Origin of the sequence: Natrinema hispanicum (assembly GCF_004217335.1) — an archaeon.
GTDB classification, from domain to species: domain Archaea; phylum Halobacteriota; class Halobacteria; order Halobacteriales; family Natrialbaceae; genus Natrinema; species Natrinema hispanicum.
This window is the reverse complement of record NZ_SHMP01000003.1, coordinates 781,954-891,268: the sequence shown is the minus strand read 5'-3', so window position 1 is coordinate 891,268 and position 109,315 is coordinate 781,954. Positions and strand designations below refer to the sequence as shown.

Annotated in this window: 121 protein-coding genes and 2 tRNA genes (2 of these 123 running past the window's edge); 65 read left to right on the top strand and 58 right to left on the bottom strand. The window is 63.3% G+C overall.

Annotated elements, in window-relative coordinates; all coding sequences use genetic code 11:
• Nucleotides 1-221, top strand: the 3' portion of a protein-coding gene (locus BDK88_RS05220) for a rhodanese-like domain-containing protein (RefSeq protein WP_130499466.1). It extends 97 nt beyond the left edge of the window; the window shows 221 of its 318 coding nt (coding positions 98-318); its start codon lies beyond the left edge, outside the window; its stop codon occupies nt 219-221.
• 40 nt (nt 222-261) lie between these two features.
• On the opposite strand, the gene BDK88_RS05215 is transcribed toward BDK88_RS05220, so the two are convergent.
• Nucleotides 262-2,430: an ATP-dependent DNA helicase gene (locus tag BDK88_RS05215; protein WP_242611610.1), complete on the bottom strand. Its 2,169-nt coding sequence runs from the start codon at nt 2,428-2,430 to the stop codon at nt 262-264.
• Between the two features lie 143 nt (nt 2,431-2,573).
• Here BDK88_RS05215 and BDK88_RS05210 point away from each other — a divergent pair, with 143 nt between their 5' ends.
• The gene (locus tag BDK88_RS05210; protein ID WP_130499465.1) at nt 2,574-2,984 is read left to right on the top strand and encodes a hypothetical protein; all 411 of its coding nucleotides are present in this window, start codon (nt 2,574-2,576) and stop codon (nt 2,982-2,984) included.
• A 15-nt stretch (nt 2,985-2,999) separates the two neighbouring features.
• Here the strand turns inward: BDK88_RS05210 and BDK88_RS05205 are convergent, their stop codons facing one another.
• Nucleotides 3,000-3,944 (bottom strand): cation diffusion facilitator family transporter, encoded by a 945-nt coding sequence (locus BDK88_RS05205; protein ID WP_130499464.1) that lies wholly within the window; start codon nt 3,942-3,944, stop codon nt 3,000-3,002.
• Between the two features lie 147 nt (nt 3,945-4,091).
• Between BDK88_RS05205 and BDK88_RS05200 the strand changes: the two genes are divergently transcribed.
• The 4 genes from BDK88_RS05200 to BDK88_RS05190 all read left to right on the top strand — a co-directional run bounded on the left by BDK88_RS05200 (nt 4,092) and on the right by BDK88_RS05190 (nt 6,859).
• Nucleotides 4,092-4,607 carry a metallophosphoesterase gene (locus BDK88_RS05200; RefSeq protein ID WP_130499808.1) on the top strand — a complete coding sequence of 172 codons (516 nt, stop codon included), beginning with the start codon at nt 4,092-4,094 and terminating at the stop codon, nt 4,605-4,607.
• Nucleotides 4,608-4,964: 357 nt separating this feature from the next.
• The gene (locus BDK88_RS21065; RefSeq protein ID WP_165396910.1) at nt 4,965-5,111 is read left to right on the top strand and encodes a DUF7859 family protein; all 147 of its coding nucleotides are present in this window, start codon (nt 4,965-4,967) and stop codon (nt 5,109-5,111) included.
• 79 nt (nt 5,112-5,190) lie between these two features.
• Nucleotides 5,191-6,285: an aminopeptidase gene (locus tag BDK88_RS05195; protein ID WP_130499463.1), complete on the top strand. Its 1,095-nt coding sequence runs from the start codon at nt 5,191-5,193 to the stop codon at nt 6,283-6,285.
• A 157-nt stretch (nt 6,286-6,442) separates the two neighbouring features.
• Entirely contained in the window at nt 6,443-6,859 is a 417-nt protein-coding gene (locus BDK88_RS05190; RefSeq protein ID WP_130499462.1) for a universal stress protein, read from the top strand.
• A 28-nt stretch (nt 6,860-6,887) separates the two neighbouring features.
• Here BDK88_RS05190 and BDK88_RS05185 read toward each other — a convergent pair whose 3' ends face one another.
• The 4 genes from BDK88_RS05185 to BDK88_RS05170 all read right to left on the bottom strand — a co-directional run bounded on the left by BDK88_RS05185 (nt 6,888) and on the right by BDK88_RS05170 (nt 9,570).
• Complete coding sequence (locus BDK88_RS05185) at nt 6,888-7,544, bottom strand: alpha/beta hydrolase (protein ID WP_130499461.1); 657 nt, start codon at nt 7,542-7,544, stop codon at nt 6,888-6,890.
• Nucleotides 7,541-8,161 carry a VOC family protein gene (locus BDK88_RS05180; protein WP_130499460.1) on the bottom strand — a complete coding sequence of 207 codons (621 nt, stop codon included), beginning with the start codon at nt 8,159-8,161 and terminating at the stop codon, nt 7,541-7,543. Before BDK88_RS05180 ends, BDK88_RS05185 begins: the two co-directional genes overlap by 4 nt.
• A 54-nt stretch (nt 8,162-8,215) precedes the next feature.
• Nucleotides 8,216-8,824: an NAD(P)/FAD-dependent oxidoreductase gene (locus BDK88_RS05175; protein WP_130499459.1), complete on the bottom strand. Its 609-nt coding sequence runs from the start codon at nt 8,822-8,824 to the stop codon at nt 8,216-8,218.
• Between the two features lie 80 nt (nt 8,825-8,904).
• Nucleotides 8,905-9,570 carry a YIP1 family protein gene (locus BDK88_RS05170; RefSeq protein ID WP_130499458.1) on the bottom strand — a complete coding sequence of 222 codons (666 nt, stop codon included), beginning with the start codon at nt 9,568-9,570 and terminating at the stop codon, nt 8,905-8,907.
• Nucleotides 9,571-9,831: 261 nt separating this feature from the next.
• Here BDK88_RS05170 and BDK88_RS05165 point away from each other — a divergent pair, with 261 nt between their 5' ends.
• Nucleotides 9,832-10,728: a ZIP family metal transporter gene (locus BDK88_RS05165; RefSeq protein WP_130499457.1), complete on the top strand. Its 897-nt coding sequence runs from the start codon at nt 9,832-9,834 to the stop codon at nt 10,726-10,728.
• An 83-nt stretch (nt 10,729-10,811) separates the two neighbouring features.
• On the opposite strand, the gene BDK88_RS05160 is transcribed toward BDK88_RS05165, so the two are convergent.
• Complete coding sequence (locus tag BDK88_RS05160; RefSeq protein ID WP_130499456.1) at nt 10,812-11,594, bottom strand: hypothetical protein; 783 nt, start codon at nt 11,592-11,594, stop codon at nt 10,812-10,814.
• 445 nt (nt 11,595-12,039) lie between these two features.
• Nucleotides 12,040-12,114 (bottom strand) — tRNA-Arg (locus BDK88_RS05155).
• 130 nt (nt 12,115-12,244) lie between these two features.
• On the opposite strand from BDK88_RS05155, the gene BDK88_RS05150 reads away from it, so the two are divergent.
• From BDK88_RS05150 to BDK88_RS05140, 3 genes are all read left to right on the top strand, one after another.
• Complete coding sequence (locus tag BDK88_RS05150) at nt 12,245-12,826, top strand: AAA family ATPase (protein WP_130499455.1); 582 nt, start codon at nt 12,245-12,247, stop codon at nt 12,824-12,826.
• Nucleotides 12,823-13,236, top strand: coding sequence for an RNA-binding domain-containing protein (locus BDK88_RS05145; protein WP_130499454.1), 414 nt, complete (start codon nt 12,823-12,825; stop codon nt 13,234-13,236). Before BDK88_RS05150 ends, BDK88_RS05145 begins: the two co-directional genes overlap by 4 nt.
• Before the next feature lie 184 nt (nt 13,237-13,420).
• Complete coding sequence (locus tag BDK88_RS05140) at nt 13,421-14,365, top strand: CBS domain-containing protein (RefSeq protein ID WP_130499453.1); 945 nt, start codon at nt 13,421-13,423, stop codon at nt 14,363-14,365.
• On the opposite strand, the gene BDK88_RS05135 is transcribed toward BDK88_RS05140, so the two are convergent.
• Nucleotides 14,362-15,354 carry a hypothetical protein gene (locus BDK88_RS05135; RefSeq protein WP_130499452.1) on the bottom strand — a complete coding sequence of 331 codons (993 nt, stop codon included), beginning with the start codon at nt 15,352-15,354 and terminating at the stop codon, nt 14,362-14,364. The two genes, BDK88_RS05140 and BDK88_RS05135, sit on opposite strands and share 4 nt — an antisense overlap.
• A gap of 107 nt (nt 15,355-15,461) precedes the next feature.
• Nucleotides 15,462-16,853, bottom strand: coding sequence for a signal recognition particle protein Srp54 (locus tag BDK88_RS05130; RefSeq protein ID WP_130499451.1), 1,392 nt, complete (start codon nt 16,851-16,853; stop codon nt 15,462-15,464).
• A 127-nt stretch (nt 16,854-16,980) separates the two neighbouring features.
• On the opposite strand from BDK88_RS05130, the gene BDK88_RS05125 reads away from it, so the two are divergent.
• Nucleotides 16,981-17,202, top strand: coding sequence for a type II toxin-antitoxin system HicB family antitoxin (locus BDK88_RS05125; RefSeq protein ID WP_130499450.1), 222 nt, complete (start codon nt 16,981-16,983; stop codon nt 17,200-17,202).
• Nucleotides 17,203-17,279: 77 nt separating this feature from the next.
• Entirely contained in the window at nt 17,280-18,716 is a 1,437-nt protein-coding gene (locus BDK88_RS05120) for a dihydrolipoyl dehydrogenase (RefSeq protein WP_130499449.1), read from the top strand.
• Here BDK88_RS05120 and BDK88_RS05115 read toward each other — a convergent pair.
• Nucleotides 18,713-19,513, bottom strand: a complete 801-nt coding sequence (locus tag BDK88_RS05115) for a sulfurtransferase (RefSeq protein ID WP_130499448.1) — start codon at nt 19,511-19,513, stop codon at nt 18,713-18,715. The genes BDK88_RS05120 and BDK88_RS05115 overlap by 4 nt on opposite strands.
• Before the next feature lie 281 nt (nt 19,514-19,794).
• Here BDK88_RS05115 and BDK88_RS05110 point away from each other — a divergent pair, with 281 nt between their 5' ends.
• Complete coding sequence (locus tag BDK88_RS05110; RefSeq protein ID WP_130499447.1) at nt 19,795-20,652, top strand: sulfurtransferase; 858 nt, start codon at nt 19,795-19,797, stop codon at nt 20,650-20,652.
• A 197-nt stretch (nt 20,653-20,849) separates the two neighbouring features.
• Complete coding sequence (locus BDK88_RS05105) at nt 20,850-21,485, top strand: rubrerythrin family protein (protein WP_130499446.1); 636 nt, start codon at nt 20,850-20,852, stop codon at nt 21,483-21,485.
• A gap of 79 nt (nt 21,486-21,564) precedes the next feature.
• On the opposite strand, the gene BDK88_RS05100 is transcribed toward BDK88_RS05105, so the two are convergent.
• The 3 genes from BDK88_RS05100 to thiE all read right to left on the bottom strand — a co-directional run bounded on the left by BDK88_RS05100 (nt 21,565) and on the right by thiE (nt 23,419).
• The gene (locus tag BDK88_RS05100) at nt 21,565-21,837 is read right to left on the bottom strand and encodes a DUF7553 family protein (protein WP_130499445.1); all 273 of its coding nucleotides are present in this window, start codon (nt 21,835-21,837) and stop codon (nt 21,565-21,567) included.
• A gap of 89 nt (nt 21,838-21,926) precedes the next feature.
• Nucleotides 21,927-22,757: a hydroxyethylthiazole kinase gene (thiM, locus tag BDK88_RS05095; RefSeq protein ID WP_130499444.1), complete on the bottom strand. Its 831-nt coding sequence runs from the start codon at nt 22,755-22,757 to the stop codon at nt 21,927-21,929.
• The gene (thiE, locus tag BDK88_RS05090; RefSeq protein WP_130499443.1) at nt 22,754-23,419 is read right to left on the bottom strand and encodes a thiamine phosphate synthase; all 666 of its coding nucleotides are present in this window, start codon (nt 23,417-23,419) and stop codon (nt 22,754-22,756) included. The genes thiM and thiE overlap by 4 nt, the downstream gene beginning before the upstream one ends.
• Nucleotides 23,420-23,544: 125 nt before the next feature.
• Here thiE and BDK88_RS05085 point away from each other — a divergent pair, with 125 nt between their 5' ends.
• A complete protein-coding gene (locus tag BDK88_RS05085; RefSeq protein ID WP_130499442.1) occupies nt 23,545-24,231 on the top strand; it encodes a haloacid dehalogenase type II in 687 nt (228 codons plus the stop codon).
• Nucleotides 24,232-24,512: 281 nt separating this feature from the next.
• On the opposite strand, the gene BDK88_RS05080 is transcribed toward BDK88_RS05085, so the two are convergent.
• A complete protein-coding gene (locus BDK88_RS05080) occupies nt 24,513-25,040 on the bottom strand; it encodes a hypothetical protein (protein ID WP_130499807.1) in 528 nt (175 codons plus the stop codon).
• Between the two features lie 276 nt (nt 25,041-25,316).
• Between BDK88_RS05080 and BDK88_RS05075 the strand changes: the two genes are divergently transcribed.
• Nucleotides 25,317-26,276, top strand: a complete 960-nt coding sequence (locus BDK88_RS05075; RefSeq protein WP_130499441.1) for an AEC family transporter — start codon at nt 25,317-25,319, stop codon at nt 26,274-26,276.
• Nucleotides 26,277-26,290: 14 nt separating this feature from the next.
• Here the strand turns inward: BDK88_RS05075 and BDK88_RS05070 are convergent, their stop codons facing one another.
• From BDK88_RS05070 to rpl18a, 4 genes are all read right to left on the bottom strand, one after another.
• On the bottom strand, nt 26,291-26,917 hold the full coding sequence (locus BDK88_RS05070; RefSeq protein WP_130499440.1) for a hypothetical protein: 627 nt from the start codon (nt 26,915-26,917) through the stop codon (nt 26,291-26,293).
• Nucleotides 26,918-26,997: 80 nt separating this feature from the next.
• Nucleotides 26,998-28,554, bottom strand: a complete 1,557-nt coding sequence (gene ftsY / locus BDK88_RS05065; RefSeq protein WP_130499439.1) for a signal recognition particle-docking protein FtsY — start codon at nt 28,552-28,554, stop codon at nt 26,998-27,000.
• Between the two features lie 24 nt (nt 28,555-28,578).
• On the bottom strand, nt 28,579-29,028 hold the full coding sequence (gene pfdA / locus BDK88_RS05060) for a prefoldin subunit alpha (protein ID WP_092933360.1): 450 nt from the start codon (nt 29,026-29,028) through the stop codon (nt 28,579-28,581).
• Nucleotides 29,025-29,201 (bottom strand): 50S ribosomal protein L18Ae, encoded by a 177-nt coding sequence (gene rpl18a / locus BDK88_RS05055; protein ID WP_008013772.1) that lies wholly within the window; start codon nt 29,199-29,201, stop codon nt 29,025-29,027. Before rpl18a ends, pfdA begins: the two co-directional genes overlap by 4 nt.
• A 128-nt stretch (nt 29,202-29,329) precedes the next feature.
• Between rpl18a and BDK88_RS05050 the strand changes: the two genes are divergently transcribed.
• Nucleotides 29,330-29,641 (top strand): ASCH domain-containing protein, encoded by a 312-nt coding sequence (locus tag BDK88_RS05050; RefSeq protein WP_130499438.1) that lies wholly within the window; start codon nt 29,330-29,332, stop codon nt 29,639-29,641.
• A 52-nt stretch (nt 29,642-29,693) separates the two neighbouring features.
• Here BDK88_RS05050 and BDK88_RS05045 read toward each other — a convergent pair whose 3' ends face one another.
• The 5 genes from BDK88_RS05045 to thpR form a co-directional block, all read right to left on the bottom strand.
• Complete coding sequence (locus BDK88_RS05045; protein WP_130499437.1) at nt 29,694-30,359, bottom strand: translation initiation factor IF-6; 666 nt, start codon at nt 30,357-30,359, stop codon at nt 29,694-29,696.
• A gap of 2 nt (nt 30,360-30,361) precedes the next feature.
• On the bottom strand, nt 30,362-30,640 hold the full coding sequence (locus BDK88_RS05040) for a 50S ribosomal protein L31e (protein ID WP_008013765.1): 279 nt from the start codon (nt 30,638-30,640) through the stop codon (nt 30,362-30,364).
• A gap of 2 nt (nt 30,641-30,642) precedes the next feature.
• Nucleotides 30,643-30,795 (bottom strand): 50S ribosomal protein L39e, encoded by a 153-nt coding sequence (locus BDK88_RS05035; RefSeq protein ID WP_008013763.1) that lies wholly within the window; start codon nt 30,793-30,795, stop codon nt 30,643-30,645.
• A 148-nt stretch (nt 30,796-30,943) separates the two neighbouring features.
• Nucleotides 30,944-31,915: a hypothetical protein gene (locus BDK88_RS05030; protein ID WP_130499436.1), complete on the bottom strand. Its 972-nt coding sequence runs from the start codon at nt 31,913-31,915 to the stop codon at nt 30,944-30,946.
• Between the two features lie 132 nt (nt 31,916-32,047).
• A complete protein-coding gene (gene thpR / locus BDK88_RS05025) occupies nt 32,048-32,605 on the bottom strand; it encodes an RNA 2',3'-cyclic phosphodiesterase (RefSeq protein ID WP_130499435.1) in 558 nt (185 codons plus the stop codon).
• A 97-nt stretch (nt 32,606-32,702) separates the two neighbouring features.
• Between thpR and BDK88_RS05020 the strand changes: the two genes are divergently transcribed.
• From BDK88_RS05020 to BDK88_RS05010, 3 genes are read left to right on the top strand one after another with little or no spacing between them, the layout of a single operon-like run.
• Nucleotides 32,703-34,406, top strand: coding sequence for a hydroxysqualene dehydroxylase (locus tag BDK88_RS05020; RefSeq protein WP_130499434.1), 1,704 nt, complete (start codon nt 32,703-32,705; stop codon nt 34,404-34,406).
• 43 nt (nt 34,407-34,449) lie between these two features.
• The gene (locus tag BDK88_RS05015; protein ID WP_130499433.1) at nt 34,450-35,391 is read left to right on the top strand and encodes a tetratricopeptide repeat protein; all 942 of its coding nucleotides are present in this window, start codon (nt 34,450-34,452) and stop codon (nt 35,389-35,391) included.
• A gap of 3 nt (nt 35,392-35,394) precedes the next feature.
• Nucleotides 35,395-35,685 (top strand): DUF424 domain-containing protein, encoded by a 291-nt coding sequence (locus BDK88_RS05010; RefSeq protein ID WP_130499432.1) that lies wholly within the window; start codon nt 35,395-35,397, stop codon nt 35,683-35,685.
• A 57-nt stretch (nt 35,686-35,742) separates the two neighbouring features.
• Here BDK88_RS05010 and BDK88_RS05005 read toward each other — a convergent pair whose 3' ends face one another.
• Both BDK88_RS05005 and BDK88_RS05000 read right to left on the bottom strand, forming a co-directional pair.
• Nucleotides 35,743-36,618, bottom strand: coding sequence for an ABC transporter permease subunit (locus BDK88_RS05005; protein ID WP_130499431.1), 876 nt, complete (start codon nt 36,616-36,618; stop codon nt 35,743-35,745).
• Entirely contained in the window at nt 36,615-37,592 is a 978-nt protein-coding gene (locus BDK88_RS05000; RefSeq protein WP_130499430.1) for an ABC transporter ATP-binding protein, read from the bottom strand. Before BDK88_RS05000 ends, BDK88_RS05005 begins: the two co-directional genes overlap by 4 nt.
• A gap of 102 nt (nt 37,593-37,694) precedes the next feature.
• On the opposite strand from BDK88_RS05000, the gene BDK88_RS04995 reads away from it, so the two are divergent.
• The 7 genes from BDK88_RS04995 to sufU all read left to right on the top strand — a co-directional run bounded on the left by BDK88_RS04995 (nt 37,695) and on the right by sufU (nt 42,680).
• Nucleotides 37,695-38,036 carry an ArsR/SmtB family transcription factor gene (locus tag BDK88_RS04995; RefSeq protein ID WP_092936036.1) on the top strand — a complete coding sequence of 114 codons (342 nt, stop codon included), beginning with the start codon at nt 37,695-37,697 and terminating at the stop codon, nt 38,034-38,036.
• Between the two features lie 5 nt (nt 38,037-38,041).
• Nucleotides 38,042-38,359 carry a hypothetical protein gene (locus tag BDK88_RS04990; protein ID WP_130499429.1) on the top strand — a complete coding sequence of 106 codons (318 nt, stop codon included), beginning with the start codon at nt 38,042-38,044 and terminating at the stop codon, nt 38,357-38,359.
• Between the two features lie 103 nt (nt 38,360-38,462).
• Nucleotides 38,463-38,807: a DUF7521 family protein gene (locus tag BDK88_RS04985; protein WP_130499428.1), complete on the top strand. Its 345-nt coding sequence runs from the start codon at nt 38,463-38,465 to the stop codon at nt 38,805-38,807.
• A 5-nt stretch (nt 38,808-38,812) separates the two neighbouring features.
• Entirely contained in the window at nt 38,813-39,667 is an 855-nt protein-coding gene (locus tag BDK88_RS04980; RefSeq protein ID WP_130499427.1) for a sensor domain-containing protein, read from the top strand.
• 364 nt (nt 39,668-40,031) lie between these two features.
• Entirely contained in the window at nt 40,032-41,276 is a 1,245-nt protein-coding gene (locus BDK88_RS04975) for an aminotransferase class V-fold PLP-dependent enzyme (protein ID WP_130499426.1), read from the top strand.
• Nucleotides 41,277-41,450: 174 nt separating this feature from the next.
• Nucleotides 41,451-42,083 (top strand): HD domain-containing protein, encoded by a 633-nt coding sequence (locus BDK88_RS04970; protein WP_130499425.1) that lies wholly within the window; start codon nt 41,451-41,453, stop codon nt 42,081-42,083.
• Between the two features lie 174 nt (nt 42,084-42,257).
• Nucleotides 42,258-42,680, top strand: coding sequence for a Fe-S cluster assembly sulfur transfer protein SufU (sufU, locus tag BDK88_RS04965; protein ID WP_130499424.1), 423 nt, complete (start codon nt 42,258-42,260; stop codon nt 42,678-42,680).
• A gap of 155 nt (nt 42,681-42,835) precedes the next feature.
• Here the strand turns inward: sufU and radA are convergent, their stop codons facing one another.
• Nucleotides 42,836-43,867 (bottom strand): DNA repair and recombination protein RadA, encoded by a 1,032-nt coding sequence (gene radA / locus BDK88_RS04960; RefSeq protein WP_130499423.1) that lies wholly within the window; start codon nt 43,865-43,867, stop codon nt 42,836-42,838.
• Between the two features lie 160 nt (nt 43,868-44,027).
• Nucleotides 44,028-45,215 carry a PQQ-binding-like beta-propeller repeat protein gene (locus BDK88_RS04955; RefSeq protein ID WP_130499422.1) on the bottom strand — a complete coding sequence of 396 codons (1,188 nt, stop codon included), beginning with the start codon at nt 45,213-45,215 and terminating at the stop codon, nt 44,028-44,030.
• Nucleotides 45,216-45,670: 455 nt separating this feature from the next.
• On the opposite strand from BDK88_RS04955, the gene BDK88_RS04950 reads away from it, so the two are divergent.
• Together BDK88_RS04950 and BDK88_RS04945 are read left to right on the top strand one after the other, a co-directional pair.
• Nucleotides 45,671-46,288, top strand: a complete 618-nt coding sequence (locus tag BDK88_RS04950; protein ID WP_130499421.1) for a GAP family protein — start codon at nt 45,671-45,673, stop codon at nt 46,286-46,288.
• Nucleotides 46,289-46,546: 258 nt separating this feature from the next.
• Nucleotides 46,547-46,951 carry a DUF5518 domain-containing protein gene (locus BDK88_RS04945; RefSeq protein WP_130499420.1) on the top strand — a complete coding sequence of 135 codons (405 nt, stop codon included), beginning with the start codon at nt 46,547-46,549 and terminating at the stop codon, nt 46,949-46,951.
• A gap of 307 nt (nt 46,952-47,258) precedes the next feature.
• Here BDK88_RS04945 and pspAB read toward each other — a convergent pair whose 3' ends face one another.
• Together pspAB and htpX are read right to left on the bottom strand one after the other, a co-directional pair.
• Complete coding sequence (gene pspAB, locus BDK88_RS04940; RefSeq protein WP_130499419.1) at nt 47,259-47,864, bottom strand: PspA-associated protein PspAB; 606 nt, start codon at nt 47,862-47,864, stop codon at nt 47,259-47,261.
• Nucleotides 47,865-47,888: 24 nt separating this feature from the next.
• Entirely contained in the window at nt 47,889-48,776 is an 888-nt protein-coding gene (gene htpX / locus BDK88_RS04935; RefSeq protein WP_130499418.1) for a zinc metalloprotease HtpX, read from the bottom strand.
• 266 nt (nt 48,777-49,042) lie between these two features.
• Between htpX and BDK88_RS04930 the strand changes: the two genes are divergently transcribed.
• The 3 genes from BDK88_RS04930 to BDK88_RS04920 all read left to right on the top strand — a co-directional run bounded on the left by BDK88_RS04930 (nt 49,043) and on the right by BDK88_RS04920 (nt 52,373).
• Nucleotides 49,043-50,167: a 60S ribosomal export protein NMD3 gene (locus BDK88_RS04930; protein WP_130499417.1), complete on the top strand. Its 1,125-nt coding sequence runs from the start codon at nt 49,043-49,045 to the stop codon at nt 50,165-50,167.
• A complete protein-coding gene (locus BDK88_RS04925; protein WP_130499416.1) occupies nt 50,160-51,329 on the top strand; it encodes a class I SAM-dependent methyltransferase in 1,170 nt (389 codons plus the stop codon). Before BDK88_RS04930 ends, BDK88_RS04925 begins: the two co-directional genes overlap by 8 nt.
• Nucleotides 51,330-51,563: 234 nt before the next feature.
• Nucleotides 51,564-52,373 (top strand): helix-turn-helix transcriptional regulator, encoded by an 810-nt coding sequence (locus tag BDK88_RS04920; RefSeq protein ID WP_130499415.1) that lies wholly within the window; start codon nt 51,564-51,566, stop codon nt 52,371-52,373.
• Between the two features lie 300 nt (nt 52,374-52,673).
• Here BDK88_RS04920 and BDK88_RS04915 read toward each other — a convergent pair whose 3' ends face one another.
• Nucleotides 52,674-54,506 carry a helicase C-terminal domain-containing protein gene (locus BDK88_RS04915; protein ID WP_130499806.1) on the bottom strand — a complete coding sequence of 611 codons (1,833 nt, stop codon included), beginning with the start codon at nt 54,504-54,506 and terminating at the stop codon, nt 52,674-52,676.
• Nucleotides 54,507-54,709: 203 nt separating this feature from the next.
• On the opposite strand from BDK88_RS04915, the gene BDK88_RS04910 reads away from it, so the two are divergent.
• A tRNA-Gly gene (locus BDK88_RS04910) sits at nt 54,710-54,798 on the top strand.
• 84 nt (nt 54,799-54,882) lie between these two features.
• Here the strand turns inward: BDK88_RS04910 and BDK88_RS04905 are convergent.
• Nucleotides 54,883-55,128, bottom strand: a complete 246-nt coding sequence (locus BDK88_RS04905) for a DUF7561 family protein (RefSeq protein WP_008013731.1) — start codon at nt 55,126-55,128, stop codon at nt 54,883-54,885.
• A 112-nt stretch (nt 55,129-55,240) separates the two neighbouring features.
• Here BDK88_RS04905 and BDK88_RS04900 point away from each other — a divergent pair, with 112 nt between their 5' ends.
• From BDK88_RS04900 to BDK88_RS04890, 3 genes are read left to right on the top strand one after another with little or no spacing between them, the layout of a single operon-like run.
• Complete coding sequence (locus BDK88_RS04900; RefSeq protein WP_130499414.1) at nt 55,241-56,242, top strand: YkgJ family cysteine cluster protein; 1,002 nt, start codon at nt 55,241-55,243, stop codon at nt 56,240-56,242.
• A gap of 30 nt (nt 56,243-56,272) precedes the next feature.
• Nucleotides 56,273-57,226 (top strand): NAD(P)H-binding protein, encoded by a 954-nt coding sequence (locus BDK88_RS04895; RefSeq protein WP_130499413.1) that lies wholly within the window; start codon nt 56,273-56,275, stop codon nt 57,224-57,226.
• Entirely contained in the window at nt 57,223-57,960 is a 738-nt protein-coding gene (locus tag BDK88_RS04890) for a DUF7530 family protein (RefSeq protein WP_130499412.1), read from the top strand. Before BDK88_RS04895 ends, BDK88_RS04890 begins: the two co-directional genes overlap by 4 nt.
• Here BDK88_RS04890 and BDK88_RS04885 read toward each other — a convergent pair.
• Nucleotides 57,957-58,130, bottom strand: a complete 174-nt coding sequence (locus BDK88_RS04885) for a DUF5786 family protein (protein ID WP_223174715.1) — start codon at nt 58,128-58,130, stop codon at nt 57,957-57,959. The two genes, BDK88_RS04890 and BDK88_RS04885, sit on opposite strands and share 4 nt — an antisense overlap.
• A gap of 187 nt (nt 58,131-58,317) precedes the next feature.
• On the opposite strand from BDK88_RS04885, the gene BDK88_RS04880 reads away from it, so the two are divergent.
• Both BDK88_RS04880 and BDK88_RS04875 read left to right on the top strand, forming a co-directional pair.
• Nucleotides 58,318-59,325 (top strand): DUF5784 family protein, encoded by a 1,008-nt coding sequence (locus BDK88_RS04880; protein WP_130499410.1) that lies wholly within the window; start codon nt 58,318-58,320, stop codon nt 59,323-59,325.
• Nucleotides 59,326-60,035: 710 nt separating this feature from the next.
• Nucleotides 60,036-60,269 (top strand): hypothetical protein, encoded by a 234-nt coding sequence (locus BDK88_RS04875; RefSeq protein WP_130499409.1) that lies wholly within the window; start codon nt 60,036-60,038, stop codon nt 60,267-60,269.
• A 142-nt stretch (nt 60,270-60,411) separates the two neighbouring features.
• Here the strand turns inward: BDK88_RS04875 and BDK88_RS04870 are convergent, their stop codons facing one another.
• Complete coding sequence (locus BDK88_RS04870; protein ID WP_008013725.1) at nt 60,412-60,699, bottom strand: DUF5789 family protein; 288 nt, start codon at nt 60,697-60,699, stop codon at nt 60,412-60,414.
• Between the two features lie 166 nt (nt 60,700-60,865).
• Between BDK88_RS04870 and BDK88_RS04865 the strand changes: the two genes are divergently transcribed.
• Nucleotides 60,866-61,654 carry a PHP domain-containing protein gene (locus BDK88_RS04865; protein ID WP_130499408.1) on the top strand — a complete coding sequence of 263 codons (789 nt, stop codon included), beginning with the start codon at nt 60,866-60,868 and terminating at the stop codon, nt 61,652-61,654.
• A gap of 44 nt (nt 61,655-61,698) precedes the next feature.
• Nucleotides 61,699-61,863: a DUF6757 family protein gene (locus BDK88_RS21060; RefSeq protein ID WP_165396909.1), complete on the top strand. Its 165-nt coding sequence runs from the start codon at nt 61,699-61,701 to the stop codon at nt 61,861-61,863.
• On the opposite strand, the gene BDK88_RS04860 is transcribed toward BDK88_RS21060, so the two are convergent.
• Nucleotides 61,864-62,187 carry a 4Fe-4S dicluster domain-containing protein gene (locus BDK88_RS04860; protein WP_092933538.1) on the bottom strand — a complete coding sequence of 108 codons (324 nt, stop codon included), beginning with the start codon at nt 62,185-62,187 and terminating at the stop codon, nt 61,864-61,866. It lies immediately after the preceding gene.
• Between the two features lie 139 nt (nt 62,188-62,326).
• Between BDK88_RS04860 and hemB the strand changes: the two genes are divergently transcribed.
• The gene (gene hemB, locus BDK88_RS04855; protein WP_130499407.1) at nt 62,327-63,334 is read left to right on the top strand and encodes a porphobilinogen synthase; all 1,008 of its coding nucleotides are present in this window, start codon (nt 62,327-62,329) and stop codon (nt 63,332-63,334) included.
• A 474-nt stretch (nt 63,335-63,808) separates the two neighbouring features.
• Nucleotides 63,809-65,464, top strand: coding sequence for an ammonium transporter (locus BDK88_RS04850; protein ID WP_130499406.1), 1,656 nt, complete (start codon nt 63,809-63,811; stop codon nt 65,462-65,464).
• Nucleotides 65,465-65,584: 120 nt separating this feature from the next.
• Here the strand turns inward: BDK88_RS04850 and BDK88_RS04845 are convergent, their stop codons facing one another.
• The 4 genes from BDK88_RS04845 to BDK88_RS04830 all read right to left on the bottom strand — a co-directional run bounded on the left by BDK88_RS04845 (nt 65,585) and on the right by BDK88_RS04830 (nt 68,403).
• A complete protein-coding gene (locus tag BDK88_RS04845) occupies nt 65,585-65,701 on the bottom strand; it encodes a CcmD family protein (protein WP_165396908.1) in 117 nt (38 codons plus the stop codon).
• Between the two features lies 1 nt (nt 65,702).
• A complete protein-coding gene (locus BDK88_RS04840; RefSeq protein WP_175542198.1) occupies nt 65,703-66,425 on the bottom strand; it encodes a cytochrome c biogenesis protein in 723 nt (240 codons plus the stop codon).
• Nucleotides 66,426-66,468: 43 nt separating this feature from the next.
• A complete protein-coding gene (locus BDK88_RS04835; RefSeq protein ID WP_130499404.1) occupies nt 66,469-67,155 on the bottom strand; it encodes a cytochrome c biogenesis CcdA family protein in 687 nt (228 codons plus the stop codon).
• A gap of 78 nt (nt 67,156-67,233) precedes the next feature.
• A complete protein-coding gene (locus tag BDK88_RS04830) occupies nt 67,234-68,403 on the bottom strand; it encodes a c-type cytochrome (RefSeq protein WP_130499403.1) in 1,170 nt (389 codons plus the stop codon).
• A 199-nt stretch (nt 68,404-68,602) separates the two neighbouring features.
• Here BDK88_RS04830 and BDK88_RS04825 point away from each other — a divergent pair, with 199 nt between their 5' ends.
• Genes BDK88_RS04825 through BDK88_RS04815 form a run of 3 tightly spaced genes read left to right on the top strand, consistent with a single transcriptional unit; the run spans nt 68,603 to nt 72,642 of the window.
• Nucleotides 68,603-69,049, top strand: a complete 447-nt coding sequence (locus BDK88_RS04825; protein WP_207225252.1) for a thioredoxin family protein — start codon at nt 68,603-68,605, stop codon at nt 69,047-69,049.
• Complete coding sequence (gene ccsA / locus BDK88_RS04820) at nt 69,046-71,469, top strand: cytochrome c biogenesis protein CcsA (RefSeq protein ID WP_130499402.1); 2,424 nt, start codon at nt 69,046-69,048, stop codon at nt 71,467-71,469. Before BDK88_RS04825 ends, ccsA begins: the two co-directional genes overlap by 4 nt.
• A gap of 3 nt (nt 71,470-71,472) precedes the next feature.
• Entirely contained in the window at nt 71,473-72,642 is a 1,170-nt protein-coding gene (locus tag BDK88_RS04815) for a carboxypeptidase-like regulatory domain-containing protein (RefSeq protein WP_130499401.1), read from the top strand.
• Between the two features lie 438 nt (nt 72,643-73,080).
• Here the strand turns inward: BDK88_RS04815 and BDK88_RS04810 are convergent, their stop codons facing one another.
• From BDK88_RS04810 to BDK88_RS04800, 3 genes are read right to left on the bottom strand one after another with little or no spacing between them, the layout of a single operon-like run.
• Complete coding sequence (locus BDK88_RS04810) at nt 73,081-73,770, bottom strand: heme exporter protein CcmB (RefSeq protein WP_130499400.1); 690 nt, start codon at nt 73,768-73,770, stop codon at nt 73,081-73,083.
• Nucleotides 73,767-74,471 carry an ABC transporter ATP-binding protein gene (locus BDK88_RS04805; protein ID WP_130499399.1) on the bottom strand — a complete coding sequence of 235 codons (705 nt, stop codon included), beginning with the start codon at nt 74,469-74,471 and terminating at the stop codon, nt 73,767-73,769. Before BDK88_RS04805 ends, BDK88_RS04810 begins: the two co-directional genes overlap by 4 nt.
• Before the next feature lie 4 nt (nt 74,472-74,475).
• Nucleotides 74,476-74,880 carry a cytochrome c maturation protein CcmE domain-containing protein gene (locus tag BDK88_RS04800; protein WP_130499398.1) on the bottom strand — a complete coding sequence of 135 codons (405 nt, stop codon included), beginning with the start codon at nt 74,878-74,880 and terminating at the stop codon, nt 74,476-74,478.
• A 189-nt stretch (nt 74,881-75,069) separates the two neighbouring features.
• Between BDK88_RS04800 and hemL the strand changes: the two genes are divergently transcribed.
• Nucleotides 75,070-76,416 carry a glutamate-1-semialdehyde 2,1-aminomutase gene (gene hemL, locus BDK88_RS04795; protein WP_130499397.1) on the top strand — a complete coding sequence of 449 codons (1,347 nt, stop codon included), beginning with the start codon at nt 75,070-75,072 and terminating at the stop codon, nt 76,414-76,416.
• Nucleotides 76,417-76,425: 9 nt separating this feature from the next.
• Here hemL and BDK88_RS04790 read toward each other — a convergent pair whose 3' ends face one another.
• On the bottom strand, nt 76,426-76,791 hold the full coding sequence (locus BDK88_RS04790) for a group I truncated hemoglobin (RefSeq protein WP_130499396.1): 366 nt from the start codon (nt 76,789-76,791) through the stop codon (nt 76,426-76,428).
• Between the two features lie 282 nt (nt 76,792-77,073).
• On the opposite strand from BDK88_RS04790, the gene hemC reads away from it, so the two are divergent.
• The 4 genes from hemC (at nt 77,074) to BDK88_RS04770 (ending at nt 81,319) form a co-directional block, all read left to right on the top strand.
• Complete coding sequence (gene hemC, locus BDK88_RS04785) at nt 77,074-78,195, top strand: hydroxymethylbilane synthase (protein WP_130499395.1); 1,122 nt, start codon at nt 77,074-77,076, stop codon at nt 78,193-78,195.
• 14 nt (nt 78,196-78,209) lie between these two features.
• On the top strand, nt 78,210-79,004 hold the full coding sequence (cobA, locus tag BDK88_RS04780) for a uroporphyrinogen-III C-methyltransferase (RefSeq protein ID WP_130499394.1): 795 nt from the start codon (nt 78,210-78,212) through the stop codon (nt 79,002-79,004).
• 3 nt (nt 79,005-79,007) lie between these two features.
• The gene (locus tag BDK88_RS04775) at nt 79,008-79,748 is read left to right on the top strand and encodes a uroporphyrinogen-III synthase (protein ID WP_130499393.1); all 741 of its coding nucleotides are present in this window, start codon (nt 79,008-79,010) and stop codon (nt 79,746-79,748) included.
• Between the two features lie 92 nt (nt 79,749-79,840).
• The gene (locus BDK88_RS04770; RefSeq protein ID WP_130499392.1) at nt 79,841-81,319 is read left to right on the top strand and encodes a single-stranded-DNA-specific exonuclease RecJ; all 1,479 of its coding nucleotides are present in this window, start codon (nt 79,841-79,843) and stop codon (nt 81,317-81,319) included.
• On the opposite strand, the gene BDK88_RS04765 is transcribed toward BDK88_RS04770, so the two are convergent.
• Nucleotides 81,316-82,065: a PHP-associated domain-containing protein gene (locus BDK88_RS04765; RefSeq protein WP_130499391.1), complete on the bottom strand. Its 750-nt coding sequence runs from the start codon at nt 82,063-82,065 to the stop codon at nt 81,316-81,318. The two genes, BDK88_RS04770 and BDK88_RS04765, sit on opposite strands and share 4 nt — an antisense overlap.
• A 318-nt stretch (nt 82,066-82,383) precedes the next feature.
• Here BDK88_RS04765 and BDK88_RS04760 point away from each other — a divergent pair, with 318 nt between their 5' ends.
• The gene (locus BDK88_RS04760) at nt 82,384-83,304 is read left to right on the top strand and encodes a DUF7551 domain-containing protein (protein ID WP_130499390.1); all 921 of its coding nucleotides are present in this window, start codon (nt 82,384-82,386) and stop codon (nt 83,302-83,304) included.
• The gene (locus BDK88_RS04755; RefSeq protein ID WP_130499389.1) at nt 83,301-84,098 is read left to right on the top strand and encodes a DUF7260 family protein; all 798 of its coding nucleotides are present in this window, start codon (nt 83,301-83,303) and stop codon (nt 84,096-84,098) included. Before BDK88_RS04760 ends, BDK88_RS04755 begins: the two co-directional genes overlap by 4 nt.
• Nucleotides 84,099-84,165: 67 nt before the next feature.
• Here the strand turns inward: BDK88_RS04755 and BDK88_RS04750 are convergent, their stop codons facing one another.
• Nucleotides 84,166-84,552: a hypothetical protein gene (locus BDK88_RS04750; protein WP_130499388.1), complete on the bottom strand. Its 387-nt coding sequence runs from the start codon at nt 84,550-84,552 to the stop codon at nt 84,166-84,168.
• A 337-nt stretch (nt 84,553-84,889) separates the two neighbouring features.
• Between BDK88_RS04750 and BDK88_RS04740 the strand changes: the two genes are divergently transcribed.
• Together BDK88_RS04740 and BDK88_RS04735 are read left to right on the top strand one after the other, a co-directional pair.
• Entirely contained in the window at nt 84,890-85,207 is a 318-nt protein-coding gene (locus BDK88_RS04740; protein WP_130499386.1) for a DUF5783 family protein, read from the top strand.
• 83 nt (nt 85,208-85,290) lie between these two features.
• The gene (locus BDK88_RS04735) at nt 85,291-85,653 is read left to right on the top strand and encodes a NifU family protein (RefSeq protein ID WP_008013646.1); all 363 of its coding nucleotides are present in this window, start codon (nt 85,291-85,293) and stop codon (nt 85,651-85,653) included.
• A 65-nt stretch (nt 85,654-85,718) separates the two neighbouring features.
• Here the strand turns inward: BDK88_RS04735 and BDK88_RS04730 are convergent, their stop codons facing one another.
• Complete coding sequence (locus BDK88_RS04730) at nt 85,719-86,627, bottom strand: ketopantoate reductase family protein (protein ID WP_130499385.1); 909 nt, start codon at nt 86,625-86,627, stop codon at nt 85,719-85,721.
• A gap of 49 nt (nt 86,628-86,676) precedes the next feature.
• Complete coding sequence (locus tag BDK88_RS04725; RefSeq protein ID WP_130499384.1) at nt 86,677-86,970, bottom strand: DUF7130 family rubredoxin-like protein; 294 nt, start codon at nt 86,968-86,970, stop codon at nt 86,677-86,679.
• 346 nt (nt 86,971-87,316) lie between these two features.
• On the opposite strand from BDK88_RS04725, the gene BDK88_RS04720 reads away from it, so the two are divergent.
• Nucleotides 87,317-87,700 carry a DUF7475 family protein gene (locus BDK88_RS04720; RefSeq protein WP_130499383.1) on the top strand — a complete coding sequence of 128 codons (384 nt, stop codon included), beginning with the start codon at nt 87,317-87,319 and terminating at the stop codon, nt 87,698-87,700.
• A gap of 30 nt (nt 87,701-87,730) precedes the next feature.
• On the opposite strand, the gene BDK88_RS04715 is transcribed toward BDK88_RS04720, so the two are convergent.
• The 5 genes from BDK88_RS04715 to BDK88_RS04695 all read right to left on the bottom strand — a co-directional run bounded on the left by BDK88_RS04715 (nt 87,731) and on the right by BDK88_RS04695 (nt 94,398).
• Nucleotides 87,731-88,120 (bottom strand): CopG family ribbon-helix-helix protein, encoded by a 390-nt coding sequence (locus BDK88_RS04715; RefSeq protein ID WP_092933489.1) that lies wholly within the window; start codon nt 88,118-88,120, stop codon nt 87,731-87,733.
• A 60-nt stretch (nt 88,121-88,180) separates the two neighbouring features.
• Nucleotides 88,181-89,308, bottom strand: a complete 1,128-nt coding sequence (locus BDK88_RS04710) for an MFS transporter (RefSeq protein ID WP_130499382.1) — start codon at nt 89,306-89,308, stop codon at nt 88,181-88,183.
• A 424-nt stretch (nt 89,309-89,732) separates the two neighbouring features.
• Complete coding sequence (locus BDK88_RS04705) at nt 89,733-90,071, bottom strand: DUF7130 family rubredoxin-like protein (RefSeq protein WP_130499381.1); 339 nt, start codon at nt 90,069-90,071, stop codon at nt 89,733-89,735.
• Nucleotides 90,072-90,350: 279 nt separating this feature from the next.
• A complete protein-coding gene (locus BDK88_RS04700; protein ID WP_130499380.1) occupies nt 90,351-93,977 on the bottom strand; it encodes a DNA polymerase II large subunit in 3,627 nt (1,208 codons plus the stop codon).
• Between the two features lies 1 nt (nt 93,978).
• Nucleotides 93,979-94,398 carry a PPC domain-containing DNA-binding protein gene (locus tag BDK88_RS04695; protein WP_130499379.1) on the bottom strand — a complete coding sequence of 140 codons (420 nt, stop codon included), beginning with the start codon at nt 94,396-94,398 and terminating at the stop codon, nt 93,979-93,981.
• 264 nt (nt 94,399-94,662) lie between these two features.
• On the opposite strand from BDK88_RS04695, the gene BDK88_RS04690 reads away from it, so the two are divergent.
• Nucleotides 94,663-95,067: a hypothetical protein gene (locus BDK88_RS04690; RefSeq protein WP_207225250.1), complete on the top strand. Its 405-nt coding sequence runs from the start codon at nt 94,663-94,665 to the stop codon at nt 95,065-95,067.
• A gap of 314 nt (nt 95,068-95,381) precedes the next feature.
• On the opposite strand, the gene BDK88_RS04685 is transcribed toward BDK88_RS04690, so the two are convergent.
• Both BDK88_RS04685 and BDK88_RS04680 read right to left on the bottom strand, forming a co-directional pair.
• Entirely contained in the window at nt 95,382-96,608 is a 1,227-nt protein-coding gene (locus tag BDK88_RS04685) for an MFS transporter (protein ID WP_130499378.1), read from the bottom strand.
• A gap of 91 nt (nt 96,609-96,699) precedes the next feature.
• Nucleotides 96,700-97,038, bottom strand: coding sequence for a DsrE family protein (locus BDK88_RS04680; protein WP_130499377.1), 339 nt, complete (start codon nt 97,036-97,038; stop codon nt 96,700-96,702).
• Between the two features lie 158 nt (nt 97,039-97,196).
• Between BDK88_RS04680 and BDK88_RS04675 the strand changes: the two genes are divergently transcribed.
• Together BDK88_RS04675 and metX are read left to right on the top strand one after the other, a co-directional pair.
• Nucleotides 97,197-98,549, top strand: a complete 1,353-nt coding sequence (locus BDK88_RS04675; RefSeq protein WP_130499376.1) for an O-acetylhomoserine aminocarboxypropyltransferase/cysteine synthase family protein — start codon at nt 97,197-97,199, stop codon at nt 98,547-98,549.
• Complete coding sequence (metX, locus tag BDK88_RS04670; protein WP_130499375.1) at nt 98,546-99,754, top strand: homoserine O-acetyltransferase MetX; 1,209 nt, start codon at nt 98,546-98,548, stop codon at nt 99,752-99,754. The genes BDK88_RS04675 and metX overlap by 4 nt, the downstream gene beginning before the upstream one ends.
• Nucleotides 99,755-99,851: 97 nt before the next feature.
• Here metX and BDK88_RS04665 read toward each other — a convergent pair whose 3' ends face one another.
• The 3 genes from BDK88_RS04665 to BDK88_RS04655 all read right to left on the bottom strand — a co-directional run bounded on the left by BDK88_RS04665 (nt 99,852) and on the right by BDK88_RS04655 (nt 101,609).
• Entirely contained in the window at nt 99,852-100,247 is a 396-nt protein-coding gene (locus BDK88_RS04665; RefSeq protein WP_130499374.1) for a hypothetical protein, read from the bottom strand.
• A 199-nt stretch (nt 100,248-100,446) separates the two neighbouring features.
• Nucleotides 100,447-101,112, bottom strand: a complete 666-nt coding sequence (gene serB, locus BDK88_RS04660) for a phosphoserine phosphatase SerB (protein ID WP_277613469.1) — start codon at nt 101,110-101,112, stop codon at nt 100,447-100,449.
• Nucleotides 101,113-101,153: 41 nt separating this feature from the next.
• The gene (locus tag BDK88_RS04655) at nt 101,154-101,609 is read right to left on the bottom strand and encodes a universal stress protein (protein WP_130499372.1); all 456 of its coding nucleotides are present in this window, start codon (nt 101,607-101,609) and stop codon (nt 101,154-101,156) included.
• Between the two features lie 684 nt (nt 101,610-102,293).
• On the opposite strand from BDK88_RS04655, the gene BDK88_RS04650 reads away from it, so the two are divergent.
• From BDK88_RS04650 to BDK88_RS04625, 7 genes are all read left to right on the top strand, one after another.
• Nucleotides 102,294-103,190, top strand: a complete 897-nt coding sequence (locus tag BDK88_RS04650) for a DMT family transporter (protein WP_130499371.1) — start codon at nt 102,294-102,296, stop codon at nt 103,188-103,190.
• A 70-nt stretch (nt 103,191-103,260) separates the two neighbouring features.
• Complete coding sequence (serA, locus tag BDK88_RS04645; RefSeq protein ID WP_130499370.1) at nt 103,261-104,847, top strand: phosphoglycerate dehydrogenase; 1,587 nt, start codon at nt 103,261-103,263, stop codon at nt 104,845-104,847.
• Nucleotides 104,848-104,943: 96 nt separating this feature from the next.
• Nucleotides 104,944-105,312, top strand: coding sequence for a phosphoribosyl-AMP cyclohydrolase (gene hisI, locus BDK88_RS04640; protein WP_130499369.1), 369 nt, complete (start codon nt 104,944-104,946; stop codon nt 105,310-105,312).
• A 3-nt stretch (nt 105,313-105,315) separates the two neighbouring features.
• Nucleotides 105,316-106,494, top strand: coding sequence for a DUF7118 family protein (locus tag BDK88_RS04635; RefSeq protein ID WP_130499368.1), 1,179 nt, complete (start codon nt 105,316-105,318; stop codon nt 106,492-106,494).
• Nucleotides 106,495-106,596: 102 nt separating this feature from the next.
• Entirely contained in the window at nt 106,597-107,259 is a 663-nt protein-coding gene (locus BDK88_RS04630; protein ID WP_130499367.1) for a DsbA family protein, read from the top strand.
• Nucleotides 107,260-107,311: 52 nt separating this feature from the next.
• Nucleotides 107,312-107,449: a hypothetical protein gene (locus BDK88_RS21055; protein WP_165396907.1), complete on the top strand. Its 138-nt coding sequence runs from the start codon at nt 107,312-107,314 to the stop codon at nt 107,447-107,449.
• A 2-nt stretch (nt 107,450-107,451) separates the two neighbouring features.
• Nucleotides 107,452-108,951 (top strand): glycosyl hydrolase family 28-related protein, encoded by a 1,500-nt coding sequence (locus BDK88_RS04625; protein WP_130499366.1) that lies wholly within the window; start codon nt 107,452-107,454, stop codon nt 108,949-108,951.
• A gap of 42 nt (nt 108,952-108,993) precedes the next feature.
• Here the strand turns inward: BDK88_RS04625 and glmM are convergent, their stop codons facing one another.
• Nucleotides 108,994-109,315, bottom strand: partial view of a phosphoglucosamine mutase gene (gene glmM, locus BDK88_RS04620; RefSeq protein ID WP_130499365.1) — the final stretch only. It continues 1,055 nt past the right edge of the window; the window shows 322 of its 1,377 coding nt (coding positions 1,056-1,377); its start codon lies beyond the right edge, outside the window; its stop codon occupies nt 108,994-108,996.

The following is a 109,315-nucleotide window of genomic DNA, read 5'->3' as shown; positions in this document are numbered from 1 at the left end:
ACGGCCACCTCCCCAAGGCTGACCACGTCACTATCGAGGAACTCGAGGAAACCGTCGTCGACCGCGACTGGGCTGACGAGGTCGTCGTCTACTGTTACCGGGGCAACTCGTCGATTCAAGCCGCCCGGCTCATCACGGAGTACGGCGACGCCGAGCGCGTCGTGAGTATGGCCGGTGGCTATCAGGACTGGGAGCCGCTCGAGACAGTGGCTGCTGACTGAGGGGCAGCGCACAGCAGCCAGCGGCTTACCGCGAGCAAGCCTACGGTGCCGGCGGCTCGCCGTCGTACGCGTCGTGGTCGCCGTAGAAGTTGCGCATCGCGAACTTGAGTTTTCCCGGTTCGATGTCGATCAGTTCCTCGCGTTCTGCGTGTGGAAACGTGCCGTTGACGCTGTACCTGCCCAGTTCCGACTTCGCTCGCCTCGAGTAACGCCGGTCGAGCAACGCGCGGACGCCGACTTCCTCGGGCGAGCGGATGACCCGTCCCAGCGCCTGTCTGGTCTTGCGAACCGTCGGGATCTCGACGGCGTAGCGCCAGCCGGTGTCGGTGCCATCGAAGGCAGCGTCGTAGGCCTCCTGGACGGCCTCGGCCCGATCGTCCAGATGCGGGTAGGGCACGCCGACGACCAACACCGTATGGGCGTCGTCGCCGTCGAAACTCACCCCCTCCGCGAGGGTGCCCCACAGCGAGGTACACAACACCGCGTCGTCGTCCGCGACGAACTCCTGACGGAGGTCTTCGACGGCCTCGCCCGGCTCGTCTAGATAGACCGGCCGGTCGCTTCTGTTCTCGAGGCGCTTTGCGTACCGGCTGGCCTCGCCGTAGTTGGGGAAGAAAGCGAGCGTGTTACCGGGCGTCATCCGGACGGCGTCGTGGATCGTTTCGGTCACCTCGTTTTGAACCACGGGATCATCGCGATCCGACGAGAACAGCGGCGGCGTCTCGACGGCGTACGTCCGGCGGTTTTCCTCGGGGAAGCCGAGCCCGTAGGCCATCGTCACAGCGTTCTCGAGTCCCAGTACGTCTTCGGTGACCTCGAACGGCTGGATGGTCGCGCTCATCAGGACTGTCGCGTGGACCTCCTCGAACAGCCGCCCGGTCACCTGCCGCGGGAGGCAGGTGTAGAGTTCCGCGCGGCCGTAGACCTCGTCGGTGCCGGCGTCGCGCGTAACGGAGACGACCGGGTACAGTCCCTCCTTCGAGCCTTCGTTCATCCACGCGCTGACAAAGGCCGCGGCCTGGAGGGTCTGACACTCCGTGCGCGTGGCCGTCTCACCCTCTCGATACGCTTCTTCGTACTCCTCGTCTAACTCCTGGCCGAGTTGCATCGCAGCCTCGAGATCCTCGCCGATCCCCTGCCCGGTGTAGCGCTGGAGGAACTCGAGGGTGAGGTCGTCCTTGCGGTCGTCGTTGGCGATGGGGACGTCGGTCCAGTTGTCGCCGATCTGCTCGCGCTCGCCGAAGCCAAAGGAGTCCTCGTAGGTCTCGACGAGCGCGCGGTGAAACGCCGAGAGGACGTTCGCGGCGTCGTCTGCGCGTGGGTCGTCGGTGTCGGCGAGTTCGTCGAGCGCCGAGTCGAACGTCCGCTCCGAACAGGTCCGGGTGGCGTGCTCACGAGCGGCGTCCTCGACGTTGTGGGCCTCGTCGAAGACGGCGATCACGTCCTCGGGATCGCGACCCAGCCACCGGAAGAACTGTTCGCGAATCGTCGAATCGAGCAGGTGGTGGTAGTTACAGACGACCAGATCGACACCCTCGATGCCCTCCTTCAGAAGTTCGTACCCACAGAGTTCCTGCCGGTCTGCGTACTCGTAGATCTCGTCGGGCGTGCGAACGTCCTCGAAGAGCCACGCGAAGAAGTCGTCCGTATCCCCGGTCAGGTTGTTTCGGTAATAGTCACAGACGTTTTGCTCCTCGAGTTCCTCGAGTCGCTCTTCGATAGTCTCGAGTTCGTCCATCACCGCCGATCGGGCGTCGGCCGCCGAGCCGTCGCCGTCCTGACTTTCGGCCAGCAGTTCTCGCTGGCGGCGCTCGAGTTGCGTCCGATCACGTTCGGCGTCGACGAGGGCGCGGGTGTTGTCCCGCAGGGCCTGACACTCCTCATAGCCGACGTCGATGTGACACATCGAGGACTTGCCTTTGAAGACAACCGCACGAATCTGTTCTTCGCGCGTGATCGCGCGAGCCTCGGCGACGAACTGACGCATCTGCTGGTGGACGTTCGTCGTGATGACGACCGTCTTGTCCTGCTCGCGGGCGACTTCAAGCGCCGGCACCAGCGACGAGAGGGTCTTGCCGGTCCCACAGGCCCCCTCGAAGAGGACGTTCTGGCCCCGCGTGAGGGCGTTGTGGATGCGGTCCATCGCCTCGCGCTGATTCTCGTACGGCCGGTCGTACGGGAAAAAGCGCAGATACCCGGTCTCAGACACAGTCCGTGAGTGGTTCGTGCTGCGATAAAAACGTTCGTCTCGATTCGATCGGCGCTCCCCGATCGGCTGAGGGCACGGACCTCATTCGACCGGCCGGCAACCGCGCGGTCTAGGGCCATATATCTCGAGACGCTGCCTCCGGTATGGCAATCCCTGGATACGATGCCAGTACCGTCGCGGAATACAGCCTCGAGCAGGTGGGTGCCCGCGTCGCTGTCGTGGCGACCGTGGTCCCGGAGGCGTTTGGGCTCGCCGGAAGCGACAGCGAGGTGCCGGCGGCTGCGCTGAGTGCGCCCGTCGACCTCGTCGCATGCGACGAACTTCGAGCGATCGAGGCGATCCGGATCACACTCGATTACGATCCGACGGCGCTGCCACCCGGTGCGAGTCCGACAGACGTCGCGGTCGCCGTCGAAACCGGAGCCGGGCGGCAGCGACTTCACTCGACAGTGGATCTCGAGGAAACGACGGTCACGGCAGTGCTAAACGACCGGCCGCCGGGATCGACGGTGGTCGCCGTCTACGACGATCGGAACGAGGAAACCGGCGACTAGGTAGCGCGGGCATCGCTACGCTTCGGGTTCGATGTAGACGCGCTGGATCTGGTCGTCGTGGGCTTTCAGGGCACTCTCGAGGTCGGTAATGCGGTCGTCGATCGTCTCGGCGTCAAGGTCGGGCTCGAAGGCGACATCGGCGGTGACGAGCAGTTCCTCGGCCCCGAAGTAGACCGTCCGGAAGTCGACGAGGTCGGTGACGCCGTCCCACTCTCTGACGATCGCCCGCAGTTCGTCCTCGTCGGCTTTTGGCAGGCTTTCGCCGAGGATGAGCCGCTTGTTCTCCCAGGCGAGCGCGACGGCAAAGCCCATGAGCATGATCCCGATAATGAGCGCCGCGCCGGCGTCGTACATCGGGTTTTCGGTGACTCGCGTGAGATAAATGCCGAAGAGGGCGATCCCTGCACCCGAGAGCGCGATGGTGTCCTCGGTGAGCGCGGTCAGCGTCGTCACGTCGCTGGTCTTGCGAAACGCTTCGCGGAAGGTCGTCCAGCCGTACTTGTCCATCTGGCGGCTGATGCCCTGATAGGCCTTCCAGAGCGCGTAGGACTCAAAGGCGATCGCCCCAAGTAACACGGCGTAGTTGACGTAGACCGGATCGAACGTCTGCCCGAGTAGCGTGACGTTCTCGCTGGCCCGGTGGACGCCACCCGCTCGCAACGCGCTGATCCCGTGGCGTGCGCTCTCCCAGCCGGCGATGCCAAAGAGCATGACGCTGACGAGTAAGCTGTAGAAGAACTGCGCCTTGCCGTGGCCGAACGGGTGGCTACGGGTGGCTTCCTGTGCGCCGTATTTGATTCCGATCAGCAGGAAGACCTGATTGCCCGTGTCCGAAATCGAGTGATACGTCTCCGACAGCATGGCGGGACTCCCCGTGAGCAGAAAGCCGCCGAACTTCAGCGCCGCGATCGCACCGTTTGCGAACAGCGCGGCGAGGACGACGGAGGTACTACTGGCCATCAGCGATGATTACGAACGGGTCCCCTAAAAGTATAAGCCGCGCTAGAACTGCCTTCGGCAGGCCAGAATTCTCGAGTGTGACCACAGTCGACGATGGGCGGCGACCATATCCGAAAGGAACCTGTCACTGCCGGGCCAACTGCGACCATGATCGCGATCTTCTCGGACACGCACAGTCCACAGGGCCACGAACTCGAGGGCGAAGCGCTGACCGCCGCCTGCGAGGCTGACGTCGTCGTTCACGCAGGCGATTTCACAAGCGAAGCAGCACTCGAGGCGTTTCAAGCGGAGTGTGACCGTTTCTTTGCGGTCCACGGAAACGCCGACAGCGCTGCAGTACGAGATCGACTGCCGACGGCCCGTGTTGTCGAGGCAAATGGCATCCGAATCGCCGTCACCCACCGACAGGACGGCGGCGAGACCGGACTCGCGATGTTCGGCCGCTCGCGCGGTGCCGACCTCGTCGTCTTCGGACACAGCCATCGACCGACAGTCGTCGAGACCGACGACGTCACCTTGCTCAACCCGGGCAGCCACGCCGATCCGCGCGGAAATCGGCCAGGGTTTGCCGTCCTCAAGGACGGCGACGACGGCGGGCTCGACGGGACGATCCAACGGCCGGACGGAACACCGATCGAGTCGTTCGAGGTTCGGCCGGCGTGACGCGAGACACAGAAACGGACGGCGAACGCGAACATGACGGCACGCGATTCGGACTGGAGGACGACGCCAGCGGGGAGTGACGCGGGGGCGATGTCAGAGGGTGCCGGCCGTCACGACGAATCTGGGGGGCAGGCAGCCGTCGCACGGCCGGTGTGTCGCAGGGAGGGCGACAGGCCTCGAGTGCGAGGTTGCCACGGTGGGCGTGCCAGCCGACTCGAGGCCTACGTAGACGAACGGGACACGCCACGTTATAGTCGGCGCAAGCTGAAATTCCGATTTTAGTTACAGCGGTACGGGTACGCATACAACCGATCGAGGTCGAAACGGTTAACCACAGTGACAGTGTAGCGGCCGCGTATGCTGGATACCATCATTGGCCTTCTCCCCGACGACCCCGTCATCATCGCGGTCGTCGCCATTTTGCTGTCGCTGGTCTTCTTTGGATATCTGCTCTTGCGACGAACCGTCCTCGAGTTCCGCGATGGGATGCGCGGCGAGCGCTGACGACAGCAGGGCGGACGCCTCATGTCGGCGACGCTCCGCATCACGAACCGTTTTTTCCCTCCCCTTCTAATACCGGGACATGGATCCACGCATTCGGGAACACGCCGAGATCATTGCCAACCACTCGGTCGATCTGGAGGAGGGTGACAACGTTATCATCGACGCCCATCCGGTCGCCGAGGACCTGGTCGTCGCGCTTCACGAAGTGATCGGCGATCAGGGGGCAAACCCCGTGACGACGAGTCAGCGAACCGGCAAGCGAAGTCAGCGGGCCTTCCTGCGGGCGTCCGACGGCGAGTTCGAGACGCCCGAGCACGAACGCGCGCTCGTCGAAAACAGCGACGTCTACATCGCGATCCGGGCCAGCGACAACGTCACCCAGACAAGCGACGTCGACCCCGAGATCAGCGCCGCCTACCAGCAGGCCCACCGGCCCATCTTGAACGAACGGCTCTCAAAACGCTGGTGTCTCACCCAGTTCCCCGCGCCCGCCAACGCCCAGCTCGCAGAGATGAGCACCGAAGGCTACGAGAACTTCGTCTGGGACGCCGTCAACAAAGACTGGGAGGCCCAGCGCGAGCATCAGGAACACATGGTCGAGATCATGGACCCCGCCGACGAGGTCCGCATCAAAAGCGGCGACACGACCGACGTGACCATGTCCGTCGACGGCAATCCGACGCTGAACGACCACGGCGAACACAACCTTCCCGGTGGCGAGGTCTTTACTGCACCCAAACCCGACAGCGTCGAAGGTGAGGTCCTGTTCGACATGCCGCTGTATCATCAGGGTCGCGAGATCACGGACGTCTATCTCGAGTTCGAGGGCGGCGAGGTCGTCGACCATTCGGCGGCGAAAAACGAGGACGTCCTGACGGAAGTCCTCAATACCGACGACGGCGCGCGCCGACTCGGAGAACTGGGCATCGGCATGAATCGCGACATCGACCAGTTCACCTACAACATGCTCTTCGACGAGAAAATGGGCGACACCGTCCACATGGCCGTCGGTCGGGCCTACGACGACACCGTCGGCGAGGACAACGAACAGAACGAGTCGGCGGTCCACGTCGACATGATCGTCGACATGAGCGAGGATTCGTTCATCGAAGTCGACGGCGAGGTCGTCCAGCGTGACGGGACGTTCCGATTCGAAGACGGGTTCGAGGAGTAGCGCGGTTCGGAGCGAACGACGTAAGCGAGAACCGCGAGACGCGGCGCGCTCGGTTCTCGAGGGTGTTCCATCAAACTACTTTCACGAACGGCGTGAGCCGCGAAACCGATTGGTTACCAGCGGGCGGGTTTATGGTCCTGAAACACCGATCACAGGTATGGCAATACTCGTCGCGTACGACGGCTCCGAACCCGCACAGAAGGCAGTCGAACACGCGTTTACCACGTATCCCGACGAGGAGATCGTCCTGCTGCGCGTCATCGAAGCGGCAGATGGCTCGACGGGAGCCGGGATCATGGCCGCACAGGAGATGTTCCGGGACCGCGAGGAGGAAGTCTCCGAGGAACTGCCAGAAGAGATCCGAGAAATCGTCAGTGACCCGGACATCGACTTTCGGACCGAAACTGCCGTCGGCAAGCCCGCACGCGAGGTCGTCCGCTTTGCGGAGGACAACGACATCGACCACATCATCATCGGCAGTCACGGCCGGTCCGGGCTCTCGCGGGTCCTGCTTGGCAGCGTCGCAGAGAAGATCGTCCGCCGTGCACCCGTCCCGGTGACCGTCTTCCGCTGACTGCCCTGAATCTCGAGCGCGGTCGCAATCAATCGTCGGTGAGGGCCGCAACCAGTTCTGAGACGGCCGCGAGTTCGTCTTCGTTGATGCCGTGGCCCATCCCCTCGTAGAGGCGTTTCGTCACGTCGGCATCCATCGACTCGAAGACGGCAGCCGTCTCACGGACTCGTTCTTCGGGAATGTGTGGGTCGACGTCGCTACAGCCCAGAAAGACCGGCGTCCCCTCGAGATCGCCGGGATACTCGTCGTCCAGTGTTTCGCCGATGAGGCCCCCACTGAGCGCGGCCAAGCCGCCATATCGGCGCGGGTTGCGCGCGAGGTATTCGCTGGCGAGACAGGCACCCTGCGAGAAGCCGATCAGCACGACCCGCTCGGTCGGAATGCCCGCGTCGGCAGCCTCGTCGATCGCGTCGCTGATCGCCTGCAAGCCCGATCTGCGGCCGGGCTCGTTGCGCTCAACCGGAGCGAGAAACGAGTTGGGGTACCACGTCTGCCGGGCTGCCTGCGGCGCGAGGGTTGCGATCCCGTCCTGACCGACTTCGACGGCCAACTGGAGCATCCCGCGGGCGGTCGCCCCGCGACCGTGGGTGCAGACGAGCGCTGCCTCGGCGTCTTCGAGAGCGGTCCCGCCAGTAACGAGTTGCTGGCCCTGATGGGGGCCGTCGACGCGCTCGCCGGCGCTCATTCGAGACCTCCGACGCCGGCGCTGGCATCGGGCAGGTCGTGTTCGACGACCTCGAGTCCGACGGCCCCGATCGCGCCGCGGAGGTGTTCGTCTTTGGCGAAGTCGGCCCCGTCGTCCTCGCGAAGTTCCTGAGCTTTGGCCAGCACTTCGCCGCGACGGTCGTCCGGAACCTCGTATTTGTCAGTCGAGAGTTCAATCACGAGACCGTTGTTGTCGCGGGTGTAGATCGAGTGGAAGATGCCCCGGTCGAAGACGTTGTAGCCGTGGCCGGCGTCCTCGAGGGCCTGCATCGTGTCCTCGTACTCGTCGGGGTCAATACTGAAACAGAGATGATGCACTGCGCCGACGCCGGCGCGCTGGCCGCGGGCAGACGGGCGGTCGTCGCTGACGAAGAAGGTCAGAATGCGGCCGTCACCAGTATCGAAGAACAGGTGGGTTTGTGAGGGATCGTCGAGGTTCGGCTGGCGCAACACCAGCGGCATCCCGAGTAAGTCCTGGTAGAACTCGATCGTGTCTTCCTCGTTGGATCCCCAGATGGTGATGTGGTCGGTCCCCGACGTGTGGACGGGGCTGTCGGGCAGTTCGTGCGTGACTGGCGTGGGTTCGTCGTGAGACATAGTGGGTACGTTGTGTGAGTCGGTTCGATCGGTACGAGTCGGCTGTCGTCGCGGTTACTCCGCGACGTGTTCGCCGAAGACGCGCTCGGCATCGGCAGGGACGTCGAAGTCGTGATAGTGTTCGCCCTTCACCGTCGAGAGAATGTTGAGTGCCGCGGCGGCACCGTCGCCCACGGAGATAGCGGCCTGCCACTCCTCGGGGCGAACCATCGCGCCGGTCGCATAGACGCCCTCGACGCTCGTCTCCATGTCGACGCCGACGTCGACGGTGTCGTCATCGGCGAACGCACAGCCAAGGTCGTCGGCGAGATCGCGGTTCGCGCCGGTCGCGAGCACGACGAAATCGGCTTCGTATTCACCGTCCTCAGTTTCGACGCTAAATCCGTCGTCGGACTCGTTGACCGCGGTCACTGCCTCGTCCTGCCGGCGGTCGACGCCGAAGTCGTCGACCTGCTGGCGGGCCGTCGCCATGAACTCGCTGCCGCCGACCGAGCCGATGCCGAGGTAGTTGAACAGGTGGGCCTTGTGCATCCACGTCTCGTCGGTGTCGAACACCGTCGTCTCGAGGCCGTTTTTCGCCGTAAAGAGGGCCGCACTCAGTCCGGCGGGGCCGCCGCCGATAACGATCACCGATACGTCGTCCGGAGTGGTCTCGTCGCTCATCTGTAGTTACACAATGTTACTGCAGACGTATCAATCTAGCAGCGACCCCGAAGCAACCACGTAACACCGATGTTAGTGGCTCAGATCGGGCCGACGACGAGTATCGTCGGCCCGGCGACGACGGCGAGCCCCTGTCGAAGCGTCAGGCCACGCGCCGCGGCGATCGCGTGGGCCCACAGATAGCCCGACCAGAGCGTACAGCCCACGCCGACGACGGTCGCCGCAGCGAACAGCGGCTCGAACGCGGGCGGCAACGCGTAGAGCCGTGCCGGGACCGTGACCCCGATCCGCCAGCTCTCGGTCGGCATCGCCGGAAACGCAGCCAACAGCGCCGCGAGTGTGACGCCGTTTGCGAAAAGCTGGGGAACGAACCCCCAGGCGACGAGACTCACCGTTCGGTCGACGCCGGATTCGCTCGCGATCGGCCACGACAGCAGGTAAAACAGTGTCGCAAACGCGATCCAGGCGACCAGCGGCACCGCGAGCACCGACACAAGGAGAATCGCCACGAGTCCCGGGATGGACACTTCCCAACCGGACACGACATATCGGATTGGCGGAAACGCATCGAAGACGACCTCGTCGGGGATCACTGGCGACTCGAGCAGCGAAAGCACCGGTGGGATCACCCCCAGACACATCGCTCCGGTCGCGATGAGCACGCCGACCGACTGCGAGAGCGGCGGCATTTCGGCGTCGAAAAACGCCGCCGGATCGACGAGGAGCTGCCACAGGCGACTGTCCATACGCTCGTGTTGGTGGCTTGAATATTGAGGGGTGGTGCTCGAGCAGACGGACACAGGCGAAAAGTCAGTAGACGAGTGTCTCAGCGGCCGTTCTCCCCTCCGATGTAGATACCCCAAGTCGATGTGAGACGGCTACGCTAGAGGTGTTTTAGGTGTGCAAAAACAATCCTTTGCAGTCAGCGCAGATTTTTAGGCTGCCAAAAACATTATTTTCCGATTCTGAAAGCCCTTTTAGGGCAGGACGTTAAGGGTAGTATACGGATGGAGAACGTGATACTAGTGTTCGTCGCGGGGCTGATCACCGCGATAGCCACGGGGATCGGTGCGCTGCCGTTTTTCTTTATCGACGACTTTAGCGACCGATGGAACGTTGGCCTCTGGGGGATCGCATCGGGCATCATGGTCACGGTGTCAGTGTTCGGCCTTATCGACGAGGGGCTGGCGTCCGCGTCGGGTGGCTTCCCCACGATGATGGTCAGTGGCCTGCTCGCCGGCGTTGTGCTGGTTGAAGTCGGCGACCGGGTGCTTGACCGCGTCGACATTGGCGACGACGTCGAACACGACCACGACGAGCCGGCCGTCATCGACGACACGGAGACGGTACAGACCGATGGCGGTCACGCCCACGACGATCACGCGCTGGAGGCAAAAGCGGTCGCCGAGGGGAACCCGAAAACCCTCCTGCTCATCCTCGGTATCCTCACGATTCACAGTTTCCCGGAAGGTGTCGCCGTCGGCGTCTCGTTCGCCGAACTCGGCATGGACGGCGGGCTGTCGCTCCTCGGGTTCTCGATCCCGATCCTCGCCGTGTTCATGACGATCGCGATCTCGATCCACAACATCCCGGAAGGGACCGCCATTGCCATCCCGATGCGAGCGATGGGGCTCTCGAACTGGCGGATGGTCGGCGCAGCAGTCTTCTCGAGCCTCCCACAGCCGATCGGTGCCGTCATCGCCTACGCGTTCGTCTCGTGGGCGCAGTCGTTCCTTCCGTTCGGCTTCGGCTTCGCCGCTGGCGCGATGGTCTATCTCGTCGCCACCGAGTTCATCCCCGAAGCGATTGAGACCGGTTCGGACCTGCCGAATCACGGCTACCGAGAGCTGGCCGCCGGCTTCGGCGTCGGAGTCCTCGCGATGCTGCCGCTGGTAACGCTGTAACTCGTCTGCGCTGCTTAAGGAGGGGACAGAGATTCAATCAAAGCAAAGTAGCACTCGACAAGAAATGCAACACCAGAGATGAATTATACTAGATCTTTTAATTCTAATTCATCAGTGATGGTTTTCCACCTTGATCTGACTGTTTTCCTCTTCGACTCCTCCAATACAGTCTCGTATTCTAACAATATTTTCACTGAGACATCGGTACCATTGATATTATGTAAAACAGAATTTATATCCCGTTCGATCTTACCAGTCCCATCTTCATCAAAGAATTGTGCTTGCGGTACACATTCAAAAGCAACCTCTTCTTCACCCCCAGATAGGTAATTTTTCCTATGGTTCTCGTATGCACGAGTAAGAGATACTGTTTCGTTCTCTATTTCTTGATTACTGTCTAAAGTCTCAATACATGTTTTAATTCGAAGATCATTAGCTATTCCACTACCTCTATTCGATAGAGTTAGATATAGTGTAGTGTCTTTTACGTCAACTCTATCAATCGATATGATCGGTTTATATTGTACTTGAGCTAACTTATTTTGTCTCTCTAAGATCTCGGTTTGTGTTTCTTCAAGATCTTTCATGTCCGAACTATAGCTAGATTGCTCAGACATTATCTTAGTCTGTTTCCGGTAATAGAGTACAAGAGCAGAATAAACAGTTATTAATATAGATGATGTTATGACGTTTGTCCATATTTGAGCAACTGTTAGACGCGCATCACCTTGAAGAGGTGATTTGGTATACAGTACAATAACTCCAGTTGAGATTAAGATACCCACGCCAGCACCAATTATAAGTGCGTCTCGAGCGGGCCTTTGTCCTGAAAGAAACTTTTTGATTCTGCTACGATCGTCTCCCATATTGTTATCTGAATGCCGTATATTAGTAAAACTTCTCATAATAATTCAAATAAGGTACAAATCATACAACTGATTTTATATTCATATAGGATTAACTTAAACATTATCGAACCACCGTTTCATATGCTTCAACTGGAGATCGGCTGTGCCGAGGTGGGGTAGAGCACTGAAATTTTTGGTGCTGTCGCCGTGGCGACACCTGCCAAGGGGTTTTCGCGCGAAGCGCGAAATGACTCCGCCGGTGTCGCGGTGCGATCGCGGTGCCGACCGGCCTTCGAGGGCCTCTGCAGCGATCGTCGAGAAATTCTCGAAGTTGACGGACTTCAGCCGTAATAGGATCGATGGGATTTGAACCACGCCGTCGGCTCGCTGTCGCTCGCCGCCGTCTGGTTCAAATCCATCTCAGTTCGCTGTTCGCTCGTCACGTCCGTTCCTCGCAGAACAGCGGGCACGATGGGATTTGAACCCACGACCGTCGGATTAGAAGTCCGACGCTCTTTCCGGACTGAGCTACGTGCCCTCGAGTCAAAATCCACGACGGAACAGTATAAGCGGTTGGGATTCCGATTTCTGCGGGCCAGTACCGGGAACCGACACAACTCGAGTAACGAACACAGCGTTTATGCACGTCTCGCCGGTACGGTTTCTCGATGCACGTCATCGGAACGGTGGGACTGCCCGGTAGCGGCAAGGGCGAGGCTGCCACCGTCGCACGCGAGGACGGAATCCCGGTGGTGACGATGGGCGATGTCGTCCGCCAGGAGACGGCCGACCGCGGGCTCGATCCCGCGAAAGACCACGGGACGGTCGCACAGGCGCTGCGCGAGGAAAACGGCCCGACGGCGATCGCCGAGCGATCGCTGCCGATGATCGAGGACCGCCTCGAGAATCACGAGACGGTGCTGGTCGACGGCATCCGCTCGGGTGTCGAGGTCGACGTCTTCGAGGACGCGTTCGGCGACGCGTTCACGCTGGTCAGCATCGAGGCCCCCTTCGAGGTTCGGGCCGAGCGGATCGACGACCGCGGCCGGGATGCAAGCGCCGCCGAAGGTGGCGAGGACCTGGCCACCCGCGACGAGCGCGAGCGCGGCTTCGGGATGGACGACGCGATGGATCGCGCCGATATCGTCGTCGAAAATACCGACTCGCTCGAGGCGTTCCACGACCAAATTCGGTCGATCATCCGCGGAACCGACGACGAGAAACATGCGGAGGCCGAAGCAGACCCATGAGCGAGATTTACCGCGTCGACGTCGAGGTGACGGCACCGGTCTACGACACGGAGGTTACGAGTCGCGTGATCGATGCCGTCGCGAATATCTTTCCGAACGCCGACATTGAAGCGGAGTTCGGCGAGGTTCGCGGCGAGGCCCACGCGATGGACCACTTCTCGGAGTTGCTCCACCGCCAGGAGATCCTCGATACCGCCCGCGGCGAATTCTTTTCTAATCGTGACGGCGATAGCTTCTCCTTCGCACTGAAAAAGCAGGCTGCCTTCGAGGACCACGTCAACTTCTCGGTCGGCGAACCCGATGAACTCGGCGAGATCGCCGTTCGCGTCCGGGTCGACGAGCCGAGCATCGAGGAGTATATCGACCATATCGCGCCGCCGACCGAAGACGGTCGGCCGGTCGACGCCTGAGACGGTCTGCTGTAACTGTTTACCGCACACTCACACGGCTGTTCGGGCAGCTCCGGCGCTGACCTGCTCGAGCCGTCTGAATCGATGCTGCGTCGCCACGTACAGTGTCGTGACTGTCAGCCTGCACGATACGACAGAACGGGGCCACAATGACTGATAGGGGTCGGTGACGTACTGTCGTCAAATGCACGACACGATACCGGTCGCCGAGATCATGATCGAAGACGTCGTCACCGCGCCGCCGGATGCGACTGCGACCGATGCAGCGACGCTGTTACGCGATGAGGGCGTCAGTTCGGTGATCGTGGCTCGCGCCAGTGAGCCCGTGGGGATCGTCACGGAAGGCGACTTCGCGACACAGTTGTGTGAACGACAGGATCTCGGCCACGTCGACCTGTCGGCGGTCATGTCGACACCGCTGACGACGGTCGAGTCGACTGCATCCATCGTCGACGCCGTCGAGTTGTTGCAGTCGTCGCACATCGAACACCTGCCGGTCGTCGACGCTGCCGATGCCAACGGCGCACTCGAGGGAATCATCACGACGACGGAACTCTCCTACTACGTGCCACACCTGGCCCACGGGCCAAGTCGACTCGAGGCTGCGCCGACGCGCCGACAGGTCAGGACGGACACGAAATACGAGCGCGACGACTGGGCGTTCGAGTACCACAGTGCAGACGAATCGACCGTCTCGGTCGGCGATGTCGCACAGTTCTCGAAGTCGATCGACGACGACGATGTCGAGGCGTTCGCGGACGTGACCGGCGACACCAATCGGCTCCACCTCGAGGCGGCCTACGCTGCCGAGACTCGGTTTGGCGAACGAATCGTCCACGGCGTCCTCGCGAACGGGCTGATCAGCGCGGCGCTCGCCCGGCTGCCGGGACTGACGATCTATCTCTCACAGGAGAGTAGCTTCCGCGAACCGCTTTCGATCGGGGACCGTGCCACTGCCGTCTGCGAGGTCGTTGAGGATCTCGGCCGGTCGAAATACCGGATCGAGACCACTGTGGTAGACGGCAACGAGACGACGGTGCTGGACGGGAGCGCCGTCGTCCTGATCGACGAGCTGCCGCCGATGGCGACCCACGAACGCGACGCGCCGGCGACAGGCTCATCCGACTAGTCGGGACAGTTCTGGACTGTCTCGAGTTCGGCTTCACCCGTGGACTGGTGGGTTCTGGCGGTCGGGTCACCGTTTGCCGCGGCGGCCGCCCCGTCCGCAAACGCCGTGGCCGCGTCGGTGAGGTGTTGGTTCTGACAGCTGGCCGTCTCGAAATAGTCGTCGAGCCCGTCGGGAGCGTCGGTCCGGCCGGACTCGAGCCGGTCGAGGGCTGTCGCAAACGTCGCTGCGGCGGTCTCGAACTCGCCCTGTGCGGCCTCGTACTCGCCGCTGTCGACGTGCGATTGCCCGCGCTCGAGCGCGCCATACCCATCATCGGCGTCCAGCGTCGCGTCGTAGGAGCCGGCGAGCGTCTCCAGTGCCGTCACCACCTCACCGAGCGTGGCTGCGCCGTCTTCGAGGGCGGCGAGATCGATCCCCGCCAATTCGTCGAGTCGGTCGCCGTCGATAGCCGCGATCGTCGCGGTCGCCTCGGCGTGACGGTCACGCGCACCGGCGATCTTCTCGTAGCGGGCGTCAACGATCTCGTTTGCCGCCTCGAGATCGCCCGATCCCACGAGTGCCGCGTTGACGGCGTCGATGTCGTCGGCGAGCGTGTCATCGGTGACGGTGACGGTCACAGCCACGAGTCCCTCGAGGACGTCCGCGTACGAGCGAAGGGTCGCCAGGTCAGCGGCCCGGTCGTTGCCCAGTTCGGCCGCGGCCGTCTCGAGGTGGCCGCGGGCTGTCTCGATATGCGTTCGCGGCTCGGTCGGATCGAAGTCGACCCCCTCGGGGTTCTCGAGATCCTGGAGGTCGGTTAGTGACTGTGCGGCCGTGTTCAGACTGCCCGCGGCGCGGTCGAGCGCACGCTGCCCCGTCCGATCGCTGACCGTCACATCGCTGTCGTTCGACGAGCCGGGAAGGCCACCGAGACAGCCTGCGACCGACGCGAAGAGCCCTGTGCTCACACTGGCCGCGCCGGTGCGGGCGAGATACTGCCGACGATTCATTTCTACGGACCGGTTCGTCTAGAGCGATATTAACGTGATGACACCGGACTCGAGCCGTGTCGGTATCGACCTCGAGTTGACTGTTCGATAGCGAAAAAGGGGACGGTTTAGAACGGCCCCATACCGCCCATGCCGCCACCGCCACCGCCGCCTTGCTGTTGCATCTGTTGCATCATGCGCTGCATCTCCTTGTCGGAGCCCATGCCCTGGAACTGCTTGATGGTCTTTTCCATCATCTTGTACTGCTCGAGTAGTTCCCGGACCTGCTCCTCGCTGGTGCCCGAGCCGCGGGCGATGCGTTCGATCTGGCTCGCACCGATGGCCTTGGGATACTCCTTTTCGGCCTCGGTCATCGAGTCCATGATGACGCTGAACGTACGCATCCGCTGTTGTGTGACGTCCATCGCATCGTCGGGCAACTGATCTTTGATCCCGCCGCCGAAGCCGGGGATCATGTCCATCACCTGGTCAAGCGGCCCCATGTTGTTCATCGCCTCCATCTGCTTTTGCATGTCGTTTAAGGTGAACGAGCCCTGCAACATGTCTTCGGGGTCCCAGTCGTCTTCCTCGATCTCGGTCTGCTCCATCGCGCGCTCGACGCGTTCGGCGAGCTGGCTGAGATCGCCCATCCCGAGCAACCGCGAGATGAAGCCATCGGGCTCGAAGCGCTCGATGTCCTGGACTTCCTCACCGGTCCCGAGGAAGGCGATCGAGGAGTCGGTCTGATCGACCGCCGTCAGCGCACCGCCACCTTTTGCCGTCCCGTCGAGTTTGGTGATGACGACGCCGTCGATCCCGATCGACTCGTCGAACTGCTGGGCTTGATCTTTCGCACCCTGCCCGATCGCAGCGTCTAAGACGAGCAAGGAGGTGTCGGGTTCGACGACGTCCTCGATGTCCTCGATCTCGTCGATCAGGTCGTCTTCGAGCGCGTGGCGACCCGCGGTGTCCACGATGTGGACATCGGCGTCGCTGGTCTTTTCCAGGCCTTTCCGGGCGATCTCGACGGGATCGTCGTTGTCCGGATTGCCGTAGAAGTCGACTTCGGCACGGCCGGCCATCTCCTCGGCCTGCTGGTAGGCACCGGGCCGGAACGTGTCCGTCTGAATAACGGCCGGGCGCAGCCCCTTCGTCGAGAACCACCAGGCCATCTTCGCGGCGGAGGTCGTCTTCCCCGACCCCTGCAGCCCCGCCAGCAGGATCGTCTGTTCCTCGAGCGGAAGTTCGGTCGACTCACCGATGAGATCGACCAGTTCCTCGTAGACGATGCGGAGGACGAAGTCCCGTGCTGGGGTGCCGGCAGGGGGTTCTTCCTCGAGGGCGCGTTCTTTGATGTTGTCCGACAGCTCCATCACGAGCGAGACGTCGACGTCGGCGGAGAGCAGCGATCGCTGGATCTCCTTGACGATCTCCTCGATGTCTTCTTCGCTGAGTCGCGACTTCCCGCGGAGCTTATCCAAGGTGCCCCGCAGAGAACTCCCGAGATCGTCGAGTACCATTTGCTCGGTCTACGGGGCGATGGCGTTAAAGGCTTTTTCTACAGCCGATCCGAACTGCTGGATTGGTCACAGCAACAGGTCGAACCGCGTCGGTGAGTATTTCACCCGACCGCGACAACGCCCGCATATGAGTTCCGACGCAGACGTAGACCCCTCCGAGTACGAAGCGCTCGCGGACGCGGACGTGACCATGCGCCAAAACGAGCACGGCCTCCACATCGCCGATGACGAGGTGACCGGCGTCTCGAGTCAGGGACAGACCCCCGAGGAAGCCATCGAAAATCTCGCGGCGGCGGTCGAGTCGTACACGGAAGCGACCGCCGACGATCCGGGCGACGACTGGCTGTAGTGGGGCCATCCCGACCGAGTCGTGGTGTGTAAATCGCAGGTCCCCGTTTTAGGCGGCCGTCCGTGGACGGTGCCGGTATGGAAGTCTATGACATCGTCGTCCTCGGTGGCGGCTCGGGCAGTCAGGTCGCCACCGCGGGCACCCAGCAGGGCCTCGAGACAGCCGTCGTCGAACCCGGTCCGCTCGGCGGCGCGTGTATCACGCGCGGGTGTGTTCCCTCGAAGGCACTCATCCACCGGGCAGACGTCCTCGAGGAGGTACAGAGCGCCGAGGCGGTCGGCGTCGACACACAGGTAACGGACGTCGACTACGGTGAGATCACGGCTGCGATCCACGACACGGTCTACGAGCAGGCCGCGAACAAGGCCGCAACCCTCCAAGCCGACGACAACATCACCCTCTACCGCGGTGTGGGTCGGTTCGTCGACGATCGCACGATCGACATCGATCCGACCGACGAGGCGGCGGACACGGAGCGGATCCGCGGCGAGACGGTCATCATCGCTGTCGGCAGTCGACCGGTGGTGCCCCCGATCGACGGCCTCGAGACCGTCGACTACCGCACGAGCGACGACGTGCTCTTTCTCGACGACCGACCCGACGAGCTGGTGATCGTCGGCGGCGGCTACATCGGGGCCGAACTGGGGTACTTCTTCGGCGCGCTCGATGCCGACGTGTCGATCGTCGGCCGGAGCGATCGACTCGTTCCCCGCGAAGACAACGATGTCAGCGCCGCCGTGACCGACTCGCTCGAGACACACTGCGATGTGTATACTGGCTACGAGGCGACCGCGGTCGCGGAAGCTGACGGCGGCGTCACCGTGACCGCCGAACCGACCGACGACGAGAGCGACACCGATGCCGTCGAACTCGCGGGCGACGAGCTCCTGCTGGCGACTGGGCGGCGACCGAACACTGACACGCTCGCCCTCGATGCGACTGGGGTCGAAACCGACGAAACGGCCGCCATCGAGACCGACGAGTTCCTGAAGACGACCGCGGACGGGATCTGGGCGCTTGGCGACGTGATCGGCGCGCCGCCGTTCAAACACGCTGCCGACTACGAGGCCCGCGTCGTCACCGAAAACGTCCTCGAGGAGAGCCAGCGAGCCGTCGACTATGAGGCGATGCCCCATGCGGTTTTCACCGACCCACAGGTCGCCAGTGTGGGCTGGACGGAAGGCGAACTCGTAAACGAGGGCCGCGAGTACGAGGCCGTCACCGTCCCCTACGGGACCGCACCGCTTGGAATGATTCTCGAGGCCGACGATGGGTTCGTGAAAGCGATCGCGGGACCGGACGGCGAGATTCTGGGCTGTCACATCGTCGGTCCGCAGGCGTCGACGCTGCTGCACGAGGTGGTCGTCGCGATAGACGGCGGTGGTACTGTCGACGACATCGCGGAGACAGTCCACGTCCACCCCGCGCTGAACGAAGTGGTCTACGCGGCGTTCGACAAACTGTCCGACGAGACCTACTCGACGGCACCGGACTGGCGGGACGTGAGCGGTTAGTCGTCGACGGAGCCACTTTCGACCGCGCCGTCGTGGTCGAGCCACTCCGTCAGGCTCCCCTCGTAGAAGTGGACGTCCTCGTAGCCTAACGCCGTCAGGACCACGTAGGTGTGGCTGATCCGACGGGCGGTGTTGCAGTAGAGGACGATCTCGCGGTCGGGCGTGATCCCACGGGCGGCAAGCAGGTCCTCAAGTTCGGCCTCGGATTTCAGCCGCCGTGTCTCCTCATCGATGACCTCGCGCCAGTCGAAGCGCACGGCACCCGGCAGACGCGCCTCCTCGAACTCGTCTTGCTCGCGCGTGTCGACGAAGAGAGCGTCGCGCTCGAGGGCCGCTTCGACGGCGTCGTAGCCGATCAGCGGGCTCTCCCCTGGTTCAAGGGGATCGGGCTCGTAGTCGGTCGGCTCGATGTCGGGCGTCTCACTGGTGGTCTCGTGCTCGCGGTTCCAGGCGCTGTAGTCGCCGTCGAGCAGCCGAACGTCGTCGTGGCCGTACTCGATGGCGGTGAGCACGAAGCGGGCGGCGAAGACGCCGTGGGTGTCGTCGTAGGCGACGATCGTGTCGTCCTCGCTGATGCCCGCGTCGCCGAGCAGCTCGGCGAAGGCCTCGTCACCGGGTAACGTGCCTCGGTCGACATCGCTGTCGTCGCGATAGCTGTCGAACGGGATGGTCACTGCTCCGGGCAAGTGTCCGATGCCGTCGTATTCCCAGGCGTCTCTGACGTCGACGAGGCAGACGGTCGGATCGTCCAAGTGCGCTGCGAGCCAGTCGGGGGACACGATGACGGATTCGTCCATTAGCCGGCCATACGTGGCGCAGACCCGAGTACGCACCGGTATCACGACGATCAGTGGCTACCGAGACGGAGGCAAGACTTGCTTATTCTCGAGGGCGGTCTCGATCGCGGTCACGCACGGTGCGCTCGCGTGTGTCGCGACGCCGCCGAATACGGGCCCCGTCCGACCGAGCCGCAGAATCGGCATGGAAATCATCGGCAAGTATTTCCGGCACGGTCGACCGGTGTCCGAATTGACCGGTTAGGCAGTTCCTTTGTGTATCACTGTTGTACGGGCTGTGTATGGCAAACGACTACGCTACCGACGCACTCGTCACGGCTGACTGGGTCGAGGAGCACCTCGACGCCTTCCAGGACGGCGATTCCGACCACCGACTCGTCGAGGTCGACGTCGACACGGAAGCCTACGACGAAGCACACGCCCCCGGCGCGATCGGCTTCAACTGGGAAACCCAACTGCAAGACCAGACCACCCGCGACATTCTCACGAAGGAGGACTTCGAGGACCTGCTTGGCAGCCACGGCATCAGCGAGGACGATACAGTCGTCCTCTACGGTGACAACGCAAACTGGTTCGCCGCCTACGCCTACTGGCAGTTCAAGTACTACGGCCACGAGAACGTCTATCTGCTCGACGGTGGCCGTGAATACTGGCTCGAGAACGACTATCCGACCACCGACGAGGTGCCCGAGTTCTCCGAAACCGAATACGACGCCGCCGGACCGCGCGAGACCATTCGCGCCTACCGCGACGACGTCGAGAAGGCGATCGAGCGCGGCGTGCCACTCGTCGACGTCCGCTCGCCCGAGGAGTACTCCGGCGAAGTGCTGGCCCCGCCAGGACTGCAGGAAACCGCCCAGCGTGGCGGCCACATCCCCGGCGCGAAGAACATCTCGTGGGCCGCCGTCACCGACGACGACGGCACGTTCAAATCCCGCGACGAACTCGAGGAACTCTACGCCGAGGAAGGCATTACGGGCACCGAGACGACCGTCGCCTACTGCCGCATCGGCGAGCGCTCGTCGGTCGCGTGGTTCGCCCTGCACGAACTGCTCGGCTACGAGGACACCGTCAACTACGACGGCTCCTGGACTGAGTGGGGCAACCTCGTCAGCGCACCGATCGAGAAAGGCAACTGAGACGGTCTGCTGTCACTGTGCCCCGGCACACTCACAACCCGTCATGCGAGTGTGCTGGCACTGACTGACAGGAGTTCGTATGAGCCGCTACTGCCGCTCGTTTTCCGGCCCACCGAGCGACGGCTCTCGCCATCACGCGAGAGATCGTCACACATGATCTCGACAGACATAACTCGAGCCCACCCGAAACACTCGCCATGACTGATCCGGACACGTTCGTCGAGGCCATCACCGAAGACAACCAGACCGCGCTCTCGCGACTCGGCTCCTCGAAGTCACTGTACGCCGACACTGGCGGAGACATCGACACCGAGCCAGTTCTCGAGGCGACCGCCGACGCCGAGTACGCCGCCTGGCAGACGTTTAGCGCGTGGGCCGACGACGAGAGCAACGACGAGGCACAGGCAGCCTTCGAGGCCACGGCCGAGGAAGAGCGGGACCACTACGAGACCGTCGACGAGAAACTCGCCGACGACGACTACGAACCCAGCGCGGTTCCAACCCTCCACGAGTACCTGCGCGAGTGCGACGACACTGTCGAGCGCGTCGGCGCGTTCGTCGGTCGCATCCTCGCGAGCCAGCGGTCGAAAAACCAGGTCGTCGGCTACTTCGTCGGCGACGCCGACCCACAGACCGCCAGCCTGTTCCGCGAGTTCGGCGCGGATTTAGACGACCAACTCGAGCGCGCGAAATCGCTGCTCGAGACGGTCTGTGAGACCGACGACGACTGGGATCGTGCCGAGGACGCCGCAGCGAGCGCGATCGAGGCCGCCTACGACGAGTACGTCGAGTCACTCGAGGCGATGGGCGCAAACCCGAAGCCGGTCTGCTAACCCTCTCGATTGCCGACTTCCGGTTTCGAGCTGGCGTCTCGACCGTCGCAATGGACGATCACGAACCGCCTCGAGTGCCCTACACGCCCTCGACCGTCTCCCGGAACGCACTGATCGACTCGAGTGCGTCCTCGAGAGTCGATGCGACGGCACCGCCCTCGTCGTCCGCGATGTCGTTTAGAACGTGTTCGTGGCGTGCGAGCTGGCCGTGGTCCGGGCCGCGGTCGGCATCGGCGTAGTCCTCGAACTTCGCCGCCTGATTCGTGAGCCGTTCTCGCGCCTCATCGTCGGACGCAGCGTCGGCTGCCTGTCGGATCGATTCGGCCGCGGTCTCGAGTTCGTCTCGGGCCATACGAAGTAGTTCGTCCAGAGGTGTCAAAACTGTTTCAACACCTGTCGACTCGAGAACACGACGCCTGCGGAGACGAGGGTGGCTCACACTCAGAGCACTGGCTCGAGTTGGTCCTCGAGATCGAACTCGGCGGCGGTGTCGGCCGTCATATCGGCGACGGCGTCGCGGAAGTTCGTCCGGTAGCTGCCCGGCCCCGTATGGTCCATCTCACCTGCCAGCTCGCCGGCGAGACCGAATGCGAGCGTACCGTGGACGGCGGCTTCGTGGGGATTCTCGAGGGCGGCACAGAAGGTCGCGACGGTCGCACCGAGCATGCAGCCGGTGCCGACGACCTCGCCGAGCATCTCGTGGCCGGCAGCGAGTCGGACCGCGCCGTCGGCGTCCGCGACGACGTCATCGACGCCGGAGGCAACGACGAGTGCGTCGGTCGATTCGGCGAGCGAACTGGCCGTCCGCTCGATGTCCTCGTAGTCGCCGACCGATTCGACGCCCTTGACCTCAGCTTCGACGCCCGTGAGCGCGGCGATCTCGCCGTAGTTGCCCTTGATCGCGGTGAACTCGATCTCCGAGAGCAGACTCTCGGCGACCGCCTCGCGCGAGGGTGTCGACCCGACGCCGACCGGGTCGAGGATGACCGGAATGTCGCGCTCGTTGGCGTTCCGGCCGGCTTCGTGCATCGCCTCGACGCGGTCGTCCGGTATCTGGCCGGTATTGATCAGAAGGGCACTCGAGAGAGCGGCCATTTCGCCAGCGTCACCGGGCGAATCGGCCATCACCGGCAGCCCACCCCAGTGGAGGATCACGTTCGCGACGTCGTTGATCGTCACCGTGTTGGTCAACGACTGAACGAGCGGTTCGGTCCCGCGAACCGTCCGGATCGAGTCCGTGAGGTCGGCGGCGGCGATGTCGGTTACACTCATCGTCCGTGTTCTCCGGTAGCAACCGACTTTGTAGTTTCGATGACATCAGTGAGCGTCTCGGTCGCGACACGGGGCTGTGAGGCCGCCGTGATCTCGCTGACGACGGCAACGCCGGACGCACCCGCCTCGACGACTGCCTCCGCGTTGTCGGCCGTAATCCCGCCGATGCCGACGATCGGGATCGAGACCGCATCGGCGATCGCGGCGATCCGCTCCGGGCCGACGCCATCCTTCGCGTCGTCGACGTCCTTCGAGGACGTGCCGTAGACGGCTCCGACGCCGAGATAGTCCGCCCCGTCGGCTTCCGCTGCTCGAGCGGCGGCAACTGTCGACGCCGAACAGCCGACGATCGCGTCCGGGCCGAGCAAGTCGCGGGCGGCCTCGACCGGCAGGTCCGACTGGCCGACGTGGACACCGTCGGCGTCGATCGCCTGTGCGATGTCGATCCGGTCGTTGACGATCAAATCGACACCCGCCGCAGCCGTGAGTTCGCGCAACTCGCGGCCGAGTTCGTATCGCGAGCGAGCGCTCGTCTCCTTTTCGCGCAACTGGACGGCGTCGATCCCGCCGTCGATGGCCGCACGAACGATCTCCGGCGTCGTCCGATCGCCCGACAGCGACGCCTGCGTCACGAGGTAGGTCCGCCAATTCGAGGAATTCACGCACGATACCAGTCGGTGGTCGTACTAAGCGGCTTCGGTCGATCCGGCGATCAGACTCTCGGTCGACCGGTTTGACGACAGAACGAACGGCCCACGTTCTTGCCACTCCCCAACATACTGCCGCCATGGCGTTCGATCCCGACCGCACCACGACGGTCACGTTCGACTCCTACAGCACGCTCGTCGACGTCGATGCAACCGCAGCCGCGCTCACGGAACACGCCGACATCGACGACCCAACACCGATCTCGCAGACGTGGCGGGAGCGCTCGATGCAGTATACGCTCGTCGCGAACCACCTCGAGGACTACGAGACGTTCTACGAGATCAATCGGGACGCGCTCGCCTACGCGCTCGCGGCCCACGGGCTCGACGTGTCCGCCGCCGACCGCGAGGCAATCCTCGAAGTGTACCACGAACTCGAGGTCTTCGACGACGTGCGAACGAGCATCGAGCGGTTGCACGAAGCCGGCTACGACACATACGTCCTCTCAAACGGCAATCCAGAGATGCTCGATTCGATGGTCGACCACGCCGGCATCGCGGATCTCGTCGTCGATACGATCAGCGCCGACGAACTCGAGACGTTCAAACCCGATCCCGATCTCTACCGCCACGCCGCCGGTCGGACGGGGACGCCGATCGACGAACTCGCCCACGTCTCGGCGCTGTGGTTCGACGTACAGGGAGCGATCCATGCCGGTATGCAAGGCGTCTGGCTCGACCGAAAGGCAACGCCGTGGGACCCCTTCGGCGCAGACCCCGATCTGATCGCCGACGGACTCGATGATCTGGCGGATCGGTTATCGTAGCCACTGACAGTCTGTCCCCTGACCACACGAGGGAAGCCGGTTTTGAACGACGTCGCCGAGAAGCAATGCTCTGCGGTCGAAGCTGTCCGAGAAGGATCCGTTCTCCCGTCGTATCTTCACCTTGTGACCAGAGGCACTTAAAGAACGACGGCAGGTCACACGCAGTGAGGGGTCGATCCGGCAACACAATATCGTCGCTCTCGGCTTTCGTATCTCGAGGAGGGCACGCTGAGTCCGTAGCGTCACCCCGAAACTGCCACGAGCTGCGAAAGTCGCAGTTGTTAGCCGGTCGTGTTTCCGCCGGTCTCGTTTCCAGTTTCGTTTTCAGTTTCGTTTCCGGTTTCATTCCCGCCGCCACCGCCGCCACCGCCGCCGCTTTCGACTTGCAGATCACCGATCATCGTCGTTGGATGGACCTGACAGATGTACGTAACCATCTCGGGGCTGGCCTCGAACTCGAGCCACTGGTCTTGGGGTTCAGTGACGACCTCCGTCGCGAGGTCGTCGATGACTTCGTCGTTTTCATCACGGATTTCGATATTGTGCTCGGCACCGTCACCAGTCGTCCAGCCGATCTCGTACGTTTCTCCTTCTTGGAGAATCAGCGTCGGGTTCACCTCGCCCTCGATCGCCGAGGGTGCAAGCCCTTCCCACCCGGACGTCTGCCCATCGAATTCGATCGCTGTACCGGGCTCGATCTCTATGCCACCACCACCGCCGTTACCGCCATTTCCGCCATTCCCACCACCACCACCACCGCAACCGGCGACAAGCGCTGTCGACGCCGCGACACCTGTCAGCTGAAGCATCCGCCGCCGGGAGATATGCGCATCTTGTGCCATCGTACGACGCTCAACGTCAGTATAAATAGCCCAATCCCCGTCCAATGCATGGTGATCAAATCGGATTCGATAGAGCCGCACTGTCAGAAGAACGGACGGGACGGTGCATCGAGACGAAAACGCGATCGGAACCCCCATATCGGCCGCAACCAGTATATCGCTCCGTCATGCAAAGTGCGATCGTCTCACGGCCGATAAGTCTCCGCAATCGAACGTCACGACGTGACTGCCGGACCTCGATCGATGGCTGATCTGGTCGGTATCTTCGGCTCTGCAATCGGGCCGATCATCGCCATTGCGGGTGTCGGCTACGTACTCGCAACCGTCAAGGAGATCGATCCGGAGCCGCTGAACACGGCTGTCGTCTACGTACTGGCACCCGCGCTGGTCTTTCACAGCCTCGCCACCACGCAACTCGAGGCGGCGACGCTCCTGCGGGTTACGATCGGCATCGTCGCGTTCACCGCGGTGATGTGGGGGATCGCCGAACTCGTCGGGCGCGCCGTCGGCGAGGAAGAGCCGGCACTGAGCGCACTGGTACTGGTCGCGATCTTCTGTAACTCGGGGAACCTCGGCATTCCCGTCTCCGATTTCGCGTTCGGCGACCTCGGACGCGGGACGGCCGTCCTCTTTCTCTCGGTCCAGTCGGTGTTGATGTACACCGTCGGCGTCTACCTCGCCTCCCGGAGTAGCGGGTCGGCCGGGCTTGCGGGCGTCCGTCGAGTGTTCTACATTCCGCTGGTCTACGCCGTCGGCGCGGCGCTGCTCGCGCGGGCACTGAATCTGGTCCCGCCCGAGGAGACGGCAACGATGGAGACGCTCCAACTTGTCGGCGACGCCGCGATTCCACTCATGTTGCTCATTCTGGGCATCCAGCTCGCACGCACCGATACCGCCGCAGCGGTCTCGCGAGCCTGGCCCGCGACGGCGCTCAAGATGGGCGTCGCACCCATCGTCGGCCTTGGAATCGCGCTTGTGCTTGGCTTTGAGCAACCGACCGTCGCGCGCGTGTTCGTCCTCGAGACCGCAATGCCCGCGGCCGTGACACCGCTGATCCTCGTCATCGAGTTCGCAGGCAGCACCCGCACCGATGGGGTACTCGTCTCCGAATACGTCTCGACGTGTGTATTTCTCACGACCCTGCTTTCGATCCCGGCGCTGACACTCCTCATTGCGATCCTGCAATCCGGCGTCGTTATCTGACCGAGTCAGCGTTGTCAGCCGAAACAGGCGACGAGTTCGCCGTGCGTTCGCGGATCGGGTTCGAACGACAGGTCACCAGCGACGCCGTGGTATCGTGCCCGGAGAACGATGTGCTCGTCGACGTAGTAGACGGTGTGGACGTCCCACTGGTCGCGTGGGTCGGTGGCTGACTGCTGGGACCCCAACCGGAGATCGTAGCGGATCGCCACCATGATCGCCGGGTTCGACGATGAGCCGAGCGTCCGCGTTCGATAGCCCGTCCGTCGGAGTTCGAACGTTCGTGTTGTCGCGCCATACCGGGCGAGAAATTCGTTCTGCCGATACGCACGCTCGAACTCGGTGACGTACGCGACCGTCTCGTCTCTCAGTGACGAGTCGGTCGATCGGTCGCGAACTGCGGCGGGACTGAGCGCCGACGGCGGTGCCGGATACGGTTTGGGCGCGAGTGCATCGTCGTCGGTCGAGACAGGAGGCTCGGGACGCACAACCGAGTTGCACTCATACCAGTCGGGGGACACGGTTCCAGACTCGAGTGACGGTGTCTCCGTGGCGTTCGACCCGCGCTCGAAACCGCCCGTCGTAACCGCCACCGTGGCCGTCACTGACGCGAGGAGGGTACGCCTGGAGGGAGGGCGGCTCATACGTAGACGTTTCTGACAGATAATAAGTGTCTTCTGAAATGGTCGTCAATTGATACGAACGGCGATCGCCGGGCGGAGGCCTACTCCTCGCCCAGAAGCCGGTCGACCATCTGTTCGGGGTCGAACCGTTCGAGGTCGTCGTAGCCCTGCCCGACGCCGAGGAACAGAATCGGCTTCCCAGTGACGTGTGCGATCGAAATCGCTGCCCCGCCGTTGGAATCGGCGTCCGCTTTCGTCAGGATTGCCCCGTCGATCTCGGCGGCGTCGTTGAACTCGCGGGCGCGGTTGACCGCGTCCTGTCCGGCGACGGCCTCGTCGACGAACAGCGTCATATCCGGGCCGACGACGCGGTCGATCTTCTCGAGTTGGTCCATCAGCCCTTCGTCAGTGTGGAGTCGACCAGCCGTATCACCGAGGACGATATCGATCTCGTTGGCCTCGGCGTACTCGACGGCGTCGTACAGCACCGCCGCGGGGTCGCCACCCTGTTCGTGGCTGATACACTTCGTTTCCAGCGCATCGGCGTGTTCCTGAATCTGTTCGTTGGCCCCGGCGCGGTAGGTGTCGCCGTTGGCCATCACCGTCGAGTACCCGCGTTCCTCGAAGTAGCGACTCAGCTTGGCGATCGTCGTCGTCTTGCCGACGCCGTTGACGCCGGTGAAGACGATCGTCACGGGCTTGTCCTCGATGGCGATCCGCTCGTTGAAATCGAACTGTCCGACGCTGATCACGTCGTAGATCGCATCGTGTAAGGCGTCCTCGACGACCTCGCCGGTCGAGGTCGTAAACGTCCGTGTCTCGCCGACCAGCTCGTCGCGGATGTTGTCGAGGATCTCCTCGGCGACGCCCATCTCCACGTCGCTCGAGAGCAACGCCAGCTCGAGTTCGTGCAAGGGCCCCTCGAGATCCTCCTCCTCGATAACGAACTTCCCTTTGACAAGGGATTTGGCCTTCGCGCCGAAGCCGGTTCCGCCGTTAGCGTCGGTGTCGGCGTCAGCATCGGCGTCGGTGTCGGCGGTCGCCTCGTCTGTATCGCCCGTCGACTCCCGAGCATCGCTCGTCTCGACCGGGTCCACAGGCGACGGTGCTGGCTCTTCCTCGTCGGGCGTCTCCACGTCCGCGTCCGAATCCGACTCCTCGTCGGTCTCGTCGTCAGCGTCGCCGCTGGAGCCGCCGAAGAGCGATCGTGCCTTGGCACCGATCCCGAGCCCGCCACCGCTGTCGTCGTCGCCCTCGTCCGCCGGTTCCTCGTCGGACGTCGCCGTCTCTGCGGGCTCGTCACCAGCCGTCTCCGAAACCGAAGCGGCGTCGTCGGCCTCGAGACGGTCGGGAGCGGAATCAGTCGCCGACTCATCGCCGGCAGACCCAGCCGCATCCCCAGATGCGGACTCGGTCGGCTCTGGTTCCGGTTCCGTCCCCGTCTCGGCCGTGGCTGTCGCCGGGACAGCCGGCTCATCGGCCCCCGGGTCGGGGGTAGTATCGGTGGCTTCCGCAGCGTCGGGCTCCGCCTCCGATTCGACGGGCTCGAGTTCGTCTTCCTCGAGGTCGGCCTCGTCGACGTCCTCGACGTTCTCTTCAGCGGCTTCTTCAGCGCTGTCGCGGAAGCTTCCGAGCTTCTCTTTCAGGTTATCGAACATAGGTATCGAGTGGGGACCGCCGCGTTACTCGTCGGGGCCCTGGCCCTGTCCCATCTGCTGCATCTGCTGTTGCATCGCCTGCTGCTGGAGCTGCTGGGCCTGCTGTTCGAGTTCGCTGCTCTCGGTCTCGAGTTCGGCGATCTCCTCGTTGAGCTCGTCGATCTGCTCATCAAGGCGCTCTTTCTTGTTCTCGAGGGCGTCGACGGCGTCGGCTTCCTCGAACTCCGCGGCGTAGTCAGCGCCGAGCTCGACGATCACTTCGTCGATGTTCTCGATGGTCGTACGGAGGTACGCACCGCCGCCAAGCGGCATCTGGACGGTCGAGCCGGTCTCGAGCGTCTCGACGGCGTCGATGGCCTCGTCGACCTCGGTTTTTTCCTGCTGGATTGCCTCGACGTTCGTCTGGAGGCTTTCGATCTGTTCTTCGAGTTCCTGAAGCTGCTGGGAGAGCTGCTGAAGTTGCTGTTGGCTCATTGTTCGGATACCTCGTCGAGTTTGATTTCGGTTCGCTTGAGTCCGTGCTGGCTCCCGAGCTGGGAGAGCGTGTGTTCGCGGGCGACGTTCTCGTTTTCGGCCTCGATGCTCGTCTCGAACGGCGCGTAGCCGTCGCGGCTCTTGAACCGACCACTGACCGTAAATTGACTCATAGCTATCCTTCCGGCAGGCAGTCGGAAGAATCTTCCCTTCCGGTTCGGCCGTTCGGACCTAACACGAACGAGGACCGACAACCAATGGAGGGTCAACGATTTTACCGCATCGGCCCGAATCCGAAGCCATGAGTGAACGCGAGCCCAGCGAGTTGTTGCCAAACGAGCGAATGCAAACACAGGCCCTCGAGGGCGACGTGACACAGATCCACCGCGGGAACCAGTACGCCGACGAAGGTGATACGTTCACGATCGACGGAACGACCTTCGAAGTGACCGACGTCCGCGAGCGCACGCTCGGCGATCTGACCGACGAAGACGCACAGGCCGAAGGGATGGACGACCTCGAGGCGTACAAGCACGTCCTCGAGCGCGCCCACGAGAACTTCGAGTGGGACGACGACAGCGAGGTCGTGTTACACCGGTTCGAACGCCAGTAACAGAACGACGGCGGCCGAGACAGTACTCGAGTCCAGAACCGATCGGTTCAGTTCAGTCGAGATAGCCCAGCGCGTCTTCGATCCGGCCCAGTTCGGGTCCGGTCGTGTCCTCGCCGACGACATAGCCGGCATCGTTGGCGAGCAGGCCGGAGCCGACCAGCGGCGCGCCGTAGTTGACCGTGCCGACGTCGGCTCGCACGTCGAGGGCGTCCTCGAGCGCGTCGAGTTCCGCGTCGGTGGCTTTCGGATGACAGAGCACGCCGGTGTTGTTCGCGACGGCGGCGGTACCGACGGTGCGGACGCCGGCGAGGTCGCCGCGTTCGACGGGCACGTCGAGTGTGTCCGTGACGATCTGGACCGCCTCGCGGGGCAGGTCCGGATGGACGTAGGCCCCATAGTCGTTCGCGAGGACGACGTTTCCGGCAGCGTTGATTGTCCCCGGCAGTTCGGCGACGGGCACGTCGACTGCCTCCTCGATCGTCTCGCGTTCGTACTCGAGGACGCGGGAACTGACGAGCAGGCCGTTTTCGTTACCCGTCGCTAGCGCGCCGACCGTCGAGGAGCCGCCGACGGTCGTCGGCACTGCTGACACCTCGAGTTCGTCTGTCAGGTCGGCGATGACGTCGTCGTCGACGTCGGGGCGAACGAGCACGCACGAGTCGGTCGCGCGGGCGAAGACGCCGACGTAGGCCGACCCGGCGAAGGCGAGGCGTTGCAAGTTTAGTCGGCGACCTCGGCTTCGACGACGGTTTCACCCTCTTCGTCGAAGCGGGCTGCGCGGACGCGCAGCTTTCGTGGCGGGTTGGAGCGGCCGTTCTCCCAGACTGCCTCGTTGATCGAGGGGTCCAGTCGAATGACGTCCTCGTCGACCGCGAAGTGTTTCGCGAGGTGTTCACGGACCAGCCGCATCGCGTAGTCGGCGGCCGCGTGGTTGGCTCCCTTCTTGACGTCACGCAGTGGAACGGTTACGACGCGTTCCTCGAAATCACTTGCACTCATCGTTATTCGTCAGTGTCGTTTCGCCGCCAGTGGCGTCGCTTCGGGTTGCGCTGGACGTCCATGTCTGTCTTCATCATGACCCAGGCCGGCACCCGGCTGTTCTGGTTCTCGAGTTTGGCAAGCCGCTTCTTCTTGCCCTTCGATTTTTTACCCATAGTGGCCGGACGTAGCCCATGCTGGCTTAAAATCTTGTCCATCTCGCAGGGCACCCCGCCAGTCGCTCACGACGGCGATGAGCGACGAGTGATCACGGTCGTCTCGGCGTCCTCGTCGACACGAGACGCCCGAACGCCATGCGGGGTATCAGGCCTCGAAGCGGCGCTCGAGGGTGCGGGTGATGGCCTCACAGGTGGCGTCGCTGAGGGCGGTCGTGTACGTCCAGGTGTCGATACCGTCGGTCCCGTCATGGCGAGAGAACCGGTCGTGATCGTAACAGCCGGTGCCCTGAAAGCGAGTGCCAGCACCGATCCGGTCCGGACCGGCGTAGGCGGTCGCGATCGGTGAGATCTCGAGCGTGGTCGGGGCCGTCCGGATTGCCGTTCCGAGGGCGTGCTCACAGCGTGTCCCGACGACCTCCTCGACGATCGGCTCTGAGAGGAAGGTGTGGACTGTCTCGTGGATCGCCATGTTCTGCGTCACGGCTCGCGAGTCCCAGCGTTCCGTCGCGCCGACGTTCACGACTGTCTGTGCGTCACCGTCATCGCCTGCCCCAACCAGCGAGTTCGGCGACAGCGTGCCGCCGTAGCCGACCCGATAGTTCAGCGGTGACCAGTGTAACAGCACGTGGCAGGTGTCGCCGGCGAGTACATCGTGAGTCCGCAATCGCTCGCGGAATCGGTCGAGGAGGCTCTCGAGCGACGGGAGCACGGCGTTGGGGGACAGCGACCGCATGGACGGCGGAAACCGAACCGGACGCCCGCGCTCGACGGCGATCTCGAGGGACTCGAGCCGGGATTGCTCGCGGGCGTATGCGAGCACCTGATCGAACGCGGCCTCGATGGCCGCCAGCGCGTCACGGAACGGTGCCGGCCAGTTGCGACGCAATGCATCGAGCCCGTCTCCCAATCGCGCCTGGAGCGGTACGGCACCGGGGTGGACCCGAACGCGAACGGCTGCGTCGCCGCCGTGGTCGACGGCGGTCGTCTCCGACGCACCGACCGGCGAGACGAGGGCTGCGCCGCCGACGGCGGCGCAGATATCGCGGAGCGCTTCACGGCGTGAGACGTGCCACCAGCTGCGTGAGTTCGACGAGGACTCGTCGGAGCCGGGTGCCATCGTCACACCGCCGATACATGACACCGGATCATTATTCCTCGTTCTGTATTTCGTGATTATATTCCGTATAGACGGGCTACAGTGAGCGTTCAGGGACCAGTCGGCGGAAAGGAGCTGGTCGGACGACGGCAGCTACTCGAGGGGGAACGACGCGACCGTCGAGTAGGCTGGTCCCTCGTCGGTGAGCGTACTCTCGGTCAGACGCAGTTCCGCGACGCGTGTCTTGCCGATCGTCGGATCGCGCTCCTCGACGAGCTCTTGGACCAGCTCCTTGCCGCCGGCGTGTTCCATCCGCGCGAGCGTGACGTGGGGCGTAAAGTCGTGGTCTTCCGGGTCGAATCCCAGGTCGGTCGTCCGGGCTTCGATCGATTCGTGGAGCGTGGTGAGTTGCTCGCCGCCTCGTTCGACACCCAGCCAGAGGACGCTGATGTACTCGAGGGTCGGGAAGACGCCCAGGCCGCCGTAGCGAACGGTAAAGGGGTCAACACCGGCGTCGTCGACGGCTGCCTCGAGTGCCCGCTCGAGATCCGCGAGGCGATCCTCATCGACATCGCCGAGGAACTTCATCGTGACGTGGGCCTGCTCGGGGTCGGTAAACGAGAGCCCGCTGGCCTCGGCGAACTCGGCTTGCAGGTCGGCGACCGGCTCGGCGAAGTCGTCGGGGAGGTCGACGCTGACGAACAGTCGCATACTCGAATCCTCGTTGGCAGCGTACTCAATAGTGACGGGCGGTGGACCGTGTAGTTAGGGACGCCCGTTATGTAGATCGGTACCACAGAGGAATGCAATGACAGACGTTGCCGTGATCGGTGGCGGAGTCGGCGGCCTGACCGCGGCCCACGAACTCGCCGAGCGCGGGTTCGACGTGACCGTCCTCGAGGCCAACGACCGCTTCGGCGGAAAGGCCCGGTCGATACCGATCAGCGACGAACCGGACGCGCTGCAGGGCGAACACGGTTTTCGGTTCTTCCCAGCGTTCTACCGCCACGTCATCGACACGATGGAACGGATCCCCGACGGCGATGGCACCGTCGCGGACAACCTCGTCGAGACCGAGGCGACCCTGATCGCGGATACGGCCGGACCGGGAACGATCGCCGAAACGCGCACGCCCGACACGGTCCGCGGCTGGCTCGAGGCACTGCGCCCGGCCTTTGCCGAGGACCTGCCCCGTGGGGACGTTCGCTTCTTACTCGAGCGGCTGCTGTATCTGCTGACCGCCTGCGACGCCCGCCGCGAGGGCGAACTCGACGACATCTCTTGGTGGGAGTTCATCGACGCCGAGAACCGCTCGCAGGCGTTTCGCGATCGGCTCGCCTACGCCACCCAGGCGCTGGTCGCCCTCCGGCCGCAGGTCGGAAGCGCCCGGACGATCGGCACGATCTACCTCCAACTGCTGTTCGGCCAGCTCGATCCGACCCGGCCGACCGAGCGCATCCTCAACGCGCCGACCAACGATGCCTGGATCGATCCCTGGGTCCGTCATCTCGAGTCGCTTGGCGTCGAATGCCGGCTGAACACGCCCGTCGAGCGACTCGAGTCCGATAGGACCCACGTCACCGGCGTCGTACTGGCTGACGGCGACACAGTCAGCGACGACGAGTACGTCCTGGCCGTGCCGGTCGAGGTCGCCCCCAAGTTCGTCACGCCAGCGCTGCAACGGCTCGCGCCGGAACTGGGGCGCATCGAACGGCTGGACACGGCCTGGATGAGCGGCATCCAGTTTTATCTCTCCGAGCCCGTCGATCTGCCGCGTGGCCATCAGGTCTACGCCGACGCGCCGTGGGCGCTGACCTCGATCGCCCAGCGCGAGTTCTGGACCGGCTACGACCTCGACGAACACGGCCCCGACGACGTCGCGGGCGTCCTCTCGGTGATCGCCTCCGACTGGGACACGCCGGGAATCCTATACGAAAAACCGGCTCGAGCGTGTACGCGCGAGGAAATCGCCGACGAGATCTGGGCGCAACTGAAAGCCCACCTCAATGCGTCCGGGGTGGGCCTGACCGACGACATGCTCGTCGACTGGTTTCTCGATCCGGCAGTCGTCGAGACCGACGATGGGGCAGCGACGCAACGAACGGACAGTGACACCAGCACCGACCGCGTTGAGAACCACTCGCCGCTGTTGATCAACACCGTCGGATCGCTGCGAAACCGGCCGCCGGCCGATGTCGAGGTCAGGAACCTCACGCTCGCGAGCGACTACGTGCGAACGAACTCGGATCTGGCCTCGATGGAGTCGGCGAACGAAGCCGGCCGCCGGGCAGCCAACGCGATCTGTGACCGACACGGAGCGCGCGGCCGGGCGCAGATCTGGGAGCTCGAGGAACCCGCGGTGTTCGAGCCGCTCAAGCGACAGGACCGGGTTCGATACCGCCTCGGATTGCCCCATCCAGCGGCGGTGACACAGTCGCTTCGGGACGTCACTAGACGCCTCGGCGGCCGTGTGCAAGCGCCAGGGATGATGCAGACGGAACGCCGTTGGTAGCCGGGTCGCAGCCCTTAACAGTCGTCGCTGCCACATACAACCAATGACTGACCGAGACGAGCGCGACCATCGCTTCTCCGAGGGAGAGGGCTTTGGCGATCCGTACGAGGAGTTCGATCTGGATCCGCCGGAGCTGGGCGTCGACCCGGCGAAGGTCGACCCGGTCGACTCCCGCGTCGTCACCGACACGTTAGACGAGCACAACATCGCCAAAGACGACGTCGACGCCAAGGAACTGCTCGATGTCGGCCTGAACTACATGCAGATCAACCGCTACGAGCAGGCCACCGAAGCCTTCGAGCGGACTGCCCGCTTCGCCGACGACGACAAACTCGCACAGGAGGCCTGGGTGAACAAAGGCGTCGCCCACGGCGAACTCGAGGAGTGGGACGAGGCGATCGGGGCCCACCGCGAGGCGCTGCGGATCGACGACGCGAGCGAACACGCCGCGACCGCCGAAACGAATCTCGCCTATGCCCTCTGGGAGTTCGGCGAGACCTCCGAAGCGCTCGAGCACGCCGAACGCGCCGTCGAGATCGACGAGCGATTCGCCGCCGGCTGGTTCAACCGTGCCTTCTTCCTCTCGGAGCGCGGGCTGGCCGAGGAGGCGCTCAACTGCATCGATAACGCGATCCGACTGGGGCTGCGCAACGCCAAGGTGATCGAAGAAAAGGCCGAGATCCTCGAAGAACTCGGCGAGTACGATCAGGCCGAAGAGCTCGCCGAGGAGGCAAACCAAATGCGCGAGCAGGCCGAACAGGAGATGATCGACGACCACGAGCAGCAGTACGGGCAAGGACCGGGCGGCGCTGGCGGTGGTGCCGGTCGCGGAGCCGGTGCTGGCGCTGGACGCGGCGGTCGCGGTGTGGGCCGTCAGCCACCACAACGACAGGGAGACATCGATCTCGACGACCTCGGACTTGGCGGGCTCGGCGGCGACGCCGACGAGCGCGAGGACGATGACCGCGAGTGGGAACTCGAGTAACGAATGATCGTCAACGAACGACAGACCCAGGAAGGGCTCCTGGTCGCCGTCTGCGATGAGGATGTCCTCGGCGAGACCTTCGAGGAAGGCGACCTCTCGCTGACCGTCACCGAAGAGTTCTACGGCGGCGACGCGGTCGAGGAAGGCGCAGTCGTCGAGAGCCTCGCGCAGGCAGATGTCGCCAACATCGTCGGCACCCGGGCTGTCGAACTCGCCGTCGAGGAGGGGTTCGTCGACGAGGGGAACGTCCTCGAGGTCGGCTCAACGCTGCACGCACAGCTGTTGTGGATGTAGGCGCGATTGGCGTGGAAACGCCAGCGGAAACTGCTATTTGTGGGTCGCTCGAGAGGGCTACAGGTCCGTTCGCTTGAACCGGAAGTAGCCGATCGCGACGGGGACGATCAGCCAGCACAGCATGACGATGACGCCGAACCAGTCTTGCAGATAAAACGGCGCATCGCCCGGATAGCGTTCGGCCGGCGTCATCCCAGCGGCTTGCATCTCCTGAAGGCCATACTGGAACCGGAAGGGATAGACCGAGTTCTCGAGGATGGCACTGGCGAGGTTGGAGTACGCGAAGAGCGGGTTGAACTGCTCGAGGACCAGATACCACGTCTCAGCTTCGACAGGGACGGATTCGTCGTAGATGAGGTAATAGGGGCCGGCGGTGAGCAGTTCCCACAGTGCGACAAACACCATGTAGAGCCCGACGACGATTGCCATCGACTTCCCGCGTGTGGAAACGCTGGCGGAGACGCCGACGGCCAGCCCGACGAACATCAGTCCGAACAGCAGCGAGACGGCGGCGAAGCCGAGCCAGTCGACGAACGGGACCGAGCCGAAGAGGACAGCCCCGAGGACCAGCGAGACGAGGAACGCGAGGCCGACGGCCAGCCCGACGACGCCCATGCGCCCGAGTAGCTTACCGAAGACGACGTCGGTCCGGTTTGGCGGCAGGCCCAGCAGGATCTTGATGCTCCCCGAGCGGCGCTCACCGACGACGGCCATGTAGCCGGCGATCAGCGCGGCGACCGGCAAGATCACTTGCAGCGGGACCCCGAGGAAGCTGAGCACCTCGGCCGCAGTGGTGTCGTCGACCGTCTGCCAGATCGCGACGTAACCGATGACGACGATCCCAACGAGCAGCCCGATCAGCGACCAGAGGAGTTTCGACCGACCGGCATCGTCGAACTCCTTGCGAGCGACAGTCGGGATATGCGAGGTCATCGTGCCACCTCCGATTCCATCGCGATCGCATCGTCTGGTTCGGCCTGTGTCTTCGAGCCATCTACGTCGCCGTTGGTTAGCGCCGTAAACAGCGAGTCGAGCGACACCTCCTCGATCCGCAGATCTCGAATCGTCGCGCCGGCGTCGGCGAGTTCGGTCACCAGCCGCGCCTTCGCGGCCGGATCGGCGATCGTACACTCGAGGGTCCGCCCCGACGCAGTGACGTCGGTAACGCCCTGCAACTCGTCGGCGACTGCTTGGACCTCGGCAGCGGGACCGGCGAGCGTAAGCGTCATTGTCGCGCCGCCGCCGAACTGCTCGCGGAGCCCCTCGATCGTGTCGACGGCGACGAGTTCGCCCTCGTTCAAGACGCCGACGCGGTCACAGACCGCCTCCACGTGCTCTAAGATGTGACTCGAGAAGAAGACGGTCGTCCCGCGTTCGGCCTCACTGCGGACGAGCTCCTGCATTTCGCTGATACCGTTGGGATCGAGCCCGCTCGAGGGCTCGTCCATGATCAGCAAGTCGGGATCGCCGACCAGCGCGATACCGGTTGCGAGGCGCTGGCGCATCCCTTTCGAGTAGTCACCGGCCGGCCGCGCGGCGTCGTCGGCCGAGAGCCCGGCCCGCTCGAGAATCTCGTCGGGGTCGTCGGTGGCACCTTTCGTCTTGATCGCGAACTCAATGTGTCGGCGGCCCGAGAGTCGTGGGTAAATGTCGAACCCCTCGGGGAGGACGCCGACGCGGGGACTGATCGCGTCGGCTTCGGCCTGAGCGTCGTACCCCAGTACCGTGGCCGAGCCCGCCGTCGGGCGCGTGAAATCAAGCAGCATGTTGATTGTCGTCGACTTCCCGGCCCCGTTCGGGCCGAGAAAGCCGAACACCTCACCCTCCTCGACCACGAGGTCGAGGTCGTCGACGGCGGTGAGGTCGCCATACGCTTTCGTCAAGCCGCTCGTTTCGATCGCGGACATCTCGATCATCGCTACATCAGTCGCGTGTATAATCCGGCGTGCACGCTTTCAGGGACAGAAACTGTGGGTTCTTTTATATCTACCTGTCATACGAACAACCGAATGCCCGACGATGAGGAGCAAGAACTGCTGGCGTTACTCGATGACGAGTATGCCCGGCGTATCCTCATCGCGGCAAGCGAGGAACCGATGTCCGTCGAGCGCCTCACCGAGTGCTGTGACGCGTCGCCGCCGACGATCTACCGGCGGATCGACCGGCTCACAGCACAGGGTTTTCTCGACGAGTACCAGGAGCTCGATCCCGATGGACACCATTACAAAACCTACAGCACGCGACTCGAGCGCGTGGCGATCGAGATCGCCGAGGGCTCGATGGAGATGGATGTGTACCGCCGCGACGAGGACCCTGCCGACCGGTTCACCCGGTTGTTCGAGGATCTGTGATCACGATGGACGGAGTTCCGCTTCTGACCAGCACTGGTGGGGCAACGACGATCGCGATCGCCGTCTTCATCGGCCAAGCCGTCGCGTTCGTGCTGGCCTGTTGGATCGCAAAACGGGCCTACGACGGCTACCGGGCCGCCCGCCGGCCGCCATTGCTCTGGCTCGCACTCGGGATCGCACTGCTGGCCGCAGTGCCGACGGTCGTTCGATTCCTGCTCCCGACGCTGTTTGGCGCAGCCTCGCTGACGACAACCGTCCTCGCGACTGCGAGCGAGATCGCTGGACTCGTGGCGATCCTCTATATCGTCTACGGCCGTCCGTGAACTGTCCACAGCCGTCCACGACGCTCACGACCACGACACCCACGAGACGTATGCCACCCGCCCAGTTCGACACTAGACGGGCCGCTCGTCAGAGGTGGGTGCGATGAGCGCACAGTTCGACACCGCAGGGCTCGCTATCGGCACCTCGCTCGAGACGACGGTACTCGGCCTCGACGAGTCGACGACGATTTTCTTCGTCGGCATGGCGAGTGCCGTCCTCGGGACCGTCGTGGCGTGGACTGCCTATCGGGGCTACACTCGCAACAACAGCCAGCCCATGCTGTTTCTGGCGATCGGCGTCGCCTTCCTCACGGTAGTGCCGTTCGTGCTCTCGCATACGATTGATCGGATGACCGACGCAACCGACGCGGTGGTGTTACTGGTCGTCACCGCCTGTCATCTGCTCGGTCTCGTCGCGATCGTTCGCTCATTTCGGAGGCCCACCTGACACCCATGTCTACGTCATCACCACTCTCGACAGACGGAACCGCTCTCGAGCGTGCTCGCGCCGTCATCCGCTGGTTCATCGGCGTCGCTGCTCGGAAACAGACGTACACCAACATGGGGTACCTCTTTCTCTCCTTTCCACTCGGGATCGGCTACTTTACCGTCCTCGTGACCGGCTTTGCGATCCCGTTCGGGCTCTTGTTTTCGCTCATCCAAATCGCCAGAAACGACCCGGTCGCGCTCCTGATCGCCGGGATCCCGATCGCGCTCGTCATCGTGTGTCTCGGGATTCCGGTCGCGTTCTGTACCCTGGTCGCTGCGATCGAGTTGAGCGCACTCGAGCGCCGACTTGCCGATCGACTGCTGGGAACCGACATCTCGACGGCCGATCCGGCCACCGGCCTCCGTGAGTGGGCAACAAGAGTCGTCACCGATCGCAGTACGTGGAAAGGCGTCGGGTACCTATTCAGCAAGTTCGTACTCGGGATGGCTTCGTTCATTGTCCTCGTCCTCGGTGGGACGGTTACGTACGCACTGATTGCGGCACCACTTCACTATCAAAACCAGCTGGTCGGCATTCACCTCGGCGATCCGATCAAATTCGTCCCCGAGCTCACATACCAACACGACGGCTGGATCATCGATATTGCCCCGATCACGCTCTCGATCGCCGACGGCGAACTGATCTCGCTGTACGTCGATTCGCTTCCGACGGCACTTGCCGTCTCCGCGTTCGGCGTCGTGGTCGGACTCGTCGTCTTACACCTGTTCAACGCTGCTGCATGGCTCCTCGCACGGTACGCGGACCTCCTGCTTCGGAACGCACAGCCGTCGATCGTAAGCGAGCCGCCCGAACTGTAGGTCGTCGGTACATCCACCCAACGTCTCGCGGCAACTGCAGCCACGCGATGGCGGCACCGGGTCCAAATTTATTTGGAGATACTGGTTTCCCCGAGTGGCACCAAGGCTGGACTGCGGCAGGGGAGTCTCCTACCGTACCCCCACCCCCACTTCTCTTGCCGTCTGCCTTCCGACCACCCATCCCACTCCCCCCTTTCACTTTCCCACTGCAGTGCAGTTCTCACATTCCGTGCCCGTATCCGATCGGCCCGGCACCGAGACCCGCACGACCATAGCGACACGAGCGGCCGATTCGTTTCGACTCCGGAAAACGAAGTTCGCTGAACCGAAGGAGTGTTTTGTGTGCGGTCCATCCTAGACACCAATGAGTCAACAGAACCTCGAGTCACTCGACGTCGAGGCGATCCGCGAGGAGTTCCCCATTCTCGAGCGGGAGTTCGACGGCCAGCAGGTCGTCTACCTCGACAACGCGGCGACGACCCAGACGCCCGATCCCGTCGTCGACGCGATGAGCGACTACTACCGGGAGTCGAACGCCAACGTCCACCGTGGCATTCACCACCTGAGCCAAGAGGCCTCGGTCGCCTATGAGGAGGCCCACGACCGCGTCGCCGACTTCATCGGCGCTGCCGGGCGCGAGGAGATCGTCTTCACGAAGAACACGACCGAAAGCGAGAACCTGATCGCGTACTCGTGGGGACTGAACGAACTCGGCCCCGGCGACGAGGTCGTCCTCACGGAGATGGAACACCACGCCTCGCTGGTCACGTGGCAACAGATCGCCAAGCGAACGGGTGCGAACGTCGAGTACATCCGCGTCGACGAGACCGGCCGCCTCGATATGGACCACGCTCGCGACCTGATCGGCGACGACACCGCGCTCGTCTCCGCCGTTCACGTCTCGAACACGCTCGGCACCGTCAACCCGGTCGGCGAACTCACGGCCCTCGCCCACGAACACGGTGCGCTCTCCTTTATCGACGGCGCACAGGCGGTCCCCAACCGGCCCGTCGACGTCAGCGAGATCGACGCCGACTTCTATGCCTTCTCCGGCCACAAGATGGCCGGGCCCACCGGGATCGGCGTCCTCTACGGCAAGCAGTCGCTGCTCGAGGAGCTGGAGCCGTACCTCTACGGCGGCGGTATGATCCGGAAGGTCACTTTCGAGGACTCGACGTGGGGTGAGCTCCCCTGGAAGTTCGAGCCCGGCACGCCGCCGATCGCCGAAGCTGTCGGCCTCCATGCCGCGATCGACTGGCTCGAGGACCTCGGTATGGAACGGGTGCAGGCCCACGAGGAGGAACTCGCTGCCTACGCCTACGACCAACTCGCGGCCGAAGGTGACGTCGAGATCTACGGCCCCGAAGGCGGTGCCGACCGCGGCGGACTGGTCAGTTTCAACCTCGAGGGTGTCCACGCCCACGACCTGACGTCGATCCTGAACGACCACACGGTCGCCGTGCGGGCAGGCGATCACTGTACGCAGCCGCTGCACGACAAACTGGGCGTGCCCGCCTCGACTCGCGCGTCCTTCTACGTGTACAACACGCGCGAGGAAATCGACAAGCTGATCGACGCGCTGGACGACGCTCGCGCGCTGTTCGCGTAGGCTCCGCCACCAATATCTGCGGCTTTGGACAGCCCAAGCAAACCGAATAGCGGTTCGTATTCGGTGTGGGTCCGTCCGAAATGGCCTCGAGCAGGGAACCGCCAGCTACTACGGGGAACGACCAGTGGCCCCGATTGCAGTGGCTTTTTGATCCGGTCCCGATCACCGACAGCCATGCTCGAGGCAGTCCGAACCCGCGCTCGTCCCTATTTCGAGGACGCACCGCCGGCTCACGACTGGCACCACGTCCAGCGGGTCGACACACTCGCCGAAACGCTCTGCGAGCGCCATCCCGAGCCGGTCGACGAGCGCGTGGTGCGACTCGCCGTCGTGCTCCACGACATCGGCCGAGCGAGAGAGGACCGCGGCGAGACCGACGATCACGCACGCTGGGGGGCACGGAAAGCCGGGCCGATGCTGCGCGACTGCGGAGCCGAGGCGGAGACGATCGAACGGGTGCAACACTGCATTCGCGCGCACCGGCATTCGAACGACATCGAGCCTGCGACGCCGGCGGCGAAGATCGTCGCCGACGCGGACGACCTCGACGCGCTGGGTGCGGTCGGCATCGCTCGAGCGTTCGCCCACGGCGGCGCGATCGGGTCGCCAATTCACGATCCGGCGTGTCCGGTCGACGAGGACGACACCGAGGCCGGGGCAACGCAGTACAACCATTGCTCCACGAAACTCCTCGCACTGCCCGAGCGGCTGTACACCGACGCGGGTCGCGATCTCGCTGTCGACCGTGTGGCGTTCGTTCGGGATTTCCTCGAGCGGTTCGACAGAGAAGTCGACGGCGAGCGCTGACGGCGTCGGCTGATACGGTCTGCTGTCCCGACGTCCCGGCGCACTCACAGGACGGGTCACGGATGTGCCGGTAATGATTGACAGTAGTCCGTATGAATCCGTCACAGACCGACGTGATCGCCGGTTTCAGCCCCGGAACCCTTTTACAACTCACTGGCCTATCCGTATCTAACGATGGGACTGGGCTCTGATATGTACCGACAGCAGATCCTCGACCACTACAAGAACCCTCGGAACTACGGGGAACTCGAGGATCCCACGTTTACCCATATCGGCGAGAACCCGATGTGTGGCGATGAGATTCGTATGGACGTCAAACTCGACGACGACGAGGAGACGATCAAGCAGGTTGCCTTTTCTGGCGACGGCTGTGCGATCAGTCAGGCCTCCGCCAGCATGCTCTCGAAGGAACTCCAGGGCAAAACCGTCGACGAGTTGCTCGAGATGGATCGCGACGACGTGATCGACATGCTCGGCGTCGACATCTCGCCGATGCGGGTCAAATGTGCGGTCTTAGCCGAGAAGGTTGCCCAAGACGGCGCGGAGATCTATCAGGGAGACCTCGACGTCGAGAAGACGACGACCGAGGACGACTGACACGGTCTGCTGTTTTCGCGGTTCGGTCTCTGACCGGTTTCGCGGTTCGGTACCATCGTCTCGAGCGACGGCAGCCGTCTCGAGACGGTCGCACTCGTCGGTCGAAATGAGACTGCCAGGAAAAACGCCGCTGGGTCTAGCAGCCAGAGGTCCGCTTATTCCGGCTTCAGGCCTTCGTCCTGAACGCGCATGACGGCCTCGCCATCGGCAAGGTTCGGCGCGTCGACCAGCCGGACGATCCGCTTGTCGCCTTTGGACTTGCGGAGATAGATCCGGAACGTCGACTTGTGGCCCAGAATGTTGCCACCGATGGGCTGGGTCGGGTCGCCGAAGAACGAGTCGGGGTTGGAGGCGACCTGATTGGTGACGATGACGGCGCAGTTGTAGAGGTTGCCGACCTTATCGAGGTCGTGGAGGTGTTTGTTGAGCTTCTGCTGGCGGTCTGCGAGTTCGCCACGGCCGACGTACTCGGCACGGAAATGAGCGGTCAGCGAGTCGACACAGAGCAAGCGAACAGGGTAGTCGGACTCCTCGTGTTCGCCCGCGAGTTCCTTCGCTTTCTCGGCCAGCAGCATCTGGTGGTTGGAGTTGAACGCCTTCGCGACGTGGATCTTCTCGAGGAAGTCCTCGACGAGGTCGTCGACGGCATCTTCGTCGTCGGCCGACCCTTCGATTTCGCGGTCCTCGAGGGCTGCGTCGATCGCCTCGTCCGGCAGTCCGCGTACCATGTCGTCGATCCGCTCGGGGCGGAAGGTGTCCTCGCTGTCGACGAAGATACAGGAGCCGTGGAGGCCGCCGACTTCCTTCGGCAGCTGGACGTTGACGGCCATCTGGTGAGTTACCTGGGACTTGCCGGCACCGAACTCACCGTAGACCTCGGTGATCGACTGGGTTTCGATCCCACCGCCCAGCAGGTCGTCGACCTCGTCGATGTGCCAGCTGAGCTTGCCGATCTCGTTGCGGCGCTCGAGGACCGTCGAGCCGGTTTCGAAGCCACCGATGTCGGCAGCGTCGCGGGCAGCGCGGACGATGTCGGATGCGGTGGATTCGCCGACATCGGCCGTATTCGAGAGTTCGGAGGGGGAGGCAACGGCGAGACTCTGGAAGGAGTCGAAGCCTGCGTCGTGGAGTTTGTCTGCGGTCGCCGGTCCGACGCCGGGGAGCGTCTCGAGATCTGCTTCGGGCATACTCTGCCGTTGTGCTGGACCCCCCATAAACCCTCGTTAACAGGGGAGTGAAAGTGAAAGTGCTGGCGGGCGCGGGGGTGCTCCGAAACGACTGCACTACATTTATCAGAGAAGGCGCGCCTCGATGGCGAGAATCGACCCGAGCGGTGCAGGATGGATGTCAGCGATTCGGGTCGGCCGTCTCCCACTCGAGACAGGTGAGACGGTCGTCGTCGCTCCCGACGAAAAGCCGGCCGGATGCGACCGCGGGCGTGTCGCTGACGGCATCCGCGAGGGCAACGTGCCAGATCGGTTCGGCATCGTCAACGTCGATCCCGTAGAGCGACCCGCTCGCGTCGCCGACACAGCAGACATCGCCGACGACGACAGGTGCCGAGCGAACCGGGCCGTCGAGTTCGACGCCTTTGCGCGAGAACAGCCAGCCGCGTAGTTTGCGCCGGCCGACAGTCGTGTCGGTGACGTGGCAGTAGCCGTCGGTCGCGCCGACGAACGTCGTCTCGGCGGCCGCGAGCACGGTCGGCGACGTGGTGAATCCACCCTGTATCTCGTAGGTAAACCACGTCTGGCCGGTGGCGGCGTCCAGTGCGAGCATCGTCCCCGCGCGGTCGGCGACATAGACCCGATCCGCGGCGACCGTCGGCCCGGTCGTGACTGCACCGCCAGTCGGCGCAGTCCAGAGTTGGTCACTGGTCTCAGCCTCGAGTGCGAACACCGTCCCGTCTGCAGTCCCGGCGAACACCCGTTCCTCGGCCCACCGTCGATCCGGCCCCGATAGCTGGTCGGTTTCGAGCAGAGCCGTCTCGTCCGGTTCCGAAAGCGGGGACCCGGTCGATCGGCTTCGATCGACGTCCCGTCCATCGGCGACCGCCGGGGTACCAGTGACTGCCGAGTCGGTCTCGTGAGTCCACAGCACCGCGCCCGTCTCAGCTTCGAGCGCGGACAGTCCGGTTGTGTGACCAGCATAGAGGCGGCCGTCCGAGAGCGTGAGGTCAGACTCGAGGTCGGCCGGCAGCTCGACCTCCCACTCAACCTCGCCGGTAGCGGGATCGAGCGCGACGACCGTTCCATCGTCGGCCCCGACGTAAAGTCGGTCGCGAGTGACGACCGGTGTTGCGTCGGTTGCGGTCGGTGTCTCGAAAACCCACCGCCGACGGCCCGTTTCGGCGTCGAGCGCGTAGCAGTTCCCCCGAGTCGTGCCGACGTAGACGGTGTCGCGATCGCACACCGGCGATCCCGGCGGGCCGACGAGGTCGACAGTCCATGCTTCGGTGACGCGAGACGGCCCTTCGAGGTCGCGCTGGAGCCCCGAGTTATGTGGGTCTCCCTGCTGCTGGTTCCAATCGGTCACTACGTGTGGCTTCCGGCTGAATTGCTATAAGAAGGGTGGCTGTCACAGCACTGGCCCCGGCGGAGAATCGGAACAGAGTCGGGCCCGTCGAGACGCGATCGAGGGATGAACCGTTTTGTCCGGCAGTATCACGCCGTGTTCGTCAGGTTCACCGCGCGAGAACGCCACTCAGCGTGGAACAGTTGTCTGGGAGAGACAAGTCACCACGTTCGGATTGGAGGGATCCAGACTCGAGGAAAGACCCGGTTGCGCGGTCAAGCTTTAACCTGTTTTGTGCCCAACTAGTGTTGGACGTCCGAAAACGCCCTGAATGACAGTATGGTAGCCAACACAGCCGTCACACGCGACGATAACTACTGTGTCCGTCCCGGCGGTGTCCGCCGAGGAGATCCGAACGCCCGCGCCAGGGTCGGGCTGAGACAACACGGAGAGAACGACTCCCGAGTGGTCGACCGATGAGATTTCTCGAGGTGTTGCCGATGGTGTTCGTGATGATTGCGGGCCCACAGATCCTTAGCGCCATCTTTCTCGCAACGAGCAGAAACTGGCGTCGAAACTCCGCTGCGTTCGTCGGTGGTGCGGCCATCTCGATCTCACTGGTCGTCGCAGTTGCATACGAGGTAAGCGCCGGTGTGACCGAACAGGGACCATCGAATACGACGCTCAGCGCGATCGTCCTCGTCGCGCTCGTGCTCGCGATGGTCCATACTTATCTCACTCGAGAGACGTCAGAACCGCCACGATGGATGGGCAAACTCGAGACCGCGACGCCCCGGTTTTCGTTCAGACTCGGCTTTCTCCTGATGGGGTTTTTCCCGACGGATATCCTCACGTCGGTTGCCGTCGGCTCCTATCTGGCGGCCAGCGATGCGTCGTTGCTAGACGCCATCCCGTTTATTCTGTGTACGCTTCTGGTGCTTGCACTCCCATCGCTTACCCTGGTTGTGTTCAGTGAGCGCGCCGAAACCTTCCTTCCGAAGGCTCGCAACTGGATGGACGCGAATTCGTGGATCGTCAACGAACTCGTGATCCTCTTGTTCATCGCGATGTCGCTCAATAATCTTCTGGGCTGATACGGGTTCCTGTCACTGGGCACCGGTGGGCCCGCAGGATGGTCGTGGATGCACCGGCACTGACTGACAACAGACCGTATGAGTACCTAGACGAGGTCGCTCGACCAGCCAGTCTCCGCTGCATGCTGATTCATGTCGACGCTTGCCCAGTGACGGCCCTCATCTCCGTGCCATCAGATATTCTGTCTGAGCGCTTGTACTCTCCGAAAACGCTGAAAAGAACGTTATAACCGTTGGAAGCCTACTACACGACTGACCATGGAATTAAATTGGAAAGCAATCGTAATCGGATTCGCTGCCACCCTCGCCCTCGGAATCGTCAGTGGGCTCATCGTCGCGGGAACAGAACTCATGTCCCTGGCGACATCCTGGGCAATGATCGGCATCCTCGGCGGGCTCGTCGCCGGGTATCTCGCCGCTGGGACGGTGAGCACCGGCGCGGTCCACGGCGGCATCGCAACCGTCCTCGGATCGCTCATCACGCTGGCGATCGTGACGTTCACCACGCTGCTCTTTGCAGGGGTCGTCCCGACGTTCGGCGTGCTCGTCGGTGGCTTGCTGCTGATCGCGTTCTATGCCATCCCCGGTGCCCTCGGCGGCGCGGTCGGCTCGTGGGCACATGGACGCCGGGCCGCTCGGAAGGCCACCGGCGCACGGGCGTAAGCGAAATCAGCGGTTTACGACGTTTTTGATGAGTCACTCTCAGACACTGCGAGCCGGCAGAAACGCCCACCGAACGTTGCCAAGCCACCGGCTCACGGGTATGAAAGGGGGGAACGGCAGGAACGGGAGCAACTGGTGTATGGCGCAGTTGTGGTGATGATGTGACGTTTGGTGATGTGACGTCTTGGATTCCTGCCGCGTACTCCCCCGTACTCGTCGAACTGCTATACTACTGTCTCCAAAAGAATTTGGTATCTATGCTCGTGCTCCACGCTGGACACCGAACCGGCCTCAGTCGCTGAACCGATCACTCCCAGGGATGGGTTCCGCCCTCGCTGGGCCAGAGCGGATACCAGTACTCCTTCTCGCGCTCGAGTTCGAGTTCGCCGTCTAAGGCCGACTCGAGGGTAAACTCCGCGCTCGAGTCACGTTCCCGGCCGGATCGCGGGACGAACGGATAGAAGCGGCCGCGTCGGAAGGAGTAGATCCAGTAGGCAGGCCCGTCCCGGTTGCTATATGCGAACACGGCAGCGAGCAGCCGCGAGCCGTAGCCGTGTTCGATGAACGTGTCGGCGGCGAAGTGCATACTTGTAATGAGGTCTTCCGGATCGTCGTCCTCGAGGACGACCCAGTGGTAGCCGTGCTCGTCCGACGTGACCGAGAAGTCGGTTCCTGTCTCTTCCTGCCCGGCTTCGAGAATCGCCTCGACCTCGTCGACGGCGTCCCGGAAGTCGGCCGAGTCGACGCCAGAAAAACAGAGTGCGCCGACGTCGAGTGACTCGTAGCCCAGGTCAGCCTCCATCGTGAGGTAGGCGGTGCTCATTCCGAAGAGATCGTCGGGGTCGGCGTCGCGTCCGGCGTCGGTCTCGGCGCGCATCCCGAGGACAGCGCGGAGCCCATCCAGCAGTCCCATAGGTTCTGTGAGCGGTGTGATCCCTTAGAAGGTCTGCATTTCGCGCTCGAGGTCGCGGAGCTGTTCGACACGCCGTTCGGTCGACGGATGCGTGCTGAAGAGTCGGCCGATGACGCCGGACTTGATCGGGATGATGAAGAAGGCGTTCATCTCGGCTTCTTCGCGTAGGTCCTCTTTTGGAACCTTGTCCATCTGGCCCGAAATCTTCAGCAACGCGGAGGCAAGCGCCGAGGGGTTGCCGGTGATCGCAGCCGCGCCGCGGTCGGCGGCGAACTCGCGATAGCGCGAGAGCGCCCGGATCAACAGATAGCTGATGATCCAGACGACCAGCGAGACGAGGATCGCGACCACGATACCGCCGCCACCACCTTCGCGGCCACGGCCGTGCCCGCCGCCGAAAAAGGCTCCCCAGCGGACCATCATGAACGCGATCGTCGAGAGAAAGGAGGCGATCGTCATCACCATCATGTCTCGGTTCTTGACGTGGGCAAGTTCGTGTGCGAGGACGCCGTCGAGTTCGTCCCGCTCGAGCGTCTTCATGAGCCCGGTCGTCACGCAGACAGCGGCATTGCGCTGATTGCGCCCGGTCGCGAAGGCGTTGGGGACGCTCGAATCGACGACTGCCACTTTGGGTTTCGGGAGATCGGCCTGCTGTGAGAGCCGTTCGATCGAGGCGTGCAGTTGCGGATACTCGTCGCGCGAGACGGTCTTTGCGCCCATACTCTTCAGCGTGAGGGTGTCGCTGAAGTAGTACTGGACCAGCGAGAAGCCACCGAACAGCAGCGCGAAGAAGAACAGTCCGCCGCCGACGTAGGCGGTAATCACGCCGGCGAAGACGATGTACAGCGCAAACAGCAGGAACATCGTCACGAACATCCGAAATCGTAGTCCCCAGTCCGCCTGCCAGTTCATATCGATAGGTATGGGCCGCGACGGAATAAGCATCACCACCGAACCGATAGCCCCTGCCCGTCTTCGACTACCGAGTGAACCCCTTCATTTCGTATGGAAACCGTGTGACTGAGTCACGTCTGACACAATCGAATCGGCGGCCCGTCTGACAGGCGTCTGCTACGTTGGCCGACCCGATCGACGCCGGCTCGAGAAGACGAGCAACGCGGACGAACGTAACCAGTCGGAACGCGGCTCTTAACTCGCTGAGATTCCAAACGAGGCTAATGAGTGAGTCGCGTGCGTTCTGCCCCCGATGTGGGGATGCAGTACCCGAGCGATCGGCGAGCGACGCGAACGATCCGTTGCGGCCCGGTGCAGAAGTCGAACTCTGTGATTCGTGTTACTTCGAGGACTTCGACTTCGTCGACGCGCCGGACCGAATCGACGTTCGCGTCTGTTCGCGGTGTGGGGCGGTCTATCGCGGGAATCGGTGGGTCGACGTCGGTGCCGAAGACTACACGGACATCGCCATCGAGGAAGTCAGTCAGGCGCTTGCCGTCCACGTCGACGTCGAAGACGTCGCCTGGCAGATCGATCCCGAGCAGGTCGACCAGAACACGATCCGGATGCACTGTTATTTCACTGGCATCGTCCGCGGGACGCCAGTCGACGAGCAAGTGACGGTCCCCGTTAAGATCGCCCGCCAGACCTGTACCCGGTGTGGACGGATCGCTGGCGACTACTACGCCAGTATCGTCCAGATCCGCGCCGAGGATCGCACCCCGACGAGCGACGAGATGGAACGGGCAAAGGAGGTCGCGAATCAGACCGTCGCAGACATGGAGGCAACGGGCGACCGCAACGCCTTCGTCACCGAGGTCGGCGAGACCGACGACGGACTCAACATCAAGGTCTCGACCAACAAAATCGGCAAGAAGATCTCGAACAAGATGGTCGAGGAGTTCGGTGGTACCGTCAACGATGCCGAAACCCTCGTCACGGAAGACGAGGACGGCAACGAGGTCTACCGTGTCACGTTCGCCGTCCGCCTGCCGCCCTATACCCCCGGCGACATCATCGACCTCGCCGACGACGACGGCGGTCCCGTCCTCGTCCGCAGCGCTCGCGGCAATCTCAAAGGTATTCGCGTGACGACTGGCGAACGATACGAGGCAAGCTACGAAGAAGGCAACTCGCCGGAGGCACGCAAACTCGGCGAGTTCGAGGACGCGACCGAAGCCACTGTCGTCACCGTCGAAGACGACAACGCCGTACAGGTACTCGACCCTGAGACCTTCCAGGCGAAAACCGTCGCGCGGCCGGACTACTTCGATCCCGACGCCGAGACCGTCCCCGTACTGAAGAGCCGGGCCGGACTGCACATTCTGCCCGACGAGCGCGATGACTGAGGACGCGGACGACCAGCCGGCGGCCGAGGACGCTCACGACCTTGAGCCCGCAGCCGACGCCGTCCTCGAGCGGGCGGCGGCCGACGCCCCGCTGGCCGCGATTGTCGACAAACCCCGGACGGAGACGGCTATCGAGTCGCTGCGCGCTGAGGGCGTCTACGACGAGTCGCGGCGCGTCTGCGAAGATGGCCCTAACAGAAACGCCCTCCCGATTACGGAACCGCCAACGGAGACACAGGTCCACGAAGTCGTCCGCCAACTCGAGCCCGAACGCCGAAATCCCGATCTCGAGGACCTGCTGGCCGACCGGGGCTGGAGCGATGACGATCTCGAGTCGGCCCCGGGCTCGTGGGCAGTGATCGGATCGGTAATCCTCGTGACCGTTCCCGAGGACTGTCCCGACGAGACGGCGGTCGGCGAGGCCTTACTCGAGTTACACGGCGAGGCCGACAGCGTACTGGCCGATGCGGGGATCGCAAACGACGGCACAGCGGGCACCTACCGCGAGCCCCGCACCCGACTACTCGCCGGAGAGCAGGACACGGAGACGATCCACACCGAACACGGCACCCAGTACGGCCTCGACCCCACGAAAGTGATGTTCTCGCCGGGGAATCAGGCCGAACGCGCCCGGATGGGCGAAATCGTCGACGCCGACGAGCACGTCTTCGATATGTTCGCCGGGATCGGCTACTTCACGCTGCCGATAGCGCGGGCCGGCGCACAGGTCACTGCGACCGAACTCAACCCGACGGCGTTTCGCTATCTGCTCGAGAACGCCATGCTCAACGATGTCGGCGACCGGATCGATGCCTACATGACCGACTGTCGCGACCTCGCCGGCGGCCTCGATGTCGATCGGGTCATCATGGGCTACTACGGCAGTTCGGACGACTCGAGCGACGACGACAACGAAGGGGCGGGCACGCGAACCGACGAAGCACACGAGTTCCTCCCCGACGCGCTCGAGGCGCTTTCTCCCGGCGGCGTCGTCCACTACCACGAGGCGACACCGGAAGCACGGCTCTGGGACCGCCCGCTTGCTCGCCTCGAGCGGGCCGCCGATGCGGCCGGCCGCGACCTCGAGGTGCTCGAGAAACGGCGAGTGAAAAGCCACAGCGCAGGTGTCGCACACGTCGTCGTCGACGCCCGGTTCGACTGAGACGCGGGACACAGCGTGGTCGAGGCGCTGGCCGGCTCCGGTCGTGACATTGATACTTGCGGGGCCGTAGTCGTCGACTATGGACAAGAATCAGGTCATCGCGCTCGTCTTCGCGTTCCTCATGGTGTCCTCGATGGTGGCATGGGGCGCGACAGCCATCTTCTAGGCTCTGGCTCGTGACATCCCTCTGTCAATCGTAAGTATTTACTGCTGACTAGTCAGTCTGACAACTAGATGACCGACGAGCCAGCACGTGCGCTTCGCTATCTCTCCGGCTCGACTGTCCGGCCCACGATTCTCGAGCGGCTCGTCGACGGGACCGCCCAGCCGGCCGAGCTGGTCTCGGTTGCCGACGTCTCCCGGACGACCGTCCACCGGACGCTCTCCGAACTGGTCAAACGCGACTGGGTTCGGCGGGTCGACGGCGGGTACGAAGTGACCGCGATCGGCGAGCTGGCACTGCAAACGTACGAGCGCGCACATAACCGACTCCAAACGCTCGAGCGACTCGAGCCGTTCTGTGCTCACGCCGAAGACACAGCTGCTGAACTCGACCTCGAGTGGCTGTGCGGGGCACGGCTGGCGACGCCGACCGAGACGAACCCCCAGTATCCGCTCGAGTGGTACGGCGATCGGCTCGCGGCCCTCGAGCCGGCCGGCAAGCACACGCGGCTGCGTGTCACCACACCAGTGCTCACCCGACAACTGCTGGCTGTCCACGAGCCGATCGCCGACGCGGGAACGCCGACGGAATTCGTCGTCGACGAGGCAGCCCTGCGAGCCGTCGCAAGACAGTCACCCGATCAGTTGCACGCGTCACTCGAGTGCGACGCGTTCGAACTGTACGCCGCGTCGGAATCGCCATCGCTGGGAATGACGCTCGGCGAAGAGCGGACGCTTCTTCGTGCGTACGACAACAGCCGTCTCGTCGCCGTCCTTGAGAGCCCGGACGATCGGCTTCGTGAGTGGGCGGCCGATCGATACAGCCGACTTCGGGACGGCGCACGGCAGGTAACCGGCGAGACGCTCAGGTCCCTGTCCTGACGGTCACGAGGACGCTATACCGACGCCGTCGCTCACGCTCGCCAGTCGTCGGGCAGGTCGCCCGCGACTGCCGAACTGTTACACACCGTGCAACATGTTACGCGAGACAGATAATTGAGCGCTGGCCGTCTCGGCCCAACCGACGGCAGCGGCGGTGGACCGGGGTCGAGGTCATGCCTATTCGTCCACGACGGGACTGGTCCACCGCGAATCGGCCGTCATACGGTTTGCTGTACCGATGTCCCGGTGCAACCGCAGGGCGGTCGCGGTTGCACCGGCACTGACTGACAGGAGACCGTCTCACTCGTCGGTATCCCAGACATCCGCCAGCGGGCTGGAGCGGGATGATCGCCGCGACCGCCGCGATCGTGACGAGGTTCTACTGTCATGTCCCGCATCCGCCTCAGTGGCGCGACTCGAGCGTGACGTCCCCGCCGATCGTGCTGTCCTCGTTGCACCGCCGAGGGCCGCCTGTGGATCAAACGCGGGGAGTTCCGGCTGTTCCATGCGATCGACCTGCGCCGCAAACCAGTCAGGCATGTCCGTCCGCGCGCGCTCGAACAGATCCACCAGACTCGAGTCCGCGAGATACGTCGCCCCGTAGTCATCTGGGGCGCGAACGACGCGGCCACAGGCCTGAATGACCGTGCGAAGCGTCGTCCGGTAGTACCACGCCCACTGTCCCTCCTCGAGCCGGTGGGCGACGCGCGAGTCGCCGGTGTTGAGGAAGGGAGCCTTACAGAGCACCTGCCAGCGACAGAGTTCGCCCTTCAGATCGAGTGCTTCCTCCATCTTCACCGAGAGGAAGACATCGGGGTCGTCGCTGGCTTTCCAGGCCTCGAGTGCAGCGTCGCGACCGTCGCGGTCGTGGGTGCGGATTCGATCGCCAACGCCGAAATCGACCAGCAGGTCGGCGAGGCGTTCCTGAATATCGTAGGAGTGGGCGTGGATCAGTCCCTTCTCGTCGGGATGATGGGCCATTAGCCGGACGATCGTCCGGGCGATCTTCGGCGTCGTCTCGTCGCGGTGCTCGTAGGTCATCTTCCCCTGTGTCACGTCGTACAGCGGCCGGTTTTCGACGGGGAAGGTGTGTTCGACGTCGACCAAGGCGACCCGGTCGGGCTCGAGGCCGACCTGTCGACAGAAGGCCGCCTTGTTTAAGATCGTCGCCGACAGCAGCGCGAACTTGTTGCCCCGATCCCAGACGGTGTGCTGGAGGTATTTTTCGGGGTTCATCGGCTTGATCGTCAGCGGGCCGCCTGCGGGGTCGTCGGCATCGGCGCTGGCGTCGCGAGTGCGTGGCTCGGACTGGTCGACCAGCCACGTCGTCGGACTTTGCGGATCGCGGTAATCAGAGACGAACCACTCGAGTTCGCCGATGAGTTCCTGTAACCGATCGCGTTCACGCACGTCGGCGGGCGAGAGCGTCTCCTGTGCGAGCAGGTCGTCTTTCCGGCGTGTACAGGTTCCCGCCAGATTGTCGGCGTAGCGGGCAGCGCGTTCGACAGAGTCGATCTCCGTGACGCGAAGGTCGTCCCAGAACGGCACGGTTCGGGGACCGAGTTGGATCGTCGCGTACATCTCGGCCCACTCGGCGAGGCCGTGGGCCTCGTCGACGACGACGACGTCGCGTTTCCGGAACACCTCGCTGCCGGCGGTCTGCATGAAGTAAGCAAGCGTCATCGCCGCGATCTCGCGGTTCGACGCGATCGCCCGGTCGGAGAAGTACGGACACCGATGCTTGACCGAGCAGTCGTAGCCCCGCTCGCGGACACAGGGGGCCTGATTGACCGGCGTGTCGCGCTCGTCGGGCAGGATGCAGGTGTAGTTCGACTTGCCGCGGATGACGTTGAGGTCGGCCAACAGGTCGTCAGCCGCCACGTCGTCTAACTGAGAGACCTGCGGCGTCGTGTAGTAGGCCCCCGTGGCGTCGCTGGGATCGCCTTCGTCGGCCCGTCGGGCACAGCCAGCGACGGCGCGCGCGAGCAGTGACTTGCCACTGCCCGTCGGCGCGCGAACGAGCACGACGTCGTTGCCGGCCGCGAAGGCGTCTCGAATGTCGCGCAGTGCCTGCTCCTGTGCCCCGCGGTAACTCGGCGCGGGAAACTCCTCGAAGAGCCGCTCGGGAATCACCGTTCGTCTCACGGCGCGGCCACGTCCTAAAAGCTGCGGACCGTCGCGCCGTGTGTGACTGACCCGTGCCAGCAACCTCACTCATCCGCAGGTGAAACCGGCGGCTACCGATCGGTATTAGCCGCCTACGAAACGTGGGCGGTCGACAGAAGGCCGGTAGTCGACCGATTACAAAGACGAAATCCGCCCTCGAACTGACGTGCGGAAGGGTCGCTCAGCGGAAGAGCACCGCGGTGCCACCTGGCTCCGCGGCGGCACTTTGCCCCGTGGCGTTCAAATCCCACCCCTTCCGCTTGCGGTTGCTGCCGTGGCTGTGGCTGCGGTCTCGCGACCGCACGCAGTGTTATTGCCGCCACACTCCCCCGTCACGACGCTTTTAACGCGACCTGAGTTGTGAGGTCTCGTCGTCGACCTGTTCGAGCCGCTCGACATCCGCTGCCGTCGGATAGTCAGGCAGTGCCTCGAGACACGGATAACACAGTAGATGCGAAGTGCCGTCCTCGAGATCCAGCGTGATCGCGGTTCCGACGGTGCCGGCGTCGGTCCCGAACGACCAGAGATTGGCGATTCCGCCCGAAATCGTGACCGTTCGGCCACAGCCGTCACAGGAGGCTTTCGACATACCTGTGTGTGGGTGTCGAACGATGAAAGCCGTTCGCCTATCGCTGGGCGGCTGTGTTCGTGTGGCGAGAGCCCGCACAGCGGTTATACGACCCAGCGGTGTAGCGCCGCATATGGAGGTGAACTGCGAAGGCTGTGCAGGCTGTTGTCTGGACTGGCGAGCGCTCCTCGAGGACGACGCGGACGCTCGAGACGCTGTCGATGGCCACCGGCGGCGTGAGGTGTTCGAGGACGAACCGTCGGCCACACCATCCCGGGAGCCGCTCGACGACGATCCCACCTTCGTCCCACTGACCCGCGACGAGGTGCGGGCGTTTCTCGAGGCCGGGATGGGCGCGGCCCTGACCCCGCGGTTCTGGCACGCCCGCGGCGAGCGTGAGGAACCACGTTCTACGGACTCCTCGAGCGGAGATGCGCCGCAAGCGGGCGTCGAGATCGACGGCCACACCGTCGCCGCCGTCGCGGGGCGGCCGGCCTTTTTCATCGGGCTCCGAAAGCCGCCGAAGCCGGTGGCTCCGTTCGGTCGCGACGAGCCGACGTGGCTGCCGACCTGTGTCTTCCTCGATCCGACGACGCTCCAGTGTCGGATCCACGAGGACGACCTGTTTCCCGACGAGTGCGGTGCGTATCCGGAACACAACCTCGCACTCGCACACGAAACCGAGTGCGAGCGCGTCGAGTCGGCCTTCGGCGGCGACCGACTGCTCGACGCCGACCACGACGATCCCGACGGCCTCCTGTTGGGCTCGCAGGCGATCGGAGCGAAGCTGTTCTGTCATCCACGACCGACCGCCCTCGAGGGAGTCGTCGAGCGGGCCGCAGCCGGCGAGCTCACCCGCCAGGACCGCGCCGAGGCGATCGCGGTCGCCGCGGCCTCGAGTCCCGGAACGCTTGCGATTTCCGACTTTCACTACGAGCAGGCAAAAGAGCGGATGCTCGCGGATGCGGACGCCGACACGGAGCCCGCCGACAAGGCGTCGTGGGTCGGGCCGGCGATCCGCGACTGGGATGAGCGCTGCCGGGCGGCCGGCAAGGCGGTGCCGTCGCCGACCATCGCCGACGCCGTCGAACGCGAGCGGGGCGCACCCGAAACGCCGGGTTGGGACGTCGAGTGACGTTAAGAGCGTTCGCTCCGTACCGAGTGTATGCGCGTACTTGTAACTGGAGCGACCGGATTCGTGGGCCGGCGGCTCGTGGCCGCCCTCCTCGCGAAGACGACCCACGACGTGACGGTCCTCGTGAGAGACGCCGCGAGCTACGACCCGCCGGCCGGCGTCACTGTCGTCGAAGGGGACGTCCTCGAGCCGGGGAGCTTCGAGGCGGCGCTGGCGGACGCTGACGTCGCCTACTATCTGATCCACGCGATGGGGGCCAGCGGGGACTTCGCCGAGCGGGATCGGCGCGCCGCACGGAATTTCGAACGGGCCGCGAGCGAGACCGGCATAGAGCGGGTGATCTATCTAAGCGGGCTCGGCAGCGAGGGCGACACGCTCTCGAGTCACCTCGCCTCGCGCCGGGAAGTCGAGACGCTGCTGCGGGCGGGCAGCGCCGACGTGACCGTTCTCAGGGCAGCGATCATCATCGGTGACGGCAGCGCGAGTTTCCGGCTGATCTACCAGCTTGCGACGCGGCTCCCGGTGATGATCACCCCACAGTGGGTCGATACCGACTGCCAGCCGATCGCGATCGACGACGTGGTCGCCTACTGTCTGGCAGTGCTCGAGCAACCGGAGACGGCCGGCGAAACGTACGAGATCGGTGGGCCAGACGTGCTCACCTACCGTGAGATGCTGCTCCAGACGGCCGAGATCGCGACCGGTCGCCGCCCGCTCATCATCTCCGTGCCGGTCCTGAGTCCGCAACTCTCGTCACACTGGGTCGGCCTCGTCACTGACGTTCCCAAGGAGGTCGCCTACCCGTTGATCGAGGGCGTGCGCAATCGCGTCGTCGTCACGGACGACCGCCTCGAGCGGCTCGTCGAACTCGAGCTGACGCCATTCGCGGTGGCGGTCCGGCGTGCCGTTGGTGTCGAGTTAGGCGGTGCCGAGGCGGTCGGCCACGCCGAGACGGCAGCGCCGACGAAGCGGGGCGGGAAATGACGGAGTCACTGGAGTACGGCGAGACGTGGGTCTACGAAAGCCTTCTCGGAACGGTTCCCGGCGTGCGTGTCTCGAGCCGGACGGCGATCGGACTCCAGTTTCTCGGCTTCGAGGCGGCGATCCTCGCTGTCGCAGCGATCTACGACCTCTGGGCGGCGGTCGTCCCTGGAACGGTCGCCGTCGTCGTCGCGACGGTCGGGAGCTGGCTCATGCTGCGGTTCAGCCGAACTGTTCGGGATCTTCCCACGCCGACGGCGTACCGCCGGTTGTTGTTCGGCTCGAGTATCGACGTCGTCCTCGGCGTGATGGCGTTCGTCGCGCTCGTCACCTATCTGTTCGTCGTCGATCCGCAGGGGAGCGAAGCCGGGTCAGCACTCCTGGTCGAACTCTTCGGGGTCGACCCGCCGGCGCTTGCGATCGGCCTCGCGTTGCTCGTCCTCTGGGACGTGGTGTATCGGATCGGAACCTGCTGGTGGGCGAGCGTCGTTGGACTGTGGCGGGCACTCACCTACGAGTTCGAACCAGAACCGACGCGAGCATACCAGCGCATCGACGCGATCAACGTCGGCTTCGCGGCGGTACAGTTGCTCTTGGTGCCACTCGTCGCGGATCGCGTGGTGTTACTCGTCGTGCTCGTGGGTCACGTCGTCGCAGTTGCGGTCGTTGCGACGCTCTCGATTACGATTCAGGGACGGCGAAAAACGATGACTGCAGTGTCTGTCGATCACCGCTAGTTCGACTTGATCTGCTCGAACGTATCGAGCAAGTCCTCGGCGGAGTCGCCGGCATCGTACTTGACCTCACCGTGGTAGATCGTCCGCTCGTCGTCGAAGTCCGTATCGACCGTCGAGGCCTGCTTTTCGCGACGCTCGTGCTCGTCTTCGTCATAGGCACCCATTGACATGGTAAGTATACTCATAGTACGGCGGACGCGACTATTAATGTAACGGTCGTTCATACCCGGTCGCGGCTCACGCCAACTGAGGCGGAAGCGAGTTGCTCGAGTGGGAGTGCTCGAGCGAATCTGGTCACACAGCAGAAGGCAGCGAGACAGCGAACGATATATGCACCCGCACACCCTAGCAACGTGCGTGGCACGGCCGCTTCGCTTTCGATACTCGCCCCAGTCGTGGAACGACGGGCGCATCCACCAAGAGATCCTCCAGCCGCTCCAGTCGAACATCGGTGCAGAATCCGTCACACCCTGGTTCAAGATCGGCGGCAACTGGCAGGCACATCGCTTCGAGATGCAAAACGGTGACGTCGCGCTCTTTACACACGCAAACGGCGACGCCTACTGGATGGGCAACACCGAAACGCCCTCCGCGCTGTGGAAAACCGACAAGTTCGGCTGGCGGGACGTCCCCCATCACGTCGCACGATGGGCGAAGCGGGAACTGACCGCGACGCTCCACGAGCGGTCCCCCTGGCTCGCGGACTACCCGCACCTCTCGTGGTTTTTCCTGCCCGTCTTCATGTCCAAAGACGGCCGCGACTCTACTCGCACGTTCTTCCGGGACCACGCCGCGGGCTTTCCCGACGCCGACCACCGGGAGACGACCCAGTTTTTCGAGGACTTCCTCTCGACCGGCGTTTTAGACGAGCATCGACACGTCATGTCGGGGAAACTCGGCACCAGCGATCACGTCGACCGCGTCCGGATGAGCGCCGCGATGGCCGAGTTCATTGCCGCGAAACTGCTGACCGACGCCGGCTACGATGTCGTCCCCGAAATCGAGGTCACGACCGGTCACTCGCTCGATTTCCGGGCCGAAAACGACGATACCAACGTCCTCGTCGAAGTCACCCGACCACAGCCGCCGGGCACCCGCGCCGCCACCGGCCCCGTCGCCGCCGTCCGTGACACCGCCGAGACCAAGACCAACGGCCAGTTGGCCAACCACGGCGGCGGCGCAACCCTGTTCGTCGACTGCTCAAGCTTTCGGGACGACGAGTGGGCCGCCGTCCGCGGCGAACAACCCGACGTGCGCCACCGCCCAGCCGTCGTCTACCGCACCCGACCGAACGGCCATGTCGAAGGCTACCGGAAAGGTGCAGTTCCGCTCGAATTGGACGACGTCCTGACGGTGCTGGACTGATCCGGCACGACTCCCTCGACGCCCGGTTCCGTCGGCTGATACTGCCGGACAGAACGACGTGAAGATCGGTCGCGCTGCTGCGGCCGTCACCGGTGGGACGGCCGCGAATCCGCGACCGACTTCGTATTGACTTCTGTCCGACAGTATGACAACCAGTACGGGAGAGTTGTACGTATTTGTGATCTGAGATAATAACACTTGACATCCTCCTCCGCGTGAACGCGGAGGAATCCCGAGCGGTGGGAGTTTCAGGTTTGCAACCATGGATACCGCCACTTTACGGGAGTTTGCATCTAACCCAGTCGTCGTGGTCGGTGGCTGACTGGCGTTCATGAGAACGGATTTCTCGTGCAGCCCATCAGAAATCTTCAATTTCTGAGGACGGTGCCAAACCGCCGTTACTCCTATCCTCAGCGTCATTGACTCCCGGTTGTTGTTTTTGCCAGCAGGGAGCCACTGACACGTTGACAGACTTGGAGGTATCGTCGTGCTTGCTCAGGCCGACGGGCACAAGACGAACCCTTCGTGGATTTGCGTTCACCGCGTCGGCATTTCGGATACTGCCTCGTTACGAGGGCGGACAGGCCGCCTCCGAAGGTCGTTCGAAATCCGCTCCGTTCCGACCTGACCTTGCCATTGTGTAGGGGTTCCTGTGAGTTGAATGTTTAGGATTGGAAACTCGGCTATGCTATTGTCGGTGGAACGTATCATTGAGTGACGGCGCGTATCCACGGCGTGAACGCCGTGGTATTGCGCCTGTTCAGCGTATAACCACGCGTGTAGCAGTCCTCGAGGATCACAGCGAACGGCTCTCCATCGAAGCGGTCGACACACCGGAGCCAGACCCGAACGGCGCGGTCATCACGGTCGATCTGAAAGACGACAAACGCGAGGAGATGACCGACGTCGAGACGGTCGGCATTCTAGTTATCGATACTGTTTGATCGGCCAATAGAAGTAGCATACCGCTCGCTTCGCGAGCGGTTTCACCGAGCGCGCCGCTGGCGCGCTCGGCCTTTTTCATCAAAGTTTTTGCGCGGGGTTCGACCGAGCGCAGCGAGGGAGGACCCCGCGTAAAAAGTTTGGTTAGAAGGAAACGGCGTCGGGCGAGTACGGACTCCCGACCGGTGTCGGGTCACGGTCGCTGTAGCCGACGCGGCCGACAGCCTTGTTGCTGACAGCAGAGTAGACGGCGAGACGCGCGTCTTCCGGGTGCTCGAAGGTTTCGGACTCGAGGCGGGCGAGTACGTCGCCGACCGTTTCGGACCCGTTGGGGAGTTCGAGGGTCCGGTCCCCGTATTCGTCGATCAGTTCCTCGGTCGTGGCGGGGTAGTCGTGGTCGTCGATGACGTCGCCGGTGCCATTGAGCAGCATTACGCCCTATCATCCGTGAACGATAATTATAAACATTGTCCATGCATGTTTTCTAGTCTCACTAGGTTCCTTATATGCCTAGTAGACAGATATCATACATATTCTCGTCCGAGGACGGTACAGGTCCGGAGAAACGCCTTTAGGAGCGGCCCTGTTCGGGTACGATATGCCATACGCGGACTTACACGTCCATACTACCCGCTCGGACGGGAGCCTTCCACTCGAGGCGGTCCCCGAGGTCGCGCGTCGTGACGGCGTCGACGTCGTCGCGGTGACGGACCACGACCGGGTCCAGCCGTTCGATGGCCCGGTCGTCGAACGCGACGGCGTGACGCTGATCCACGGCATCGAGTTACGGGTCGGGACCGACGCCTCCCAGCGAATCGATCTGCTGGGCTATGGCCTCGAGCCGAGTGCAGAACTCGAGGCGATCCTCGAGTCGATCCAGGAAAACCGCATGGAGCGCGGCCGGGCGATCGTCGACTGCGTGGAGTCGCGGCTAGGCGTCGATCTCGGCGTAACGATCGACAGCGGGTTCGGACGGCCACACATCGCGCGGGCGATCGACGCCCATCCCACTATCGAGTACGACTATCAGGGCGCGTTCGATCACCTCATTGGCTCCGACTGTCCGTGTTACGTGCCACGTGAGGTCCCATCGTTCGAGCGGGGGCGGGCGGCACTGGCCGAGTCGTGTCGACTCGTCTCGCTTGCCCATCCGTTGCGGTACCGCGATCCCGAGCAAGCACTCGCACTGACGGCCGACCTTGACGCCGTCGAACTCCAGTATCCGTACGGTCGCGACATCGACCGCACGCCAGTCGAACACGCGCTCGAGCGTCACGATCTGCTCGCCACCGGCGGTAGCGACGCACACAACGAGCGCCTTGGTATCGATGGGCTCTCCCGGGGGGCCTACGAGCGCCTCGAACTGACAGCCGACGGTACTAACTGACCGCGAGCGGAGGGTTCAATGCGTCGTGGCCCGTACGGCCGAGTATGAACTGCCACTACTGTGACCGCGAAGCTGCCTTCGCAGCCGAGTCCGATGGACTGAAAGTCGGTCTCTGCGAGGAACACTTCCGCGGGCGGTTACAGGAGCTCGCTGAAGCTGATGGGCTCGAGAGCCTCAAAGAGAAAGTCGACGTCGACCGCGCCGAATAATTACGCCGTTCGACCGGCGTCGACGTCGATGGCGTCGACCGGACAGACGTCGACACAGAGCATACAATCGATACACTGGGCCTCGTTCGCGGGGTCTGCCTTTTCTTCGCTTTCGGGATGACCCGGCGTGTCGATCCACTCGAAGACGTCGACCGGACAGTCCTCGACGCAGGCTCCGTCGGCCAGACAGATGTCGAAATCGACCGCGACGTGCGTGCCGTGAATCCCGAGTTCTTCGGGTTCGTCGACGGGGCCCCAGACCGAATGTCCGTTGTGTTCGTCGACCTGTTCCCGGTTCTCGGTGAACTGTGGATCAATAGCCATGACTAACATGGTAGATGCGAGACGCGCACTTAAAATTGCGTACTCATCTCATTGGGAGTCGATCGGCACTCGAGTGGGGCCCAACTCGAACGACGCCCGTGAACGCACCGCTTTTGCACGTTCCGTCAGTAACTCCGGTATGGACCTCACACATCGTCCGCGACGACTCCGGCAGGACCGAGTTCGCGACCTCGTCAGCGAGACGAGCCTCGAGCCGACCGACCTGATCGCCCCGGTGTTCGTCGACGCGACGACCGACGAGCGCGTCCCCATCGAATCGATGCCCGGCCACGAGCGGGTGCCGATCGACGATGCTGTCGCCCGTGTCGAGGAAGTCCTCGAGACCGGCGTCGAAGCGGTCATGCTGTTCGGCATTCCGGAATCAAAAGACCCCGAGGGAACCCGCGCCTGGGCCGACGACGGCGTCATTCAGGAGGCGCTGCGCCAGGTGACGAGCGAAACCGACGCCTACGTCATCACCGACGTCTGTCTCTGCGAATACACCGACCACGGCCACTGCGGGCCACTCGAGGAGGAACTGCGCGGCGATGCGCTCGCGGATGGGCCAGTCTGTGAGCCGACGATGACCGTCGACAACGACGCGACGCTCGCGGCGCTCGAGAAGATCGCTGTCTCTCACGCCCGCGCAGGCGCGGACATGGTCGCGCCGAGTGGGATGATGGATGGCATGGTCGGTGCGATCCGATCGGCGTTAGACGAGGCGGGATTCGAGCACGTCCCCATTATGAGCTACGCGGCCAAGTACGAGAGCGCGTTCTACGGGCCTTTCCGGGACGCAGCCGACGGCGCACCCTCGTTTGGCAACCGGCGACACTACCAGATGGACCCCGCAAACGCCCGCGAGGCGCTGCGGGAGGTCCGACTCGACGCCGAGGAGGGCGCAGATGTCATGATGGTCAAGCCCGCCCTGCCGTATCTCGACATCGTCAGCGCCATCCGCCGGGAGTTCGATCATCCCGTCGCAGCCTACAACGTCTCCGGCGAGTACGCCATGCTGCATGCCGCCGCCGAGAAGGGCTGGCTCGATCTCGAGGCCGTGGCGCTCGAGTCGCTCCTGTCGATCAAACGGGCCGGTGCGGATCTAATTTTGACCTACTTCGCGGAAGACGTCGCACGACAACTGTAGCGGCGATCGCCGCCGTCGTGCGTCAGCGAGGTGCCCGTTAGTTGCGACTCGGGACGGCTCGATAGACGAATGTCAAAATTAGATCCGGCCGACAGCACATGGTGGCAAGATCTGCCGCGCGCGAGCGACGGGCCGCCGAAATGCCCCACGACGACGGTAGGAGACCCGGCTGTTCCCCCGCTGATGCGGTGCGTCGACGATCGAGGACGTTGACAAACGCGTAAAATATAACCGCAGCGGGAAACAGCCTCCATCGCTGCGACCCTTATACACATTATATCTAATTTAGCTTTGTCCACATGGGCCTATTACAGGATGTATTCTGGACAAACAACAACGATAATCCTTAAATGCTACAAGAGCTACGAGTTGAAACGTGATTTGGAATACGAATGCGGTGTTGATTGCAGGAGAAAAGCACGATCATTCGATCGATAGCGCGTGCGGTGTGTGGACTCTCGAGGTGAGCGCCTGATGGACGCGACGCTCCTGCAGGCCGAGACCGAGCTGCTGATGGAGTCGATCAACTACACGTGGATCCTGATCGCCACGTTCCTGATCTTCTTCATGCACGCCGGCTTTGCCATGCTCGAGGCGGGGCAGGTTCGCTCGAAGAACGTGGCGAACCAGCTGACGAAGAACCTGCTGACCTGGAGCGTTGGCGTGACGGTGTTTTTCCTCATCGGCGTCGGCATCGAGGGCGTCGTGGCTGGAAGCGGCTTTACGCCCGGCTTCCAGAGCGATCCGGCCGGCTGGATGGACTGGCTGTACGGCGCGGTCTTCGCGATGACCGCTGCGACGATCGTGTCGGGTGCCGTCGCCGGGCGGGCAAAGCTCCGTGCGTACGTCACCTACACGTTCCTGCTGGCGGCGGTCATCTACCCCGTCGTCACCGGGCTCACGTGGGCCGGTGGCTACATCGAGACGATTACTGGCACGCCGTTCGCTGACTTCGCGGGCGGCATGATCGTCCACGGGATGGGCGGCATCGCCGGCCTCACCGCCGCGTGGGTGCTCGGTCCGCGCATGGACCGGTACAACAGCGACGGCACCGCGAACGTCATTCCCGGTCACTCGCTGACCTTCGCCGTCCTCGGGACGTTGATCCTCGCCTTCGGCTGGTACGGCTTCAACGTCGGCACGTCGGCGATCATCGATATGGAAAACGGCGTCTTCCTCGGCGACCAGCTCGGCCGCGTCGCGATGACGACGACGATTTCGATGGCCTGCGGCGCGATGGGGGCCGGGCTCGTCGCCTGGCTCAAGACCGGCAAGGTCGACACGCTGTACGTCGCCAATGGCCTGCTGGCCGGTCTGGTCGGCATCACAGCGATCCCCGACACGGCCGCGTGGTGGGGGGCGTTCGTGGTCGGCGGCCTCGCCGGTGCACAGCTGCCGCTGGTCTTCGAGTTCGTCGAACAGTACCTGAAGATCGACGACGTGTGTGCAGTCTTCCCCGTCCACGGCTCGGCTGGCATCCTCGGAACGCTGCTGTTCCCGTTCGTGGCCGCGCCGGGCGTCGTCGATAGCGTCGCGAACGCGTTCGTCGCACAGCTCACCGGCGTCGTTCTCATCAGCGCCTGGACGATCGCGACGACGGCCACTATCTGGTACGCGTTCAAGGCGGCCGGCCAGGCTCGCGTCTCGGCCGACCACGAACGCGACGGGCTCGACGTCTCCGAACACGGCGTCGACACCTACCCCGAGTTCGGGCAGCCCGACGTCGCGACCGACGGCGGCAGCGCCGACGAACTCATTCGTACCGATGGGGGCGAGCCGACCGACGGACAGATCAAGATGGTCACGGCGATCGTCCGCCCCGACCGCCTCGGCCAGATCAAAACCGCCCTCGCTGGCGTCGGTGCACCGTCGCTGACCGTCACCAACGTCTCCGGACGAGGGTCCCAGCCCGCCAAGAAAGGACAGTGGCGCGGCGAGGAGTACACGGTCGACCTCCACCAGAAGGTCAAAATCGAGTGTGTCGTCGCCGACATCCCAGCAGGCGACGTCGTCGACGCCATCCGCGGAGCCGCCGAGACCGGCGAACCCGGCGACGGCAAGATCTTCGTCATGCCCGTCGAGGACGCGATGCAGGTCCGGACCGGCAAGACCGGCCCGGACGCAGTCTAACGCACGCTCGCTGCAAACGCGTTCCGTTTTTCGAGTCGACGTTGGACGCCGAGCAGTACCACTCAGCCCGGCAGAACCCGAATCATCCGACAGCGTCTCAATCGATTACGACGTCAGCAATTACTGCAGATCCTGTAGTTGGCGTTCGAGTCGACGCAACTGCCGCTGCATGTAGAGCAGGTACCCGAACAACACCACGAACACGGATCCATATCCAGCGAGGAGAAGAGTGTCCATCTTACCGCACCTCTTCTTTCTGAAGGATAATTTTATCTTCGATTTCATGGACGCGGATGCGAATCGCTAGCACGTATATATAGAGTAACGCCAGCGCGAGAAACGAAATCGCGAGGATCATTGGGTCGATATTCGCACTCACACTCGAGTTCGCGATCGTCGGCTCGTGAAACGTCGGCGACCAGAGTCGACCGGCCGTGTACGTAATCGGGACCGTGACGAACGCGACGACGCCGTACACAGCGGCGAAACGCTCGTCGCTTCCCCGTTCGGTCGAGGCGTACACGGCGAGGTAGCCAGCATAGATCAGCCAGACGATCAGAAACGTGACGAGTCGAATGTCACTCCACTCCCACCAGGAATTCCACACGACCCGCCCCCACATGCTCCCTGTCGCGAGCGTCAATGTCGCGAACAGAAAGCCGATTTCGCCGCCGCTGTGAGCGAGGCGATTCCAGAATCGGCCGTCGTACCGGAGATACAGCAGGCTCCCGATAAACGTCGTCGACAGCGCAGACGCAGTGAGAAACGCCAGCGGGATGTGCCAGTATGCGATGAGGTTGATCCCGTGTTCGATGCCGTACATGGTTCGGGAGGCGACGCTGAAGATGAGTGCAAGCGAGGTCAGACCGAACGCAAACGCGCCCCATCTTACGACCCGACTCCACATGATCCACCGAAGCAGCCGGATGAGTGATGCGAGCTGTCGCGAAAACGTACGCATACCGCAGTACTTGAAAGCACCTGACTTAGTTTTTTTCCAGTCGTTATCCGACGAGCACTGCCAAGAGCGCCTTATCGAGTTCGAACAACAGGCCAACGCCCGTCAGAACGAGCGCGTACCCGCTCACTCGGCGGACCAGCGCGGGCCGCTCGAGCGAACGGACACGGGTCGTGAGCAGCGTACTCGCCCGTTTGCCACCGTAGGCGACGGCCAGCAACGGGCCCGAGAACCCGACACCGTACGTGAACAAAAGCGTCGCGCTCCGCGTCACGTCACCGGACGTGCCGACGTACGCGAGGACGCTGCCGAGGACGGGGCCGACACAGGGGAGCCAGATGATGCCGAGAAACAGGCCCAGGACGAAGCCACTGACGAGTGGATGCCGTGTGTTCTCGACGCTCCTCGTCACCCGCGATGCCGGGCCAGTGATTCGTGACGCAGCGGTCGTGTAGGCGTCGTGAAGGTCGTCGTCAGCCATGATCGCGCCAAACGCGATGATCAGGAGTACGAAGGGGACTCTGAGCGTCTCCGGCGTCACGGAACTGAGCAGTGACGTGATGATGCCGAGCGCGGTAAACGAGACGATACTGCCTGCGACGATCACGACCGGTCGCAGTCGATGGCCGGAACTGCCCGCAAGAAGGGGCGGGATCATGGGGAGACAACAGGGCGTCAGTGCAGTCAGTGTCCCTGCAACGAACACAGCGACGAGTCCGGCCACATCGAACATGACGCGATGTTATAACACGAGCCAAAAGAACGTGCTGGATCCAATACCGATGGATCCGCGGCGACTATCGGCGACGGCTTAGCCGTCGACCGATTCGTTGCGAAGCGGCTGGTCGTAGTACTCGACGTCGTCGGGGATGTCGCTCTCGTTGAGCGATTCGGTCCCGGTCGGGATCCCGGCGATCTCGAGTTTCTTGCGCATCGGGTTCATGTCGTAGCCAAGCTCTTCCTGCGTCCGTGGGTAGTAGATACCCTCTTTCGGCGGTCCGGACGTCGGGAAGTCCTGCTCTTTCTCGACGAATGCGGGACGGTCGTGGCCGTTCATGTAGCCGGCGATGTCCTGGACGTCACTCCAGTCGCTGACCGTATGTGGCGTGCCGTACGGCATCGCCTCGCGGATGAACGAGGCCGAGGTGTACATCCGGCTCATGCCGGCACCGTCGTTGAACGCGCCCGGCCCCCACAGTGGCGGTGCACTTCCCTCGATACCCTGTCCATCATCGCCGTGACAGGACGCACAGTTCTCGAGGTAGAGTTCGGCACCGCGGACGGGGTTGACCTCTTCGATCGCCTTTTTCTCGTCACTGTCGGGCTTGTTCAGGTGTGACCAGTAGGGCTGTCCCTTCACTGGCACGCCTTCGCTCAGCCACTGCATGTACGCCTCCATCGCCTGCATTTCTCGGCTGTCGTAGGCTGGCGTCCCCTCAGTGGAGTTCTGGGAGTTCATACTCCGGTCGAAACAGCCCATCAGGCGCTGGCGCGAGTCACGCATTCGGTCGCGCCGAGACGTCCACTCCGGTAGGTCCGCGTGGGTGCCCACGAGCGGGATCATGTCGATATCCTGCCCGACCATCCCCTGTGTCATCCCATAGCGCGGGTCAGTGCCACCGTGGCAGCTGGCACAGGAGAGTTCGTTGCCGACGTGTTCCGGCATTGCCTGGGAGGTGTTTCGCATGAGTTCGCGCCCGTAGAGAACCATCTCGCGCTCCTGTTCGTTCGAGGGGAGCGTCGAGTTGTTCATCTCCTTGGGGGAGAACTGCATCTCGTCACCGGCAGTCGCGTTCCGGTACTCGAAGTTGTTCTTCGACTCGCCTTCGCGGAGGTCTTCGTCGAAGACCTTCCGATCGGGCCACTCTTTTGGGACCTCGGTCGTCTCGTTGGCTTGCCCGCCGGGTGCCGATGGCGCGGCACAGCCGGCGAGGGCGATTAATACGACAGCTCCAAGTAACGAGAGGAGCTTTCGGTTCATCGCCCGATGTCACCTCCGTGTATGATCCTCACTTGGTTTCGTCTCTGCATACTGCCAAGTACAGTAACTAATGATTAAACATTTATGGTCGGGAGAAAGTCATTCTATTGCTAGATTCAAGGCGTGACGTAATGGGAGCCGACTGAGACTACAAACTATAACAATAATGTCAATTTCGCCGAGAAAAGTGTTTACGATCATGGTTTTTGTAGCGGCGATCAGTATCGGGTACTACTCGATGAACGCAGCACCGGTACTGAGCGACGACTCCTATACGTACCATGGTGAGACGGAGTGGAGAACAGATATCGACGAGGCACGGCAGGTCGCAGCCGAAGAAGACAAGCCGATTCTCATCTACTTCTGGACGACCTGGTGTACGTACTGCGAGGACTACAACGCAAACGCGTACTCCGATCCGGCCGTCCTCGAGCAACTCGATGACTTCGTCCTCCTCGCGGTGAATCTCGAGGACAACAGTCAACAGGCGGGGCAGCTCCAACAGCGGTACGAGGCGAACTATCCGCCACAGCATGTCGCCGTCACGCCGGATGGCGAGGTACTGATCGAAATCAACGGCTACGCCGAGACGGACTCGTTTCTGAGCTATCTCGATGACGCACTCGAGGAGTGGGAGACCCAATGATAGGCGGAACGCTCTTGATCGGCGCTGCATTGCTGTCCGGTCTGACGGCGACAGTCCTTCTCATCACGAACTATCTCCGGCGTGAGAAGCGGTATCTCAACGCCGTCACGCCGCTGATCGGCGTGACTGCCGGACTGCTCAGTCTGGCGCTTGCCTATCTGACCTATCAGTTCGTCACCACCGATTACGCGAACGCCTACGTGTGGAACAACACGGCCAACTACATTTCGATCTTCTACCGGATCACCGGCGTGTACGCGGGGAATCAGGGCTCGGTCCTCCTCTGGGCGGCGCTGACGGCCATCGTCGCGTTCTGGGCGGTCGTCGTTCGTGGCCTCGAGCGCCGCGAGACGAGACTCGTCCAGGGGATCACGATGGGGGTCGTGACCTACTTCGCGGCGATGCTGGTCGTGGACAGCCCCTTCAAACCGATTTCGGCGGAGTTCCCGGAGATGGACCCGGGATTCGTCCCGATCGACGGGACGGGACTCAACCCGCTGCTCATCGATCCCTATATGGCGATCCACCCGCCGATCATGTTCGTCGCGTACGCGCTGTTGACGATGCCGTTTGCCATCGCCGTCGCGCACTTCATCTCGACGATTCGCGGTGAGGGTGGCCTCTTTGACGAGTGGATCGGCAGCGTCACGCGCTGGTTACGCATCGCGTGGCTGTTTTTGACTGCAGCGATCGTGCTTGGCTCGCTGTGGTCGTATCGGGTGCTGGGCTGGGGCGGTATCTGGGCGTGGGACCCCGTCGAGGTCGCCGTGTTGATCCCGTGGCTGTTCCTCACGGCGACGCTGCACGCGGTGATGAACTATCGCTCCCGGTCGACCTACGCGACGCTTGCCCCCGCAATGACCGGGGCGACGCTCGCACTCATCGTCTACGCCACGGCGATCGTCCGCAGCGGCGTGTTCCGGAGCGTCCACTCCTTCGCCGACGGCGGCATCGGCGCTGCACTGCTGGTGTTGCTGACGATTACGTCGATCCTCGGGATCGGACTGCCGCTTGGGTACTGGCTGCTCCGTGAGCCGGAGTCACCGTCGGAGACGTCGAGTACCTCACAGCGCTGGATCACGCACGTGAACCTGAAACACCTCGCGGTCCTGAGCATCGGCCTGCTCGGCTTCATCTCCGTCTGGGGGCTGACGTTTCCCGTGCTCAACACCTACGCGACCGGCGTCGAAGTCGCGGTCGGCGGCCAGTACTACAACCTCTGGAGCTATCCGATCGTCCTCGGCGTGTTGCTCATCCTCGGGTTCTACATGGACTACGACGTCGAGGGCCGTCGGCGCGCGCTGCTCTCGCTTGGGATCTTCTCGCTGCTGACCGTCCTCGCGGCACTGGTCGCACCCAGCGAGACGTGGACGCTATCGAACGTCGATAGCAGCGACGCACTGTTGTATCGACTCGTCGGGAACGCGAGCGCGCTCTCGATCCTCCCACCTGCGGCATACGTCTGCCTGACGGTCATCAAGCGAACGCTCGAGTTCGTTCCTGGCAACCCGAACCGGAACTTCCAGCTCAAGCAGGTGGGGATTACGATGATCCACATCGCCTTCGCGCTGCTCGTGGTGACGGTGACGTTCTCCTATCTCTTTACCGCCCAGTCGTCGCTGGTCGTCGCCGACGCAGACCGCGAAGCGACGATCGAGGGATCGGCCGTCCACGAGGTTCCCGAATCCAACTATGCAGTTCAAGTATCCGACTACCGCTCGTATCAGCGACCCGAAGAGCCGAACGTCGAAAACATGGCACTCTCGAGCGAGCAGATCGCCTCCCGCGGCCAGGAGATACACGAGACGAGACAACCGGTCTACGGCACGGCGACGCAAATAAACGCCGGGCCGAACGCGACCGTCATCCAGCTCGATAATTCGGGCGTCTGGATCGGCGTGATGAACGCGAGTCAGACCGACCTTGGTATTTCGGAAGGCGATCAGGTCGTCGGTGTCGGCACCGTCATGTGGGATTTCCTGCCGGAGCTGCCCCAATCCGACGGCGTCGTCGTCACCGAGGCGGCAAACGTCGGCCCGGTCTCGAACCCACCGGCCGCACTCGACCAGACGCGCGTCGAGGGAACTGCCGTCGGACTCACCGTGTATCAAAACGGCGAACAGATCGCCCGCGGCAACGCCGGGCAGGAACGCTACCTCCAGCAGGGCGGGATGGAAGTCCGCGATGTCCTCGTCGACCGCGGCCTGACCCACGATACGTACGTCATCGCAGCGGTCGACGACGGGACCGTATCGCTGACAGTCAAGCAGATCCCGCTGATGACCGTGATGCGGTTCAGCGTCGCCGCGTTGCTGGTGGGCATGCTCTTCGTGATCGTGTTCGACCCCGCACACGGACTCGCCCGGCTCTGGCCTCGCGTCACGCGCCAGCAGAACGTCACCGAAACCACATCAGACTAACCTATGAGAAAGACAGTCCTCGGCTTCGTCGTCCTCGTATCGCTGTTAACCGTCCCCGCGACCGCCACTGCCGCGTCGGTTTCCGGAACCGTCACCGTCGACGGCGGCTCCGCGGACGGTGAGACGGTCACGATCGCGCCGCTTGACCCAAGCAACGAACTCGTCGGCAACGAAACCGAAACGACGGTCGAGAACGGCTCGTTCAGCTACGAGTCCGTCGAGGGTGCCATCACCTACTTCATCGAACTCGAGCACGAGGGTATGACACACTACGCCCTCGTCGACGACGGTGAACAATCCGACTTTGTCCTGAACGACACGATCGACGGCGAGCTCGTCGACGAGAACGGCACGCCGATTTCGAACGCCACCGTCACCGTCACGAGCCAGTACGGACCCACCGTGACACAGACGAACGCGACTGACGGCTCGTTTACGATCGGGCCGGTCCAGCCGGATCGCGTCTACACCCTCGAGATCGAGGCGAACGGGGCCACCTACGAGCGGGCAGTCTCGACCGGCGACGATGCAGCGAACACGACCTTCGAGTTGCCGACGCCCACGACTGATCGAGATGCACTGACGCTCAGTGGCGGCCAACCGGTGAACCACCTCCTGAACATTGGGCCGACGCAAAACGGCACCGGACTGTTCGTCGTCGAGACGGTCTCCGTGAAAAACGGTGCCGATCGGCCGTTCGCCGGTGACGTCTCCGTTGCAGTGCCATCGGACGCGGAAGTCGTCACGGGAATGGTCGGCAACGAACGCACGTCGGTCAGCCAGACGAACGGCACGGCGACCGTCGAGACGATGATCGGTCCACAGGAGACGACCACCGTCAACGTGTACTATCGTCTCGAGGATCGAGCGTTCGAGAAACCGGTCGGCTACGACGTCGAGCAGCTCGCGATCCAGTTCACCGACTACGACCTGACTCAGGTCGAGGTCTCGGACAACCTCGTCGAAGCCGACGCCCCGATACCGATGGTGACGAGTACGGGGCCGCTCGAGGCGGACGACCAAATTTCGGTGAGCATCACCGAATCCAATCAATCGGTTGCCAGCGACCAGACCAACGGCAGTCCAGGGGCCAGCGAGTTCCCGCTCGGCCTGGTGAGCGCCGGCTTCGTCGCCGTCATCGCGATCGGACTGGCCGCGTATCGGTACCTGTAGGCCGGTTTGCTACCGACGGGGACCAGCGACCGATTCACAGCGATTGATTTCGGTTGACGCCGTTCCGCTGAAATAATGTCAGTATGTCGATGTTCGGGTCGAATACGCACAGGCAAAAGTGTATTAGTATTTTAAACTCATAGGATAATATATGAAGCGGATAGAGTGGATTCTTACCGCAATTCTGTTTCTGTTATCGTTTATAGCATACGAACTCCTATTGATTCTAGATGGAATTCAAGATGGTACCAGTCCCTTTGGACTGCTGTTAATACCTATTCTCCCGTTCTTGATCGGAGTCCCTGTCTATGTCGTCGTATATGGCGGATATCGTCTCGTGTCGAATATAATTGAACCGCAATAGTTTCTGCGCGGCTTATAGACAGTGTTTCGGTGGGCTGATACGAAATCCGATAGCGAGAACAGATCGAAGTTCCCCTACCGTTCGACGACGTACTCGAACAGCGCGATTCCGATCAGGAACAACACGCCGTCGTAGGCCAGCAGGAGCCGGAACCAGCGCCACAGCGGCAGTCCCTCCGAAATCGCCCGCGTGAGTTCGACGCCAGCGAGCAACACCGGAATCACGAGCGGCACGAGCAACAGCGGCAATAGGAGGTCGCTGAGTCGCGCTCGAGCCGTAATCGTCGCGATGAGCACGCCAGTCGCGGCAAAGCCAAACGCCGCGAGGGCGATGACGAGCAACAACAGCGGGGTCGTGCCCGGCAGGACGGTGAAATCGAGGAAGACGACGATACACCCGAGCGTGATGACGGCGACGGCCGCCGTGAACGCGGTGTTGCTCACGACCTTGCCGACGTAGATCGCCGAGCGGTCGACGGGAACGAGCAACAGGCTGTCGAGGCCGGCGTCGGCCTCTTCGACGGCGACGCTCTGGCTTACGCTGAACGTCCCGGCGAAGACGAACGCAACCCAGAGCGCACCGCTTGCGACGACGTCGATGTTCGCGAACGTGCGGGCGAAACTGAACGCGAAGATGATGACGACCAAGAGCGCGAAGACAGCAGCGGTGTTGAGCACCTGCTTGGAGCGCAACTCGATACGAAGGTCCTTGCGCGCGACCTCGAGGACGGTCCGCCAGTAGCTAACGGCAGTACTGTCGGTCATTGCAGATCAGAGCGGCCGACCGCCTCGAGATATTCGATTTCGAACGAGTGGCGGTCGAGGTCGGTCAGCGAGACGGTTCGTTCCAGCGTGCCGTCGACGAGTACGAGCGCGCGGTCACAGTCGTCGACGGCCCGCTCGAGGTCGTGGGTCGCGATGACGACGGTTCGATCGTCGAACCGCGTCAAGATTCGCTGGAGGTCCATCGCCGACCGCTGGTCGAGGCCGGCGTACGGCTCGTCGAGCAACAGGACCGTCGGATCGTGCAGTACTGCCCGTGCGATCGAGAGGCGCTTGGTCATGCCATGCGAGAAATCCGCGACGCGGGTCGAGGCGTGTGTTCGGAGGTTCACGTCCTCGAGGACCCGTTCGACGCGCTCCGACTCGATATTTCGCAATCGGGCGTGCAATCGCAGGTTTTCGCGGGCGGTAAGCGTCCCGTAGACCATCGGCCGATGGCTGACGACGCCGAGTTTCGCGCGCACTGCAGTCGCGTCCGGTGTCACCTCATCGCCGTCGATCCGGATACGACCATCGTCGGGTGAGGCAAGCGTCGACAGCAGTTGCATCAGGGAGGTTTTCCCCGCGCCGTTAGGGCCGAACAACCCGACGTGCTCACCGGAGTCGACGGTAAAAGAAACGTCACGAAGTGCGGTCGTCGAGCCGAGCCGTCTCGTCACGCCATCGACGCTGATCGTCCCCATGTCGTTATTCCCGTTCGGTCGGTGGCATTGCGGTACTGTTGGTACTGTTCCCGCCGCCGCTGCCTTCGTGGGCCCGGACGGAGAGTTCGGATGCGTCGAGCGACCCGTCGTCGACGGTGCCTTTCGCGACGACGATCCGGCCCTCGGCCATCGTCTCGGGCATCGCCCCGTCATAGACGACGTCGACGGACGTGTTGTTGTCCGTGACATCGAACCGGATGTCGGTGCCGTCCTGTTCGAGGTTGGCGACTTTGCCCTCGAGATTGACCCACTCGCCGTCGTAGTTGCCGTTCTCGAGCGAGGTCGGCGTGACGAACGCCGCGGAGGCGTTCATCACTGTCGTTCCGAGGACACCGAAGAGTAACACGACGCCGACGCCGGCGAAAAGTAACTTACTCCTTCGTTTCACGATCGAATATGTCCGATCGGACTATTTCAATCTTGGCGTGTATCATTGATTTCTGTTACAGTTCCAGAACCGATCAGTTCTCCAAGGGCCGATTCGGTCTCCGGCCAGCCCGACAGGAGGCGGACACGGGAGCCGGCGACCCGACCCGACCTCGGTACTCCTTTCCCGTCCGAATCCGAAGGGGCGCGCATGACCGACGACAACTCTCGAGCGCTGTACGACCGGGCACTGTCGGTGCTGCCCGGCGGCGTCAACTCCGCCGTTCGCGCGGCGATCGAACCGTATCCGTTCTTCGTCCAGAAAGGCGACGGCGGTCACGTTATCGACGCCGACGGCAACCGCTACATCGACTGGGTAATGGGGCTCGGCCCGCTGCTGTTGGGCCACGATCTGCCCGAGCCCGTTCAGGCGGGCATCCAGCAGAAAGCAAGCGAAGGGCCGATGTACGGCACGCCGACGGAGATCGAAGTCGACCTCGCGGAGTTCGTCGTCCGCCATGTCCCGAGCGTCGAGAAGCTCCGTTTCGTCAACTCGGGAACCGAAGCGACGACCTCCGCCGTGCGTCTCGCGCGGGGTTACACCGGTCGGAACAAGATCGTCGTCATGCAGGGCGGCTACCACGGCGCACAGGAGTCGACGCTGGTCGAAGGCGACGCCGACAACCCCAAACCCTCCTCCGCTGGCGTCCCACAGTCATTTGCCGACCACACGCTCCCGGTGCCGTTCAACGACGAGGACGCCGTCCGCGAGGTCTTCGAAGAACACGGCGACGACATCGCAGCCGTGATGACCGAGCCCATTCTGGGCAACTACGGTATCGTCTACCCCGAAGACGGCTACCACGAGTTCCTTCGCGAGATCACCGCCGAGCACGGCTCGCTGCTGATTTTCGACGAAGTGATCACGGGCTTTCGCGTCGGTGGTCTCGGCTGTGCCCAAAGCGAATTCGACATTACGCCCGACCTCACGACGTTCGGCAAGATCATCGGCGGGGGCTTCCCCGTCGGCGCGATCGGCGGCCGCGCCGAGATCATCGAGGGCTTCGCACCGACCGGCGACGTCTTCCAGGCCGGCACCTTCTCGGGCCACCCCGTCACGATGGCCGCCGGCCTCGAGACGCTGCGTTTTGCCGCGGAAAACGACGTCTACGGCCACGTCAACGGGCTCGGCGAGCGACTGCGCAGCGGCCTGACCGACATTGTCGCCGATCAGGCACCCAGCTACACTGTCACCGGGACCGACAGCATGTTCAAAGTGATCTTTACCCGTGACGGGCCGGGACCAGAGGCGCTCGAGGAACAATGCAAAACGGGCTGCCAGCAGAACCCGACCTGTCCACGGTATGACTACTGTCCGAAAAACGCCGGCGACGTGAAAAACGCCGAGACCGAGCGCTGGCGGCGCATCTTCTGGGGTCAGATGAAAGACCAGAACGTCTTCCTCTCACAGAACCAGTTCGAGTGTCAGTTCGTCAGCTACGGCCACACCGAGGAAGACGTCGAGCGGACGCTCGAGGCCTACAAGGAAGCGCTATAATCGCTCCGATCAGTCGGCTGCCGTCACGATATCGTCCTGATAGCCCGCGACTGCCTCGAGAACGGCCTGCCGATCGTCCTCGTCGACATCGAACACGGCGAGTGCATCCCCGAGATGGGTCGCGATCGCCTCGAACTCCGAGGGAGTGATACCCAGATGGTCGTGGGCCGTTTTCATATCGTCGCCCGAGTACTCGATCGGTCCGCCAGCGACCGAACTGATGAACTGCGTCTGGTGGGCACGCTGTTGCTGCATATCGACGTCTTCGAAATAGTATGCGACCTGTTCATCCGCAACGACGCGGTCGTAGAATTCGTCGACGACGGCTGCAATCGCGTCTTCACCACCGAGTCGTTCGTAGAGTGTCTCGCTCATCGGACGTATCCAATCACCAGTCCATGATAAAACAATGGACGAATATATTCGCAAACCCGCTATACGGAGGGCTATCAGGCTGTGTGAACGTGATCGCATCTCACCTGCGATCGGTGTCCGATTAATACGGTCTGCTGTGACGATGTGACAGCACACCCCACATGACGGGTCGCGGGTGTGCCGGAACTGACTGGAAGGAGTCCGTATGGGGCCCCACACGGGTCGCCGGCCCCTCGTCGGACAAGCGTGCGCTTTTCATACCCGAGGCACCCACTGACGCCTATGAGAACGCGCGGGACGCTACGACTGGCGACGCGGGGATCTACGCTCGCCCGGCGACAGGCCTCGCTGGTAAAAGAGGCACTTGAGGACCGCCGGTACGAGGTGGAACTCGTCACCGTCGAGACGACGGGAGACCAGATCACAGACGAGTTGATCCACCGCCTCGGGAAGACGGGTGCGTTCGTCCGCGAACTGGACGAGCGCGTCCTCGAGGGCGACCTCGACGGGGCGATCCACTCGATGAAGGACATGCCGACCGAACAGCCCGAAGAGCTCGTGACCGCCGCGGTGCCCGAGCGCGGGCGACCGGGGGACATCCTCGTGACGCCCGATGGGTCGACGCTCGAGGAGTTGCCAGACGGCGCGACTGTTGGCACCTCGAGTCTCCGCCGACGCGCCGAGTTGCTATCCGAGCGGCCGGATCTCAACGTCGAGCCGCTGCGCGGGAACATCGATACGCGACTCGAGAAGTTGCTCGCGCCAGCGCTACAGGACGAACACCAGCAGCGCTCGGAGGCGGACAAAGAACGCAAAGGGAATACTGGCAACGAGGACTTCGAGGCCGAGTACGACCGGACCGTCGACGAGTGGTTCGACGAACTCTCCGAACTCGAGCGTCAGGCGCTTGGCCGCGAGGTCGAGACCGAGTACGACGCGATCGTCCTCGCACACGCCGGCCTCGAGCGGAGCCGACTCGACCACTACGTCGACTATCAGGAGCTGCCGCGATCGACGTTCGTTCCCGCACCGGGACAGGGCGCGCTCGCGGTGACTGCCCGGGACGGCGAAACCGCCCGCGAAATGCAGCAGCTTATCGACCATCCGCGGAGCCGTGTCGAGACGACCGTCGAACGGACGATTCTGGCCGAACTCGGCGGCGGCTGTATCGCGCCGGTCGGCATCTACGCGGTCGTTCAGGGCGAGTACGTCCACACGACCGTCAGCGTCTTCGACGGCGACGGCGAGGAGTCGGTGACTGGAAGCCGAGATCTGCCGATCGAGAGCCACGCCGAGGCCGCCCGCGAGTTCGCACAAGATCTGGCGGATCGCGGTGCCGCCGACCTGATCGATGCAGCTCGTGAGGACGACGTCTCCGAAGAAGATACACCCGCGGGGAAATAGCGAGGACATATCGAATGGCAGACTCCGACATCGACGCGGAACCCGGCACTGTCTACCTCGTCGGCAGCGGTCCCGGCGACCCCGAGTTGTTGACCGTCAAGGCGAAACGGCTGCTCGAGGCCGCCGACGTGGTCCTCCACGACAAGCTTCCCGGCCCGGAGATCATCGATCAACTCCCCGAAGCGCGCCGCGAAGACGTCGGCAAGCGCGCCGGCGGCGAGCGCACGCCCCAGTCGGAGATCAACGAGCGACTGGTCGAACTCGCCAGCGAGGGCAAGTCCGTCGTCCGGCTCAAGGGCGGCGATTCGTTCGTCTTCGGCCGCGGCGGCGAGGAAGCGGAGTATCTCGCGGCCCACGAAATCCCCTTCGAGGTCGTCCCTGCAGTCACCTCGGCGATCGCCGCGCCCGCCGTTGCCGGTATCCCGGTCACCCATCGGGATCACGCCTCGTCGGTCTCCTTTGTCACGGGCCACGAGGACCCGACCAAGGAGGAATCCGCTGTCGACTGGGAAGCCTTGGCCGCTACCGGCGGCACCATCGTCGTCCTGATGGGCGTCGGCCGTCTTCCCGACTACACGACCGCCCTGCGCGAGGCCGGGATGGCACCCGAGACGCCGGTCGCACTGATCGAGCGGGGGACCTGGCCCGGCCAGCAGGTCGCGACGGGAACGCTCGAGACCATCGTCGACGTGCGCGACGAGGAAGGCATTTCACCGCCCGCAGTGACAGTGATCGGCGACGTCGCGGGCACGCGCGAGTCGATCGTCGACTTCCTGCAAACCGACTACGGTGCGGCCGGAGGTGAGTGACCAATGAGCAAGACACCCACCGTGGCCGTCTTCCGGCCCGACGACGACCGGCTCGAGCAGGCCGTCGCGTTCCTCGAGGACCGCGGCGTCGAGCCGATCCCCGATCCGATGCTGGCCGTCGAGGCGACCGACGCCGTCCCCCGAACGGACGCTGACTACGTCATCTTCACGAGCAAGACCGGTGCGGAACTCATCTCAGAGGCGGGCTGGGAACCGAGCGATGAAATCGTGTGTGCGATCGGTCCCGCGACGGCCGACGCACTGCGCGACGAAGGCTTCGCGGTCGACCACGTCCCCGAGGAATACACCTCGAGTGGTCTCGTTGCATCTCTTGCAGACGATGTCGACGGCGCGCGCATCGAAGTCGCCCGCAGCGATCACGGTAGTCCGGTGTTGCTCGAAGGCCTCGAGGAAGCCGGTGCGTACATCCACGAGACGATTCTCTACCGCCTGGTTCGCCCCGCAGACAGCGGCGAATCGACCGCGCTGGCTGCCGAGGGCGGGCTCGACGCCGCCTGCTTTACCTCGTCGCTGACTGTCGAGCACTTCCTCGAAGCCGCAACTGAACGTGGAATCCGCGAGGACGCAATTGCAGGCCTCGAGAACGCTGTCGTCGGCGTCATCGGCGAGCCGACCCGCGAGACGGCTGCGGATCACGGCATCGACGTCGATCTCGTCGCAAGCGAGGCCACGTTCGAACGGTTGGCCACGGAAACCGTCGACGCAGCGACCGACAAGGACTGATCGAACCCACCGCCGTGAGTCGAATCCGCAAACGGGACGCGGTGAGCCAGTGATCCGCGGGTTTATGAGCGAAGCCGACTCACATTTCCCCGATGGCAGGGCCGGTTCCCGAACTCGAGGATCGCGCGCGCAAATGCGCCGAACGGCTGTGTGCGGCCGATCGCGTGTTGCTCGCCTCGCATATCGACGCCGACGGACTCACGAGCGCCGCGATCGCCGCCCAGGCGCTCAAGCGGGCGGCGATCCCCTTCGAGACGGTGTTCAAGAAGCAACTCGACGAGGACGCGATTGCCGCGATCGCGGCGACCGACTACGACACCGTCCTGTTTACCGACTTCGGGAGCGGCCAGCTCGACGTGATCGGCGAGTACGAGGACGCCGGCGATTTCACGCCGATCATCGCAGATCACCACCAACCCGCCGACCGGGACACCGAGTACCACCTCAACCCGCTGCTGGTCGGCATCAACGGAGCCTCGGAGCTGTCGGGAGCCGGCGCGAGTTACGTCCTCGCGCGGGCGCTCGCGAACGTCTCCGACAGTTCACCAGCCGCCGCAACTGATGGCGGAACTGTCGCCGGCCCAGCAGGAACGACGGCTCGTGCCGACAACCGCGACCTCGCCGCGCTCGCCGTCGTCGGTGCCGTTGGCGACATGCAGGCCGCCGGCGGCGAACTCCACGGCGCGAACGAGGCGATCGTTGCAGAGGGTGTCGACGCCGGCGTCCTCGAGACGGGCAAAGACCTCGCCCTCTATGGGAAACAGACCCGCCCGCTCCCCAAACTCCTCGAGTACGCCACCGACGTCCACATTCCGGGCGTCTCGAACGACACAAACGGCGCGTTGCGCTTTCTCGACGGGCTCGATCTCGAGTTGAAACGCGACGGCGAGTGGCGACGATGGGCTGACCTCTCAGGTGAGGAGAAACAGACCGTCGCCAGCGCACTGGTCCGGAAAGCCGTCTCGAGCGGCGTCCCCGCGGCGAAGATCGACGAGCTCGTCGGCACGGCCTACGTCCTGAGCGAGGAACCCGTCGGTACCGAACTCCGGGACGCAAGCGAGTTCTCGACGCTGCTCAACGCGACCGCTCGCTACGAGCGTGCCGACGTGGGACTGGGTGTCTGTCTGGGGAACCGTGACGGCGCACTCGAGCGCGCCCGGCAACTCCTCCGCGAACACCGGCGCAATCTCTCGAACGGGATCGATCTCGTGACCCGTGAGGGGACGACCGAAGAAGCCCACATCCAGTGGTTCGACGCGGGCGACGAGATCCGCGAGACTATCGTCGGGATCGTCGCCGGGATGGCGATGGGCAACGAGGGAATCAGCCGCTCGAAGCCGATCATCGCCTTCGCGGCGAAAAACGACGACGAACTGAAAGTCTCCGCACGCGGCACCCACTCGCTCGTCCGCCAAGGACTCGATCTCTCGGTCGTGATGGGCGAGGCCTCGAGAGCGGTCGGCGGTGATGGCGGCGGTCACGATGTCGCGGCGGGGGCGACGATCCCCCGTGAACAAAAGGGGGCGTTCGTCAAACACGCTGACGAACTCGTCGGCGAGCAACTGGCCTAGCGGTCCATCGAGGCCGGCACCGTCGGTAGCAATGGCGCGCGCGAGGTAAACACGTACGCCGACTTACGCACCGCGCCCTTCCCGTACTGGACGGCACTTTTGCGAATCGGCGTCCGCTTGCCGTGGATCTGCGTTCGGCCCTCGAGAATCGCCGCGATGAGATCGTCGCCGTCGATGTCGGCTTTCGTCGGGGTCGCCGTGTCGGGCGTGACGCGGACTTCGGTGTAGGATTTGCCCACGTTAGGGAGGTAGTGGGCGTCGCTGGCTCCGATCTGGGGATAGTCCCGTCGACTCGCAAAGAGGCGCGCGCGCCGATTCCGGTATCCCGTAAAGACCATCGAGTTGTAGGTCTCGATCGCATCGGCATCAGCAATATGGCGTTTCCGAACGCCGTGGCGGCTGCGCTGGAATGGATGGGGGACGATCGCGACGCCACCCAGTTCGCGGACGGTCTGAACAGTGTCCATGAACGCCTGGCCGGGCTCCGGTCGGTTCTCGACGCCGATCGCCAGCAGGTGGCCGTGTTTGGTCGAGACCTCGACGCCGGGAATCCCGATAAGCCCATACTCCGGCGCGAGGGCGGCGGCACGCAGCGACTCGTCGATCTCGTCGTGGTCAGTGATGACCACCCCGTCGAGACCGATGTCAGCGGCGTGCTCAAGGATGAGTTCGACCGGCTCGTGGCCGTCGTATGAGTCCTCGGAATGGACGTGAAAGTCGATCGCAAACGGGATCTGCGTAGTCATGGGGGCCAACTGTCAGTGAACGACAGACGTCGCTACCGCCAATAACTTGTTATCCGATATAAACACTGCGCTGCCACCGACATCCGGTGGGCAGACGCATTCAATATATCACTATCCAGTTTATATCTGCCGACAGCGAGCGTGGCTCGAAGCGGCTGAAATCGACCACAACAGCCGTGAATGAGTAACCACGTGCCGATCCGACAATCGCTTTCGGACACCAACGTGGAGCTCAGCCACTATTAGGTCTGCCTAAAATCCGGAGCACTTATGATGGTTTAGGTGGGCCTAAAGCATACGAGCCTACTGGAGGAAATCATGGTCGGAACGACGCTCAGAGAGATTCGCCGTTCCATCGAACGGCTGGCCAGCGACGACGGGGAGTACAACGTCGTCTGTGCTCGCTCCGGCGAACAGCCCGTCCCGGTCGCCGGGCGGCGGTTCGCGACCCGGCCGGACGCAGCGGACGCCGCACGCGCAACCGAACAGTACCGCGCCGCCCTCAGACGATACGATCCACAACTCCCGTTTTACGATCCGATCGTCCGCCAGACGCAAGCGGGCACCGAGGGCCAGGCCGATGGCGCGCCTGAGAACACAACGACCGCCCAGGAGAGCCAGTTGTCGGCCGATCGAACACACGCTGGGACGACTGCCGGCCCGCTGATCGGGTTCTGTCACGATGTCTCCGGTGCCGTCTTCGAGGCGCTCTCGAGTCGCGATCACGAGCGCGTCGAGCGGGCGATCATGGACACGTATCTGGCCGCTGCCGAGGCGACGACCGACCGAAACGCGCTCTGTCTGGTGTTGCTCGAGACGATCGCAGCCGAACTCGATCAGTACCTCACGGCGGCCGAACGAACCCGATTGCTGCGGGCGGCAGCAGCGAACCTCTCGCCGGTCGATCCGGCCGACGATCCGGTTGCGACGAGCCTTGCGTATCTGGATTCGCTGTCGCTGATTGGCACGTACGGCGTTACACGCGAGTCAGTCGCTGGGACCAGCGAGAACATCTGGACCGTTACCCTGCGGGAGTACGCGATCGACGGCGGCGAGCGGCGGTTTCCGACGCTACCGATCGGGATCGATATCCTGCGTCGGACGGCACCGTCGACGGCATCGCTGGGTGTACACGAGGCCACCGCACTCGGCGACGGCGACTGGCAGTTCGTGGTCACGACCGACGAGCGGACGAGTGGCGGCCTCGTCTGTACTCGCGCCCAAGCGGAGGACCGATGACGGGAGCGACGACGGCCCACCGAGCGCTCGAGTGTCTTGCCGAGGAGTGGGAGACGCTCGCGGATCGCGACGCGGCACTCGAGGCGTTCGCCGACCGCGTTCGAGCGGTTCCGGCCGCACAACCGACCGCGTTTCAGGCCCAACAGGCGGCAGCGCCCATGGCGACACAAGCGATTCAGGGACGTGGAGCGGCCCCGTCGGCGTCGGACGATCACTGTGCGTCCGTCAGGACGGCATTCGACGAAACCATTGGGCGCTCCAGCGACAACGGCTGCGAGGACGAATCGCGGTTCGAGGCGATGGCAACCACGCTGACCGAAGACGTCGCCGCCGCGCTCGCGACCGACACCGGCTGGACGCCGCCACTCAAAGCCGCGGTGCTCGAGGCAGTGTCGACCAGCCGCCGGGAGCTTGCGATCCGACGGGAGATCGTCCGGAAAGAACGGTCGACACTCGAGACGGCAATTACGGAGATCAACACGATCGTCGGCTGGCTACAGGCGACGGCCGACGAGTCGTTCTTACAGTGTGGCTTCGACGACTTGCGAGCCAAACACGAGCGACTCGAGACGTACCAGGATCGCCTCGAGACGCGTCTCAAGCGGCGACAAGCACAGTTTGCTGGGTCGACGGCTCGAGACGAGCCGAGCGGACCACGGTACCGATCGGTCATCGAATCGATCTACGCGAGCGGTCCCGCTCGATATCCGCTGCTGTCGACCGCGACACAGCTGTACGGCATCTGTGGCGACTGTCAACGGACGGTCCGAGCACACCTGACGCGGCGCGTCTAGTCAAGCCTGCACAGCTGAGGCGAGCGGCTCGACGAGTAAAACGAAGCTACCGCCGGCGATCCGGCGACTACGGCGACGACGCCTCGTCTGGAACGAGTTCGGAGAAACTGACGCGGTCGAGTACCGCTTCGACCGCGACCGGATCGATGGCTGCGTCGGCGGCCTCGTGGATACTATGCATACACTCGAGTAAGCCGTCGAGAGCGGCTCGGCGCGTCGAGACGTGAGCGATCGAGCGAGCGATCGTCGAATCCGTAAGGAAGATCTTGTAGCGAAGCTCCCAGCACCGACAGAGTCCGAGCGCTGGATGGGAGCGATCAGGATGGGTACTATCCGCGATCAGCTCGATCGCAGGGTTGCCATGCCGGTAGACGAACTGGTCGTCATCGAGTTTTGCCAGTCCCCATCCCGGCGGGAGCGCTTCGGGTGGAATTGGCTCCTGTTTGGTACCCATGTTCGCGGAGTCGCCAAGGGCCGGAGTGTCCGTTCCGCTTGCGTACGCGGGCCTCTGTATAGGCACCCCATACAGTTTCAGCGGACTGGTACCGAAACTGCTGCTACTGATACTGCCGGACAGAACGATGTGCAGATCGGTCGCGCTGCTACGGCCGTCACCGGTGGAGACGGCCGCGAATCCGCGACCGACTTCGTATTGACTGCTGTCCGACAGTGTGACAGCAGACCGTCTCAGGCTCGCGCCATCGGACGGCAGGCACAGACCAGAACGGAGCGAATCGGTGTCGAACGAACCGATCGTCCGACTTTTGTCGTCGCTCTCCGTCAGGTCGAGTATGGCCGACTTCGACCCCGAGCAGTTCGAAGACAAGTACGCCAACTACTTCCCCGAGCTTCAGCAGGCGTATAAAAACGCGTTCAACCGGATGAACGACCAGTACGACTCCGAACTCGTCCACGCGATCGACCAGCAGGTGCTCAACGAGAGCGAGCCCTTCTACGAGGGCAACGGCGAGTTCCGCATCGAGTTGCCAGATGATCCCTACGGCCGCCTCTCGGGCGTGCTCGTCGACGAGGAGCGCTTCGAGCAGGTCCTCGAGCGCCACGTCGAGGAGATCGAAGCCGAACTTCAGCGCGTGTTCGGATTCGCCTAACGCGGGCCCAGCACCGTCGGTGACGCCGGCAGCCGAACATGGAGGACGGAAGGTTTAGGGGGGCTGATACCCAAGTGGGGTTCATGAGCACCGAGACCCAGAACGACGGGGACGATCTCGAGGAGCGCGTGACGAACTTCCTGCGACGGAACTTCCCGCAGATCCAGATGCACGGCGGCAGCGCAGCGATTCAGGACCTCGATCGCGAAAACGGCGAGGTCAGCATCGCCCTCGGCGGTGCCTGCAGTGGCTGTGGCATTTCGCCGATGACGATCCAGGCGATCAAGAGCCGCATGGTCAAAGAGATCCCCGAGATCGAGAAGGTCAACGCAACCACTGGCATGGACGGCGGCGACGACATGGGCGGCGGCATGAGTCCGTCCTTCCCCGGCGAAACCGTCGACGACGACGGCGAAGCCGACGAAGGCCCGGAAGCACCGTTCTAATCCCCGTTTAGCGCGTTCGATCCGTCGGGTTCGGTTTTTTGATCACTCGCGACGACAGCGACGGCTCACCGACGGCCACGACCCTGTTCCCACGTCCGGATCAACGCCGTGAGCGTTCGATTCGTCGGCACCTCGAGCCCGTTCTCGGCCGCTCGCTCGACGACGTAGCCGTTGATCGCATCGATTTCGGTGCGCCGTTGGGCGGCGATATCCTGGGCCATCGAGGACGTGTTCGCGGCCGTCGCCTGAGCGACGGTTTCCATTGCAGCCAGCGCCTCGTGGTTCGACAGGGACACGTCACAGGCACGTGCGACCCGTGCCGTCTCCCGGGTCGCTTCCCGTGCGAGGTCGGTCGCTGGCTCTTCGAGGACCGCTCCGTTTTCGGTGGCAGTCAGGGCCGTGATGGGGTTGATTCCGGCGTTGACTGCGAGTTTCTTCCACAGTCGGCGGGGCATGTCGTCGGCGACGGTCGTCTCGAGACCGACTGCGGCAAAGGCCTCGCCGACACGCTCTGCACGTGCCGAGGAGCCACCGTCTCGTGGTCCTAGCACGATCTCGCCGGGACCCGTGCATTCGACGACTCCCGGCTCCTGGAGGATCGCACCGTAGGTCGCCGTCCCGGCGAGTATCGGAGCCTCGAGCCGCGTCGCGAGCGTCGCTTCATTTCCCATCCCGTTTTGGAGCGAGAGAACGGCCTCGATCGAGCCCGTCGCAAGTGCGTCGGCAGCCGCGGCGGTGTCGAACGATTTGACCGTGACGACGGCGAGGTCGGCCTCGAGTCCCGTCCCGTCGGTCGTCGCTGCAGGGGAGACGTGGGACGGGCCGTCGTCGACGGCACCCTCGAGACGCAGTCCCGACTCACGAACGGCACGCGCGTGAGCCTCGCGAGCGACGAGTGTGACGTCGTGGCCGCGTGCAAGTAGCCCGCCGACGAGACTTCCGAGGCTGCCAGCCCCGAAGACGACGATCTCCATAGCTCGAGGTGACGCGAGCGGGATAAAAACGGTTGTTGTCCGGCTGTGCTCAGTCTTCAGTCCAGTAGTACAGCTCCTCGCGTTTGGCACCGCAGGACGGACATGCGTCGGGGAGATCGCTCTCGAGGCGACCGAGCTCGCCACACTCCCAGCAGCGCCACATGAGCTCTGCCTCGCCGAACTCGTGGCCCGATCGAACGTGTTCGACGCTCAGTCCCTCGATTCCGTCACGGAGCGTGACGTAGACGCCGTCCTCGTCGACACCGCGAATGCGGCCGATCTCCGTACCGTCCTGGGTATAGACCGTCGTTCCGAACGCGAGTCGTGAGTCTTCGATCGCCATGTGTGTCACCATCATCGATCTACGCCCGCCGCCATGATAAACTACTATGCGCTATATAGAATTGCTGCACCACAGGAGTTGCAACCGGCGCATTCAATGACTGGCCAGTCGTGATGGGAGGCGATTTGATTTCGAGAAAACCGACCTCGTCGTACCGTTGGTATCGAAACGTGAGCGATTGATTGTTGGTTGAATTAGTTACTTTCCTTCCGTAGCACGTCATCGATATCGCTTAGCAATCGGAAATGAGAAATTCACGTTGCTTAGCGGGTGAGAGCCGTATTACGGAGTTGTGAGTCCGATAATAACAGTCCTTATCTAAAGGCGAGACCAACGTAGTATTGTGATGAACGCACAAAACAACCCGGATAGTAAGATCGGAGCGCTCACCCGAGTCCAGTGGCTTGCAGTCGTGTTAGTTGCCATTACTGGCGTGCTACACGTGTTTGCGGGCATTGTTGAGGGGCGGGTTCCCGTGGCACTGGCAGGCGTTGGTTACGCCGGCGCGCTTGTACTGTTTTTCCTCAACTACCGACGGCGCCTGCTCTATCTCATCGGCGTTCCGTATACGGCCGTGCAGATCCCGATTTGGCTCGTGGCCAAGTCGGAGTACGGGGTGGTCGACTACGTCGACAAGGCGGTTCAGGTCGTCTTGATCGTCGTGTTGGTTTATCTCTATCTAAACACGCCAACTGAACCAGCCAAGCCCACGGCAACGCCAGCAGACTGAGCGACAGTATTTGCGGATCTTCCGCTGCTCTCAGTTATCTCTGAGGACCATGATTTTCACCCGGTTCACGCCGTCGAAATCACGAAGCCGGTAGGTCAGTTCCCGGACCCGCTCGCCGGCACCCTGACAGAACAGCGACTCGAGACACCACTCTCCCTGGTGGGTGTGACTGGTATTGAGGATCACGTCTTGGTACTCGTGTTGGACACCGTGGAGTTCCCCGATCACCTCGTGATGACGGTAGTCGAAGGCGACGAGTGCGATGACATCGTCTGTCAAGTCCTCAAGTTGTGAATGCGATTCGATGTACTCCTGCATCGCTTCACGGACTGCTCGTGATCGGTTGGCGAGTCCCTCATCTTGCCAAACCTGGTCGAACTCTTCGACGACTGCATCTGGAATATTGAAACTCGTTCGCATAGATTTCTGTTCGTCGCCCTTCTACAAGAGTTCTGAGTAGCGCGATCCCCCGGTTCGGTATTAACTCGGTTCTCGTTCGATAGGTGTCTCCCAGAGCAAGATCCCTGTCGAACTAGTAATGAGGATGACACCAGCCACAGCGAGAGCGAACAATGGGGTGACGATGTCGGAGATGATGCCACTCCCGAGTTGGAAGGGGATAACTGCAAGTCCGCTGATCATTGCCATTGCGCTGAGAACAGTCGCACGTCCCATCGTCTCGAGATGATCGTTGATGTACTGGCTAGCGAACGACCGCGTCACATCAGAAAGCCCGCGAACCAGCAGGAACGTCGGCAAGGCAAGAACTGGGACGAAATACATCCCCACCAGTGCCCCGCCGACGACGAAGGGCAGCCCCAGAAACCACAGTCGCAGTCCGAGACGATCGCGAATCGCACCAGTATAGTAGCTCAGCCCTGCGCCGAAGAGACTATACGCCGCATAGAACCATCCGAGCAGTGATTTGACCTGCGCCTGTGACACACCAAAGTCGAGGACGACTGTCTCGAAAATCGGCTGGAGAAACACGAACACGAGGTACGTCACCGCCGCATAGAGAACGTAGTAATACAGCACGAACGCCCGTATGTTACGCTGTGAGACCGTGCGACGGATCATCGAGAGTGTTCGCCGAAAACTCAGGTCCGTGGTGTCGGCTTGTTCGTAGGTTTCGGGTTCGTCGATCGTCAGGAGGACGAACACGCCGATTGCCGTCACTGTAGCAGCGACGAACCACGGATACGATAGATCAATACTCCCGAGATAGCCACCGATGATCGCCGCACCTGCGCCAATCGCCAGTGAAACGGACTCTCCTCGCCCACGGACGTGTGCGAACTCGTCTTCCGAGAGGTCATCCGTGAGCGTATCGTACAGCCAGGCATCTTCGCTTCCCGAACGGAAGTTGTAACCTGTCGACCAGCACACGTACAGGGCCACAAGGGCCCCGAAGGAACTGGACAGCCCGATCCCAAGCAGTGTGAGTGAAATGAGGGCGGTCCCGATGAGGAGACTGTTGCGCCGACCAACACGGTCACCGACATAGCCTGTTGGAATCTCCCCCAGCAGCGTCGTCAGATTGTATATCGCTTCAAGAATAGCGATCTGCGTGAAGGTGAGTCCTTGGGCGAGAAAGAAGAGATACATAATTGGCCGGTAAAACTCAACCGCTTTTGTTGATTTGTAGAGATAGTATTTCAGAACGCTCGAAGAGGGAAGAGCAGCGGAATTCCGGGACGGAACAGCCATATCTGATCTGGAGACCCCGGAAAAATGGTTGTTGTGTTATGATAATGCTGGCATTTCGTAATACTGCTGTGCCGAACAGTGAGAGCCGTTCGTCAGTGCCCAGGATTGAGACGGTCTGCTGTCAATCAGTGCCGGTACACCCGCAGGACGGTCGCGGGTCCACCGGGACACAGTGACAGTAACGCGTATGAACGTCGATTTGAACCGGGAACCTACCGACCTGTTCAAAAAACGTATCACAGCCCCGCTAAACCCACTGTCGTCTCAACTTTAGGTCGTGCCGCTGCCAAACCCGGACTGAATCGACCCGTCTCGAGCCCGCTCAGTCTTCGGTCCAGTACATCAGTTCTTCGCGCCCGGTCCCGCAGTTCGGGCACTCGTCGGGAAGTCCACTGTTGATATCGCCCATTTCACCACACTCCATACAGCGCCACATGAGCTCCGCCTCGCCGAATTCGTGGCCCGACCGAGCGTGTTCGACGCTCATCGCTTCGGCACCCTCGCGCGTCGTGACGAAAAAGCCGCTCTGCTCGAAGCCACGAATGTGACCGAGTTCGTTGCCGTCCCCGTCGTAGACCGTCTGCCCGAAGTTGAGTTTCCGTACCGCCTCGACGGCCGCTTCCTCGCCTTCCGATGCCGGTGTCTCGCCAGTGTTGACCATAGACCGACCACACCGGCGACGGCGATAAAGCCACAGCACGAATTATGCGGGTGGCCGCTCGAGTCACAAAGCGAAAAGCGAGTCACGGCGTGCCTCGCTCGCGACAGGCCGTGGTTCGAGACGCCGAAGGCGTCTTGTCATCAATCGAAACATTCGGTTTCGCAGACGACGAGGGATCGAAGATCCCTCGAACAGTCGGCTCGAAGCGCCGACAGCATCGCGAATCGTCGATTCGCTCAGTCACGAGAGAGCAGCGCTCTCGCGAACGACAGCGTAGATTTACATGAAGTCCTCGATCCCGCTTTGCTTGTTCTTGTCGTTCTCGAAAATACTCTCGAGCGACCGTTCCAGAACCTCGAGTCGCTGTTTCGTGTAGTCGCGACAGTCGTACTCCTCGGCGACCTGAATCGCGGTCTGCATGTACTTGTTGACCGAGCCTTTGTGGACGGTGAGGTTAACCCGACCACCACACTCGCGACAGTCGCCAGTCAAGGGCATCCGGCGGAACTTCTCGCCGCAGTCGAGACACCGCGTCTCCTGGCGCGAGAAAGCCCGCAGATTCCCGATCAGGTCCGGCAGGAAGTGATACTCGATAACCCGCTCGGCGACGTCGGTTTCGTCGACTGCCCGGAGCTTCCGCGAGAGCTCGAGTTGGGCGTCCATCTTGTCCATCATCGAGCCCAGCGTCTTGTACGCCGAGAGATCGGGGCCCATTGCGATGTCGGTGGTGTCGTGGGTGTGTTCGAAGCCGGTGTACTCTAGGTCGGTGCCGAGGTTCTCCTCGGCGATTTCGACGTCGACGTCCTCGGGGTCGGCCTGCTCGCGGGTCGCGAGATAGAACTCGCGGGGGTACTGGGAGACGACATCCATGTTGTGGGCCTCGTCGTCGATCTCGGAGGGATCGATCCGCGAGGACATGACCAGGGGGGCGTCCATCTTCCCGCCACGCTGGTCGGGCAGAAACGACTTGCTGAAATTGAGAAGCCCGTCGAGGAGGAGCATCACGCAGTCTTCGTCGCCATCACAGTTGCGCCGCTTGGCTGCATGGAAGTACGGATGTGCGTAGCCGACGGCCGCGCTCGTAAACCCGATCACTCGCCCGACAGTTGCCGCACTCGTGTGCGGTGCCATGCCGAAGACGAGTTCGCCCACGAGGTCCTGGCGGTCCTCGAACTCGTAAAAGGGCTCGAGGCCGTAATACTGCGCCAAGAGGTCGTCGATGAAGTCGGCCGTCTGCAGCATGTGCTCGGCCGCGCCGTCGGAGAGGACGATGTCCTGCACTTTGAGTTCGACCAGTTGGTCCTCGTGGGTGAGCGGTTCGCCGTGGATGTCTTCCTCGTAGCCAAGGGCCTGTAGCTGGCCGACGTCGACATCGAGTTCACTTGCCCGAACTGACGTGACCGGGAGGTCGGTCATGTCGTAGCGGACGGTGCCGTCTTTGAACGCGCTCACGTCGTGTTTCGCCCGAAGAACCCCTTTTTCGATTGGTTCGGGGATCTTGTTCTGCGAGGAGAGCCCCTTGACGCCTTTCAGGATCTCGAAGGCGTTCTCGCGTTCGCCGACCGACTCGAGGGCGCTCCGGAACTCATCGTGAACGTCGATCTCCCGGGTCTCGACGCAGGTTCCCTCGCGCTCGCAGCGATCGCACTCGACGCGGTCGGCGTCGTCGGGCTCGAGGCGCTGGTCGCAGTCGGGGCAACGATAGTCCGGCGTCGTCCGCTCGTTGCAGTCGGGACAGCGGTTTTTGAACGTCTCGGTGCCACAGGTCTCACAGCGCTGCCGACCGATCTGCAGTTCGACGACACCGGGGGTATCCGACATCGTCTCGGCGTGGGTGGCGGCGTCGGCGACGTTACGCTGCGTGCCGCCGGCCTCGCCGATGGGAAAGAGCGTATGAACGGCAGGGCTCAGGTCCCGGCTCTCCGACTTCTCGGGACGGCCCATCCGGTTGCCGATCCGGGTGGGGGAACGCTCGCGAACCTGAAAGGGAGCGACCTCGTTGACCGCCTCGATGGCGTTGTCGCCCTCGGCCTCGTGGCCCCACGTTCGTGCGCGCTCGGAGAGATCAGCATCAGCCCAGGTGCGCTCGAGTTCGACCGTTGGCGCTTGCTCTGGCTCGAGCGTCGCGCCGTCGGCGACGGTCTGGCGGGGTTCACAGCCGAGCGTTCGGACGAACGGCCGCCAGTCGTCGACCGCAATGTGGCCCTCGCTCTCGCGCTGGCGGTGTTCGATGACGATCGTCTCGAGGGCCTCGCGGACGGACTCGGTATAGTCGAGGACGAGCGTGTCGTCTTCGACCCGGCCTGCTGCAACCGCCCCGGCAAGCGTACAGAAGGCGTCGACAGACAGGTCGTGCCAGAGGTACGTGTACTCCGGATGGAGAGGGGCGTCGTATTCGGTCGCCCACTCGAGGGCCTCCTCGGGATCGGGGAACTCGAGGTCGATTCGGGGGTCGTCCTCGAAGGCCTGGACATCCGCGCCGGCGGCCTCGAGGTCCTGTACCCACCACTCATAGGTGTAGGACGCGGGCGCGAGTGGGTGGTTGTTCTCGACGAACTCGCCGTAATTGACGAGGTACTCGCCGAGGTCGAGGATCTTCTCGACACCATTGCGGATCTCGAGGGCGTCTTGGGGGTCGTCGATTCGCCGAACGTCGCCGTTCGCGAGTTTGATGGTCGGCCCCTCGATGGAGTCGACGGGGACGACGCCCGCGGCTTTCCCGGGGCGTTCGGTCTTGATCTGGGTCCCCGTCGCGAGGAAGTCGTCGACCAGATGCATCGCAGCGGGGTGGACGCCGGCGGTCGCAAAGCCATGATTTCGCGCCCGGCCATAGCGCAGCCGGAAGCCACCCTCGGCACAGGGGTGGGAGAAGACAGGCCGGCCAGCAATCAGGTCTCGGAGGAACTTCGTCGACTCCTCGACGCGCGGGGGGCCGTCGGGCGCGTCGGCGTCGGTGTCGTCGCCATCGTCCGCAGGTTCGTCTCCGTCGGCGTCTGCATCTTCCCCGTCGCCGTCTCCCTCGTCGTCGGCGTCCGCGTCGCTTTCCTCGTCCGCCGCAGCGTCGTCGTAGTAGGTGCCGTCGATGAGATCCTGGAGCCACGGCCAATCGACCTCATCCAGGTTCCGGGTGTAGCGCTGGATCTTCGGCGCTTTCAGCGCGATCCCCTCGGCGAGGACGAGACACATGCCACCCCGGGCACTGTTGGTGTCGACCCGCTCTAAGTCGCGAAAGCCGGAGACCTCCTCGTCACCGGTGGCCTCCCCATCCAGCATGATCGGCATGTGCTCGGCGATGAACTTCGTCTCCTTGTCCTTGGGCGTGTACTGGAGGCCGGTCTCCTTGTCGTACAGCGAGATCTCCTCGGCATAGCGCTCGATCTCGTCGTCACGAGCCTTGTACTGCTCGATCCCCACGAGCGCGCGGGTGTAGTCGGCGACGAGTACCGACAGGGCCTGTGCAGTGCCACCCGCAGAGCGGATCGGACCGGCGTAGTAGACGTTGACGAACTCGGTGCCGTCGTCGTTCTGGATGATTTCGACCTTGTCGATTCCCTCGATCGGCGCGGCGACGACCCCTTCGGTCAACAGGGCGACCGCAGTGCGAACCGCTCCTTCGACCTTGCCGGCTTTCGTCTCGTAGTCACCGACGCGGCCCTCGGCGAAGTCCTCCGCGAGCTCGAGGGCGGCCTCCTCTCTGCTCATCTGCCCTTCGAGTTCGCGGACCCGTTCGGCGACGCCGTCGATGCCCAGAATGTTCTCGACGCGGTCGGCCATGTCGCGTGCGGTCGGGATCTCGACTTCGGGTTTCGGATCGCCGCCGCGTTCTTTGGCTCGCTCGGCCACGTCGAACGCATCGTCTAACTGGGACTCGAGCCGTTCGAAGTAGCGTTCGTCTTCCGCTCGCATATCAGAGCCAGAGATCGAGGTCGGTCGTCTCGTCGTGGTCGCGCTCGAGTGGCTCATCGAAGACGCGCAGATGGACCTCGCCGGCCCAGACCGTCGCTTCGTTCAGGTGGCCGGCGACCGCGTTGCCGTCGGGCCCCGAGAGGACGACGTGGGTGTGGGCAAACCGGTCGCCATCCAAGAGCGAGACGTTACCGACACAGCTCGCAACCTCGAGGGGTTCGTCGAATTCGATCGGCTCGTACTCGCACGTGTCCTGATCGTAGAACCACAGTTCGGCGTCCTGGACCGCGCCGAGCGCGGTAAACCAGGCGGCATCGGCGTCGACCGCGTCGGCGAGGGACTCGATCTCGGCCCGCCAGTCGGCACCCGTCTCGAGGCGGGCGACGTACTCGTCGGTCGTCTCGACGGCGCGATAGTGCATACCGCTACTGTGTCGGCCGGCAGAAAAAGCCCACCGGTCGCGTCGCAAGACTGCCACGGTCGTTGATGGGTTACAGTCCGCGGCGGCGTTCGTACGGTCTGCTGTCACCGTGTCTTGGCGCACCTACACGACACGGATGCGTCAAAACGGGCTAATAGTTTCCGTGAGCGTGTCACAAAAGGACTCATAGACATATTATTTTTAATTTATTGATGGAAAATAAACTCTCCAAAATCACTTATTGATTGAATAAATAGTTCTTGTATGAAACGTCGTATCTTTGTTTCGGGCACGATTCCGCTCTGCTCGGGGCTTGCTGGATGTACGGGACTGCTCTCTGATCCCCCGATGCTCTCCGTGACCGTCTTTAACCGGTCCGAAAGTCCCTACACAATCGAAATGGCGTTTTCACGAACAGATGGAGACCTCTCCAGAGGCGAAGCCCGGGTGTTCTCAGGATCGATCGATGTTGGGCCAGACGAGCAAACCGTCCGTAAAGACGTTGCTAAACGACAGCAGTATGTTATAGAGTACAGCCTCTTCAGAGACGATGGTGGTCTAACAGAACAAGACAGCTTCCACTACTATCCGGGTGACGAGAGTGAGGGTGGTGGTCTGACGTTTGATATTACTCCGTCAGGAACCCTGACGCGAAGGTGGGCCGCTTGAACGTGTCCTTATCGAAAATACCTTGTTAGGTAAATTGTTTTTGATTGATAGTATATGGACAATATACCGGTCATTCAGTTAGTAACACTCTGGTTTGTCATACTAGTTTACATACAAATAGGCTCAGGAGGAGGCGGTGTAGTTAATATGATTCTAGGGACAGTTGCTATTCTTCTTGTGTATATTCTCCCACTCATCCTGATCGTTTTCACTGTTCTGAAACTGATCGATAACTAATTTAGCAATACTTACCGTTCGCTACGGAATCCAATTTGCTATACTCAATTCCATGATACGCTCGTCCGTATCAGGCGTCACCACGGCCGCTTGAGCGGACCCGATCGGTCGCCCCCGAGCGAGAGCCGGAGGAAGATCGGAACCGTGACGACGGCGATGGCGATCTCGAGGCCGCCGACGACGAGAAAGGCGAGATCGTAGCCATAGCGGCCGGCGACAGTGCCACCGAGGAGGAAGCCGCCGAGAAAGCCGAGGCTGCCGGCGAGATTGAACCCGGCCATTGCGAGGCCACGCTCGCTTTCGTCAGCCAGATCGGAGACCAGCGCCATCGTCGCGGGGGCGACTAACGCGCCGAGGACGCCGACTGCGATCATCGCGATCGCGGCGGTCAGGACCGACGGCGCAGCGCCGACGGCGATGATGCCGACGCCGTAACACAGCGAGCCGACGACGATCGGAATCGTCCGCCCGATCCGATCCGAGAGCGTACCCATGGGATACTGCAGGAGGGCGAAGGGTGCGAAAAAGCATGCCAACATGAGCCCGGTCATCCCGGCACCGAGACCGAACTGCTGTTGGAAATACAGCGTCCCCACGAGTGCGAAGAAGCCGGCCGTGAGCCGGTCGACGAATCCGAAGGCGTACGGGACGGAAAGCGTCGGCTGCCGGCGAATCCCGTCGACGAGCGCGCGGGCGGTCCGGCGCGTGTCGGGCGTTCGGTCGTCGACGCTCGAGACGGCGAGGCTCACGCAGACGAGCAAGCCGGCGGCGACGACCAGCGGCGCGCGCGGATCGAGCTCCGTCAGTTGGCCACCGATCGGTGCGCCGAGTGCAGCCCCGGAGCCGATGGCGATTCCGGCCGCACCCATGTTCCGGCCGTGACCGCCCTCCAGATCCATCAGCATGGTCATCGTCAGCGAGAACGCCCCAACGGTCATCGCCCCCTGAAAGACGCGAAGGGCGAGCACGCCCGCGAAGGGGATCGAGCCCAGCGTGGGGACGGCGGCGAGGGCAGCGTAGCCGACCGCGCCGGCGATCGCGCCGGCGACGATAAACGGCGTCCGCCGACCGGTCGTATCGCTTACGATCCCCCAGACGCCGACGAACGCGACGTAGGCGGCGAATTCGGCGATCAGAAACCACATGCTCGCGTCGAGCGCGCTCGCGGCAAAGGCCGAGGTCGTCTCGTCGGCCCCAAGCGTCGCGACGAGCGTCGACACGCCCGGATAGAGCAGTAGCTGCGAGAACAACACCGCGAAGACGAGGACGGCGAGGACGATCCGATCGCGGTCGCTCGAGTGCACGGACAGCCGTTGACGCTACGGGCCTATGAAGCGTCCGTTCTACCTCGGCGTGACGCCGCGTCGACCGCCGGGAGCCACAGTGTGACCGACGCTACGGCCGGATGTAGGCGTATCCCTCACTCTGCAGTCTCGTGAGTTCGCCGCCGCCGGAGGGGACGGGTTCGACGCCCTCGACGAGATCGGACTCCGCGAGGTCCTTTAGCTCGAGGGTGTTACTGCAGGCTTTCACGGAAATTCCTTTCTCGAGCAGCGATTCGACCATGTCGCTGCCATCTCCGTCGGCTGTTAGCGGTTCAATTCCGTCAGCCTGCGCAACGATTGCGATATCGCCGATCTCGACCGAGTCGTCTTCCGTGAGGTTCTCGGCGATGGTAAGCGCCGTCTGTTGTTGCTGTGGATCGGCAGCGATGAGGTGAAACACTGTCTGCACACGTTGACAGCCGGCCCGTCTCGCAATAGGGGTTGAGCCTGCAGGCGAAACGCCCCCCGGAGCGGCGATGGCCGACGATGAATGAGAGTCATTCTCTAGTCTGCTGTTTTTGCCGTTACTGCGACGCATATGTGGATGGAGCAGTATGCATACTAAACATGAGCGACGACGCGAGCGACGGGCACGAGGCCGACTCCGACGCCGAGCGTGGCGGGCGCGGGCTCGGCACGCGCAGCGTCCACGCCGGCCAGTCACCCGATCCGGCCACCGGCGCGAGGGCACCACCGATCTACCAGACCACCTCCTACGTCTTCGAAGACGCCGACACCGCTGCCGACCGCTACGCCTTGGAGGACGACGGCTACATCTACTCTCGCATCGCCAACCCGACCGTCACCGTCCTCGAGGAGCGCCTCGCCGCGCTCGAGGGTGGCGCGGGCGCGGTCGCGACGGGCAGCGGCATGGCTGCGCTCGATTCTGCGGTCCTGATCCTCGCCGAGGCGGGTGACAACATCGTCTGCTCGACCGACACCTACGGCGGGACATCTACCTACTTCTCGAAGACGGCCACACGGCGGAACATCGAGCCGAAATTCGTCCCCACGCTCGAGTACGACGCCTACGAGGAGGCCATCGACGAGGACACCGCCTTCGTCCACGTCGAGACGATCGGCAACCCCTCGCTCGTGACGCCCGACTTCGAGCGCGTCGCTGAGATCGCCCACGACAACGGCGTGCCGCTGGTCGTCGACAACACCTTCGCGACGCCGGCGCTGTGTCGACCCGTAGAGCACGGGGCCGATGTCGTCTGGGAATCGACGACCAAGTGGCTCCACGGTTCGGGAACGACCGTCGGCGGCGTCCTCGTCGACGGTGATTCGTTCCCGTGGGGCGAACACGGGTACGACGAAATTGCCGGCCAAAACCACGCCTACCACGACACCGACTTCTCGCGGGACTTCGCCGACGCGCCCTTCGCTGCCGCCGCTCGCTTTCGGTCGCTGCGCAGTCTCGGGAATCAGCAGTCACCCTTCGACGCCTGGCAGACCTTACAGGGACTGGAATCGATGCCACTGCGCGTCGAGAAACACTGCGAGAACGCCGCCATCGTCGCGGAGTACCTCGATGACCACGAGGACGTCGCCTGGGTCACCCATCCCGGCCTCGAGTCCCATCCGACCCACGACAACGCCTCGCAGTATCTCGAGGACTTCGGCGGTATGGTTGCCTTCGGGCTCGAGGAAGGGTTCGAAGCGGGCAAGGCCTTCTGCGACGAGGTCGAGTTGGCCTCGTTCCTCGCGAACATCGGCGACGCGAAGACACTGGTGATCCACCCCGCGAGCACGACCCACGGCCAGCTCTCGCCCGAGGAGCGAGCAGAGGCCGGCGTCACGGCCGATCTCGTGCGGATGTCGGTCGGCATCGAGGACCCCGAAGACATCCTGGCCGACCTCGAGCAAGCGATCGAAGCCGCGACAGGAGCCTGTCGATCAGATGGTGAGACACGATGACGACGAAAGAGACGATCGATCTCGGCGAGTTCCAGTTCGAGTGCGGGGAGTCGATCCCCAACCTCGAGGTAGCCTACGAGACCTACGGCGAGTTTACCGGCGACAACGCGGTGTTGATCTGTCACGCGCTGACCGGCAGCGCCCACGTCGCCCGCCGGCCGGACGCCGGCGACGAGACCGCCGGTCAGGCCCGCGCCTGGTGGGGCGACGTCGTCGGGCCCGGGAAGGCGGTCGACACCAGCGAGTACTACGTGATCTGTGCGAACACGCCCGGGTCGTGTTACGGGACGACCGGCCCTGCAAGCGAGAACCCGGAGACGGGCGAGCCCTACGGTACCGACTTCCCGCCAGTCACGATCGGTGACTGGACACGTGCCCAACGGCGGCTGCTTGACGAACTGGGAATCGGCCGGCTGCACGCCGTCATCGGCGGCAGTGTCGGCGGCATGAACGTCCTCGACTGGCTGCGACGGTATCCCGACGACGTCGAACGGGCCGGTGCGGTCGCCACCGCTGCCAAGCTCGACCCACAGTGTCTCGCGCTCGATACCGTCGCCCGGCGGGCGATCACGTCCGATCCCAACTGGAACGGCGGTCACTACTACGGCGGCCCTGAACCCGAAGACGGGCTGGCACGCGCCCGCCAGATCGGGCACATCATGTACCTCTCGAAGGCCTCGATGGGCCGAAAGTTCGGCCGCCGCTCCGCAGGTCGCGAAACCGTCCGCGAGGAGCCGCCGGATCCCGCGGCCGCCTTCTTCCCCTATCGGGAGGTCGAGTCCTATCTGGACTATCAGGCCGACAAGTTCACCGATCGGTTCGACGCCAACAGCTACCTCTACATGACGCGCGCGATGGACGACTTCGACCTCTCGGCGGGCTATGAGTCCGATGCCGACGCGCTGGCGGCCTTCGAGGGCGAGCTCCTCATCGAGTCGTTTACCGGCGACTGGCACTTCACCGTCGAACAGGCCGAGTCGCTTGCCGAGTCGGCACGCGAGGCCGACGTCGACGTCGCCCACCACGTGATCGAGTCCGACCACGGCCACGACGCCTTCCTCGTCGAACCCGAAACCGTTGGGCCGCCGCTGTCGGATCTGCTCGAGGATGGCCTCGGCGGCAGCTCGATTACCGACACGGCCCCGGAACAGCCCGACGAAACCGGGGAGTTCGCGCCGGTTCACACGAGCCTATTTTCGAGGTAATCGGGTCTCGAGGCCCCACGGCGCTGTGGCTGGCAGCGCTACTGTTGGCCGACGAGTAGTCAAGCGACGCCAGGTCAGTACGATCGGAAAAAGAAAGTTAGCGGCCGTTGCCCTGTCCATAGGCGTTCGAGGACCCGTGATCGAACGGGACGTACTGTTCGGTGGTCGACCGACCGGAGCGGCGACGGTCGAGCCAGTATTGCAGATCGGCGACGAACAGGGCGAGGTTTTCACGCACGGCGAGTTTCATCGAGACGCCCTGTGGCGAACGGAACAGCGCGATCAACGACCACATCGTCCCGGCTGCAAGCGCGCCCACAGCGGAGAAGCTCATCCCAAGCGTGAAAAACGTCGTCGCATAGACGAAGCCGATCCCCATCGACGGCAGGCTCGTGCCGAGAGGGACACGCGCACTCGAGTCACGCAGCGTCGGTGCGAGGAAAACGATCGAAAGGCTGCTCCCAATCATGAATACGAGGTCTTGCCACATCATCATAATCGCTTACTCAGTTACGAGTTAAAACTCTCTCGGTCGAGAAATGGGCAGTTAGCACTGACAGTCAGTGAACACTGAGAATATAACTGAAACCGTGAGTAGAACGGGAAGCGACGACGGGAGCGACACATCGAACCGTCGTCGTGGAGCCACAACTCCCTATTAGGCGGCCTAATTCAGCAGTGGCCCTGACCGATTAGGGCTCGGCGAGGACGGTCTCCTCGATCAGCGTCTCGCGGGCCTCGTCCATCGACGTGACGACGACATCACAGTGGGGTTCGACCGCCGGTTTGGGTTCGAAGCCGATAGCCAGCCCAGCGACCTTGAGCATCGGCAGGTCGTTTGCACCGTCGCCGACCGCCACGGTCTCGTCGAGGTCGACGCCGACGTCGTCGGCGAGATCCTCGAGCGCGTCGTCTTTGGTGCCCTCGATCAGCGGCCCCTCGACGTCGCCGGTGAGTTCATTGCCGTTCATCGGCAGCCGGTTCGAGACGATGTGGTCGACGGAGACGCCTTCACGCTCGAGGGCGGCCGCAACACCGCGCTCGAATCCGCCGGTGAGAATGGCGGTCGTGACGCCGGCGTCGTTCAGTTCTTTGATGAGGTCGGCGGCTCCCTCGCGGAGGACGACCTCGTCGAAGGCCGCTTCGGCCTCTGCTTTGGGGAGACTCTCGAGCAGGGACGCACGCGAGCGCAGACTCTCGGCGTAGCCGATTTCGTCGTTCATCGCGCGTTCGGTGATCTCGGCCATGTCATCGGCGACGCCACAGCGATCACCGAGCAGGACGGTCATTTCGGAGTCGGAAAGCGTTCCATCGAAGTCGAAAGCGACGACTGTCATTGCTCGCCGCTTGTGGGTCACCGGATAAACCAGTTCAGGTTTCGACTCGCGATCGTGACCGACTACTCCTCACCCTCGACCGGCGTCTTGACGATCGTCACCGGCCGCGAGGCCAGTCGCGCGACGCGGTCGGTGACGCTGCCCAGCAGCTGGCGGTACTCGCCGGACCGTTCTTTCGAGCCCATGACGAGCAGGTCGACGTCGGCTTCGTCGGCGTACGCGAGGATCTGCTTGTGGGGGTCGCCGTGTCTGACGACCGTCGTCGTCTCGACGTCCGCCTCCTCGGCTGCCTCGGCGGCCGACTCGAGAGCCTCTTCACCGACCTGCTCGAGGGCGGCCTCTAACCCTTCGAACTCGTGGACGTATTCGTCGCCGCTGTAGGAGCCGTAGACGTCGCTGTCGACGACGTACAGCAGGTGAAGGTCGGCCCCGGCGTGGTCGGCGACGGCGACAGCGTGGTCGATGGCGAGTTCGGTCCCTTCCGCCGCGTCGGTCGGCAACAGGATGCGTTCGTACATAGCTACCAATACACGATCCACACCGAAAACTGTGACCGGATAGTTCACAACACGAGAGACCGGGTGACCTCCTCCTCGCCGTAAACGGAGAGGGATCGAAGATCCCTCGGGCAGTCGGGCTACGCCCGACGACGGCGAGGCTTCCCACGGCACCGCACCGCTGGGTTGGGATATTTGCTGGTTTACGACTCGTCGGTATGACGGGCCGATGGCGGGGCCACACCGCTGTTACTCCTATCCCCGGCACGGGGACTCGGAGTTATCTTGGTGACCGAGACACCACAGCGGTTCGAGATGGGAGTCTCGAACGTTCTGGGTCTCGGAGTCCCGATATTGTCCGATTAGGTGGGCGGACGTGCCGCCTCGGTGTATGTCATACTACACCTCGACTGAACTTAAATACCCGTATTGCTACCGAACGGAGACTGTGTAAGCGTTGTCAGATTCACGCCCGGTCGTCAGACTACGTCTGACGGGCAATCAGAAATCAAAGATTTCTGATGACGGCGTAAACGCCGGGATTCTCTCCTTGAAGAAAGATAGAACTGCCGATCGCCATCGGAGAGGCGACACGCAGGACGCGGTGGCCCGTAGACCGATATCGTAACGTTCTCGCCGCAATACTTGGAACGCGTCCGACGTGTACGCACAAGACGACCGCCAGCAGTCCGCGGCAGCCGGCCGATGACCGACGCGACGCTCGAGGTCGTCGCGATCGCCTTAGTCCCGGCGGTCCTCTGGGGGTTCTCGCCGATCTTCGATAAACGAGGGATGGCCGCAGGTGGCGGTGCCGTACAGGCATCACTGGTCGTCGTGCTCGTCGACTCGACGTGTTACTGGCTCGCCATCGCGGCCCTCGAGGGCCGGTCGGCCGTGACGGGGGTGACCGGCGAGACGCTGGCCATCTTCGCGTTCGCGGGCGTGGTCGGCACCGCAGTCGGGCGAGTCACGATCTTCGTCGGCGTCGATCGAGTGGGCGCGAGTCTCAACAGTGCGATCCTCAGCGCACGGCCGCTGTTCGCGACGCTGATCGCGCTGGTCGCGCTGGGCGAACCGCTTGGGCCCGTCACCGGCGTTGGGATCGTCGTCCTCGTGGCCGGGCTCGCGCTGCTTGCGACCGCTCGCGGCGGCGACCTCGCGGGGTGGACCACCCGCGACCTGCTGTGGCCGATCGCAGCCGCGGCCACCTTCGCAGTCGCAAACGTCAGCCGCCGGTACGGCATGCTCGATACGCCGATATCGGCTCTCGAGGCGGTCGCAATAAACGAGACGGCCGGGCTGGTCGCCCTGCTGGCGTACATCCTCGCCTGGGGTGGTCGTGACGTGCTCGCAAAACCGCGGGCGTCGTATCGCTACTTCGTGGGCAGTGGCCTGCTGACGACCGTCGCGATGCTCGCGTTGATGACCGCACTCGGCCTCGAGGGTGGCCGAATCGCCGTCGTCGACCCGCTGGTCGCGACCGCGCCGCTGTTTACCCTGCTGTTTGCCGCCGTCTTCTTGCGAGACGTCGAGCGAGTAACGAAAGGCGTCGTCGGCGGCGCAGCGTTGATCGTGATCGGCGCTGCGCTGATTACGATCTGAGACAGCGGTATTTTTTGCCGGCCACGCGCACAACGGAAGGGTTTACGTGCTCCGCACGGTTTGCTCGCACATGAAGGTTCTCGTCACGGATCCGATCGCGGATGCGGGTCTGGACGTACTCAGAGACGCCGGCCACGAGGTCGAAACGGGCTACGAACTCGAGGGAGACGACCTCCTCGAGGCAGTCTCGGACGCACACGGGCTCATCGTTCGCTCCGGGACCGAAGTCACCGACGAGGTCCTCGCGGCCGCCGAGGAACTGGTTATCGTTGGGCGAGCAGGAATCGGCGTCGACAACATCGACATCGACGCCGCCACTGACGAAGGTGTCATCGTCGCCAATGCCCCCGAGGGCAACGTTCGCGCAGCCGCCGAGCACACCGTCGCGATGACGTTCGCGGCCGCCCGCTCGATCCCACAGGCACACATCCGTCTGAAAAACGGCGAATGGGCGAAAAGCGACTACCTCGGTGCCGAACTCAACGGCAAGACGCTCGGCATCGTCGGCCTCGGCCGCGTCGGCCAGGAGGTCGCCAAGAAACTCGACTCGCTCGGGATGGACCTCGTCGCGTTCGACCCCTACATCTCCGAGGAGCGCGCCGACCGACTCGGTGCCGAACTCGTCGACTTCGAGCCGTGTCTCGAGCGCGCCGACTTCCTGACCATCCACACGCCGCTGACCCCCGAGACGGAGGGCATGATCGGCGAAGAGGAACTCGACCTCCTCGAGGGCGACTACATCGTCAACGTCGGCCGCGGTGGCATCATTCAGGAGGACGCCCTCGCCGCCAAAGTCGAAGACGGCACGGTCGCCGGCGCGGCGCTGGACGTCTTCGCTGAGGAGCCACTCTCCGAAGACTCGCCGCTGCTCGAGCACGACGACGTCATCGTCACGCCTCACCTCGGCGCGTCGACGGAAGCGGCTCAGGAGAACGTCGCGACCTCCACCGCCGAGCAGGTCAACGCCGCGCTCGCCGGCGAGCCGGTCGCCAACGCCCTGAACGCGCCCTCGATCGACGAGAGCGCGTTCCCCCGCGTCGAGCCCTACATCGACCTCGCCGAAACCGCCGGCAAGGTCGCCGCACAACTGCTCGAGGGCCGCATCGAGGACGTCGAAGTCGTCTACGAGGGCGAAATCGCCGACGAAGACATCGAGTTCGTCACCGCAAGCGCACTCAAGGGCGTCTTCGAACCGCTCGAGTGGCAGGTCAACGCGGTCAACGCGCCCCAGATCGCCGAAGACCGGGGCGTCGACGTCACCGAGTCCAAGACCCGCCAGGCCGAGGACTTCCAGAGCCTGATCTCCGTAACTGTCAGCAACGACGACGACGAGGTCTCCGTCGACGGCACCCTCTTTGCGGGTGACGACCCGCGGATCGTCCGCATCGACGGCTACCGCGTCGACGCCATCCCCCACGGCCGAATGGTCATCACGCGCAACACCGACGAGCCCGGCGTCATCGGCCTCATCGGCTCCGTGATGGGCAACCACGACGTCAACATCGCCGGCATGTTCAACGCCCGCGAGACCATCGGCGGCGAGGCCCTGACCGTCTACAACGTCGACAGCGAAGTTCCCGCGGACGCGAAAGCGGAACTCGAGGACGACGAGCGCATCATCGGCGTCAGCGACATCACGCTGAACGGCCAGGCCTGAACGCGAGCCGACGCACGCGCTATTTTTCTCGAGTCTCGAGTCGATCGAGCTCCCGGCGGCAAAAGACCTATCGCTCGGACGACCAACGTCTCGAGTATGGACGACGACGTTGCAGTCGACTTCGGTGAGGACGGCCTCGTCCCCGCCGTGGCACAGGACGCCGACACCGGCGAGGTACTGATGCTTGCCTACGTCTCGCCGGAGGCCCTCGATCGAACCCGCGAGACTGGCCGCGCGCACTACTACTCGCGAAGCCGTGACGAGCTGTGGGAGAAAGGGGCGACGAGCGGCCACGTCCAAGACGTTCAGGAGATTCGCGTCGACTGTGACGCCGACACCCTGCTCTATCTGGTCGACCAGGAAGGCGGCGCGTGTCACACCGGCCATCGGTCGTGTTTCTACCGGACGATCGAGGGTGAGAACGTCGGCGAACGAGTGTTCGACCCGGACGCCGTCTACGAGTAACCGATGAGCGAGCGCGTCCCGCCCTCCGACGCCCGCTCCGACGCCGCCGGCAGTAGCGACGACAACCCGACACCGCACGAGGCACTCGAGGTCGCCCGCGACCGCCTCGAGACGATCGACGCGCGGATCGCAGACCACGACGAGGACACCGTCGAGGCGGTCGCAACCGCGTATCGGACCGCGACCGACCTGTTAGAGGACTATGTCGACCGCGCGACCGGGACCGGCAAGGAGAATTTTCAAGCATATATCGAACTCGAGGGGAAATTTGACGGGCTCGTCTCCGGACTCGACGAGGACCTCCCCGAATACGAGTCCTTCGAGGACGCCCTCGAGACGATCGACAAACGCCGGCTGAGCGAAGCCGATTTCGAGCGGGCTCGCGACGCCCTCGAGCCAGCAGCAAAATACGCGGACATGCTCGACGAACGCGAGGCCGCTCGCGAAGCACTGGCGGAGGCCCGCAAAGCCGCGAGCAAACGGCTGCAGACGATCGACGACGAGATCGACGAGCGCGAGCGGCTGCTCGAACTCGCGGATGCGGATCTCGACGCGCCGGTCGAGCGACTCCGCGAGCCGATCGAGCACTATAACGAGGCGATCCGCGAGGCCGTTCGGGCGTATCGCCTCGAGACCAGTGCCCGCGAGGTGTTCGCCCTGCTCGAGCGAAGCCGGTGGTATCCGTTCGTGACCTACGAGCGCCCGCCCGAGGACTTAGCAGCGTACGTCCGCGAGAATCCGGCCGGCGAATATACGATTCCCGAGTTGCTCGAGTACGCCGACTACTCCCGGTCGAAACTCTCGCACTACGTCGAGAGCGCGGACGAACTCAAACGCAACGTCGCGACACAGCAGACGTATCTCGAGGGGATCGATGCCGAGGCGCTGACGATCGATTGGCCGCCCGGGCCTGCAGGTGCCCTGCGAGCCCGGACGCGGGAGTATCAGCCGTTCGTCGCGCGAATCGCCGACGAGGACGTCGTCGCGGCCTTACGCGAAGTGCGGCTGCTCGCGACCGATCCCGACTACGACCGCTTACAGACCGCAGCCCAGGCCGTCGACCGGCTCACGCCCGCCGAACGCGAGCGGCTGGCCGACGGCCGCGTTGACGACGAACTCGAGGCGTTGCGGGCCGAACGGGAGCGACTCGAGGACGCGCTCGCCGTTGACGATCCGGTCTAAAGGCGGCCGGCAGTCGCGGTTGGCGGGGGAGATGACCGTCGTGGGAGCTGCTCTCGTTCGCGAACGGCATCGTATATATGTCACTGCGCCGTTCGCCAGACTATGCGAACGACGCGGCGGTCAACCCTCATTGCACTTGGTGGAACGATCACGCTGTCGACCACGGCCGGCTGTCTCGGTGGCTCCGGCAGCGGCTCGTTTCCCAGCGACTGTGACGGGACAGAAGTCGAAACGGTCGATTCACTCCCACGGCCCGCACTCGGTCCAGAAGACGCCGCCGTCACCGTCGATGTCTTCGAGGACTTCGCCTGTGGACACTGTGCGACGTTCACCAATGACGTCTATCCACAGATCGAATCGACCTACATCGAGCCCGGTGACGTCCGCTATCGCTACTTCGACTATCCGATCCCCGTCGATGAAAACTGGTCGTGGCGTGCCGCTTCGGCTGCCCGCGCAGTCCAGGACCGAACCGATGCCGAGACGTTCTTTTCCTTTGCCAAGGGGATCTACGAGGAGCAAGCCCGACTCGGCGAGGACGGCTACCAGTTCATCCGCGAGGTCGCCAACGACCACGATGTCGACGGCTGTACGATCGCCGCCGCAGCCGATCAAGAGGCGTATCGTGGGGTCGTCGAAGCGGACAGGCAGACGGGAGACAGCCGCGGCGTGCCAGGAACGCCGGCCGTCTTCGTCGACGGGACCCTCCTCGAGAACTACGAGTGGGACACCGTCAGCGCCGCGATCGACGCGCAACTCGAGTGAGGAGTCGGCCGCCTAACAGGTAGTTTATACGGCGAAAGACGAGTCAGATATCATGGACGATTCAGAACCGGGGCGACGGGACGTCCTCATCGCAACGTCGGGGTTTCTCACGCTTGCAGGCTGTACGAACAGTGCGGCCGTCGAATCCGGGTACGGAACGGCGTACGGAGACACATACGGGAGTGAGTAACCATGGTCGATCACACGCCGCGTCTCGGACTGGGGACGTACGAGCAGGGCGAACAGTGGGACCACACCGACGCGGTCGAGGCGATCGACGCGCACGCGATCGTCCACGGGCCGATCAGCGAGCGACCGGCAACCGGCGAGTACGACGACGAACTGTATCACGCGACCGATCAAGGAATTACCTGGCGCTGGGACGCCGCGAGCGACGACTGGACCTACTTCAGCGGTCGCGGAAGTGCCGAGCAACCGGTACCGGGGACGAGCCACTTCGCGGCGGCCCGGCTCACTCACGCTCGCACCGAAGAGACCCCCGTGTGGAACGTCGAGGCCCACGGCATCGAAGGCGACGGGGAAACCGCTGTCGGCCAGGCAGTCCACGACCTCCTCGAGGACGTCGCTGACGCCGGCGGCGGGATCGTGTACTTCCCGCCCGGGAGGTATCTGCTCGAGCGGACACCACTGATCGGCGACGACACGATCGTCCTCGGTGCGGGCCGTGCGACCGTTCTCGTCGGGATCCGTCCCGACGGTGAGAACGGACGGGCGCTGCTCTCGAATATGGGCTACGACGAGCCGGGATACGACGGCGCATCGAACTGGGGCGTCTGCAACGTCCGGGTCGATTCGCCGGAATCGACGGGAATCATGCCCGCCCACGCAGCAAACGTCCGACTGGAGCGGATCTACGGCGACCGCATTCACTACCACCACATCGACGTCGTGTCGTCGAAAAACGTCGTCATCGACGGCTACTGGGCGACCCGTGGCGGCGAGGGGGACTCGGACGCGCCGGTGCAGTTCGACAGTCAACAGCCGGATACGAGCTGGAACAGCGTCTGGGACGGCAGCGACGACGTGCTTGTCGCGGACGACGGGACACCCACCGAGAACTGCACGCTCAAAAACTTCGAGATCGATCCGGCGAACGACCCCGACTACGGTGTCCACCTTCACCGCGGGACGAACGAGGGGATCACCATCACGGACGGCCAGATCACCGGCTGTGAGTATACGGCGATCAGAGCTGATCCGGACGAGACGGTCGCAGACCTGACGATCGACCGGGTCTCGTGTCTCGAGAACGCACGGGGGATCACGCTGGGAGAAATCGAGGACGGCCGTCAGGGGTTGACGATCAATAACGTCACGATCAGAACCACCGACACCGACATCGCCAGCGGCTCGGGGCTGTACGCGGCCGGCTTCGACGGCGCTGCGATCTCGAATGTCACCGTCGACGGCCCGTTTACGAACGCGATCATCTTCGACGACATGGCCGACCTGAAACTCAGCGGCGTGACCGCGACGGGCGCGGACCATCAGTCGTTCCGATTCAGAGCGAACGTCGACGCGACGCTGACGACTGCTCGAGCGGCCGACTGTGGTACTGTAGGGATCTACGTCGGCCCTGACAGTCGCGTCGCCTACGGCGGTGTGACGTTCGACGACGTTGGGGACGAAGTCGTCGTCGACGGGGAGCTTCGGGAGTGGGCCTCGTCGTGATTGGGGCGTCGAGCTCGAGGGCTCGAGCAACGGAGCCCGGCGTTACGCGTCGGCTTTCGCAGCGGTCAGCGCCTCGTACATGTCGCTGGCGAGGGCTTCGGCGCGGTTTCCATCGCGGGCCTCGGCGTAGATCCGGACGAGCGGTTCGGTGCCGGAGGGACGAGCGAGCACCCACGCGTCGCCGTAATCCAGTCGGTAGCCGTCGCGGGTGTTGAGCTCGGCGTCGGCGGCGTTGGCCTGGTTGGCCGCCGCATCGAGCATCGCGTCACGTTCGGCTGTCGACTCGTATTCGACGTTGTGGCGGACGTTGACGTAGCCGTCGTAGGGTGCGACGAGCTCGCTGACCGGCTTCTCGGCGACTAAC

Excerpts from the sequence above, each read along its gene's own strand:
- thiM (WP_130499444.1), bottom strand. The coding sequence starts at position 22,757 with ATGAGTGTAACCGACATCGCCGCCGCCGACCTCACGGACTCGATCCGG.
- BDK88_RS04665 (WP_130499374.1), bottom strand. The coding sequence starts at position 100,247 with ATGATGTGGCAAGACCTCGTATTCATGATTGGGAGCAGCCTTTCGATC.
- BDK88_RS04945 (WP_130499420.1), top strand. The coding sequence starts at position 46,547 with ATGGAATTAAATTGGAAAGCAATCGTAATCGGATTCGCTGCCACCCTC.
- BDK88_RS05195 (WP_130499463.1), top strand. The coding sequence starts at position 5,191 with ATGGATCCACGCATTCGGGAACACGCCGAGATCATTGCCAACCACTCG.
- BDK88_RS05020 (WP_130499434.1), top strand. The coding sequence starts at position 32,703 with ATGACAGACGTTGCCGTGATCGGTGGCGGAGTCGGCGGCCTGACCGCG.
- BDK88_RS05070 (WP_130499440.1), bottom strand. The coding sequence starts at position 26,917 with ATGAGCCGCCCTCCCTCCAGGCGTACCCTCCTCGCGTCAGTGACGGCC.
- BDK88_RS05015 (WP_130499433.1), top strand. The coding sequence starts at position 34,450 with ATGACTGACCGAGACGAGCGCGACCATCGCTTCTCCGAGGGAGAGGGC.
- BDK88_RS04835 (WP_130499404.1), bottom strand. The coding sequence starts at position 67,155 with ATGTTCGATGTGGCCGGACTCGTCGCTGTGTTCGTTGCAGGGACACTG.
- BDK88_RS04810 (WP_130499400.1), bottom strand. The coding sequence starts at position 73,770 with ATGACCGACAGTACTGCCGTTAGCTACTGGCGGACCGTCCTCGAGGTC.
- cobA (WP_130499394.1), top strand. The coding sequence starts at position 78,210 with ATGGCAGACTCCGACATCGACGCGGAACCCGGCACTGTCTACCTCGTC.
- BDK88_RS04830 (WP_130499403.1), bottom strand. The coding sequence starts at position 68,403 with ATGAACCGAAAGCTCCTCTCGTTACTTGGAGCTGTCGTATTAATCGCC.
- BDK88_RS05030 (WP_130499436.1), bottom strand. The coding sequence starts at position 31,915 with ATGGCACCCGGCTCCGACGAGTCCTCGTCGAACTCACGCAGCTGGTGG.
- BDK88_RS04695 (WP_130499379.1), bottom strand. The coding sequence starts at position 94,398 with ATGCACTATCGCGCCGTCGAGACGACCGACGAGTACGTCGCCCGCCTC.
- BDK88_RS04905 (WP_008013731.1), bottom strand. The coding sequence starts at position 55,128 with ATGTCGAAAGCCTCCTGTGACGGCTGTGGCCGAACGGTCACGATTTCG.
- BDK88_RS05160 (WP_130499456.1), bottom strand. The coding sequence starts at position 11,594 with ATGGGAGACGATCGTAGCAGAATCAAAAAGTTTCTTTCAGGACAAAGG.
- BDK88_RS05010 (WP_130499432.1), top strand. The coding sequence starts at position 35,395 with ATGATCGTCAACGAACGACAGACCCAGGAAGGGCTCCTGGTCGCCGTC.
- BDK88_RS05035 (WP_008013763.1), bottom strand. The coding sequence starts at position 30,795 with ATGGGTAAAAAATCGAAGGGCAAGAAGAAGCGGCTTGCCAAACTCGAG.
- htpX (WP_130499418.1), bottom strand. The coding sequence starts at position 48,776 with ATGAACTGGCAGGCGGACTGGGGACTACGATTTCGGATGTTCGTGACG.
- BDK88_RS04840 (WP_175542198.1), bottom strand. The coding sequence starts at position 66,425 with ATGCGTACGTTTTCGCGACAGCTCGCATCACTCATCCGGCTGCTTCGG.
- BDK88_RS05175 (WP_130499459.1), bottom strand. The coding sequence starts at position 8,824 with ATGAGCGACGAGACCACTCCGGACGACGTATCGGTGATCGTTATCGGC.
- BDK88_RS05080 (WP_130499807.1), bottom strand. The coding sequence starts at position 25,040 with ATGCTTCAGCTGACAGGTGTCGCGGCGTCGACAGCGCTTGTCGCCGGT.
- BDK88_RS05085 (WP_130499442.1), top strand. The coding sequence starts at position 23,545 with ATGGCGTTCGATCCCGACCGCACCACGACGGTCACGTTCGACTCCTAC.
- BDK88_RS05105 (WP_130499446.1), top strand. The coding sequence starts at position 20,850 with ATGACTGATCCGGACACGTTCGTCGAGGCCATCACCGAAGACAACCAG.
- rpl18a (WP_008013772.1), bottom strand. The coding sequence starts at position 29,201 with ATGAGTCAATTTACGGTCAGTGGTCGGTTCAAGAGCCGCGACGGCTAC.
- BDK88_RS05205 (WP_130499464.1), bottom strand. The coding sequence starts at position 3,944 with ATGGCCAGTAGTACCTCCGTCGTCCTCGCCGCGCTGTTCGCAAACGGT.
- BDK88_RS04725 (WP_130499384.1), bottom strand. The coding sequence starts at position 86,970 with ATGGCGATCGAAGACTCACGACTCGCGTTCGGAACGACGGTCTATACC.
- BDK88_RS04845 (WP_165396908.1), bottom strand. The coding sequence starts at position 65,701 with ATGGACACTCTTCTCCTCGCTGGATATGGATCCGTGTTCGTGGTGTTG.
- BDK88_RS05150 (WP_130499455.1), top strand. The coding sequence starts at position 12,245 with ATGCACGTCATCGGAACGGTGGGACTGCCCGGTAGCGGCAAGGGCGAG.
- BDK88_RS05040 (WP_008013765.1), bottom strand. The coding sequence starts at position 30,640 with ATGAGTGCAAGTGATTTCGAGGAACGCGTCGTAACCGTTCCACTGCGT.
- BDK88_RS04970 (WP_130499425.1), top strand. The coding sequence starts at position 41,451 with ATGCTCGAGGCAGTCCGAACCCGCGCTCGTCCCTATTTCGAGGACGCA.
- BDK88_RS21060 (WP_165396909.1), top strand. The coding sequence starts at position 61,699 with ATGAACTGCCACTACTGTGACCGCGAAGCTGCCTTCGCAGCCGAGTCC.
- BDK88_RS04760 (WP_130499390.1), top strand. The coding sequence starts at position 82,384 with ATGGTCGGAACGACGCTCAGAGAGATTCGCCGTTCCATCGAACGGCTG.
- BDK88_RS04930 (WP_130499417.1), top strand. The coding sequence starts at position 49,043 with ATGAGTGAGTCGCGTGCGTTCTGCCCCCGATGTGGGGATGCAGTACCC.
- BDK88_RS04975 (WP_130499426.1), top strand. The coding sequence starts at position 40,032 with ATGAGTCAACAGAACCTCGAGTCACTCGACGTCGAGGCGATCCGCGAG.
- BDK88_RS05145 (WP_130499454.1), top strand. The coding sequence starts at position 12,823 with ATGAGCGAGATTTACCGCGTCGACGTCGAGGTGACGGCACCGGTCTAC.
- BDK88_RS04980 (WP_130499427.1), top strand. The coding sequence starts at position 38,813 with ATGTCTACGTCATCACCACTCTCGACAGACGGAACCGCTCTCGAGCGT.
- pspAB (WP_130499419.1), bottom strand. The coding sequence starts at position 47,864 with ATGGGACTGCTGGATGGGCTCCGCGCTGTCCTCGGGATGCGCGCCGAG.
- thpR (WP_130499435.1), bottom strand. The coding sequence starts at position 32,605 with ATGCGACTGTTCGTCAGCGTCGACCTCCCCGACGACTTCGCCGAGCCG.
- BDK88_RS04790 (WP_130499396.1), bottom strand. The coding sequence starts at position 76,791 with ATGAGCGAGACACTCTACGAACGACTCGGTGGTGAAGACGCGATTGCA.
- BDK88_RS04860 (WP_092933538.1), bottom strand. The coding sequence starts at position 62,187 with ATGGCTATTGATCCACAGTTCACCGAGAACCGGGAACAGGTCGACGAA.
- BDK88_RS04715 (WP_092933489.1), bottom strand. The coding sequence starts at position 88,120 with ATGCGAACGAGTTTCAATATTCCAGATGCAGTCGTCGAAGAGTTCGAC.
- radA (WP_130499423.1), bottom strand. The coding sequence starts at position 43,867 with ATGCCCGAAGCAGATCTCGAGACGCTCCCCGGCGTCGGACCGGCGACC.
- BDK88_RS04865 (WP_130499408.1), top strand. The coding sequence starts at position 60,866 with ATGCCATACGCGGACTTACACGTCCATACTACCCGCTCGGACGGGAGC.
- BDK88_RS04770 (WP_130499392.1), top strand. The coding sequence starts at position 79,841 with ATGGCAGGGCCGGTTCCCGAACTCGAGGATCGCGCGCGCAAATGCGCC.
- BDK88_RS04825 (WP_207225252.1), top strand. The coding sequence starts at position 68,603 with ATGGTTTTTGTAGCGGCGATCAGTATCGGGTACTACTCGATGAACGCA.
- hisI (WP_130499369.1), top strand. The coding sequence starts at position 104,944 with ATGGACGACGACGTTGCAGTCGACTTCGGTGAGGACGGCCTCGTCCCC.
- BDK88_RS04650 (WP_130499371.1), top strand. The coding sequence starts at position 102,294 with ATGACCGACGCGACGCTCGAGGTCGTCGCGATCGCCTTAGTCCCGGCG.
- serA (WP_130499370.1), top strand. The coding sequence starts at position 103,261 with ATGAAGGTTCTCGTCACGGATCCGATCGCGGATGCGGGTCTGGACGTA.
- BDK88_RS05000 (WP_130499430.1), bottom strand. The coding sequence starts at position 37,592 with ATGTCCGCGATCGAAACGAGCGGCTTGACGAAAGCGTATGGCGACCTC.
- BDK88_RS04805 (WP_130499399.1), bottom strand. The coding sequence starts at position 74,471 with ATGGGGACGATCAGCGTCGATGGCGTGACGAGACGGCTCGGCTCGACG.
- BDK88_RS04710 (WP_130499382.1), bottom strand. The coding sequence starts at position 89,308 with ATGTATCTCTTCTTTCTCGCCCAAGGACTCACCTTCACGCAGATCGCT.
- BDK88_RS04630 (WP_130499367.1), top strand. The coding sequence starts at position 106,597 with ATGCGAACGACGCGGCGGTCAACCCTCATTGCACTTGGTGGAACGATC.
- BDK88_RS05210 (WP_130499465.1), top strand. The coding sequence starts at position 2,574 with ATGGCAATCCCTGGATACGATGCCAGTACCGTCGCGGAATACAGCCTC.
- BDK88_RS04885 (WP_223174715.1), bottom strand. The coding sequence starts at position 58,130 with ATGTCAATGGGTGCCTATGACGAAGACGAGCACGAGCGTCGCGAAAAG.
- BDK88_RS04995 (WP_092936036.1), top strand. The coding sequence starts at position 37,695 with ATGCCCGACGATGAGGAGCAAGAACTGCTGGCGTTACTCGATGACGAG.
- BDK88_RS04705 (WP_130499381.1), bottom strand. The coding sequence starts at position 90,071 with ATGGTCAACACTGGCGAGACACCGGCATCGGAAGGCGAGGAAGCGGCC.
- BDK88_RS04720 (WP_130499383.1), top strand. The coding sequence starts at position 87,317 with ATGAACGCACAAAACAACCCGGATAGTAAGATCGGAGCGCTCACCCGA.
- BDK88_RS05115 (WP_130499448.1), bottom strand. The coding sequence starts at position 19,513 with ATGGACGAATCCGTCATCGTGTCCCCCGACTGGCTCGCAGCGCACTTG.
- BDK88_RS04635 (WP_130499368.1), top strand. The coding sequence starts at position 105,316 with ATGAGCGAGCGCGTCCCGCCCTCCGACGCCCGCTCCGACGCCGCCGGC.
- BDK88_RS05135 (WP_130499452.1), bottom strand. The coding sequence starts at position 15,354 with ATGAATCGTCGGCAGTATCTCGCCCGCACCGGCGCGGCCAGTGTGAGC.
- BDK88_RS04655 (WP_130499372.1), bottom strand. The coding sequence starts at position 101,609 with ATGTACGAACGCATCCTGTTGCCGACCGACGCGGCGGAAGGGACCGAA.
- BDK88_RS04890 (WP_130499412.1), top strand. The coding sequence starts at position 57,223 with ATGACGGAGTCACTGGAGTACGGCGAGACGTGGGTCTACGAAAGCCTT.
- BDK88_RS05165 (WP_130499457.1), top strand. The coding sequence starts at position 9,832 with ATGGAGAACGTGATACTAGTGTTCGTCGCGGGGCTGATCACCGCGATA.
- BDK88_RS04850 (WP_130499406.1), top strand. The coding sequence starts at position 63,809 with ATGGACGCGACGCTCCTGCAGGCCGAGACCGAGCTGCTGATGGAGTCG.
- pfdA (WP_092933360.1), bottom strand. The coding sequence starts at position 29,028 with ATGAGCCAACAGCAACTTCAGCAGCTCTCCCAGCAGCTTCAGGAACTC.
- BDK88_RS05190 (WP_130499462.1), top strand. The coding sequence starts at position 6,443 with ATGGCAATACTCGTCGCGTACGACGGCTCCGAACCCGCACAGAAGGCA.
- BDK88_RS04985 (WP_130499428.1), top strand. The coding sequence starts at position 38,463 with ATGAGCGCACAGTTCGACACCGCAGGGCTCGCTATCGGCACCTCGCTC.
- BDK88_RS05180 (WP_130499460.1), bottom strand. The coding sequence starts at position 8,161 with ATGTCTCACGACGAACCCACGCCAGTCACGCACGAACTGCCCGACAGC.
- BDK88_RS05185 (WP_130499461.1), bottom strand. The coding sequence starts at position 7,544 with ATGAGCGCCGGCGAGCGCGTCGACGGCCCCCATCAGGGCCAGCAACTC.
- BDK88_RS05125 (WP_130499450.1), top strand. The coding sequence starts at position 16,981 with ATGAGTTCCGACGCAGACGTAGACCCCTCCGAGTACGAAGCGCTCGCG.
- ftsY (WP_130499439.1), bottom strand. The coding sequence starts at position 28,554 with ATGTTCGATAACCTGAAAGAGAAGCTCGGAAGCTTCCGCGACAGCGCT.
- BDK88_RS05100 (WP_130499445.1), bottom strand. The coding sequence starts at position 21,837 with ATGGCCCGAGACGAACTCGAGACCGCGGCCGAATCGATCCGACAGGCA.
- sufU (WP_130499424.1), top strand. The coding sequence starts at position 42,258 with ATGGGACTGGGCTCTGATATGTACCGACAGCAGATCCTCGACCACTAC.
- BDK88_RS04730 (WP_130499385.1), bottom strand. The coding sequence starts at position 86,627 with ATGGAGATCGTCGTCTTCGGGGCTGGCAGCCTCGGAAGTCTCGTCGGC.
- hemC (WP_130499395.1), top strand. The coding sequence starts at position 77,074 with ATGAGAACGCGCGGGACGCTACGACTGGCGACGCGGGGATCTACGCTC.
- BDK88_RS05170 (WP_130499458.1), bottom strand. The coding sequence starts at position 9,570 with ATGGACAGTCGCCTGTGGCAGCTCCTCGTCGATCCGGCGGCGTTTTTC.
- BDK88_RS04765 (WP_130499391.1), bottom strand. The coding sequence starts at position 82,065 with ATGACTACGCAGATCCCGTTTGCGATCGACTTTCACGTCCATTCCGAG.
- ccsA (WP_130499402.1), top strand. The coding sequence starts at position 69,046 with ATGATAGGCGGAACGCTCTTGATCGGCGCTGCATTGCTGTCCGGTCTG.
- BDK88_RS04775 (WP_130499393.1), top strand. The coding sequence starts at position 79,008 with ATGAGCAAGACACCCACCGTGGCCGTCTTCCGGCCCGACGACGACCGG.
- BDK88_RS04625 (WP_130499366.1), top strand. The coding sequence starts at position 107,452 with ATGGTCGATCACACGCCGCGTCTCGGACTGGGGACGTACGAGCAGGGC.
- BDK88_RS04990 (WP_130499429.1), top strand. The coding sequence starts at position 38,042 with ATGGACGGAGTTCCGCTTCTGACCAGCACTGGTGGGGCAACGACGATC.
- BDK88_RS05140 (WP_130499453.1), top strand. The coding sequence starts at position 13,421 with ATGCACGACACGATACCGGTCGCCGAGATCATGATCGAAGACGTCGTC.
- BDK88_RS04755 (WP_130499389.1), top strand. The coding sequence starts at position 83,301 with ATGACGGGAGCGACGACGGCCCACCGAGCGCTCGAGTGTCTTGCCGAG.
- BDK88_RS04735 (WP_008013646.1), top strand. The coding sequence starts at position 85,291 with ATGAGCACCGAGACCCAGAACGACGGGGACGATCTCGAGGAGCGCGTG.
- BDK88_RS05050 (WP_130499438.1), top strand. The coding sequence starts at position 29,330 with ATGAGTGAACGCGAGCCCAGCGAGTTGTTGCCAAACGAGCGAATGCAA.
- BDK88_RS21055 (WP_165396907.1), top strand. The coding sequence starts at position 107,312 with ATGGACGATTCAGAACCGGGGCGACGGGACGTCCTCATCGCAACGTCG.
- BDK88_RS04700 (WP_130499380.1), bottom strand. The coding sequence starts at position 93,977 with ATGCGAGCGGAAGACGAACGCTACTTCGAACGGCTCGAGTCCCAGTTA.
- BDK88_RS04750 (WP_130499388.1), bottom strand. The coding sequence starts at position 84,552 with ATGGGTACCAAACAGGAGCCAATTCCACCCGAAGCGCTCCCGCCGGGA.
- BDK88_RS04675 (WP_130499376.1), top strand. The coding sequence starts at position 97,197 with ATGAGCGACGACGCGAGCGACGGGCACGAGGCCGACTCCGACGCCGAG.
- BDK88_RS05120 (WP_130499449.1), top strand. The coding sequence starts at position 17,280 with ATGGAAGTCTATGACATCGTCGTCCTCGGTGGCGGCTCGGGCAGTCAG.
- BDK88_RS04920 (WP_130499415.1), top strand. The coding sequence starts at position 51,564 with ATGACCGACGAGCCAGCACGTGCGCTTCGCTATCTCTCCGGCTCGACT.
- BDK88_RS05005 (WP_130499431.1), bottom strand. The coding sequence starts at position 36,618 with ATGACCTCGCATATCCCGACTGTCGCTCGCAAGGAGTTCGACGATGCC.
- BDK88_RS04925 (WP_130499416.1), top strand. The coding sequence starts at position 50,160 with ATGACTGAGGACGCGGACGACCAGCCGGCGGCCGAGGACGCTCACGAC.
- metX (WP_130499375.1), top strand. The coding sequence starts at position 98,546 with ATGACGACGAAAGAGACGATCGATCTCGGCGAGTTCCAGTTCGAGTGC.
- hemB (WP_130499407.1), top strand. The coding sequence starts at position 62,327 with ATGGACCTCACACATCGTCCGCGACGACTCCGGCAGGACCGAGTTCGC.
- BDK88_RS04900 (WP_130499414.1), top strand. The coding sequence starts at position 55,241 with ATGGAGGTGAACTGCGAAGGCTGTGCAGGCTGTTGTCTGGACTGGCGA.
- BDK88_RS05110 (WP_130499447.1), top strand. The coding sequence starts at position 19,795 with ATGGCAAACGACTACGCTACCGACGCACTCGTCACGGCTGACTGGGTC.
- BDK88_RS04690 (WP_207225250.1), top strand. The coding sequence starts at position 94,663 with ATGAAACGTCGTATCTTTGTTTCGGGCACGATTCCGCTCTGCTCGGGG.
- BDK88_RS04895 (WP_130499413.1), top strand. The coding sequence starts at position 56,273 with ATGCGCGTACTTGTAACTGGAGCGACCGGATTCGTGGGCCGGCGGCTC.
- BDK88_RS05075 (WP_130499441.1), top strand. The coding sequence starts at position 25,317 with ATGGCTGATCTGGTCGGTATCTTCGGCTCTGCAATCGGGCCGATCATC.
- BDK88_RS05130 (WP_130499451.1), bottom strand. The coding sequence starts at position 16,853 with ATGGTACTCGACGATCTCGGGAGTTCTCTGCGGGGCACCTTGGATAAG.
- BDK88_RS05200 (WP_130499808.1), top strand. The coding sequence starts at position 4,092 with ATGATCGCGATCTTCTCGGACACGCACAGTCCACAGGGCCACGAACTC.
- BDK88_RS04950 (WP_130499421.1), top strand. The coding sequence starts at position 45,671 with ATGAGATTTCTCGAGGTGTTGCCGATGGTGTTCGTGATGATTGCGGGC.
- BDK88_RS04740 (WP_130499386.1), top strand. The coding sequence starts at position 84,890 with ATGGCCGACTTCGACCCCGAGCAGTTCGAAGACAAGTACGCCAACTAC.
- BDK88_RS04870 (WP_008013725.1), bottom strand. The coding sequence starts at position 60,699 with ATGCTGCTCAATGGCACCGGCGACGTCATCGACGACCACGACTACCCC.
- hemL (WP_130499397.1), top strand. The coding sequence starts at position 75,070 with ATGACCGACGACAACTCTCGAGCGCTGTACGACCGGGCACTGTCGGTG.
- BDK88_RS04815 (WP_130499401.1), top strand. The coding sequence starts at position 71,473 with ATGAGAAAGACAGTCCTCGGCTTCGTCGTCCTCGTATCGCTGTTAACC.
- BDK88_RS21065 (WP_165396910.1), top strand. The coding sequence starts at position 4,965 with ATGCTGGATACCATCATTGGCCTTCTCCCCGACGACCCCGTCATCATC.